Raw genomic sequence first — 91,883 nt, 5'->3', positions numbered from 1 at the left:
AATTTTATCTTTGTGAAACAATCGTTTACTTTCGGTTTTTGAAATTAAAATAAAAAACACTAAAAAAAAGCTAAAGAACCTAAAGACTCTGCCGATACCTATTGTTGAGGGGTAATTTACTTTACTTTTAAGAGAGGGGTTAGTTGGGAGTAGTGACCCAGCTAATTTGAACTGGAAGGATTTGATGATAGCAAATTTGCCATCGAATCCCTAGGAGGTAATCTAATGTCTTTATTTGTAAATACTAATGTTTCGTCGCTCAACGCACAGCGTCAGCTTTTTGACGTAAGCGATCGCCTAAACACGTCGTTTGAAAGACTTTCATCGGGATTCCGTATTAACAGCGCTGCAGATGATGCAGCGGGCTTACAAATCTCAGATCGTCTTACATCTCAGGTTCAAGGTTTGAACCAAGCTGTTCGTAACGCAAACGACGCAATTTCTTTGTCGCAAACAGCCGAAGGTGCGCTTAGCGAAGTTACAACTAGCTTGCAGCGTATACGTACGTTGGCTGTACAGTCACAAAATGGTATCAACAGCTCAGCCGACCGTCAGGCACTTCAAAAAGAAGTCTCTGCACTTCGTACAGAAATCTCACGTATCGCTACAGATACGCAGTTCGGTAATGTGAACATCCTAGACGGTAACTTTTCTGCTAAATTCTTAGTTGGCGCAAACGCGGGCCAAACCATTTCGGTTAATTTGTCTTCAGGCAACCTAGGCTCTATCAGCGGCTTCAGTGCAACAGGCCTCGGAATTACGACTAACGACGTAACGACCGCATCTGGAGCCTCGTCACTACTTAGTGATATTGATGGTGCTATCTCTGGAATCGGGGCCGTGAGAGCTGACTTGGGTGCGCTGCAAAATCGCTTCCAGTCTACTATTCGTAACCTTAGTAATATCAGCGAAAACCTATCTTCTGCTCGCTCGCAAATTCGTGATACAGACTTTGCTGCAGAAACGGCTGAGCTTACTCGAAATCAGATTGTTCAACAGGCATCTGTTTCTGTTCTCAGTCAGGCAAATCAGCGTCCGCAAACTGCGCTGTCTTTGCTTGGATAAGCTATACTTTAATTAGTTACCTTAATTGAGATGTAACGGGTGCTTGCTTAATATATAGGCAAGGGCCCGTTTTGTCGTTTCAGGAAGGAGGTATTACGTGGAAATTCAAAATACCCAAAGTGGCCAAGCTTTTGCATCTCCAGCATCAGTAGTGCCGGTGCAGAGTGACGCGCCCCTGGTTACTGAGCAGAATTTTGAACAATCCGGGCGACAGAAGAGCGATGCAAATCAGCGTGTCAACCAAACTGAACAAATTCAATCGGGCAATGGAACGGTTGATAAAAAAAATATCGCTCAAGCTTCTGGCCTGCGGGTCGATAACAATGATGTAGAGAGGAACGGTGCTCAGCTAGACGAAGCTGTCGCCAAAGTTGAATCATTCCTTAAAGTTCAGAATAGGGATTTAGCTTTTACCATAGACGATGAAACAAAGCGCTCTGTAGTAACGGTGAAAGACTCACAGTCTGGTGATGTTATTAGGCAAATACCTTCAGAAGAAGTGTTGAAACTTGCTGAACGCATTCAAGAGCTGCAACAGGATGTTGGGAACAGTGTAGGGGTGTTTATCAACAATCAGGTTTAACGAGGTAAAGTATGTCAATTCAGTCTCTAGGTGTAGGGTCAGGCCTTGCTCTTGATGATCTTGTACAACAACTTCTTACTGCAGAACGTCAGCCCAAAGAGGAGCGTTTAAACGCAAAAGAAGAACGTATAGAGGCTGAAATTTCTGGCCTCGGACAGATTAAATCTAAGCTGTCTGACTTTAAAGATACCGTTGATGAATTACGAAGCGATAACGGTGTAAACGGTCGTGAGCCTACTATAACTAATCCTTCCGAAGATGATGATGTTCTGTCAGCAGAAGCATCAAATTCAGCGCTTCGCGGCAGCTATGAAATTGTTGTTGAACAACTTGCTGCAGGAAGCAGGATCACGACAGATGCCGGTGCATTTACTTCAAGCAGCGACCCAGTACTAACATCTGGGACGGGATCGCTTACGTTTGATGTTGGTGGAAGCGAGAGTTTCACTGTAGATGTGACCGCAGGCATGTCACTAACAGCGTTACGTGAAAAGATTAACAGCGCAGATGATAACTTTGGCGTAACGGCTAACATTATTGACACCGGAACAGGCGCAGGTCCTCGTCTAGTGTTCTCTTCAGATGAAACAGGTGATGGTAATGACCTTGTCATTACAAATGATACAGGCGCCGCTGAGTTAGATCGATTATCAACAACGGGTGGCACCAACAATATTAGCACTGCCAATATAGAAAGTGCCCGCAATGCTATTGCCTACGTCGACGGTATCGAGGTTCAAAGTAGTTCTAACGAGTTCGAAAATACTATTCAAAACGTTTCATTTGATGTTAATGAGGTTTCTCCGAAAGACGCGGCTGGAGAATTTCAAGCAACTAAACTAGACATCGGCTATGACAAAGAAGGTTTAGATAAAAAAATCCGTGACTTTGTCGATAACTATAACGCGCTGATTGATGAAATAGGTACGTTGACTAAATACGGCGAATCTGAGCTAGAAGATGATGGCGCACTCGCTGGTGATTCTTTACTTCGCGGAATACAAAGTGGGTTGGCATCAATCGTTGGTGATAGCGTCAGCTCCTCAGCTCTTGGTGGGCTTTTCCAAATCGGTATTGAATTCGATGATGAAGGTAAGTTAGAAATTGGCTCAACTGATTTTGGTTTAGGATCAGGTGAAGATCGTCTAGAAGATGCATTAGAAGATAACTTCGACGAGATTGCTAAGTTGTTTACTGATTCAGATGAAGGTATTGCTACTCGCTTATACGAGTTTTCAAAAGAATATACATCTTATAGTGGCTTAATCAGCTTGCGTGAACGCTCTGTAAAAGATGAGCGAGAAGAGTTATATGACGAGCGTGAGACACTCGAATTACGCATGCTGAACTATGAAGAGATTCTTCGGGATAAATATTTAAATCTCGACCAAACCGTTGCGCAGTTAAACCAAACTGGTTCAGCGTTATTAGCGTCGTTGTAAATAAAGTAGAGTTGGAGTTGTTATGTCACTCAAAGGTATAAATGCCTATCGGAAAGGGAACTTAAAACAGGACGTTGCAAATGCAGATCCGCATAAATTAACACTTATGCTTTTGCAGGGAGCGCTTGATAGAGTTGCTTACGCAAAAGGGGCAATGGAGCGCAAAGAACTAGTGGCTAAAGCGGATTTCATTTCTAAAGCAAGCGCAATTATCATGCACTTGCGAGATACGCTTGATGTAGAGGTTGGTGGTGAAGTAGCTGAAAATATGTTTGCATTATACAACTACATGGTAGAACGTTTGAATGATGCACATTTTAACAACGACTTGAATATGTTGGATGAAGTGTCTAGCCTATTAACACCAATACGCGATGCATGGGTACAAATTCCTGAAGAAGCGAAGCAGGAAGCATATGAAGCCCAGCGCCAGAAACGACAAGCTGTTTGAAAAATACAATATTAGACCATTGCGAAACTCCACCTTTCCTTCAAGCAGTTAACACAGAGTTAGCTGCTTGCTTATCGTCGTCCAGTGAAGAGTTCTCCACAGAACGATTTCGATACCTTTCCCAAATACGTCATAAAGTTGTTGTTCGAGCGCTATCTCGCCTTGAGGGCGATGAAAAAAGCTCGTTTGCACAAAAAGAAATTACGATAAATCAAAAGCTTGAAGAGCTGGCGCAAGGTTTGCTTGATAATGCTAAAAAAGAGGCGGTCAAATTTTCCAGAGGCCGTGCAGCCGTTAAGAAATATAAATAGCCATGTTACAGCAGATTCAGTTTCACGTTCATGAAGATGAGCGACAGCAACAAAATATTGAGCGAGCGCTTGCGCAAGAGATTAGGGACAACTATCGACTCAGTATGAGTGCATTTGAGCGGTTTGTTCCTACCTTGGCAGGCCTAATTAAGAAGCATGATTCATCAGTATCTACCTTGCTGTGTAATAAATTTGGCGAGCTGAATATCATTAACTACAACACCGGGCAGGTGTTGTATGGTGAGCATCCAAAGCAAGAAGTTCTCTCTCACTACAACACATATATTGCTCGAACGGATCCTATCTCATTATCTAGTGATAATGAGCAATCCATTCCTGCGATGGTTGTACTGGGGTTGGGGTTAGGTTACCACATTGAACATTTAATTAGCGAAGGCCGCTATCAACATATAGTGGTCTATGAGCCTAATATTGATTATTTTGTGTGTTCGCTCTCTAGCCTCAATTGGAGAGAATTACTCAATATCGCAAAAGAACGAAGCATCGCCTTGTACCTTCAAATTGGTTCTGACGGCGCAAACTTCGCGAAAGATATGTTGGAGCTTAAAAAACATATTGGAGTTGATAGACTAGACTTTTATAAACACTTGCATAACCCGATGTTCAATAGCCTCGAAAGCAAATTAATGACATCAGATTGGCACGAACTGCAGTCGTGGTTACCTGCTCGCAACACTACTTCAATTAGCGAGAGTTACCTTCATCAGTGGGCGCCGCTGAAAGATGACAAGGAATTACGTTCTTCAAATTTAGATGAAGAACGAAAGAACAATAATCTCGTCGCTCTAAAAAAGTACTTCCCGAATTTATACGAAGAGTTTGTAAATTATGAGCCTCAGCAGTGGTCGCCAAGCGCTAATGTGGATGGGGAGGTTTATCTTTATCACAAGTCAACCAATGCATTGTTTTCCAGCGCGCCAATTGTTGACGCGAAAACAAATTTTAAATCTTTTGCATCGAAGCCGAACAAAGACGGTCTACTTCTAAGCTATAAAGGAAAGAAGTTAAAAGGGTATTTGCACTACCAGCTTGTCGAAGAGTGCGAATCTATACTAAAAGATGTGCAGGAGAAGCAAAGTGCGTTACCCACTCAGGTCAAGTCTATCATCCAGTTTGGCATTGGCAGTGGTTATGGGCTTAACTACTTAGTAAAAGAACACGATATTGGTATGCTATTTATTTGCGAGCCAAATCGAGATTTCTTTTATGCCTCATTATTTGCCATTGACTGGGCAAATATCATTTCTTCGTTTGATGAAGGAAAAAAGCGTCTTTACTTAAACATAGGTGACGATGGCTCAAACCTCACCAATGATTTATTGATTCAATTTCAGTCTGTTGGCCCTTATGTGTTGGCAAATACATTCTTCTATCAGAGCTATGTTAACGAGAAACTTACTGATGCAGTTGCCCAACTGCGTGAGCAATTGCTTGTTATTATTGCAATGGGGGATTACTTTGATAATGCAAAGTACGGTATTTCTCATACTGTATGGGCATTAAAAAACAATGTCCCTTTTTTAAATAAAAGAGTAAAGAAACTTTTGTCAACCGAAGTGTTGGATGTTCCGGTATTTATTGTTGGGAACGGGCCCTCGTTAGACGGGCTTATGGATACGCTAAAGGAAGAGTCTGAGCGGGCAATCATAATATCATGTGGAACAGCGCTTCAAGCACTACATAGACAGGGAATTTGCCCAGACTATCATGCTGAAATTGAGACAAACCGTTCTACCTTCGATTGGCTCACTAGAGTTGATGATCAAGACTATCTAAAACGAATTACATTATTAAGCTGTAACGGTGTTCATCCCGATGCAGCTGCTCTATTTGGAAAAACCTTATTGGCCTTTAAGCAGGGCGAGGCATCAACTGTGGCCTTCACAGAGCTTAAGAAGGATCACGGTTTTACAACGTTGAACTTTTCCTATCCCACAGTTACAAACTTTGCTGCAGATATCGCCACAACTATCGGTTTCAATCAAATATACCTTTTTGGTACTGATATGGGCTTTGTTAGTGATTCATACCATCATTCAAAGTCATCTGGATATTACGATGTTGAAGGTAATGAGTTATATGATTATTCAGCTAACCACGCAATGTCATTAGCGATTCCTGGTAACTTTAAACCTTGGGTAAAAACCAAATACGAATTCAAAGTTTCGAAAAGCGTTTTAGAGCAAGTATTTGCTTCTTCCTCTAGCGAAGTCTACAACCTTAACGACGGTGCGAGAATACTTGGCGCCAAGCCGCTGAAACAAGAAAATGTGCTACTTGTCTCTACTCCTGAAATGAAGGCGAATGCGAATTCCGCTTTACACACTCTTGCATTTACTAGTGAACACAATGATTGGTTTATTAATGAATTTGGAATTCGATACAATACACAAAGCTTAATTGAGGAATTAAACGTCTTGACTGGGGTCGTAAAAAGCACTTTTTCGACCATGGAAGACATTGACGAATTTATATTGAAACAAAGGGACTTTATTGTTTCTTCGTTTCAACGAAAAAAATCATTGGCTTTTTATTACCTCAACGGCACGTTCAACTATATTAACAGCATGTTTAGTAAGCTACTTAACCTTGCAGACGAACAAGTTGCAACGCGTGCAGCAAACGAGCTTAGTGCTATCTGGGCGCGGTATGTTGACGATATCCTTGCGATTATTTCTGATGACCAATATGGTCAGGATGCTGTCTCGTCTCTGTCTGGAGTGCGTCGCCAGAAAATCCTAGCAAATGAATTCAGTCGTTCTCCTTTGAATCTACAAATGCAGCCGGCTCATTATTTTATATCTAGTCCTTTGTTTAATTTAGCTAAGAAGGGAGTAGCGACGGATGTTAAACCGGTTGTCATCAACTGGCTTATTAACAACGAGGAAGTTAAAAACGATACCTCAGTGTGTAATATCGAGATGGATGTAGCCCAATGTGTAGGGCAGCCTATAAAAGGAGTAACCGTACTGTCTCCGGGGTCTTTTGAAAATCCACTTGAGCCGTTACAAGCAAATGATTTATCTCGAGTAGACTTGGCTGTGATTGCTATTACGTCTGGCTTAGAGGACGTTATTTTCCTCCAAAAGTACACGCAGCATCCTAGTTTAGATTTAGCGTTTCTATCTCAATTTACTGTGGTTGGAGAGGGAAGGCATTGTTACGGTGGGCCTGATTTCATTATTATTAGTGACGAACCACTTTCAGAGAAAGCGCTGGTTTTAAAAAGTGGTGATCGCCTAGTATTGATGCCACGGTTAAAATCAATAGACATGCGCAGAGAGTTTATTAGTGAAAATGAATATTCAAAACGAAAAGCGGCCAAAGTAAATCAAATTAGACAAGCTAGAGGTCAATAGGTAGTGGCAACCGTGACGGCGCTAATGACAACCTACAATGCTTCAAGGTGGGTTGGCGCCTCTATTGCGTCTGTTCTGTCTCAGACTTATGAAGACTTTGAATTGCTTATCATAGACGATGGCTCTTCCGATAATACAACAGATGTTATTAATAGTTTCGATGACGCTCGCATAAAGCTTGTTGCAAACAGCCAGAACAAAGGCGTGGGCTATTGCCTAAATCAGGCGTTATCCCTTGTAAACACGCCATACATCGCCAAAGTGGACGCTGACGACATTAGCTCGTCTACCCGATTCCAAGAGCAGCTAAAGCATCTTGAGGAAGGTGGCTTTGACCTGGTTAAATGCTTTCTTTCTTATTTTCCTGATAATGAAAAGGTGCGTGACTCAGCGCGCTTTAAGCAGTTTAAAGCAAAGAAGGAAGGATTACTAAATAGCGTATCTGAGCCAAGTGTTATCCAGCAAGCACTCTTAGATTGGCCCTGTTTCCCTCACACTACATATTTTGCAAAAACAACGTCACTGCGAAACGTTGGGTATCCTTGCTTAAGAATGTTTGAAGATTACGTTTTGTTTTTGCGGTTGCTTAATGCTAAGGCTAAGTTTGGGTGCGTTGAAAAAGTACTCGTTAATATGAGGGTAAGCGATTCCTCTACCACGGCTTCTCTATCAGCGCGAGATCTTGAGCATGGCCTGTCTCTAGTCGTTGAAGAAAAGTGGGGTAGGCTTTCACATTGTATTTCAGGCAAGTCGCTCTTTGTATTCGGAACAGGCCAAATGGCAAAAGCGTTTGCTAGAGTAATGGTGCACCGAGGTATTGCGGTTAAAGCGTTTGTAGAAACTTCGCCCACTCAGGATATAGTAACTGACAACGAAACAAAATTTACCGTCATTTCATTAGCTAATTATATGACTGTTGCCGAAGCCGCGCTGGTGATAGCTGCACAACCTGTCAGGGAAGAGCTAACCGAGTTTCTCGAAAGTGAGAACCTGCATAATGGGCAAGATTTTTTGATTCTTGCCTAATAGTGGTATCTGAGGATAAACGTAGAATAAAATGAAAATCTCCATAATCACGGCAACCTACAACTGTGCTCACCTAATAGAAGAGTGTCTTGGCAGCGTTGCTGAGCAAACCGCAATAGATAAAATTGAACATATAATTATTGATGGCGGCTCTACTGACAAAACACTGGCTACTATATCAAAGTACCCACACGTCGCTAAGATCTTTTCGGCGCCAGATAGAGGAATTTATCATGCATTTAACCGTGGCGTTGATCTAGCGTCAGGCGACATAATTTTTTTTCTCGGTGCTGACGATTCGCTTTATGAAACGGGTGTTATTAAAACTATTCTCGATGCTTTTGGAAGTGAAGATATTGATTATGCGGTCACAAAAGTCAGATGTTTCGATGAGGAATCAGGGGAAGTATGGTTTGCTAACACAGAGGTATTGAATCGCGCAAACACCTGTCATCAGGGTTTTTTCTGCAAATCCTCTTTGTTCAACAAGATAGGCCCTTTTAGCGAGTGTTTTAAGTTATATGCTGACAGTTTCTTCATGAAAACTGCGATCGCACGCTATCAAGGAACTTATATCGATGCGATTTCCGCTAATTTTCGCCAGGGAGGCGCAAGTTCTAGCAGCGCCAGTAGGTTACTACTAAAAAGAGAAGCTGATGCTGTTGCTCAATTAATTGGAGAAACGACCTCTAGTAAGGAAATTCAGCTTGATAAGAATGTTATTGATTTAAAATTGCTTCTTGAAAAGGTTCTCAATCAAGAGAAGCTTTTGGCAAGTTATAGTGGAATGAAAGTTGGAGTATTTGGTACACGGCAATTGTCGATATTAATTGCAGATGCGCTCAGACAGAATGGCGCCCTCGTTTCATGTTTCCTGCAATCCACACGAGATAGTATAAATGAGATAATGGACGTGCCAGTAAAGTCCATAGAGGAAGCGCGTGATTTAGCATTATCCATGGTGATAAATGGCGTGGAAGGTGAGCATGAACTTGATATTAGTGAAGTGCTGAGGGATAAGCTCGAAGGAACGAAAGTGATAAGTTGGAGAGATATGTAATGCCTGAAAAAAAGACGGCTTTAATAACAGGTATCACCGGTCAAGATGGTTCCTATTTAGCCGAACTCCTGTTAGAGAAGGGATATGAGGTTCACGGGATTAAGCGAAGAGCGTCATCGTTTAATACGCAGCGTGTAGATCATATCTATCAAGATCCCTTCGAATCGAATAGGAACTTCATATTGCATTATGGCGACTTAACCGATAGCTCCAACATTATTAAATTAGTGCAAATGATCCAACCTGATGAGATTTACAATTTAGGAGCGCAAAGCCATGTCGCGGTGAGTTTTGATTCGCCTGAATATACTGCAGACGTCGACGCTATGGGAACCTTACGGCTTCTAGAGGCTATTAGGTTACTAGGTTTAAAAGACAAAACTAAATTCTATCAGGCCTCTACTTCAGAGCTTTATGGCAAAGTTGCCGAGACGCCGCAAAGAGAAACCACGCCCTTTCATCCGCGCTCACCTTACGCCGTGGCCAAACTGTATGCGTATTGGATAACCGTTAACTATAGAGAAGCATATGGTCTATATGCGTGTAATGGGATTTTATTTAATCATGAATCGCCTCGCCGGGGTGAGACCTTTGTAACGAGAAAGATTACGCGTGGACTAGCCAACATTTCTCAGGGCCTAGAGAGTTGTTTACATTTAGGAAATTTAGATGCGCTCAGAGATTGGGGGCACGCCAAAGATTACGTTTACATGCAGTGGCTAATGTTGCAACAAGATAAACCTGAAGATTTTGTTGTAGCAACTGGGGAGCAATACTCAGTTCGACAATTTGTTCAATGGTCGGCAAAGGCGTTGGGCGTTGAGCTTAAATTTTCTGGTTCAGATGTTCACGAAATTGCTACGGTAGTTTCTGTCGACAAAGCACTGTCACCAGCACTGAATGTAGGAGATGTGATAGTCAGGATAGATAAAAAGTACTTTAGGCCTGCCGAAGTTGATTCCTTGTTAGGTGATCCTACTAAGGCAAAAGAAACCTTGAACTGGGAGCCTACAATATCAGCAAAAGAAATGTGCGAAGAAATGGTATCGTCAGATGCTGAAGAGGCGCGTAGGTTAGCATTTTTAAAAGCGAACGGGTTTGAACTCCCTATCAGTGGGGAAGGTTGATAATGTCGGCTAAACGAATTTATGTAGCGGGCCACAAGGGAATGGTGGGGCGTGCTCTAGTTAGCGAGCTATCTAAAAATAGCAATATTGAAATTGTAACAGCGAGTCGTGGTCAACTTGACCTTACAAATCAGCTTTCGGTAAAGCAGTTTTTCAAAAGTCATCACGTTGATGAGGTGTACTTGGCGGCTGCAAAAGTTGGGGGAATACACGCCAACAATACATTGCCAGCGAGTTTCATCTACGAAAACTTGATGATAAGTGCAAATGTGATTGAAGCGGCACACGAAAGTGATATTAATAAGCTGTTATTTTTAGGGTCAAGCTGTATTTACCCAAAATTTGCGGAGCAACCTATTAAAGAGTCATCGCTTCTTTCAGGCGCTCTTGAGCCAACGAATGAGCCTTATGCTATTGCCAAAATAGCAGGTATTAAGCTTTGCGAAAGCTTTAACAGGCAATATGGTAGAGACTATCGAAGCGTGATGCCTACTAATTTGTATGGTCCTTATGACAATTTCGAGCTTAATGGCAGTCACGTTATTCCAGCGCTTATCAATAAGTTCGCTAAGGCGAAGCAAAATAACGCTTCGTCGGTAAGCATTTGGGGTAGTGGTAGGGCTAGAAGGGAATTTTTACATGTTTCCGATCTGGCTCGAGGCTCTATCGAAATAGCAAACCTTCCAAATGCTGCGTTTAATGCGGTAATTCCACCAATGAGTTCACACATAAATATGGGGACAGGTACAGACTGTTCTATTCGTGAGTTGGCTGAATTACTTTGCGATGTAACCGAATTTAAGGGGAAACTTGATTTCGACACGAGTAAGCCGGAAGGAACGCCGGTTAAACGGCTGGATGTTTCATTGGCTCAATCCCTAATCAATTGGAAACCTAGTATTTCACTTCGCGATGGCTTATCCAGCACTTGGAAATGGTTCCAAGAAAATTGTGAAAATTGTAGGGTGTAAAGCAATGAGCAATACGATGACTACTCCCCCTGAGAACCAGTTGGCGGGTTTATCTAAAGAAGATGTTCTGATTGTCTCGTTTCCTAAAACAGGATCTACGTTTACACGCTTTGTTTTTGCCAATATTGTTCACTTACTTAACAGAAACTCGGAACCTGTTGATTTTTACAATCTTGGGCAAATAATGCCGGAGTGTCTAAAAGATAACCTTGTCGAGTTTTGCTGGAAAGGTGACCCCTTGCCGCGACTAGTAAAAACTCACCAACTTGCTGAAGATAATCCGCTATACGCTCAACCCAAAGCACTTTATATTTTAAGAGATCCCAGAGATACAATGATTTCGTTTTACTACTATGCCAGTAAGCGAAAAAAAGGCAGGTATGAAGGTACGTTCGACGAGTTTGTAGAACATAGTACATTTGGCATTGATGCCTACAACAAACACATAGAGAGCTGGTATAGCAAAGCCTCTTGGGTATTCGATTATGAAACGCTAATGCAAGATCCCTTAGCTAGTTTTCTAAGTGTGTTTGATGACCTAGGAATAAAAATGCAAAGGGAGTTAGTTCAGAAAGCACTTCTATTTTCACAACCTGACAAATTGAAAGCAGCTGAAAAAGAGAATTCCAGACCAAATCACTCAGTAAATTTCGACGAAGATTTCACCTTTGTTCGCAATGCGTCGGTAGCGCAATGGAAAGACAAAATGTCACCAGAACAAGCCACACATATTTGGGATCGTAGCTCAGCAATATTGAAGGCACGCTATGAACGAGATTGATATTCCCCAACTAATTAATCAATTTAAACGTGATGGTTTTGTTGTTTTAAAGCGGCAAATTCCACCAGCTGTCTGTCACGAGATAGGTAACACATTGTCTCGTGCCGTAGAGGTTATTTCAGCGCAGTCTTCAAGAGATATTACTAATCGATGGTACCTCACTCATCGCACCGATAGTGGCGTGCTTTACGACGTTTATCAGCGTTTTCCAAAAGCTAGAAAAGCAGCTGAAATGCCTGGGATCACAGCATTCTTACAAAGCTACTTTAATAAGAGCGTTTACCTATATGTGAACTCCTATCTTTATAAGCCAGCAGACAAAGACAATAAAGTCCCTTGGCACCAAGATTTCCTTAATCGACCTAATGAGAGCGAGAAAGTACTAGCGTGGGTCTCTCTTGATTCAGCCACGCAAGAAAATGGATGTTTACAGGTTATACCTGGTTCTCATAAGCGTGGATTTAGAGAATGGTTTCACGTCGAAGGTGCAACGCATCACGACCGTATTGTGTTAGATAAAAACGAAGAGAGTAACAAAATTTTTGTTGAGACTGAGCCTGGAGACATCGTATTGTTTAGTAATTATTTGATACATAGCTCTGCTCAAAATAGCTCTGATTTACCGCGCCGAGCATTGCGGTTTGTATATAAAGCACTTGACGACGATGCGTTGCCGCGAGGCTCAATGATTATGATATATACTGAATCAGAAGATTTTTACTCTGCTGTGCCCTTACCCAGAAACTAAAGTTTGCGGCAAGGTTTGTTTTTTCTCAAATCATTGAGGTATAGATTAAACTTCTCTGCCTGATGAGATTGAGAGTAAGTGTTTCGCGCGTGTTGTGATATTTGCCCTGATGTTTTTGATACGCCGTTATTCAGCACGTCGTAAAGCGATGCTAGCAACCCTTCTGCACTGATATCGTTTGCAAGCTTTCCGTTTACACCATCCTCAATCATATCTGGCATGCCTCCAATATTAAAACCTACCACAGGTGTGCCGCAACATAATGATTCAATAACTACATTAGGTAAATTATCTTCCAAAGCAGGTAACACAAATACATCAGCTGCGCTGTAGATTAGCGCAAGCTTATCTTCTTCATGAACCTCGGAAAAATCATGAACTTCGGTAAGGCTGCTGCTTAAATTTTTTCCCACACTGCACAACATGATTCGACTGTTATTCGCTTTAATGATTGCTTTTTCGAGCAAGTGAAAACCCTTTCTTTTATTATTAACACTGTCACTTACAAACAGGACAATGTCTTTGCCCTCAGGTAATCCTAAGTGTTTTCTGGATTCTTGCTTGTCCATATAGCGGTACGTTTCTGTATTGACACTATTGGCAATTCGTTTTATCGGGTAGTGTTTGAAAAGTGTGCTAGATGCTGCGCATTGGTGTAACCAATTCGACAATGAAATTACGGCAATAGGGATATCGCTGCACCTTAAAATGGTTTGTTTCGAGAGCAATAGTTTTTTAGCAAAGTCAGGATCACTGGTTTGCCTTAAAAAATGTGGATTACTGTCATCAGTTTTATATCCTTCAAACCCGTCACTATAATGATATCCACCGGTAAACGGTGCCAAGTCATGTAACGACCAAATGACTCGCTTTATGCTTTTAGATGCGAAAAAGGTAGGCCAGTTCAAGAACCGAGAAGTCCAATGAAGATTTACCACGTCATAATCACTAATCTGCGGCGCACTTTCAATTCGGAAATCGCTGTAAATTGAAGAGAATACATCGGTATATTTAGACGCTGTAGTGCAGATATCTTTGATATCTTGAGCCTTATATTCGTGTACGCCATTAACAGTAATATGGGAAACACGATTTAGGATGTTTCCACCTTCTAAACCAGTAAACGATTTGTAATCGAAATGGAAAGGGATATCGTCTCTAGTTTTGTACAGCGTCAGAAGGTGGCTAGTATGCCCAGCATCGATTAATGCTAAATGTAATCTGATGCACGCGTTCGCTGCTCCGCCTCTGTCATACGTATTAACGAGCAAAACCTTCATAAGCGAGCAAGCTCTTGGGGCGAATACATACGCTTAAGTTCGTCGTTGTCAGTAAGGTAATTTGTAATTTTACCGCCCTTAGTGTAATCAATGGCGCAAAAATCGGTTTCTAATGTATGCGCAAACAAGACTGAATGGAATCGCATGCAAATGTTAAATGACGCACTCTGCATCGCGTGGACAACACTTGCTACAGTAGATAAACGTTTATTAAAGGAGATATCGATGTCAGGTTCGTCCGCGAAATAAGTATCAATAAAGTAACGACTGAAGTCTCTATCGTCATAACCTACATCAAAATTATGCATATGATCGAGTAATACCGTTTTTACGCCAAGCTCCTTTACTTTTTCTTTTATTAACCGAGCTATACCGGCCTCAAACGCTTTTTTATGAACTTCAAATTCCTCTAATGTCAATTCGCGAGAGTATTCGTATGTCCACTCGCGTAAGAAGCAGGCAATAAATGGCGTGTTGGGTTTTATTGACTGCTTGATAAAATGACGCTCTATGAAAGGTTTCGCAAAATCGCCCGAAAGTGAGGCTTTTTCAAAGCCCCACGCGTTGGCAGTGGCTACGCTTTTTCTATCTCTCAGCTTAATATCAGATGATAACGTCAGTATTTGCTTTACTGCTTTTTCATACTTTTCTTCATGTAATGGGCCAAGACCACAGCCGTAAACTACGGTTTTCTTTCCATTGTCTTTGGCAACCTTAAACCCCAGCAAAGGAATATAAAGCTCGTGCAGATCCATTAGGGGGCCGCCGCCCATAACGACTTCGTCTGCACTTTTCGAATATCGCAACACATCAAGAGATTTTGTAGATACAACCTTAGCGTTGATTCTGAGTTCTTTGCATGTTCTTATGGTTACAAATGGGTATAAGCTTCCCAAAACAAACTCAATATTGTCGCCGTGCATTTTCGTGTATTCATCAACGATTCCGCCCAATATTGCCTTATCTCCCACGGTTTCGGTGCCATACCAGCCAAATATAAATACTTGGTAAGGTTTGCTTTTGTGTGGGGCTTCTAATGTTTTCGCTAACCACTTAATCAAGTGAATATTGTCAATATTCAGAAGCCTGTGATGGGTTAATTCGGTAAGCTGCGTTTGTTTTTCAGCATAGGTAATGCCTGCGTGATAGTCATGGATACAGTTTTTACAATCACGTTCTGCGATAGCCTCTTTTTGCGCAAAATTGTTTTTATATAAAACTTGCGAAGAGGTTTCTAATGCGTTGCCGATATCTTTACCTTTAGGCGCGCAGTAATTGATCTGTCCTTTCGAGCCTAAAACGACACCATCGTTATGATAGGGGCAACCTATCAAGCGTTCGCCGCCTTGTAGCATGTTCTGAATACTGCGATATGTGCGTTTAATTGTGGAACCAGGCTCGTATTGCCTTTTTAATTTCTCAAAAAATAATAAGAGGTTATAGGTTTCATCTTCATTGAAATTGCGTATTACTTTATCTCTATCACCGTTGTATAGGCGGTTAATAAACTCAGCAACACGAAACCTACCATACATATCGTGTTTTTTAGCATAATAGAGGAAGTCATCCACTTCCCACACATTCTGTTTAGAAATAGTGCACCCGAACGTAGTAGGAATCCCTAATGTGGTTCGGCAAAATTCGAAAATAGCGATGGCGGAGGCGAAGTTATTCTTTATTCCACGAACCCTGTCGTGAGCGCCCTCAACGCCATCAATAGAAACCATGACAGAAAAGCTCATATTTCTGCTTTTACAAATATCATTAATAGCCGTAATTCGATTTTTTACATCTTTCTCTTCAATAGCATTGGTTATCATGCTCACGCCTTTGAGGGAGGGTAATGTATCGATAATGGTTCTATAAATATCGGGCAAGTCTTCGCGCAAAGTTGGCTCACCCCCAGTTACACCGACATGCTGTAGTTCACTGTACAACGGGTCAGATAAAATTAGGCCGAGTTCTTCAGAGGTAATGTCTACGCTTTCTTCATTCTTCCAAATATTACACATTGTGCATTTGGAATTGCAGCTATCAATAATATTTAGATTTAGGGCCTTCGGCTTACTGTCTGGTCGAAGCTCATTCACCCGCTTCATTTTTCTTAATTGCGAGTAGCTATCGTAGATGTGACGAATATCTTTTTTCTTTAACATATACCGGTAGTTCGAAGGTTGGACTTTTAATAAGACATTTTTGATATTATCGGCTCTGAACGAAAAAACTTAACTTTGAAGTTGAACGTAAAACGGATGGAAAAAAGATGTCTGAGCAACCGTTAATTTAAGTTATCTAGGGTGCAAGAGAGCGTATCTACAATAAAGTCAATTTGATCACGAGTTATTTCGGGAAAAAGGGGGAGTGTTATCGCCTGTTCGTAATAACGTTCTGCATTAGGAAAATCACCTACCTTGAAACCCTGGTTCTTGTAATAGGGCTGGCAGTGAATCGGAATATAATGAAGGTGTGCAAAAACGCCCTTATCGCGAAGCTGCTCGACGACCAAGGCATGTTCTTTGCGAGTTAGCCCAGAAACACGTACAACGTAGAGATGATAGCTGCTATATCTATTACTAGATTGTTTAAGCGGTGAAATGTTTTCTTTTAAAGCAAAACGTTCATTATAATGAGCAGCTAGTGTATTCCGCCTTTTTATAAAGCCTGGCAGTTTTTCTAGCTGACTCAATCCAAGCGCTGCTTCAACATCAGTCATACGGTAATTAAAGCCCAACGCTATCTGTTGATAATACCAAGGGCCATGACTATGCTCAGTCATCTTCTCTGGGTCATTGGTTATGCCGTGACTGCGCAGCATCCGCATCTTTTCAGCCCACTCACCGTTGTTTGTAAGCGCCATTCCACCCTCCATAGTGGTAATAATTTTTACCGGGTGGAAACTAAACACACAAATATCTGAGAATTCGCAGCTGCCTACGAATTTCTTCTGATATTTTGCGCCTACGGCATGTGATGCATCTTCAATAACAAAGAAGCCATATTGTTTTGAAAGTGCACGAATTTCTTTCATATCGCAAGGCTGACCTGCAAAATGAACGGGAATAACCACCTTTGGTAAGGCGTTGATGGATTCAGCTAGGGCAAGTTTTTTTTGTAAAGCATCGACGCACATGTTACCGGTGTTAAGGTCAATATCTACAAAATCGACCTTGGCACCACAGTAGAGCGCGCAATTTGACGAAGCAACAAATGAGTTCGGAGATGTCCATAATATATCGCCTTCACTTACACCTAGAGCGAGGCAAGCAATGTGTAGAGCAGACGTTGCGCTATTAACTGCAATCCCGAAGTTAGCGCCACAATAATCAGCAAGAGCGGTTTCAAATTTAGGAATAGCCGGACCTTGCGTTAACCAATCCGACTTTAATGTATCTAAAACCGCGTTGATGTCATCTTCATCAAGGTGCTGTCGCCCATAAGGAATCACTAATAGGCTTCCTCGTTAAACTGTTGTATCTCATCAATACTAAGGAAGTGTTCATTAGTGTCTGAGACGTACTCAAAACCGGATTCCACGAGTTTTCCCTGTTCGTTCAGTGCGTTGCTGGTGAAGTTATTGCTTCGGTGGAAAAACTTAATAGCTGGGGCAATTACAAAGTGATCATCGAACTCAAATGTATGCAGAGACATGTCGCCAGGGCACATCATTTCATGAAGCTTTTCACCTGGTCGAATCCCTACATATTTAATTGGAATATTCGGTGCCATTGAAGTCGCGAGGTCAGTAATTCGAATAGATGGAATTTTAGGTACGAAAATCTCGCCACCCAACATGCGCTCAAAGTTTTTAAGTACAAAGTCCACGCCCTGTTGAAGCGTGATCCAAAAACGGGTCATGTCTTTGTGCGTAACAGGAATATGATCGCTGTTTTCCGCTATTAACTTATTGAAAAAGGGCACAACAGAACCACGAGAACCCACCACATTGCCGTAACGCACTACAGAAAATCGAGATGCACCGGCTCCAACAATATTATTGGCTGCAACGAACAATTTATCTGAAGCTAATTTGGTAGCACCGTATAAATTAACCGGGTTGGCGGCTTTGTCTGTAGACAACGCAATAACTTTTTCAACGTTATTATCAATGGCAGCGTTAATTACATTTTCGGCACCATCAATATTGGTTCGAATACATTCGGTCGGGTTGTACTCAGCGGCAGGGACTTGCTTCATGGCCGCTGCGTGTATAACAAAGTCAACACCTTGCATGGCGCGATTAAGACGTTCTCTATCACGAACATCGCCAATAAAATACCTCATGCACGGCGCGTGAAATTTTTGCTGCATTTCGAACTGTTTGAGTTCGTCGCGTGAGTAGATGATCAAGCGCTTTGGTTTGTATCTCGCTAACAGAGTCTCAGTGTACTTATGGCCAAATGAACCCGTTCCACCCGTTATGAGAATCGATTTTCCATCGAACATAGCTTGCTCGCTGTTTTTATGGTTATAAACACAATATATCATGTGTCGGCATTTTTGCCATAAAGCTTTAGAATCTATGCGCTTAGGTAAGGGTTATTAGTCCTAAAGGTGTAGTTTTCTTCGTGTTTAGGTAGAACTTGTTGTTTATCAGCAGGTAGTTTGAGCATTGATTTTATTTTATTAAATATACTGGGATACCGCTTAACACGGTTCAAAGCTTGAGTGCTGGGAGTTCATTCAGGTTTTGTATAGTAAACTTTGCATCGAAACCTGGCTTGGCAAGTGCTTTTTTGTGGACCCCAGTCAGCACTCGGACGGTCGGCATACCAAGTTTATTTAGATTAACGAAGTCTTTCGCAGGGTTGTCACCTATGTAAACCATTTCATGCCACTGACATTGTTCTGCATGTTTAATTTTTTCAAAGCAGTAAGTAGAAGGTTTAGCATGTTTCACCCCAAAACGGTGAGTGACAAACACGCGCTTAAAGTAGTGGGCTATGTTGAGCGCTTCCACTTTTTTACTTTGTACTACTTTATTTCCGTCAGTTACGAGGTAAAGCGGTTTTTGCAAACTTTCTAGTAAGGTTATGTGATTGTCGGGGAAAGTCAAAGTGGGCTGGTGTAAGCGATATGCTGAAACGCAGGCACGTACATTTCTCTTATTGACCGCTATGCCGTGGTTAGCTAAGTAATCATTGAAAATTCGGCCACGACCATTTCGATCGAGAAGAGTAACTAATTCTCGAAAGCCACGTCGTTTATCAACATTCCAGCTTTTTTCTATAAATGAGGCAACGGCCGCAAGGCCAGACTCTACGTATTGGCGCTCATCATAAAGAGTATCATCCAGGTCGAAGATATAAATCATAAGTAATAGTCGGTAGCAGCTCTAATCTGCGTTATTTTATGGGGTGCGAGATCTACGGGCAACGAATCGATATCTTCGCCTATACTCTCGCATAAGCTCCAATAAAGGCTATCAACACCCGCCTCGATACCTAAAGTTGAAGCGCCACCAAATCGCGAATTACACTCTATGATGTGCAGTGCCCCATCATTTATGATGCCCTGTAATACAACTGGGCCAGACAACGCTAGTTTGGAGAGTGTCTGTGTCACCTGTGCTGTAAAAGGACAATTCGGTAGAGTATAAGTAATTTGGGATTCACCATTAACAACTAGGTCTCGCACACGGCACACCGCCGCTTTAACTAAATGATCCTTTGTTAGCCAAGCGTCTACGCTAATTTCTTGACCTGCTTTGAATAATTGAAATATAGGGTAGGACAGTCTTTTGGCGTGCTGCACTGCGTCGCTTTCGTTTAGATTAAGACCAACCGCTTTACTACCCGCACCAAAACGCTCTTTGACCACATAATGCGATGGCTGTGTGTCCTGAATAACCGTTTTCACCTCTTCGATGCTTTCAAATGAAGGGATGATAAAAGGAATACTGCATTGGCCGAATCTTAATTTATCTAGACAAAGCTCAATTGCACTTTCATCAGAAGTAAGTACGTGAATGTTAGCGCTTTTTAGGTCGTTTTTTAACCTTGCCCAAAAAAGCAGCTCGCCGTCTCTACTTGGGAGAACATGAGTAATTCCTCCATGCTTGAGCTGGGCCATAATTTCATCTGCGTTTTCTTGTGTTGTGGGTGGCATTTGCCAAAAAACATCGCAAAAATGTCGTGTGAGTACTTGGCTACTTAAATCTCCCGCCGTAACTATGCCTTTATTATCGATGCGCTTAACTGCGCATTGAAGCGCTTTTAATAGTGGAACTTTATTGCTGGCACTTGAAAGTAATACGTTCACGTTAATTTGACACCTTCGCTTAAACGATTATTGAGAAAGCGTGCGTTTTTGCACGCTTATACCTGTTCTAGGTGCTGACATCGATGCTCTTCTATTTTCGTATTCCGTAATTTGTGTCGTCTTTTTGGGCGTTTGCCAATGTCCGTACATAAATGTGAGAAAGCCTTCTGCATCGAATGGGGCAAGAAAGGTTTCACCTAAAAACGAGATTGGCTCGTAGCTGTCGAAATGTTTAGCAGGAGCAAAAAACAGCCCGCCCGAGGACAAGAGTTCAGATAAACCATTTATCGACTCTCTACGCTGAATGCTTATTTCAAAAGGGACTAATTGGGTGTTTGATGAATTACTAAACTCTAGGTTGATGCAACAGTCTATGTTGTTGACCGTGATGATGACGATATTCCACTTTACGTCATAATCTGTGTTTAATAATTCATAAAGCTCAGGTAGCAAAGCCTGTAACCGTTCATAATTGTCTTTATCTACAGCTAAATCTATATCGTCATCCCAAGGAATGAGCCCTTTATTTCTCACAGCACCTAACAAAGTTCCAGAATCTAGACATGCTGAAATATTATGGGAAACGAAGTATTGATTTAGCGTACGCATTACGGACTGGGCAAAGGCTAGCGTTTCATGGTCTTCGAAAGGCAGGGCAGCTTTTACCGACTGCTTACTCGGTACAATGATATTCGACTCATCAATACCCATTTCTTCGGTAAGTTGGGAATAGATTTGATCAACCCACTGACTGGTGATAATTATCCTGTCGACATCGTGAGTATTGATATCTGCGGGTGCAATGATGGGATAACCCATAAAACGAGTTCCGTGTTTCGCACTATCGTTATCCGTGAATGCCACGACTTCTATATCTGGGTGATTAGAAACGTAGTTTTCTCCGGCCTTACTTGCACCGAACAGAATGGCTCTCATCTCACAATAGCTCCCAACTCATAGGGGTACCTTTTGGTGCGTCGAACTTGATTTGTTTTCCAAGCAAAAGGGGAAGGTATTTGGGAGGCAGTCCAAGTCCTGGACGAACAGAGCGTAAATTCTCGGCATTTAATGTATCGCCGGCTTTCATATCTTTGGCAATGTATAAAGAGCGTCGGTGTACCAACGAGGCCTTTTCTCGCTCGGTGGCGCCATAACTCACCTTGCCAATTGCTACCGCTGCCCGCGCCGTTTCCTCAACAAGCAGCTTAATTTCATGGGGTTCAAGAGAAAATTCTGCGTCAACCTCTCCACCGCTTCTATCTAAAACAAAATGCTTTTCAATTACTGTTGCGCCAAGTGCCACCGCAGCGACAGCTACCCCCACTCCCGGTGTATGGTCGGAAAGTCCAACGTGACAGTCGAAAAGTTCGCTCAAATGAGGGATTGTCTTTAAGTTGGCGTCTACAGGGTTTGCTGGGTAATTACTGGTGCACTTGAGTAATATGATGTCATCACACCCATTGGAACGGAGTACTTCAACAGACTCGGCTATTTCTGCTTGGCTAGCCATGCCTGTAGAGACAATAACGGGTTTCCCTGTCTTCGCTACAGCCGCTAGGATAGCGTGGTCAGTATTTTCAAAAGACGCTACCTTGTAACAAGGAGGATTCAATGTTTCTAGGAAGTCGACAGCGGTTAAATCGAAGGGCGTGCTAAATGCCAATAGGCCTTTCTCTTTGGCATAGTCGAATAGCTCCTTGTGCCATTCCCAAGGCGTCATCGCCTCTTTGTAGAGGTTATACAAAGAGTTTCCTTTCCAAAGACTATTTGGGTCTTCAATAAAAAATTCGCCTTCGTGACAATCCAAAGTGATCGTGTCTGGCGTGTAGGTTTGCAATTTTATGGCATGTGCGCCAGCTTCTGCAGCTGCATCAATGAGTCGGTAGGCTTTTTCTAGTGATTGTCCATGATTTCCAGACATTTCTGCGATGATAAAGGGAGCGAGACCCGGACCAATTTGAATATCACCGATTGTGATTGGTTTCATGACTACCTCGTAACAATGTTCAATATAGTATCCATTACAAAAGATGGATTTTTGTTTGCGCGCACCAAAGATACCGCGTTGTTTGCTATTTTACGCATTTCTTGCGGCGAATTTATCGCAAATTCAACGGCCTTGCTAATATCTTCGCTAGTGGCCTCTTCACATGCTCCTAGCCACAAACAGCAATGCCGTTCGTGCAGGCACCGCGTCGTTTCAACTTGATTGTCAGCCAATGTAATAATTATGCCCGCTACCCCTGATGCTGCGCGCTCCCAGTGCATCGAGCCTCCGGCGCCAATCATTGTATTGGCGGCTTTCATAAGCTCGGATATGTAACCGCAAGCGACGTGAAGCTTCGCGTTCGGTAGGCAATTGACTTTTGCTGCAAGTGCATTGACGCAAGAATAAGCCGCTCCGACAACAATATCGGCTGAAAAAGCTAAAGACTTTAATTCAATCAAAACATCAACGACGCGCTCAGTTAAATTCAAAGGATCGCTGCCGCCAAAGCAAACTAGAATATGATTGTCATTTCTGGGCACTGATGATGGACGGTAAAACTCATTTCTTAAAATAGCGAACTCGGGCCCTAAGAGTTTTTGGCAATGAGGAGGGACAAGCTGATCGTATCGGAATTCAAAGTCCTCAAAGAGGTTTTGGTCTAAAATCACGTCACAGTCGTGCTGGCGGTCTGCTAAATCGTCAATGACAATAATATGTTTGCAGCGACTGCGCATTACTTTACTAAACGAAGCTGATAGCTGATAGTGGTCGACTATAAGCATGTCGATAGGGAAATCGTTTATATCATCAAGAAGCGCTATACAGTGAGCTGCATGAGAGGCTTGTTCTGCTTCATTTAAGACCACCGAAGCATTACCTTCCTGTTCGCCTTCATAAAATGATGGAGTGGTCAAAGTTACAATTCCAGCACGCTGTATCTGCTGTTTAAGAGTTAAAGGCAGCGCGCAAGACAGAAATGTCACGTTATGTATGGGAAGTAATTGTGTGGCCAAGGTTAAGCAACGCATAACGTGGCCCAGTCCTATTTGTGCCGTGCCATCGACCCTAAAAACAATCCTCACTTTACGTTTTCGCTCTGTAAAAGCTTGTAAAGCAGTTCAGCTCTAACCCAATCTTCAGGTGTATCAATGTCTTGCACTAAGTGGTCTGGCATTACTACCATTTTAGAGTTTGCACCGAAAATACGTTTGCTAGTATCAAGCCAGGTTTTGTGATGGCCCCAATACAACTGTCCTGCATCATGATAGGCTGGTGGTAAATCCTGTGAACGCTGAGTAATGCCGAACTCGTCAAAAGGTTTTACGCCGCCATTTTCGGTTTGTAATATCGCTCGTTGAATTGGAAATGAGAATCTTGCCGCTGTAAATACGTAGTCTGTATTGTCAGCATCCATTAGCATTTCATAGCAAGAATTTATTAATGATGTGGCCAGAAGAGGCGATGTTGCATAAACACAGGCGCAATAATTTATATCCCAGCCTTTTTCTAACAAAGTACTCAGTGCATGGCGAACCACCGGACTAGTGCCTGTGTAATCATCTGCCAATTCTGCAGGTCTCATGAATGGCACTTCAGCACCATAATATCTTGCTACGTTTGCAATAGATTCATCATCTGTTGAAACCACTACCCTGTCTATATAAGGGCTTGCCAACGCATTTTCTATTGCGTGAGCAACCATAGGTTTTCCGCAAAACGGTTTTATATTTTTCTTAGGAATGCGTTTGCTACCGCCTCTAGCGGGTATTATGGCTACGTTCATTTTTTATTCCGCTTAAAATAGCTTGCACAAATCAGGAGCACCAAGGTTAGAGTTTTTGCATCAACGCATTTAAGTGCTCAGTTAAACTCTGCACTTCGCGAATTTTTTCATTTTGAATTTCGCTGATAACGGTTTTAAGTTCAGTAGTAGAGACATCTTGTGTGCGAGGTAAATAGACAACTTTAACGAGATCTTGTAAATCGTCGAACTTGCCAATCCAATCATCACCCATCGCGAATATGTCAGCGCTTTCTCGCTTTAGGTCTTCTCGTTTTTGTTCCCAACAGTTTTCTTGAAAAACGTCATTGACATATCGGCAGGAAAGCAAAATTTCCTTTCTGTCTTCATAAGGAATGACAACGTTTTTACCTTTCACCGTGTTGAATTCATCAGAGGACAAACCAACCACTAGCCTATCGCCTAAGCTGTGCAATCGCTTTAAAAGCCTCACATGGCCTATATGGAAAAGGTCAAAGGTGCCGTACGTCACCACAGTAGTCATAGAATTAATCTCTGAAAATAAATAAATTGTACACCTATAACTTATCGGCAAGTCAAACTATTCCATGAGCGTATAGATTTGTTTGTAAAAGTATCGACTATCATACAAATGGCTGACTACATTTTGCTCAGCTTTCTGCTAAACTTAAGAGGTTACATACTTTAGGAAAGCATCATGCAAGTTAATAGTTCAACGTCCTCACTTCTTAGCCAAGTGCAGGAGAAGCAAGAATCCTTGATGGAGAAGCTTGCCAGTGGCAAGAAAATTAACGATGCAACTGATGGCGCTGCGGCCCAGCAAATCATCGACCGATTAACGTCTGAAGTTGAAGGTAGTCGTCAATCACTCAACAACGTCTACGACGGTATTTCTTTGGCGCAGGTTGCGGAAGGTGGTTTAGGCAGTATTAATGACGATGTAAATCGCATTCGCGAATTGACCTTGCAATCGGGTAGTGGTGTTTTAAGCAGTGGCGATCGCAAAGCTATCCAATCTGAAATAACCCAGTTACAAGAAAATATTTCGCAAACCATCGAGCAAACTAACTTTGCCGGAAAGCCTTTATTATCTGAAAATGGTTCACTCGAATTTCAGTCAGGCTCTAGTGCAGGTCAATCAATTAGCGTTAATACACAAGACATTGGTGCACAGCTGAATGATGTTTTATCTATCGATATTACGTCAGGAACTAGTATTGAAGATGCGCTGGGTGCAACTGATGCGGCAATTGAAACGCTCGGCAGTGCGCGGGGCGATTTAGGCGCCACGCAAAATCGCTTTGAAAGTGCAGCGCGCACACTTACTCAAGCTAATGTAAATACCGCTGAAGCGCGAAGCCGTATTCAAGATTTAGATTTTGCGCAAGCCACTTCGCAACAGGCTTCGAACGATGTATTAGGGCAAGCAGCCCTCACTGTTCAAGCGCAAGCGAACCAGCAGCAAAGCCAAGTTTTGTCATTATTGAGCTAGACTATGTTACATAGGTTTGGCTAAATTTAATCGAAAGAAGCAGGGTAACCTGCTTTTTTTATTGGTATATTTCCCAAAACAGCGGTTGCGCTCCGATCTTTTGTCGTTACAATTTAGAAATGCGCTAAACTGTAAATAATAACAAAGCGTTCTCGGGGAATTGATGAAGAACATTTTGCTGATTAGTGATAATCAGGAACTTATTCAAAACTTGGAAACTATCGTTACCTTCATGGGAGAGTCGTGTCAGTCACGAGGCTTCAGTGATTGCGAGCGATACCTCCATGAAAGTGGTGCAGACGCCGTGCTTATCGAGCACCGCTCGCCTACTGCTGTAAGTAATCTGGTAGAAAAATTTCCGCATATACCGTTTGTCGCGTTAGTTGAAAGTAATACGCAGGCGTCTGCAAGTTGTAACCTTGTTAGTGTTATTGCAACACCATTAACTTATCCTGTCCTAACGCAGGCTATACATCGTTGCCAAGAGTATTCAAGACGCAAACCCGGCTTATCTCGTGCTTCAGGGACAAAAACCCGATTATTCAGAAGTCTCATTGGTAAAAGTGAGCAGATTCAAATTGTGCGGCGCTTAGTTGAGCAAGTCGCGCCTACCGATGCCACCGTGTTAATTTTAGGTGGTCTGGAACGGGTAAAGAAGTGGTAGCGCGTAATGTTCACTTCTTATCTGAGCGCAAAGACGGTCCATTCATTCCGGTAAACTGCGGTGCAATTCCTGGCGAGCTGCTAGAAAGCGAGTTATTCGGTCACGAGAAAGGCGCTTTCACCGGCGCTATTAGTGCTAGAAAAGGACGTTTTGAGTTAGCCGAAGGTGGCACATTATTTCTTGATGAAATCGGTGATATGCCGCTTCAAATGCAGGTGAAGTTATTGCGCGTGTTACAAGAGCGCACCTTCGAACGCGTAGGTGGAAACAAACCCCTCCAATGCAATGTACGCATTATTGCTGCAACACACCGCAACTTGGAAACCATGATCAGCGAAGACAAGTTTCGTGAAGACTTGTACTACCGACTTAACGTATTCCCCATTGACAGCCCTGCGCTTAGACAAAGAAAAGACGATATTCCCTTACTTCTTCAAGAATTGAATAGTCGAATTCAAGGGGATGGTGTAGAAGCTGTGCGCTTTACTGAGCAAGCTATAGCCTCGCTAATGGAACATGAGTGGGCGGGGAACGTCCGCGAGCTTTCAAATTTAGTTGAGCGATTAACTATTCTTTATCCTGGTCAGATTGTTGATATTGCTGATTTGCCAGAAAAGTATCAGTACGGCGATGTACAAGCTTACGAACCAGACTACCCGGAAGAAATTCTTGAGCGCGAAGCATTTAACGAACTATTTGCTGAAGCCGCAGCACTAGAGCCTGATGAGGACACAAGTGCACAAAGTCATGATGGCCTAAACGGTATGGTTTCTTCTTCGTTACCCGCTGAAGGGGTTAACTTAAAAGAATACCTGTCTGAGCTTGAAGTAAATTTAATTCGCCAAGCTCTAGATAACCAAGAGTGGGTGGTAGCCCGTGCCGCAGACAAACTTGGTATGCGCAGAACCACGCTTGTTGAAAAAATGCGGAAATACGATATTCAGCGTACTGAAGAAGCGTAATGTCAGGTAATTGACGTTGCGTTTTCTTTCTTGAATACTTCCTATCTTATTGATAAATAAACCAATGATGAATTGGCACATCTTCTGCTTTATCTAAGTCATAGTTTAATAGCGTCTGCAATTTGACGAGGACAATATGGCTTTTGACAGCATTTCACATTCTACTGAGTACACAGCATCAGATTATGCCGCAGATGGCATTGATAATGCGGTATCTCACAATGAATATCATGCCTCGTGTAGTGACGATATCGCGTCATTGCGGTTGCAGGCGAGTAGACTCGAGCACTTACTTCAAGTAATGCCAGCAGGCGTTATCGTTATTGATGGTAAGGGTATTGTTCGTCAAGCGAACGATCAAGCAAAAGCGCTGTTAGGCGAACCGCTTGAAGAGGAAGTTTGGCGCAGTATTATTACCCGCTCGTTCAAGCCTCGCGCTGATGATGGTCACGAAGTGTCGCTCGTTGACGGTAGACGAGTGAAGCTTTCTATTACTCCATTAGAAAATGAGCCAGGTCAGTTAATTGTTATCACCGACTTAACTGAAACCCGTCAACTACAAGCACGGGTAAGTCACATGCAGCGTTTGTCTTCCCTTGGAAAAATGGTTGCATCACTTGCCCATCAAATAAGAACCCCCCTTTCTGCAGCTATGCTTTATGCGTCGAATTTAACGCGTAAAGGGTTAGGGGAAGAAGCACAAACACAGTTTGCCAATAAACTAACAGACAGGCTTAAAGAGCTAGAAAGCCAGGTTAACGATATGCTGCTTTTTGCTAAGTCTGGCGAAGAGCAGGTGGTCAGCAAAATTAGCCTTGCTGAATTGTTTGCGGCCATTGAGGGCAATGCGCAAAGCATGGCAGCTCAAGCGCAGCAAACACTAACGTTTACCGGGTTTGAGCAAAACGCATCGATTACAGGTAATCTTACTGCTCTTCAAGGAGCGGTGCTAAATCTCATCCACAATGCAAGTCAAGTTACCCCAAAAGGTGAGTGTGTACATGTAAAGGCTTCGATAAGTGAGCACCGTTTACATGTATCGATTATCGATAAAGGCCCCGGTGTTCCAGATGGTTTAAAAAACAAAATCTTTGAACCCTTTTTCACAACTAAAACTCACGGTACCGGCTTAGGTCTTGCTGTAGTGAAGTCGGTGGTCAGTGCGCATAGTGGTGTACTTAATGTGATTGACGTTCCCGAGGGGGGCACTTGCTTTAGCGTGTCATTACCTTGCTCGGCGAATGCTAAATCCCCACAAACATTGACCCACGTCGCGTAAGTTACAGGAGAGAATAATGTCTAAAACTACCATATTAATTGTTGAAGATGACGCGGGTTTACGCGAAGCGCTCCTAGACACCCTTCTATTAGGTAACTATAACGTGATTGCCGCTGATTGTGCAGAAGAAGCATTGATGATGCTGTCGTCACAGAATGTTGACCTAGTGGTTAGCGATATCCAGATGGGCGAAATGAGTGGCCTAGTGCTGCTTAAAAGTATTAAAGCTAAGTATCCCAATATGCCTGTGCTGTTAATGACAGCTTACGCCACAATCGACGATGCTGTTCAGGCAATGCGAGATGGCGCAACGGACTATCTTTCAAAGCCTTTTGCACCTGAAGTGCTGCTTAATTTAGTGGGGCGCTACGCGCCTGCACAAAAAATTGAATCACGTACGCCTATAGTAGCAGACCCTTCAAGTTTGAAGCTGCTCGAGCTTTCACGCAAAGTCGCGAAGTCTGAAGCTACTGTGATGGTCATGGGACCAAGCGGTTCTGGTAAAGAAGTATTGTCTCGCTATATCCATGATCAGTCTCCGCGCAGCGAGGCACCTTTTGTTGCCATCAACTGCGCCGCTATTCCCGAGAATATGTTGGAAGCGACCTTATTTGGTTACGAAAAAGGGGCGTTTACCGGCGCTATTCAGGCGTGCCCAGGTAAGTTCGAACAAGCTCAAGACGGCACACTGTTACTTGATGAAATAACCGAAATGGACTTGGCGCTTCAGGCGAAATTATTGCGCGTGTTGCAAGAGCGTGAAGTAGAGCGTCTTGGCGGAAGAAAAAACGTTAAGCTTAACGTACGTGTTATCGCTACCAGCAACCGAGATTTAAAAAAAGCAGTAGACGCCGGCGAGTTCAGAGAAGATTTGTACTACCGTTTAAATGTGTTTCCTATTGAGTGGCGCCCTTTGGCTCAACGCCCAGGGGACATAGTTCCGCTTGCCGAGCACCTTGTTCAACGTCACGCAAGTTCACAAGGGCTGGGCACAATCAGGTTAAGTGCTGCTGCGCGTAATAAGTTGTCCCAGTATAGCTGGCCAGGAAACGTTCGAGAGCTTGAGAACGTGGTTCAACGAGCGCTCATTCTTTGTGAAAACAATGAAATAGATGCCAGCGATCTAATGATTGACGACGACATGTCTGTGCCAGTAGATATACTTCAAGAGCAGGTTGAAGAAAGTAAGTTGGGGTCTGAGCTTCGCTATCAAGAGCATCAGATAATTCTTGATACACTAGTATCGTGCAATGGTAAGCGTAAAGACGTAGCCGAAAAACTTGGAATAAGCCCAAGAACCCTGCGCTACAAATTGGCGCGTATGCGTGAAGATGGTATCGAAGTTCCTGCGTAACGTTTTATTACAAGATTGACCTTAACATCAAACACGTAAAACCTAATTGATCTTATCCTCCTTATCCGTCGCCTCTGTAGTTAAGAAGGCGGCGGTTTTTTGTTGTCCACACAGAATTTAACGCCATAAATTTGGCAAATCTGCTTAATGTCTCTCTATCTATTTGAAATATATAGATTTATAAAGTTGGCAAGCCCCTTGCTAAATTAAGATTATTAATTAGTTATTCGCCGGTGTTCAGGCGGTTTTCAAAGAAACGCTAGGAGTGGGTATGGACGTTAAAGCCAATAGTTTGTATCAAGAAATGCAGAACATGATTGGGCAAACTCGTCTTCAAGTTAACGAGCCTCAGCAACAGCCGCTTAGTGAAGTTAATAGCTCGGCAAGCGATTTCTCGACCATGCTTAAGAACGCGGTAGATGGTGTAAACGGTATGCAGCTTGAGTCAAAAGATGCTCAACAGCGTTTTGAAATGGGCGACCCAAGTCTAAGTTTAGCCCAAGTCATGTTGACAAAAGAAAAGGCAGGCATTGCGTTTGAAGCTACTGTTCAAGTACGTAACAAAGTACTTGAAGCCTATAAAACAATAATGAACATGCCGGTATAGGTGGAGTAGGTTATGGCTGAAGCTACAGGTACAAACCTTACGGTTCCTGATCAAAATCAAGCAGCGGACAATGAGCCAGAAAACAAATCTGGTTTTATGGATACGTTAGGTAGCGCAGACATGATGCGCCAGATGGCCCTTGTGGTTGTTTTGGTCATTTGTGTGGCCATTGCTATTTTCATCCTTATATGGTCACAAGAGCCTGATTATCGGCCCCTTGCTAAAATGGAAACCCAAGAGCTTATCGAAACCCTCGATTATATGGATGCGAATCAAATCGACTATAAGCTCGAAGGCAATACCGTTTATGTAAGAAGCGACGAGTTTCAAAGTATCCGTCTAGGCATGACTCGCCAAGGGTTAACGAAATCTTCAGATGCCGGTACCGATATCATTATGCAAGATATGGGGTTTGGTGTAAGTCAGCGCGTAGAGATGGAACGTCTTAAACATGCTCGCGAGCAACAAATTGCCTCAACCATCGAAGATATCGCTAGCATTCAAAAAGCCCGAGTATTACTGGCGATGCCAAAAGAAAACGTGTTTGCACGCAGAGAAAAGAAAGCATCGGCAACGGTTGTATTAACCGCTAAACGTGGAGCTGTAATTGCCGGTGAAGAGGTTGATGCTGTTGTTGATATCGTGGCTTCTGCGGTACAAAACATGGAGCCGTCTAAAGTTACGGTAACAGACAGCAACGGGCGTTTACTAAATTCCGGCTCACAAGACTCTATGAGTGCTCGTGCCAGAAAAGAATACGAAATTGAACGTCAGCGCGAGCAAGAGTATCTCGAAAAAATTGACGCTATATTAATTCCAGTATTGGGCATAGGTAACTATACGGCGCAAGCTGACGTCTCCATGGACTTTACTGCTATGGAGCAAACCCAGCGTAGCTACAACCCTGATTTACCTGCTGTTCGCAGTGAAATGATCATGGAAGAAAATAGTGTAGGTGGCGGTGTTGGCGGTATTCCTGGCGCATTATCAAATCAACCTCCGCTCGATTCCAATATCCCAGAAAACGCCGTGGGCGGTAGTCAACAAACTATGCCTGGACGCACGGCAAAAGAATCTACGCGCAACTACGAGCTGGATACCACCATCAGTCATACCAAAAAGCAAACTGGGGTTATCCGAAGATTAAGTGTGTCGGTGGCAGTAGATTATACCCAAGTTGCAGGTGAAGACGGTGCCATAACGCCAACGCCACGCAAACAAGAAGAAATTCTTAATATCCGCAGACTATTGCAGGGCGGTATTGGCTTTGACGTAACCCGCGGCGACTCGCTAGAAGTGGTTAGCGTACCCTTTACTCGTATGGATGCAGGTGAAATTGAAGATGCGCCTTTGTGGGAACAGCCTGGTTTTCTGCCAATTCTTAAGCTAGTTGTTGGTGGCTTGGTTATAATAGTACTTATCATCTTTGTGATTCGACCTATGCTGCGTCGTCTTATCAACCCAGATGAATCTAACGAGGCAGACGAGTTTGACGCCGATGAAGGCTTAGACTTAGGCGATGATACCATTAGCATGTTAACGTCTGACTTTGATGAAGGACAGGTAGGCTTCGCGCCAGATGGCTCACTAATGTTGCCTGACCTACACAAAGACGAAGATGTACTTAAAGCCGTTCGCGCGCTAGTGGCCAATGAACCAGAATTATCAGCTCAGGTAGTGAAGGGCTGGTTAATGCAAGACGAGTAGTGAGATAAGATTATGGCTGAAGAACTTGCCAATGTTGAAGAACCGTCATACGACGTCAGTAAATTAGAAGGCGTAGAAAAAGCTGCCATCTTACTACTTAGCTTATCTGAAGAAGATGCGGCGCAGATACTAAAGCATCTCGAACCGAAACAAGTGCAAAAGCTGGGTTCTGAAATGGCGAAAGTGGACGATATGACGCAAACCAAAATAACGTCAGTTCATAAACATTTCATTGAAGAGATTCAAAACTACAGCACTATTGGCTTCCAGAGCCAGGACTTTGTTAAGCGAGCGCTAACTGCGGCGTTAGGTGAAGATAAGGCGGCAAACCTTATCGATCAGATTCTAATGGGCAGTGGCGCAAAAGGTCTAGATTCACTGAAATGGATGGACTCTAAGCAGGTGGCGAGCATCATTCGCAACGAACACCCGCAGATTCAAACCATTGTACTGTCTTACCTCGAACCTGAGCAAAGCGCTGAAATTTTGGCACAGTTCCCAGAAAAAGTACGCCTTGACCTGTTGATGCGTATTGCGAACCTAGAAGAAGTTCAACCAGCAGCATTGCAAGAACTAAACGAAATTATGGAGAAGCAGTTCGCTGGTCAAGCGGGAACGCAAGCAGCGAAAATGGGCGGCTTGAAGTCTGCAGCGAACATCATGAACTACTTAGATACCGCGATAGAAGGTCAGCTGATGGACGCTATTCGCGAGCAAGACGAAGAGATGAGTCAGCAAATTCAGGATCTTATGTTTGTCTTCGACAACTTAGTCGATGTAGACGACAAAGGCATTCAAGCAATATTGCGAGAAGTTCAGCAAGATGCGCTGCTTAAAGCTATTAAGGGTGCTGACGAAGAACTTAAAGATAAAATTATGCGCAATATGTCTAAGCGTGCTGCTGAAATGCTTGGCGACGACTTGGAAGCTCTTGGCCCTGTTCGCATCAGTGAAGTGGAAACCGCACAAAAAGAAATTCTTTCTGTTGCCCGTCGACTTTCTGACTCAGGTGAAATCATGCTTGGCGGCGGTGGCGGTGAAGAGTTCTTATAAGCGCTTTAATGCCCTTACCTCTGTAACTTAGGTAGAAACATGTCTGGTAATAAAAATTTCAGTGAAAACGAAATAAACGAAGCTAAAACGTGGGATCTACCTTTTGTCGATGATCCAAAGGCATCTAGAAAAAACGAGACAACCAATGCACTGAATAAACGCTCAGACTGGAAGTATGAGCCACCTGAAGTTGAAGAGGAAATCAAACCACCAACAGCTGAAGAGATTGAAGCTATTCGCCAAGCAGCCTATGACGAAGGTCTGCAAGAAGGCAAGGAAAAGGGGTTTGAAGAAGGTAAAGCTGAAGGTCTCGAAACTGGCTTGGCCGAGGGTAAAGAACAAGGTCATAACGAAGGTCTTGAGCAAGGCTTAGAAGAAGGTCGCCAGCAAATGGCAACTCAAGCCGAAGTGTGGCAAATGCTTGCTGAAAAATTCCACGACCCACTTTCGCAAGCTAACGATGAAACGCGTGACCAGTTGGTGAAACTTGCCGTAACACTTGCAAAATCTGTGATCAAAACAGAGGTTAGCACTAACCAACAAGTGATACTTCAAGCGTTAAGCGAAGGCATTAAGGCGCTACCCATTAATCAAGCAGATTATCAAATTCACATGAACCCTGAAGATATTGAATTGGTAAAAGCGCACTTTGGCGATGAAGAAATTGCTAAAAAAGGGTGGAACCTAGTTGAGGCCCCAGCTATGGAGCGTGGTGGTTGCGATATTACCACTGCACAAAATGCCGTAGATGTGTCTATTGAACGCCGATGCCGTGACGTTATTGATAAATTTTTACTAAACCAAGGTTTGTCAGATGACTAGCCCTTGGCACTCGCATTTTGAATCCCTCACAAAGCAGATCTCTTCTCCGCCGGTTGTCGCTGCCGGCAAGTTAGTTCGTGGTATCGGTCTAACTCTTGAAGCGGTGGGATGTCAGCTACCCGTGGGCAGTCAGTGCTTAGTGCAAACCATTGAAGGTGAAATAGAAGCCGAAGTGGTTGGTTTTGGCGACGATATTACTTATTTAATGCCTACCGAAGCAGTACGCGGTATTGTGCCCGGAAGCCGCGTGATGCCGTTAAATCGACAAAGCGGTTTGCCGGTGGGAATGGGGCTTTTAGGGCGCGTGGTAGATGGTAATGGTCAGCCCCTTGACGGTTTAGGTGAAATAAATGCCGAAGCCCGCGCGCCAACGACCCGACCGCCAATGAACCCGCTTATCCGCCGCCCCATAAACACCCCGATGGATGTTGGCGTTCGCGCCATTAACGCACTCAATACAGTGGGTGTAGGTCAACGTATGGGGCTATTCGCCGGAAGTGGAGTGGGCAAAAGTGTGCTACTTGGCATGATGACCCGTGGCTGTGAAGCCGACGTGGTTGTTGTAGGGCTTGTCGGAGAACGTGGCCGAGAAGTAAAAGAATTTATTCATGAAATCCTTACGGAGGAAGAGCGTCAACGTGCGGTTGTAGTAGCTGCGCCTGCCGATACTTCACCTCTTATGCGCTTGAAGGGCTGTGAGACTGCAGTAACCATTGCTGAGTATTTTCGCGATAAAGGCATGAAGGTGCTGTTGCTCATTGACTCGTTAACCCGTTATGCCATGGCGCAGCGTGAAATTGCGCTGGCTGTGGGTGAGCCTCCTGCAACAAAAGGCTATCCGCCATCGGTCTTTGCTCGGCTACCTGCATTAGTTGAACGAGCTGGTAACGGTAGTGAGCGACAGGGCTCTATCACGGCCTTTTATACGGTACTAACAGAAGGGGATGATTTACAAGACCCCATTGCCGACGCCGCTCGCGCAATTCTAGACGGTCACGTAGTCTTATCACGGACCCTTGCCGATAGTGGTCATTACCCCGCAATTGATATTGAAGCGTCAATAAGCCGCGTAATGCCTATGGTGGTAAGTGAAGAGCATCAACTAATGGCCCGTCGCATTCGCCAGGTTTACTCAAACTACAAACAAAACCAAGATCTTATTTCTATTGGCGCTTATGCAAAAGGGTCAGACCCACGTATTGATTTGGCGATTCGTGCAGAGCCTGCAATCAATGCTCTGTTACAGCAAGGAATGAAGCAAGTAATACCTTACGACGAAAGTTTGGAAGGCATGGCTGCCCTGGCCAAAGGGTTGGGGCAAGGATAATGTGTTTTTCAGTAACGGGTGCTTGGGCTTTAACGAACAGTCAGCAAGGCTTTGTGAGTAAGGGAGCCAAAAATGTCTAAGCAATTAGAGCGTTTAGCTGAATTCGAGCGCGAAAAAGAGCAGCGTGAAGCCCGCTATTATCAGCAAGCGCAGCAAAACGTTAACCAACAAAAGCAAAAGCTTACCAGTTTAGAGCAGTACCGCGTTGACTATATCAAAGGTATTCAGCAGACCGGTCAAGCCGGTGTTACGGCTACTTACTACCAGCAACATTTATCCTTCGTTGGTAAATTAGATAAAGCGTGTGAGCAGCAAATGCAAGTAATTGCTCGTGCGCAAATGGCAGCAGATCAGCGAAAACAAATGTGGCTAAAACAACAGCAAAAAGTGAAAGCCATTACTTTGTTGCTAGATAAGAAAAAGTTGGCCGAGCAAAAGAAAGAAGCAAAGGCTGAGCAGGCCATGATGGATGAGTTCGCTACACAGCGTTTTTTCAGAGCTAAGCGCTCACCTTTCTAATAATTAGTCACATATTAAGCCACTTTGGCTTAACCCTTGCAAAACCCATATAAAATGTATCAACGTAATTTTATTGCTTAGCAATCGTTAGTAGGGTTTACGAGCGTTTTATAGATTTTCCATACGCGACACAGCGTAAGAAATTTAACCGAAGCGCGCATGAAACTTAACGCCAAACGTTAGCTTTTTAGCTACTTACTTAAAGCTAAGTGATTGTAATGTAAATAAGCGTTGGTGGGTTTGCGATTTACTTTGCTCGGACAGTTTAAATATTTCGCCAAGTGAATTATTCGCATCACATTACGTCTTCTTGGTGAAAGACGATATAAATGTAGGACGGTAGGACAATATGCAACAAGTTGCCGCACATAAAACAGACATTGCCGCATTACCTTTTTCTGCTTCTAGCACAGCTAAAGCGGTTGAAACAGGTATTGGTACGCAACAGCAAGCGAACAGTGAAAATAACCAAGCATTTAATCGACTTTATCAGGAAGCGAAATCGAGCAAGTCAGATTTTGTTTTAAATGAGAAAGAGAGCTTCCGCTCTCAAAATCGCGAAACAAATCGGTCAAACAACGCTTTCAACAATACTTCGGGGTCTAGTGAAACGTCGACAAGCGGTAAAGATCGCGATGCTGGGCATACTGATCTCCCCGATGAAAAAACGGTCACTGATATACCTGCTGATTCGGCAGCGGTTACGAAAGAAGAAACCGCAGTAGTAGGGTCAAAAGATATAGCAGATGATACTGTACCAACACAGCTGCAGCAGGTTGGTGACGACGATGAAGTTTCTGATTTGTTAGTTGATAGCGCCGTTGGTAATGCTGAACAGAAAAGTGTAACTGAAGCACAACTTGTCGTTGGAGAAGGCGGAAGAAAAGATGCTGAGGCTGGTGTTATCACTACACCGGGCACTCCAGACGGAAAGCCGAGTAAAGATGATGGCGAACCAGATTGGGTGGCCTATATAGAAACGGTAGCCAGCCGATTTGACAAAGGCGAGCAAGCCCCGGGTGCTTCGAATACTGAAATAAGTAATCGTATTTCCGAGGTTGCCGGCGAGACTACAGAGGTTATTTCTGTTAAAGAAAACGGAAAGCTTTGGAAGATACCAGATGGGGTAGATGCCAGCGACGCGCCTTCGGTAATGGCACATTTACTTTCTCAGCTAAATAATGGCAGCAATGAGGGTGAAATCGCTATCGAATCCCTTTCATCAGAAGCACAACAGACGCTGAGTGCTTTAACAGCGCTATTGTTTGGCGCTGAAAGCGAACAAGGTGGTGCCGGTAGCGAGCAAAGTAATGCCGGTAGCGAGCAAAGTAATGCCAATAGCGAAGCTAACGCTGAACTTTCAAAACTCTTTTCCACCGATAAGGCAGACCCGAACGCCAATGAACTTTCTGCGCTAATTGCCCAGCTCATGCAACAAAAAGAAAGCGCTGACAACAGTGAGCAAAGTGTTGACGCAGGTGTTGAAAGCGCAAGTGATCTTGATGGAATCTTGGCGAACAGTGAAAATTCAACCGACGAATCTCTGGTTTTAAGTTTGTTATCTGACGAACTTAAAGATTTGCAAGGGGGAGCGCTAGATGAAGCTAGCGCCAGCGAGGAAGTCTTGCTCACTGAAATAGCTTCAAAAACCGCTGTTACAAGTAGCGAGGAGAGCGCGAAAGCTACAGGTATCGATAAAATGATGCCATCTGACGCGGTTCTTAAAACTAATACGAGTGGTGAACAAACTCAATTGGCAGATAGCGAAATTGCAGTGAAAACGCCCAAAGACCTACTTACCGCAATAAGCGAACTGTCGCCACAAAGCGCACAAAAAGCGACAGAAGCGTTTGCTGAACGCGTAGTTGCAGTAATGCCAAGCGGTTCGCAACAACAAGCTGTGAAGACAAACATTATTGCCGGTATTAATGAATTCCAGCAGCAACTACAGCAGGGTAGAGAGCCTGGCATTGATTTGTCAGCTATCGTGGCAGACGCCGCAAAAGAGGCAGCAATAAGCTCGGAAGTGATTACTTCAATGACAGCTCGTGTTGACACCCAAGCTAGCCAATTCTTAAATTTAATGACTCAAACACAGGCCAGTGCTCAACAAGTTTTTGCCAGTATGATGGGGCAAAGCGATACAGTAATTCAGGAAAACTCTCAGCTGCGCGCTGAAGCGTCAAAATCTCAGCAGCAATTTGAAGGTTTTGATAAAGCAGTAAATATCCATAAGCCCGAAGGGCAGCAACAATTGAATGAAAAAATTCGTTGGATGGTTAACGCGCGCAATACCATGGCTGAAATTCGTCTTGATCCGCCCGAGATGGGCAGTATGCAGGTACGAGTTAACGTAGCCGGAGATGCTGCAAGCGTAAGCTTTGTTGTTCAATCTCAACAGGCGAAGGATGCACTAGCTGACGCTATGCCTAAACTACGGGACATGCTTTCTGAACAAGGCATAGAATTAGGCGATGCTCAGGTAAGAAAAGATAATTCGTCGGGTAACGAAAGTGGCCAGCAACTTGCAGAAGACGGTAGTAGAAACCACGGTGACGGAAATCGTGGAGAAAATGACGGTTTAGACGAGATGGATGGTGCGCGAGTTATAGAGCAATCAGTTACCCGTGCCGCCAAGGGCGGTATAGATTTCTACGCCTAGAATAGAACAAAGCTCTCATCAATAGGTAGCATGGTGAGTTTATTTTAAGGCTGCTATGTTTGGTGTATTCGTCCAAGTCATAAGAAACGAGTCAATGAAAGGGGGACTCGATAGCAGGTGATGAAACACTTTTCGTTATAGCGTCAACCTGACGTGTATACGAATTATGGCATTGCCATTTGCGATGGAACATTGATAATACGTTTTTTCTTAACATTACTGATGAGTTACACATGGCTGATGAAGAATTACAAGTAGAAGAAGGCGGTAAAAAGAAAGGTAAAATGATGTTGATCATTATTATCGCCGTTGTTCTTGTAGGTGGCGGAGCTGCCGCTTATTTCCTGCTTTTCGCTGGTGGCGATGAGCCAGCGGCCGAGCAATTAGCCGAAGCAGACGCTGCCGCAGCGGCCGCAAGTGAACCGGCGGCAAGTTCAGGGAGTGCTGAAATAGGCACTGCACTTTACGTTGCTATGCCAAGGCCTTTCGTTTTTAACGTACCAGGCTCAGGACGAGATAGGCTAGTCCAAATTAAAGTGCAGCTACTGGTGCGCGGTTCTGATAATGAAGAGTTAGCTAAAACGCACATTCCGCTAATTGAAGGGACGTTACTACAAGCGTTTAGCATGTCTAATGCAGACGATCTTGTTACAGAAGCTGGTAAAATTGAGCTTCGTGAGCAAGCGGTAACGGAAGTACGAAAAGCATTGAAAGACATTACGGGCAGCGATGTTGTTGAGCGCGTATTGTTTACTGGTTTTGTCATGCAGTAATGCATTGACCAAGTAAGGTAGAAGACGGTGAGTGATTTATTATCTCAAGATGAAATCGATGCCCTGTTACACGGGGTAGATGATGTAGAAGAAGAAGAGGTCGACGGTGGCGACTCTGATGCTTCTACGCTCGAGTACGACTTCTCCTCGCAAGACAGAATTGTGCGTGGGCGTATGCCTACGCTCGAGATCGTGAATGAACGTTTTGCTCGTCACATGCGTGTAAGTTTGTTCAACATGATGCGACGTTCAGCTGAAGTATCGATTAACGGTATTCAGATGATTAAGTTTGGCGAATATATTCACACATTATTCGTTCCAACGAGTTTGAATATGGTGCGGTTCCGTCCACTTAAAGGCACGGGGCTTATTACCATGGAAGCTCGTTTGGTATTCATTCTGGTGGATAACTTTTTCGGTGGCGATGGTCGATATCATGCGAAAATTGAAGGCCGGGAGTTTACGCCAACGGAGCGTCGTATTATCCAAATGCTGCTTAAAATAATCTTTGAAGATTATAAAGAAGCATGGGCGCCAGTCATGGATGTGTCGTTTGAATATTTGGACTCAGAAGTAAACCCTGCAATGGCGAACATTGTGAGTCCGACCGAGGTTGTGGTTATTAGCTCGTTCCATATTGAGCTAGACGGAGGTGGTGGCGACTTCCATGTGTCCTTGCCATACTCAATGCTTGAGCCAATTCGCGAGCTTCTTGACGCGGGTGTTCAAAGCGATAAAGAAGATACAGACTTACGTTGGAGTAAGGCGCTTCGCGATGAAATCATGGACGTTAAAGTGTCATTAACTACGCATATGCTAGATGTTGATGTACCACTTCGCGATGTGATGGAGTTTAAGCCTGGCGATATCATCCCAGTGGAGATGCCAGAAACCATCACAGTATTAATTGAAGATTTACCGACTTTCAGGGCTAAATTAGGTCGCAGCCGCGATAACTTGGCGCTGAAAATAGTAGAGAAAATTGCAAGACCGACTTCAGTGAAGTCTGAGCTACAGTTATTAACCCGCGGTGGGCGCATTATTGATAATGACGCAGAACTGCAAGTACTCGAAGAAGACCTGTAAGGTAGAGGGGAGTTCCCATGAGTGAAGACGGTATGGATGATTGGGCTGCGGCGATGGCCGAGCAAGCCGAATCTGAAGCGGATCAAGAAGCTGGCGATAATGAAGATGTCCAAGTTGCTGAACTTGACGAGTTAACTGACGACGCGCCAATTACGCAAGAAGAGAAGAAAAAGCTAGATACCATTCTAGATATTCCTGTGACTATCTCGATGGAAGTAGGTCGTAGTCAAATAAGTATCCGAAATCTGCTACAGTTGAACCAGGGTTCTGTGGTGGAGCTGGATCGTGTTGCCGGTGAGCCACTAGATGTATTAGTTAATGGCACGTTGATTGCTCATGGAGAAGTAGTAGTGGTCAACGACAAATTCGGTATTCGATTAACGGATGTTATTAGTCAAATTGAGAGAATCAAGAAGCTCAGATAAAACTTCTTATAAAATAAGGGGTTGCGCAATGCTGCCCCTTTTGTTTAGTCAACTAGCCTTTGCGCAGTCGACCCAGTCAATCACCAATCCCACGTCGATACTGTCAATTTTCCTTTCCCTGCTGGTGGTCGTTGGCGTTATTTTCGCTCTAGCGTATGTAATGCGTCGATTTAACGTCACTGCTATGGGCGGGAATCAAATGAAAGTGGCGGCCAGTATGGTCGTAGGCACAAAAGAAAAAATAATGGTGATTCAGGTAGGTGAAGAGCAACACCTTATCGGTGTTACTAGTCACAATATCTCTCATCTAAGTAAATTAGATAAGAATATCGATATACCTGTGAAAGGTGCTTATAAAGCTGCAGGTGAGCCTCAAAATGGCGCAGAGGCGTTCAAACAAAAGCTGGTTGCGGCAATGGCAGGAAAGCTCAACCCTGGCTTGGAAAAGGATAAAACGAAGGATGAGTCGAGAGATGCGTAAGTTTGCCTGGCTACTTTTAACACTACCGTTATTGCTTCTTGTGGAGCCCGCTTATGCTCAACAGGGAATATCCGCAGTAACAGTGACGACTAACCAAGATGGTTCTCAAGACTACACGATGACGCTTCAAGCGCTGTTTATCATGACAGCGTTAAGTCTTATTCCCGCGTTTATCATGATGATGACCTCGTTTACGCGAATTATTGTGGTGCTGTCTATACTGCGCCAAGCTATTGGCTTACAGCAATCACCATCCAACCAGATATTAATCGGCGTAAGCTTGTTTCTTTCCATGTTTATCATGGCGCCGGTATTTGAAGAGGTGAACGAGCGTGCCCTACAGCCATACCTTAACGAGCAACTCACCAGCATGGATGCCCTAGAGCAAGCCAAAGGTCCAATGCGTGCATTTATGCTTTCTCAAACACGGGTAAAAGATTTAGAAACGTTTGTACGAATAGCGGGAGACGAGGGAAAGTACGCAGATACAGATGAAGTGCCGCTGACCATACTGATTCCAGCCTTTGTGACTAGCGAGCTTAAAACCGCATTTCAAATTGGTTTTATGTTGTTCATTCCCTTTCTCATTATTGACTTGGTAGTAGCGTCTATATTGATGGCTATGGGTATGATGATGCTTTCACCCATGATTGTATCTTTGCCATTTAAGCTCATGCTCTTTGTATTGGTTGATGGCTGGAATCTTATTTTCGGTACGTTGGCGACCAGTTTCGGAATGGGCGTCTAGGAGAGCTTATGTCACCAGAAGTCTTTGTAGAAATACTAAGGGAAGCCATGCTCATGGTTATCGTTTTGGTATCGGCTGTGATCGTTCCAAGTTTGATCGTGGGTTTGGTAGTGGCTGTATTTCAGGCTGCAACCAGCATCAACGAACAAACCATGAGTTTCTTGCCTCGCTTGCTTGTTACGCTTCTAGCGCTGAGCTGGGGCGGAAACTGGCTGGTACAAAAGCTTATGGACTTCACTTTTCGAATGGTTGATATGATCCCGCAGGTTGTAGGATAGAAGGCTAAAGCTGTGGAAGTCGAACTCGCCACCATCAATCAATTTCTTGCAGACATGCTGCTGCCATTTATGCGCATTAGCGGCTTGTTCGTGGCTATGATTGGCTTAAGTGCTAAATCAATACCACCGCAAGTAAGAGCCCTGTTAGGCATAATGCTAACACTTATCATCATGCCAGTGGTTCCACCATCACCCATTGAAAACTTGGTGGATGTGGGCACTTTTTTAATTGTTATTCAGCAGTTGCTGATTGGCATTGCTATTGGATTTATTTCAATGATGGTGCTCAATACATTTGTATTGGCAGGACAAATTATTGCAATGCAAACCGGTTTGGGTTTTGCCTCTATTGTCGACCCCGTCAATGGTATTAATGTCCCTGCAGTAGGTCAGTTCTATCTAATATTGGCCACCTTGTTGTTTTGGACATTGGATGGGCATTTATCCATGATTCAAATGATCGTAATGAGTTTTGAGGCCTTCCCCATAGGTGAAGCCTGGTGGACAGGTGAACAGTTCCGCGATATCGCCCATTGGGGGGGCTGGATGTTTATCTCGGCAATAACGCTTTCTTTAGCGCCCATAGTATCGTTGCTGATTGTGAACTTGGCGTTTGGCGTAATGACAAAAGCTGCGCCACAGCTGAACATTTTCAGCATTGGTTTTTCCATTGCTCAGGTAATGGGGCTGTTAATTATTTGGATAACGCTAGATAACTTTACTGCGCACTTTGAAACCCAATGGTTTAGAGCTGAACAGTTTATGTGTGAATTATTGAACATTTGTCCGTAGGAAAAAATGGCAGATTCAAGCGAAAAAACAGAAGACCCCACGGGGAAAAAACTCGATGATGCCCGAAAAAAAGGGCAGTTAGCCCGTTCCCGAGAACTATCCACGACCCTAGTGCTCATTGTTAGCGCTTTTATGTTTTTGTTCGTTGGCGGGTGGATTGCTGAATCTGTTTTTAAACTTACCCAGCGAATGTTTGTTCTCTCTCGTGACGAAACCTACGATATCACCCATATGTTCGGCGCTTGGGGCGAAGCTTTCTCTGCAGTAGGCCCCGCTGTGCTGCTCTATATGGTTGTCGCTATGATTGCTGGCATTTATGGTTCTATTGCACTTGGTGGCTTTAATTTCACCTGGGAGGGCGCTAAGCCTAAAGGCTCAAAAATGAGCCCTATTCAAGGCTTCAAGCGTATGTTCGGCATGAACGGCTTGGTTGAGTTGCTAAAGTCCATAGCGAAAGTGGTGGTCATAATCGGCATGGCGATAGGGGCGTTACTGTTCTTTGAAGATGAAGCGCTACATTTAGATTTGGAGCTTTATCCGGGAAACATATTCCATGCACTGGACATGCTCAAATGGGCGTTTCTTATTTTAGTGTGCGGCATGATCCCTATTGCACTTATAGATGTGCCTTATCAAATGTATAAGCACAACAAAGAAATGAAGATGACCAAGCAAGAGGTGAAAGACGAACGGAAAAATGCGGAAGGTGACCCTATGGTTAAGGGCCGTATTCGTCGCTTGCAGTATCAAGCTGCGACCAAACGAATGATGCAAGAAGTACCACAAGCCGACGTAGTAGTGACCAACCCGACCCATTTCTCTGTTGCTATTAAATACGACGAAAAGGGCATAAGGGCACCGGTTGTCGTTGCTAAAGGGGCTGACGAATTGGCTATGCATATCAGAAAAATTGCTACTGCTAACGACGTGCCGCTGATCCCTTCGCCTGTATTAGCGCGAGCCATTTTTTATTCAACAGAAGTGGACGATGAAATTCCTAACGCTTTATTTATGGCTGTAGCGCAAGTTTTAGCACACGTCTACCAACTTAAGGCGCATAGGGCTGGCAAAGGAAAACGCCCTAAGCCGCTGAAAAGAGATTTGCCTATTCCACCCGAGTATCGTCGCTAAGTGACACTCCTACTGTTGGTTTGCCTTTATTCGTCATAGTGTTAACGATACCTCAGGACTGAATACGGGAATCTTTATCCTTTTTATATAAAGCTGGCACGTTAGTTGAAACGCTCTTGAAGATTCCTATAAAGCGTCAATTTTCTGATAGAGAGACCCCCAACCATGCAGTTATCCGGTTATCTTCAGCGATTCGATAAAAATCAGCTGCAAAATTTCACCAGTGGTTTAGGCGCGCCTATTGTTCTTCTGGCAATCATGGGCATGGTAATTCTTCCCATGCCGCCGTTTTTACTCGACGTTTTGTTTAGTTTTAACATTGCTTTATCCCTCGTCATTATTTTGGTAGCGGTATTAACTCAAAAGCCTGTCGATTTCGGTATATTTCCTCTGGTGCTATTAATAGCGACGGTTTTACGACTCGCACTCAATGTCGCCTCAACTCGCGTCGTATTGCTATATGGTCATGAAGGCGGCGACGCAGCAGGTAAAGTCATTGAAGCCTTCGGTGCGGTAGTTATTGGCGGTAACTATGCCGTGGGTATTGTTGTCTTCGCAATTCTCCTTATCATCAACTTCAAAGTGGTTACTGCAGGTGCAGGACGAATATCTGAAGTAAGTGCTCGCTTTACATTGGATGCAATGCCTGGCAAGCAAATGGCTATTGATGCAGACCTTAATGCTGGGTATATAGATCAAGACCAAGCGAGACAACGCCGCGAAGAGATTACCGCAGAAGCCGACTTTTATGGGTCGATGGACGGTGCGTCAAAGTTTGTAAAAGGTGATGCGGTCGCCGGTCTTTTCATTATGCTTATCAATATTGTTGGCGGGTTATTTATAGGCATGATCCAGCACGGCCTTTCATTCGGAAACGCCATAGAAATTTATACAATTTTGACTATCGGCGACGGTCTAGTTGCGCAAATACCATCGCTTCTTCTTTCCGTAGCGACAGCCATTATCGTTACACGTGAAAACGAAACCCAGGAAATGGGAAAAGAGATCCGCGGGCAACTTGGCAACAATCAAGCGCTTTATATTGCGTCTGGCGTTCTGTTTGTTATGGGTATTATCCCAGGCATGCCTCATGTCGCGTTCTTAGGCTTTTCATTTTTAATTGCAGGCTTTGCTTATTGGCAGTCGGTTCAGGCGAAGAAAAAAGCCGCAGAGCCTCAAGTACCAGATAATGTAATGAAAGATGAAACCGTGGCCCCTGAAGTTAAAGAGCTCGGTTGGGATGATGTTCAACAGGTAGATACAATTGGGCTGGAAGTGGGCTACCGCTTAATACCTCTTGTTGATAAATCGCAAGGTGGTGAGCTGTTGACGCGCATTAAAGGCGTGCGTAAAAAACTATCGCAAGAGCTTGGTTTCCTTGTTCCGCCGGTACACATTCGTGACAATTTAGATTTAGAGCCCAACACTTATACCATTGCAATGCTAGGCGTAACCATTGGCGATTCTGTTATTAGTCACGACGAAGAGCTTGCCATTAATCCAGGACAGGTGTTTGGTAAACTAGAAGGGCGGGCGACTAAAGACCCTGCGTTTGGCTTGGACGCTGTTTGGATTAAACCTAACAAGCGTGAGCATGCACAAACTCTCGGTTATACAGTAGTAGATGCGGCTACGGTTGTGGCAACTCATTTAAGCCAGCTGCTCGCTAACAACGCTTATCAATTGTTAGGGCACGAAGAAGCGCAACAGCTTCTGGACATGCTGGCGAAACAGCACCCCAAATTGGTTGAAGGCTTAGTGCCGGATATCCTTCCTCTAAGTACGATAGTGAAAGTGTTGCAAACCTTACTGTTTGAAGGCGTGCCTATTCGCGACATGCGTACTATTGTTCAAACCCTTAGTGAATACGGCACTCGAAGCCAAGACCCAGATGTTCTGGTATCTGCAGTTCGTATTGCCCTAAAGCGTCTTATCGTTCAAGAGATTACTCAAGGAACAAAAGAGATACCTGTCATAACCTTGGCGCCAGAGTTGGAACAGATGTTGCACCAGTCACTTCAAGCAGGTGGCGAAGATGGCGCTGGTATCGAACCAGGCTTGGCAGACAAGCTGCAAAAATCATTGCAGCAAGCCAGTCAGCAGCAAGAGTTAGAAGGAGAACCTGCAGTACTCCTTACCTCAGGCATGCTACGACCCGTTCTGTCTCGCTTCTTAAAGTATTCTGTTGTTGGGCTGCATGTTCTTTCATACCAAGAAGTGCCTGACGACAAACAAATAAAAATAGTCAGTTCGGTCGGTCAATAATCTGACACTGGGTGATTGGAGAGGTTGCAATGAAAATTAGACGTTTCTTCGGCAAAGATATGCGTGAGGCGCTAAGCCAAGTTAAAGCTGAGTTGGGCAGTGATGCTGTGATCATGTCAAATCGCAAAGTTGCTGACGGCATCGAGCTTGTAGCGGCCTACGACAAAGAGCCGGAAGCTAAGCTTTTCACGCCTAAGCCTTCTCCACAAGCCGCTGCTAAAACACCTGGCCAAAAGGCTGTACCTAGCTTAAGCGAGATTATTGGCGACGATGGCCCTGACAGTTTAAAGGCATTGCTAGAAAAACAGCACGGTGGAAATAGGCAAGCAGCAGATTCTGCACAACCTATTTCAGCAAATGCCAAACATGCTAACGAAATTGCATCACATCTAGATTTTTCAGAGTCGTTTATCGACGATATAGAAACTCAATCGTCTGTACAAGATAACCTTCAACAACCGACTTTTCCAGAACATCAAGCGTCGAGCATGGGCGATACGCCTGAATCGCAATCGGCAGAGCTTGCTCAAATAAAAGAAGAGTTAGCTTCGCTTCGCGATGTACTACAGTATCAAGTGGCTGACTTGATGGAAGCAAAGACTAAGCGTCAAAAACCTGTTCATCAATATCTAGTTACGCGATTAACCGGTATGGGGCTAAGTAGTACATTAGCAAACCAGCTTATTAGTTACACACCCACTCAATACAACGAACGCGACGCATGGGTATATCTTCTTAACCTATTGGCTAATCGCATAAATGTAACAGGAAACGATATACTTACTGCACAAGGCGCTGTTGCATTAGTAGGGCCTACCGGTACGGGTAAAACGACCACGGTTGCCAAGTTAGCTGCCCGCTACGCGCAGAAATACGGCGCTGAATCGGTGGCTATGATAACCATTGATACGTATAGAATTGCAGCCTATGAGCAGCTAGCAACATACGGAAAAATTATTGGCTGTACAGTTCGAAAAGCGCAAACTAGTGAAGAACTTGCAGATTTATTATTTCAACTTCGTCATAAGCGACTAGTATTGATAGATACAGCAGGCTTTAGTCAGCGCGATAGTCGATTAATTAAGCAAATTAAGCAATTCGACAATGGCCAAATGCCAAAAGTTAAAAAATATTTGGTAGCTCAAGCCAATACGCAATATCCTGCATTGCAGAGAATCATTCAAGCGTATGATGATATTGAACTAAGTGGCTGTATTTTCACAAAGTTAGATGAGTGCTACTCTCTAGGAGAGGTACTTAGTGCAGCGGTTGAATACCAACTGCCGGTTAGTTATGTCACCGATGGTCAAAAAGTACCTGAAGACATTAAGATTGCAGAGGCGAAATCTTTAGTTTCCGCTGCTGCAAAGCTTTATAAAAAGTACGGTTTGAATCATACTAGTAGTAACAACGCAATTAAAACAGCATAAGCAGTATGATTGACGATCAAGCGAGTAGCTTAAGAAAAATGAAGCAATCACGGTTAATCAAAGTAATCGCCGTCACCGGTGGTAAAGGTGGCGTAGGTAAAACAAATATTACACTTAACACTGCTATCGCTATGGCGAAGCAAGGTAAGCGTGTAATGGTTCTTGATGCGGATCTTGGCCTAGCTAACGTAGACGTGATGTTAGGTCTGCGGGTTGAGAAGAACTTATCTCATGTGCTTTCTGGTGAATGCACGTTAGATGAGGTTTTAGTGACCGGCCCCCACGGCATCAAGATTGCGCCTGCCACATCAGGTACGCAGTCGATGGCAGAACTTTCGCCAACGCAACACGCTGGCCTGATTAGAGCGTTCAGTGAGTTGCGTTCTCAAATAGACGTGTTAATTGTCGACACCGCTGCTGGCATTTCAGATATGGTGTTGAGCTTTTCTAAAGCATCTCAAGATATCATGGTTGTTGTTTGTGATGAGCCAACGTCGCTAACAGATGCTTACGCTCTTATAAAAATTCTCAACCGCGAACACGGTGTTTTTCGCTTTAAAGTTGTGGCCAATATGGTTCGCGATGTGCGAGAAGGGCAGGAATTATTTAGCAAATTGAGCAAAGTGACAGGGCGTTTTCTCGATGTTGCACTAGAATTAGTCGCAACCGTACCATTTGATGAAAATATTCGTAAAGCGGTTCGCAAGCAAACAGCCATTGTTGATGCCTTTCCGGGCTCACCAGCAGCTGTAGCGATAACAAAGCTAGCAAGCAGAGCGCTTACTTGGCCTATTCCAGCTCAGCCTGGTGGTCATTTAGAGTTTTTCATTGAACAATTAGTTGCAGAAAAAGCCGTAGGAAGTCAGCGTTGAACAGCAAGGCAGCCGCTTATCAACAACAAACAGATAAATCGCAGTTAGTCGAGAGACATGCGCCTCTGGTTAAGCGTATTGCGCATCATTTGATTGCACGACTGCCTGCAAGTGTACTTGTCGATGATCTTATTCAATCAGGCATGATTGGTTTACTTGAAGCCGCACGGAACTTTGACGGCTCTAAAGGCGCGAGTTTTGAAACTTTTGCAGGCATCCGTATTCGCGGTGCTATGCTTGATGAAATACGTAAAGGCGATTGGACGCCACGTTCCGTTCATCGGAACGGTCGCGCTATAACAGAAGCGATTTCTCAAGTAGAGGGCGAGACAGGGCGAGATGCACGAGATTCTGATATTGCTGACAAGCTGAACGTAAGCTTGCAGGACTATCACCAAATGCTTAATGAGGTTAATGCTGGAAAGCTGGTAGGTATTGAAGATTTAGGTGTGTCGGAAGATGTTATCACTACCGAACAAAGTAGAGGCAGTGACGCACCGTTAGAAGATTTGATGCAGGGCGCTTTTCAAAAAGCGCTAGCCCATGCAATTACGACATTACCAGAGCGAGAAGCGATTGTACTTTCACTTTATTACGATGAAGAACTAAACTTAAGAGAAATTGGTGAAGTTCTTGACGTAAGTGAGTCGAGAGTCAGTCAAATTCATAGTCAAGCCATGTTAAAACTCAAATCACGAATGAAGTCGTGGCAAGCTGACGAAGAATAGAAATTAATAACAATTAACCCCTCAGTGGAGGCTATTTTGGACAAAAGCATGAAAATTCTCGTGGTCGATGACTTTTCAACCATGAGACGAATCATCAAAAACCTGCTTAAAGATTTGGGTTTTGCCAATATCCAGGAAGCGGATGACGGAAGCACTGCATTACCTATGTTACAACAAGGCGATTTCGACTTTGTTGTTACCGACTGGAATATGCCTGGGATGCAGGGTATCGATTTGCTTCGCGCAATTAGGGCAGACGATAAGCTTAAGCATTTACCTGTTCTTATGGTTACTGCAGAAGCGAAGAAGGAACAAATTGTTGCGGCCGCACAAGCAGGCGTAAACGGCTATGTTGTTAAACCGTTTACGGCAGCGACGCTAAAAGAAAAACTAGATAAAATATTCGAACGTTTAGGTTGATCCAGACGCTCACCAGATAAATGAGGTTTACTGGATGTCAACGAATGTAAACGTTCCAATATCGTTAGAAGAAGCAAAACAGCTTGTCGCTTTTCTTGAAGAAGGCGACAAGACTTCAGCTAACGCACTACTTGAAGCCGTCTCAATGAAAGAAAACGTTGAGTTGTTTGCTGAAGTAGGAAAGTTGACGCGTCAACTCCACGACGCGTTGAATAATTTCCAAATAGACGACCGCATCAAAAATCTAGCTACAGATGATATTCCGGATGCTCAGACCCGCCTTACCTACGTAATTGAAGAAACTGAAAAAGCTGCTAATACTACTATGGATGCCGTCGAGGCAAGCATGCCGATAGCCGAAATGCTATCGGAGCGGATCGAAAAGGTAATGCCGGAGTGGAAAAAACTGATGAACCGCCAAATTGAACTGGGTGAATTCAAGGTTTTATGTGCAGACTTAGACGAATTGTTGGAAGACGGTTCGCTTCAATCAGCTAAACTTACACAATTGCTCACCGAAGTTTTGATGGCTCAAGGTTATCAAGACTTGACGGGGCAGGTTATTCGTCGCGTTATCGACCTCGTTAAAGAGGTAGAAGAGAACCTTGTAAACATGCTTACCATGTTTGGTGAACGTGACGGTGTAGAACAAACTAAACCATCTAGCGATAAGGCCGATAAGGTTGATGGTGTAGAGGCGGAAGGTCCAATCATTGACGCTGATAAACGTGATGATGTCGTTTCAGGTCAAGATGATGTAGATGACCTTTTGTCTAGCTTAGGTTTTTAGGGGAGCGGGCGCATGTCGTTTGATGTTGACGAGGATATATTACAGGACTTTCTAGTTGAGGCTGGAGAGATACTTGAACAATTACAAGAACAGCTCGTTGATCTTGAGAACAATCCTGAAGACGCGGACTTGCTAAACGCAATATTCCGTGGCTATCACACAGTAAAAGGGGGAGCTGGCTTCCTTTCTCTTACTGAGTTAGTTGAAATTTGTCACGGTGCAGAAAACGTTTTTGACGTCATGCGCAACGGTCAACGGACGCTAACACCTGAACTAATGGATATCATTTTGCAGGCCACTGATGTAGTGGTTGAAATGTTTGAACGAGTGAAAGCTAGTCAACCATTAGAGCCTGCAGATGCGAATTTAGTCGAAGTGTTACACAAACTCAGTCGCCCAGAGTCTCCAGATGAAAATATTTTTGGTGAACAGAGCGCGCCAGCGCCAGACCCCGTAGTTGAAGAACCAGAATTAGTCGTGGACGAACCTGCTGCACAAGCACCAAGTACAAGTGACAGTAGCGGTGGTATAGATGAAATTTCTGAAGATGAATTTGAAGCACTTCTTGATGAGCTTCATGGTTCTAGTGCCCCAGGGCAGACAGCTTCACCTAAAAGTGAACCAACTAAAACTGCTGCGCAAGCATCCTCTTCAGATAGCGATGATATTACTGATGACGAATTCGAAGCACTGCTGGACGACTTGCATGGAAAAGGTAAGTTCGGGGGTGAAGAGAAAAGCGTCGTGGCACCTGCGCCGACATCTGAACCTGCGAGTGGTTCAGGTGATGAAGAAATAAGCGATGATGAATTTGAAGCTTTGCTCGATCAACTGCATGGTTCTGGTCAAGGGCCCACTAAACAAGGTGCTGTTGCAAAAGCTCCTGAACCTCCTGTAGATAAAGCAGCGACCGAAGCGGTTCAAAAAGCAAAGCAAGCTGCGTCAGGTGACACTAAAGCCACGCCTACTCCTAGTGCTGCAAGCCCTGCTAAAGCAAGCGCACCAGCTGCGCCAAAAGCTACGCCTAAGAAAGATGATAAGAAAGCGACGCCAGCGGCTCCTCCTGCTGAGACAACAGTACGTGTAGACACCAAACGCCTAGATCAAATCATGAACATGGTGGGCGAGTTAGTTTTAGTTAGAAATAGGCTTATTAGCTTAGGTATTAATAGCAACGACGAAAGCATGTCAAAAGCTATTGCTAATTTGGACGTAGTGACCGGGGACTTGCAAGGTGCGGTAATGAAAACCCGTATGCAGCCCATCAAAAAGGTTTTCGGCCGATTCCCTCGCGTTGTTCGTGACTTAGCTAGAAGCTTAAAGAAAGAAATTACTCTAGAGCTTGTTGGTGAAGAAACCGATTTAGATAAAAACCTCGTTGAAGCACTAGCTGACCCGCTTGTGCATTTGGTGAGAAACTCCGTTGACCACGGGATAGAAATGCCTGATGACCGTGCAGCGGTAGGCAAGCCTCGCATGGGTACGGTCCAGCTTTCAGCGTCTCAAGAAGGTGATCATATCCTGCTTACTATCGAAGATGATGGTAAGGGAATGGATGCGGAAAAGCTAAAAGAAATTGCTATTAGCCGTGGTGTTCTGGATGCAGATGCAGCTGCGCGTATGTCTGACGTAGAAGCGTTCAACCTTATATTTGCACCAGGCTTTTCTACTAAGACCGAAATTAGCGATATTTCTGGTCGTGGTGTGGGTATGGATGTGGTTAAAACCAAAATTAACCAACTCAACGGCACGATTAATATCGATTCGCATTTAGGGAAAGGCACGCGACTAGATATTAAAGTACCATTGACGCTAGCGATTCTACCAACATTAATGATTGTTGTAGGAAAACAGACCTTTGCGTTACCATTGGGTGCGGTGAACGAAATAATAAACATGGACATCAAAAAGACCAATACGGTCGATGGCCAACTAACAATGATAGTTCGTTCAAAAGCAATTCCATTGTTCTTCCTTGGCGAATGGCTAATTCGTGGCCCTAAAAACATCAATAGAGAAAAGGGGCACGTGGTTGTTGTACAAATTGGTACACAACAGGTTGGTTTCGTAGTAGACGCGCTGATAGGTCAAGAAGAAGTGGTAATTAAACCGCTAGATGCATTGTTGCAGGGTACGGCCGGTATGGCGGGGGCAACGATTACGTCAGATGGTGGAATTGCACTAATTTTAGATATTCCGAGCCTGCTAAAACGGTACGCGCGTAAATCCATTAAGTAAGGCGATGAATTCATAGGAATGATAATCCATGGTCTTTAAAGTCCTAGTTGTGGACGACTCGACCTTTTATCGACGCCGAGTAAGAGAAATACTCGACGGTGATAGAGAACTTGAAGTTGTTGGTGAAGCGAGAAATGGGCGTGATGCATTAGAGAAAGCTGAAGTACTCAAACCAGATGTGATAACCATGGACGTTGAAATGCCCGTTATGGATGGTATTTCAGCCGTTAAGGCCATCATGGACAAACGTCCCACACCTATTTTGATGTTTTCTTCGTTAACGCATCACGGCGCGCAGGCCACGTTGGATGCGCTAGAAGCTGGCGCGCTCGACTTTTTGCCAAAGAAATTCGAAGATATAGCCCAAGACAGAAAAGACGCTTCGCGGTTACTTTGTACTAAAGTGAGATTAATAGCGCGAAGAGGGTTGGGCTTGAAGCGCCCTTCTTTTCGCACAGTAGAGGCTAGAAAACTTCCCGAAAACGCGCCTAAACAAGCTTTTTTCAAAACATCTAGTTTACTTTCTGGGCATAAAGACGCTGCAAAACAACCTACCGTTTCGTCCGTAAGAGCAACGGGTAAACAGTATAAGTGTTTAGCTATTGGAGCATCTACGGGGGGGCCCGTTGCACTTCAAAAAGTGCTCTGCGCGCTACCTGCAGAATTTTCTTATCCGATTTTACTTGTACAGCACATGCCTGGAACCTTTACTACCGCATTTGCACAGCGTTTAGACAGCAATTGCAAAATCAAAGTGAAGGAAGCAGAGCATGGCGATATTGTAAAGCGTGGACACGCCTACCTCGCGCCCGGTGGTAAGCAAATGCTGCTTGAATCTATCGGTAGTGACAAGCGAATTTCCATTGTAGACGCAAGTCAAGCTGATAAAGTGAGTTATAAACCAAGTGTAGATTTAACGTTTAAGTCGCTCGCTGCAGTTTACGGGGGAGATGTGCTTGGTATCATCTTAACGGGCATGGGGGCTGACGGTAGAGAGGGTTGTCGTCTACTCAAAGATAAAGGCGCGACTATTTGGGCGCAAGATCAAGATTCCTGTGTAGTTTACGGTATGCCCCAAGCTGTTGCCGCAGCCAATATATCTAGCAAAAGTATCAATATTGATGATATGAGCAGTTGCGTTCAAACCGAAATGCGGTAGTAGTTTGAACAGTAATGGAACAGCAATTATGAAAGTATGGACTGTAGCAAATCAAAAAGGCGGAGTAGGTAAAACTACTACAACTGTAAGCCTCGGCGGCTTGCTGGCTCAAAAGGGCAAGCGAGTGCTCATGATTGATACTGATCCTCACGCATCGCTTAGTTACTATTTCGGCATTGATGCAGAAGCGACAAGTCATTCTGTTTACGACATTTTTATTAAGTCTAATGAGATGACTGCCGATAACGTAATGGACTGTTTAAGTCCTACAAAGCTCGACAGTTTATACGTGCTACCAGCAACTATGGCCTTGGCTACTTTAGACAGAACCATGGGAAGCGAACAAGGTATGGGTTTAGTGCTAAAAAAGGCACTAGCCAAAATATCCGGTGAATTCGATTTTGCTATTATCGACTGCCCCCCTGTTTTGGGGGTATTAATGGTTAATGCGCTAGCGGCATGTGACAAGGTTATTGTTCCGACTCAGACAGAATATTTGGCGCTTAAAGGCTTAGATAGAATGATTCGAACTATGGAAATAATGGGGCGCTCGCTAAATAAGTCCTTTGACACCCTGATTATTCCAACTATGTTTGATAAGCGCACAAACGCCGCGTTGGCGTCAAGAAAACGATTAATGAATGACTATGGTGAACGCGTATGGGAAGGTGTAATTCCCGTTGATACTCACTTTAGAGATGCAAGTTTGGTTCAACTGCCCATCTCTGCTGCGTATCCAAAAACGAGAGGTGTTAAAGCCTATGAAAAACTGTTAGCCGTACTGGAGAAATAATAAGACCATGAGCAAGCAATCGCCATTTGCCCGTGAAGAAGTGATGGAGGCATATTTAGATAGCCTTCTCAAAGAGCCAGAAGCACCGGAAGATGTAACTGCGCGCACGGCAAAATTGCTCGAACAGGCTTCGCAGAAGATGGCTGAAACAACGCTCGCTTCAACCGCAAGTGAAAATGAGCCACTATTGAATGAGCAAGAGGCGATAGCGGAAAAGATTACATCGTTAATTGAAACGCAAAAAGTAGAGACGGTTGAGGATGAACAGCAAAAGTCTGACGCCGAACCTTTAGTAGAAAATGAACAAAAAAATGCGTTAAGTCGCGAAGAAAAAACAAAAGTTCCACTAAAGGATACTCTCGGTTTTCGTTTTCAGGCGCTATTCTTTGAGGTTGCAGGGCTTACACTTGCGGTGCCGTTGACATCGCTAGGTGGAATTCACCAAATTGAAAAAATAGGCCCTTTATTTGGAAAACCTGACTGGTTTATGGGTGTAATGTTGCATAGAGAGTCTAAACTGAATGTTGTTGACTCTGCAAAATGGGTAATGCCAGAAAAATATGACGAAAACCTCGCACAATCACTTAACTACCGATATCTTATAATGTTAGGGGAAAGTGCGTGGGGGTTAGCAAGCGAAAAGCTTGTAAATACGGTCAATTTGACTACCGATGATGTCAAATGGCGCGAGTCCACAGGTAAGCGTCCCTGGTTAGCGGGGATGGTTAAAGAAAAAATGTGTGCGTTAGTTGACGTTGAAGAATTAATATCTATGCTTAACAAAGGCTTAGGCAGTAACGACCAGACGCCATAGTATTGGGAGCCAGGTTCATGAGCGACGAAAGAACAAACAGTAATACCACCGACAGCAACGATGAAGTCCTGCAATGGGTTACATACCGCTTAGGTGAAGAAACATATGGTATCAACGTAATGCAGGTTCAAGAAGTATTGCGTTATACCGAAATAGCGCCCGTACCTGGAGCCCCGGACTACGTTTTAGGCATTATTAATTTGCGTGGCAATGTGGTAACCGTTATTGATACCCGCGCCCGCTTTGGGCTGCCGCCGACAGAAATTACCGATAATACACGTATCGTTATCATTGAGTCTGACGAGCAGGTTGTTGGTATTTTGGTCGATAGTGTAGCCGAAGTGGTTTATCTGAAGTCCTCAGAGATCGACAGTGCCCCTAATGTAGGTACTGAAGAGAGTGCTAAGTTTATCCAAGGCGTTAGCAATCGCGATGGCGAACTGCTTATTCTTGTCGATCTGAATAAATTGCTAAGCGATGAAGAGTGGGATGAGCTTAGCAGTATCTAAATAAATGAATAGGCGGTATGAGTTTTAATACTGCCTTCATTTCCCCAAGGGTTATGTCCATGGATTGGCAGCTTGCTGCACCTACCTTATTAGAACTCATATTGTGTGTTGTAGTCTTTATACTTGTCGCTGCGATAGGTTTACTGTATTCGCATGTCAAACAGCTGCGTATTACTCTAAGCGAAAGTGAACACAGTAATGCAGAGGCTATTTCGCGAATTGAATCGCTTGCTAAAAACGCAAACAATCAACAAACCGAAGCTCAAGCACGCACCTTAGTCATCACTCGCCACCTTAAAGAGCTAGACGAAAAACAAACTGATATTGAAAATCAGCTTCGCGAACTGAAGCTACAAGACCCTTCTTTACGTCTTTACCAACGTGCGGCAGACCTTGTTAAGCAAGGCGCCAGTATTGAAGAGATTATCGAAGCGTGTGACATCCCTCGTGCCGAAGCTGAAATGATTGTTATGGTGCACAAGCAACACAGTTAGTGTTATTAGCTCAAGTACATGTTTTGATAATAAGAGCTTTAAACAACTCCTCCACTTAAGACTTCGTTTAGACGTCTAGACGTAAAGATGTTGACATATTCACAGTAATAGACACAATACAGGTATTGTAACTTATCACTGGAGCCCTCTATGCCAATTCGTATTCCTGAGCAGTTGCCCGCGCAGAATGTACTTCAAGGTGAAAATATCTTTACTATGGATATGGATAGGGCGGCTAACCAGGATATCCGCCCGCTTGAAGTAGGCATTCTCAATCTCATGCCGAATAAGATAGAGACAGAAGCTCAGCTATTGCGCTTGCTCTCGAATACACCGCTGCAAATCAATGTAGACTTAATTCGCATAGACAACCAGGCGCCAAAAAATACACCTCAGTCGCACATGGATGCGTTTTATCATGACTTTTCAGCGGTGGCGAACAAGAAATATGACGGTCTCATTGTCACGGGTGCACCTTTAGCGCTTATTGATTATGAAGAAGTGAAATATTGGGAAACTATGACCACTATATTGGAGTGGGCTCAGCGTCATGTAAACTCGACCCTTTATTTATGTTGGGCTGCCCATGCCGCCATGTATCACTTTTACGGCATTACCCGAGAACTTAGGAATGAAAAGTTTTCGGGTGTGTTTAAACACAAAGTAAACGATCCTAATAACGAGCTGTTAAGAGGTTTTGACCCAGCGTTTTATGCGCCGCATTCTCGTTATGGCCATATTGATACGTCGCTTTATAACAGTGTCGATGGGTTGAATGTAGTCGCTGAATCAAGTGACGTAGGCGCGTATATTGTCGCCTCGGAAGATAAGCGGATGGTATTTGTAACAGGGCATCCAGAATACGATCCCGACACGTTAAAGGACGAATATTTACGAGACATTGCTGCCGGTCAAACACCAGCAATGCCGAAAAACTATTTTGAAGGGGATGATCCAGCCAAATCTCCTATTGTACAGTGGCGCTCGCACGGCAGCCTATTGTTTACAAATTGGCTGAATTATTATGTCTATCAGACTACGCCTTACGATTTAAGTCAGCTTGCTGAAAAGTCACAGCCAAAGAGGTAGCACGTGAGCCAAAGACCAAATTCTAGCGCGCAGGCAACGCTTACAGAAGCCGCTAAAAAACGTATTCTCATATTAGACGGTGCAATGGGAACGATGATCCAGCGTCACAAGTTGGAAGAGGAAGATTACCGCGGAACGCAGTTTGCCAACTGGCATAGCGACGTTAAGGGTAACAACGATTTGTTGGTCCTTACTCAGCCCGATATTATTTATAATATTCATTGTGATTACTTTGAAGCTGGTGCCGATATTATTGAAACAAACACTTTCAATGCCACCACTATTGCCATGGCCGATTATGATATGCAGGCCTACTCTCGGGATATCAACTTAGCAGCGGCTAAGCTAGCCAGAAAAGCAGCGGATGAATTTACAGCGAAAACACCAAATAAACCCCGTTTTGTCGCCGGTGTGTTAGGCCCAACAAACCGAACCGCTTCAATTTCACCTGACGTGAATGATCCAGGTAAACGAAACGTTACGTTTGATGAATTAGTGGAAGCATATAGTGAGTCTACTGAAGCGCTCATCGAGGGCGGTGCAGATTTAATTATGCTTGAAACTATATTTGACACGTTAAATGCTAAAGCGGCAGCTTATGCGGTAGAGTCCATATTTGAAAAGCTGGGCACATGGCTGCCCGTTATGGTGTCAGGCACTATTACAGATGCTTCAGGTAGAACCTTATCAGGGCAAACTGCTGAAGCATTTTATTACTCAATGCGACATATTAGCCCGTTTTCGTTCGGCTTAAACTGCGCGCTGGGTCCAGATTTATTGCGTCAATACGTTGATGAAGTGGCTAATGTTAGTGAGTGCTTCATATCCGCACATCCTAATGCAGGATTACCTAACGAATTTGGTGAATACGATATGGAAGGCCCAGAGATGGCCGAGCACATCAAAGAGTGGGCGCAGTCAGGGCTAGTGAATATCGTAGGTGGCTGTTGCGGCAGTACCCCGGAGCACATTCGCGATATTGCCAATGCGGTTGAAGGTATCGAGCCACGTAAAGTACCCGTATTTGAACCTAAAATGCGTTTGTCAGGCCTAGAGCCGTTTGTACACTAGGAGGGCATTATGAGCGCAGAATTTTCTACATTTATCAATATCGGTGAGCGCACCACGTTACAGGCTCCGCTCGCTTTAAAAGGCTTATTCTTGAAGGTGATTATGAAACCGCACTTGATGTCGCAAGACAGCAGGTAGAAAACGGTGCCCAAATCATCGATATCAATATGGATGAGGCCATGCTTGATTCAAAGCAGGCCATGATCACCTTTTTAAATCTGATTGCCTCTGAGCCAGATATTAGCCGCGTTCCCATTATGATCGACTCGTCTAAATGGGAAATTATCGAAGCCGGGCTTAAGTGTGTTCAAGGTAAAGCGATAGTTAACTCGATTAGCTTGAAAGAAGGGGAAGAACTCTTCTTAAATCAAGCTAAGCTAATTAAGCGCTATGGTGCTGCAACTGTAGTTATGGCGTTTGACGAAACTGGCCAGGCCGATACACAAGCCCGTAAAGTTGAAATTTGTCAGCGTAGTTACAAGCTTTTGACTGAAGAAGTCGGTTTTCCGCCTGAAGATATTATCTTCGACCCTAATATTTTTGCCGTAGCAACGGGTATAGAGGAACACGATAATTACGCGGTAGATTTCATTGAAGCTACCCGTGAAATACGAAAAACTTGCCCGTACTCGCATATTTCCGGTGGCCTTTCTAATATATCTTTTTCGTTTAGAGGCAATAATCCAGTGCGTGAAGCCATGCACTCGGTATTTTTGTATTACGCTATTCGTGCTGGCATGGATATGGCCATTGTTAATGCCGGTCAACTAGAAGTCTATGATGAAATACCTAGTGAGCTTCGCGATGCGGTTGAAGATGTCATATTGAATCGCAGAAATGATGCCACTGAACGCTTGTTAGATATAGCTCCTAATTATCAAGGAGACGGTAAAGCTGCAGCTAAAGAAGATTTAAGCTGGCGCGAGCAAGAGGTTAACAAGCGCCTAGAGCATGCCCTGGTTAAAGGGATCACCGATTATATCATTGACGATACTGAAGAAGCGCGTCAGAAAGCTGAGCGTCCGCTACACGTTATCGAAGGGCCATTAATGGATGGCATGAACGTGGTGGGAGATTTATTTGGCGAAGGTAAGATGTTTCTTCCTCAGGTAGTAAAATCGGCTCGCGTAATGAAAAAGGCGGTAGCGCACCTACAGCCATTCATTGAAGAAGAAAAATCAGACGATGCTAAAAGCAATGGTAAAATTCTACTAGCCACGGTAAAGGGCGACGTTCACGATATCGGTAAAAATATCGTAGGCGTGGTACTTCAGTGTAATAACTTTGAAGTTATCGACCTTGGTGTGATGGTGCCTGCGGCAACAATTTTACAAACAGCCAAAGATGAAAACGTAGACATGATTGGTCTGTCTGGGCTGATTACGCCTTCGCTTGACGAGATGGTTCATGTTGCCAAAGAAATGGAGCGTCAGGGTTTTGATAAGCCGCTACTTATCGGTGGAGCCACTACATCAAAAGCGCATACCGCAGTAAAAATAGAGCAAAATTACCATGCGCCTGTAGCCTATGTGCCAAATGCAAGTAGGGCCGTAGGCGTATGTCAGCGCCTTCTGAACAAAGCATCCCGCGATGTTTATGCACAAGAACTCGCAAAAGAATACGATACAGTACGTGAACAACACGCCCGTAAAAAGCCGCGCAGCAAGCCGGTGACGTTAGCAAAAGCTAGAGAAAACGCCTTTAAACCAGATTTTACAATACCGCCTGTTAAGCCTGCGAACTTAGGTGTAACACCGGTAACTGCCGATTTAGCCACCCTACGTAACTACATTGATTGGACACCATTCTTCTTAACTTGGTCGTTAGCGGGCAAGTACCCTCGTATACTTGAAGATGAAGTGGTGGGTGAACAAGCACAGTCGCTCTTTGACGATGCCAACGCCATGTTGGATAAAATTATCGAAGACAATACCCTTAAGGCAAAAGGTGTTATCGGTTTGTTTCCGGCTAACCGCGTTAAAGACGATATTGAAATTTACCGCGATGAGTCGAGAGGCCAAGTTCACGGTATCGCTCACCATCTGCGTCAGCAAACTTTAAAAGACAAATTTGCCAACTATTGTTTGGCAGACTTCGTGGCTGAAAAGGCCAGTGGTATTAATGATTACGTGGGTGCTTTTGCGGTCACTGGTGGCATCGGCGAAGACGAACTGGCCGATAGCTATATCCAAGCGGGTGATGACTACAACGGCATTATGGTGAAGGCTGTGGCAGATAGACTTGCCGAAGCGTTTGCAGAATATCTACACGAACAAGTACGCAAGCACTACTGGGGCTACGCCGCTGATGAGACGCTCAGCAATGAAGAGCTGATACGCGAAAAGTATCAGGGCATTCGACCAGCTCCAGGCTATGCTGCGTGTCCTGAGCATACTGAAAAACAGCTTATTTGGGAGTTGTTATCAGTAGAGCAGCACACAGGTATGAAACTCACCGAAAGTTATGCAATGTGGCCAGGGGCGTCGGTATCAGGTTGGTACTTTGCCCATCCTGATGCTAAATATTTTGCGGTCGCAAAAATTCAAGCCGACCAAGTCGAAGATTACGCTAGCCGTAAAGGATGGACGCTAGAAGAAGCCGAAAAATGGCTTGGTCCTAACTTAAGTGATTAATGCTGACAAGGCAGGTAAATAAAATGCCAATTGAAAAGCCTTTTAGTCAGGCCTGTGAGAACAACAAGCGCGCCATTTTGAGCGTGCTTGAACGTACATTTTCCAATTGCCAACAGGTACTAGAAATAGGGAGCGGAACAGGACAGCACGCCGTGTTTTTGGCTGAGCATTTACCGCATCTTATTTGGCACACCAGCGACCAACCACATTATCACGAAGGAATTGCCGCGTGGATGCGTGATTCAAGCGTAGATAATGTGAAACCACCCGTTGCATTCACCGTTGGGCAAGATGTTTTTCCTAACCTCGACGTAGATGGTGTTTTTACGGCGAACACCGCACACATCATGCAAAAAAGCGAGGCGAAGCTACTGATGGAGACAGTGGCGTTGCACTTACCAAAGGGTGGGGTGTTTTGTCAGTATGGCCCTTTCACGCACAATGGGAAGTTTACATCTGACAGTAACCAAGCGTTTCATAATTCTCTATTGGAGCGCGGCTTTGGTGGTTACTGCGATATAAACGATCTTACCGTTTGGGCAGGCGAATTAAGCTTGCAAGATATTATCGATATGCCCGCCAATAACCATATGCTTATTTGGAAAAAGCGATAAATAAGTACCAGAGCTGTAGCGATTTGCATTACGAAAAGTTAAAGCAAAGAGCAATAGCACTCAAATCAAAGGAGTAACTATGAGCTTTAAAGTAAACCATTATTTCGACAACAAAGTGAGCTCGATTGGGTTTGAATCCGCAAACGGCCCATGCACCTCTGGCGTAATGTCACCGGGTGAATATACATTTTCTACTTCTCAAAAAGAGCTGATGAAAGTGGTAGAAGGAGAGCTAGTTGTTAAGCTACCTGGAAGTGATGAGTGGCAGTCTTTCGCTACTGGCACCAGCTTTAACGTACCTGCCGATACTTCTTTTGACGTAAAAGTGTCTACGCCTACTGCTTATCTTTGCTTCTATAGCTAAGGCAGTAAAAGCCAGTTCGCCTTAAACTATAATATTTTCGCTTGCCAATTTTAATGGCAAGCGGTCCGCTTGTTTCACTGGCACGTCAAAGGTTTAAAAAGCATTTTAAAAAAGTTCGTAAAAACTAGGGTGTGTGGGTTTGAGCAAGGGCAATAAAGTCGTCTACAAACCCTAAGGCATCTAGTGCTTTCCTATGCCCTAAGTACAAGGTTTTTGATACGCCCTGTTCCCCTAAAGAACGATATTCCAATAACTCTCGCTCTTTCGATTCATCAATCAACCACTTTGGTAAAGCCGTAATGCCGCGCCCTGCGGCGACCATTTGTAAAATGATCTCTGTGGTTTCAATCGTCTTATGCTGCTTCACCGTGCAGTTAGCAGGCGTCAAAAAATGTGTAAACACGTCTAAACGACTAAGTTCTACAGGATAGGTAATAAGGGTTTCATTGCTTAAATCCTTCGGCGTCACAATTGATTTTTCTACCAAGGGATGATTCTTACCCATTACTAATACTTGTTCGTATTCGAATACGGGCGTGTACGTAATGGTATCAAGAGATAGCGGGTCGGGCGTAAGCAAAATATCAATATCATAGCCATGAAGGGCTTGAAGACCACCAAATGAGAAAGCACGACGCACATCAACATCTACATCTGGGAACGCCTTTAAAAAGGGAGCAACGACTTTAAGTAACCATTCAAAACAAGGGTAGCATTCCATTCCAATGCGTAAAATACCCTGTTTACCGTCAGCGAATCTTCGCAACTGAGCTTCGGTATGCTCAAACTGAGGTAAAACACGATGGGCTAAGCCAAGTACACTTTCGCCAGCTTGTGTGAGCGTTAAGCGTCGGCCCTCTTTTTTCCATAGCGGTACTTCGAAGTGCGCTTCTAGTTTTTTCATTGCATGACTTAACGCCGACTGAGTGAGGAACAGCGACTTGGCCGCTTCAGTCATAGTGCCTTCAGCATCAATGGCTCTGACTATGCGTAAATGTTGCCTATCAATCATAACGGTTCACCAAGATATTAACGAGTTTGGGAAAGGGTAGGTGCGTCATTCACAATAGTGACGGCGTCGCAAAGACGGGTTTCAATAATTTCTTTAATAATAACTGAAATTTCCCTGAATGTTTTTCTACCTGGCGCCGTGTTCCTCCAGGCTAATGAATGCTGGCGTTCAATGGGCATTTCTGCAATTTCGCATACATGTAGAGCTTCTGGCTTATGCAGTTCAGAGTGAATATATAAACCAGGAAGAAAAGCAACGCCCATTCCCATAACCACCATCTGGCGCAGTGTATCAAGACTAGTGCCTTCATAGTCCCGTTGTAAATCTGCGCCTATTTCATCGCAAATTCGCTGTACCTGATGATGGAAGTGGTGCCTATCTTCTAGCGTAAGTACTTTCTCGCCCGTAATTTCTTCGGGTCGTACATAGGCTTGCCCAGCTAGCTTATGGTCTGATGGAGTCACAAATTTTAAGGGCTCGTTAAAAAGTGGCTGTGTAATTAATTGTGAGTTTTCTCCTGACAAGGGAGACAAAATAAGATCGTACTCACCTCTTAGTAAGCCATGTTGAAGAGCGTTAGGCGCTCCCTCTCGAACATAAAAACGTAAACCGGGTTTACGCTTGTGCAGATCGGGTAATACAAATGGTAGCAAATAGGGACCAAGCGTGGGGGGAATGCCAAGTCTATAGGTTACAACTTCACCTTCTGATAAATCCCGGGCAATTTCAGAAAATCGCTGAGATGATTGCAACACTTCTTCCGCAGCACCTAATAGTGCTTTGCCCTGAGGAGATAACAGTGTACCGGTGCGTGAGCGCTCAAAAAGTGTTATTCCCAATAAGTTTTCAAGAGTACTTATTTGGCTGGTCAGCGTTGGTTGGCTAATCCCCAAGATTCCTGCAGCCTGTCTGAAACTTAAGTATTTTGCTACGGCCACAAAGTAGCGAATTTGGTTAATTGACGGCGTTTTTCCGTTAAATTGCATGGTGTATTTTGCCTTTTCTTACTAACCTTATTATTAGAGACTTTTCTATTGTGATAGCATTTAGCTATCGCGAGTTAGTATATTAAACTATTAATCTATCAGGTGAAACTGGCGTAATTACAAAATCATTACAATTATTAAAAAAAGTGGGAGTTTATAATGGATCACGTTATCTCAGGCGTTGCTAAATTCCAGAAAGAAGTTTATCCGAATAAAAAAGCTACGTTTCAGAAACTAGCTACCGGGCAAAATCCTGAAGTGCTTTTCATCACGTGTTCAGACTCACGTATCGACCCTAACTTAGTTACTCAAACAGACCCAGGCGAACTCTTTATCTGCCGTAATGCGGGTAACATAGTACCTCCTCACAGCAACCAAACAGGTGGCATGACAGCGTCTATTGAATTTGCAGTTGCTGCATTGGGCGTTACTCACATTGTTATTTGTGGTCACACAGACTGTGGTGCAATGAAAGGCGCCATTAACCCAGAAGGCCTTAGCGCGCTGCCGCACGTTAAAGAGTGGTTGGGTCATTGCCGAGTGGCAACAGATGTAGTTAAAGAGCGTTGTGGTCATTCAGACCTATCTTTAGAAGATTTGGAAGCGGTAACAAAAGAAAACGTAGTGCAACAAATTCAGCATCTTCGCACTCACCCTTCTGTTGCAGCAAAAATTGCCACAGGGCAGGTCAAACTTCACGGCTGGGTTTATAATATTGGTTCTGGTGAAGTATTGTACTATAACACTGAATCTGGTGAGTTTGATGTTATGGATGAGTCTACTGCTGAAGCTCAATTAGCACGCGGCGCATAAGGTCTAAGACTATGGTAAAAATTAATCTTTCAAATCTACGAGGCGATTTCACCGGCGGTTTAACAGCCGGTATTGTTGCTTTACCACTGGCGCTCGCACTTGGTGTGGCGTCAGGACTAGGCCCAATGGCTGGCTTATACGGTGCTATCGCTGTTGGCTTTTTCGCTGCACTGTTTGGCGGAACACCTGCGCAAATTTCAGGTCCTACAGGACCTATGGTGGTTGTTCTTGCTGGCTTATTCGCAAGTCTTTCTGGCGATGCCAGCCTTATATTCACAGCGGTGATATTGGCGGGTATATTCCAAATTGTTTTTGGTGTGCTTGGCGTAGGTCAATATATCCGCTTGGTTCCCTATCCGGTAATCTCAGGCTTTATGTCGGGCATTGGTGCTATAATCATCATCCTCCAATTAGGCAGACTGTTAGGTCATGAGCCTCCAGGTGGCACGATTGGCGCGTTGACGTACCTGCCAACGGCACTTGCCGATATTAACTTCGCCACACTTGCGCTTGGTTTAGGTACGCTTGTTATTGCGTACAAATGGCCACCGCAACTCGGTAAATTCGTGCCAGGTGCGCTGGCTGCGCTTATCATAGGTACGCTCGTAAGCTTGGCATTGTCTGTGCCAATTCTTGGCGACATTCCTACTGGTTTACCAAGTCTGCATCTACCAGTGTTTGACCAAAGCAAAGCCCTTTTAATTCTTGAAGCGGCGTTTATTCTTGCGGTCTTAGGCGCTATAGATAGTCTACTAACGTCGCTTGTTGCCGATAATATGACTCGTACTCGTCACGACAGTAACAAAGAGCTTATCGGCCAAGGTATCGGTAACACCTTTGCCGGTCTTATTGGCGGTATCGCGGGTGCTGGTGCAACTATGCGTACGGTTGTTAACATTCGCAGCGGTGGTAAATACAACATTTCAGGTATGGTTCACGCGCTGGTTCTACTAGCAATCGTATTAGGTCTAAGCCCATTGGCGGCACAAATTCCTCATGCAGTACTTGCGGGAATTTTGGTTAAAGTTGGCTTGGATATTATCGACTGGAGCTACCTGAAGCGCGCACACAAAGGCCCGCGCTGGGACTTCGGCCTTATGATTATGGTGCTTGCACTTACCGTATTCGTAGACCTAATCACGGCAGTTGGTGTTGGTGTTGTATTCGCAGCATTAGCCTACGTTAAACAAATTGCGCAGCTGCAAATTGAAGAGCTTAAGAAAATTCCAGAGTCGTTAAACGATCCTAAAGAAAACGAATTACTTGAGTCGCTTAAAGATAAAGTATCAATCTTTAGCTTTGGTGGGCCCCTAAGCTTTGGCGCCGCAGCCGATTTGGGACATCATGTCCGAGAGCGTGTGAAACCGGGTTCTAAAGTAACTATTTTAGACTTCTCTCGTGTTCCTTTAATGGATGTGTCGGCGGCTATGGCAGTTGATACGGTTACTTCAGATGCGCTAGCGGCTGGTCGTCAGTTAGTTATTTGTGGTGCCAACGCTGAGATTAATAAAGTGCTTGAGGGCGTAAACGAAGCGCACCCAGGTATACCTAACTTTGAAACGTTACACGACGCCTTACTTTATGCAGAAAAGCAAGTAGCCGGGACTGATAGCAAAAACACCAGCTTTCAAGCCGCAATGCAGTCTTAAAGTAACTCCTAGGTAAATAGAAACCTTTCCCTTTTTAGCCCTCCTAAGTGAGGGCTTTTTTGTGCATGCAGCATAATAACGGTCATTGCACATTTGCTATTTTAAAGACAACGAGTCTCGAATTTGCGCTATAAAATACAAAAATCAAACAGTTATTAAATTAATTGATTGTTCAATTAAACTTAACGTAAGTGTAACAATCCCTCCCTAAAGTAGTGCGAAAACAATTTATAACTACATTGGGAAACACATGAAATCACGTAACAAACTATCTATAGCAGTACTCGCTGCTCTTTCATCTATGTCTGCGATGACAGCTTCCTCATATGCACTAGCAGAGGAAGCAGAACGTGTAGAAGAAGAGCGTATAGAAGAAATCACCGTTGTGGGGCGTAGCGTTTCTTACGCAAATAACGCAACGAGCGACGATATGTTTAAACAGCAGGCAAACCTTAGCAGTGTTCTAGCCGCGGTGGATAATTTACCAGGTGTACTCATCAACGAAGGCGATACCTTTGGCGCTGATGACTGGTCAACATCTATTGTTATTCGTGGATTCCAAGTGAACCTTAACGAACAGCAGATAGGCATGACGGTAGACGGAATTGCTAACGGTAATTCAAACTATGGCGGTGGTGCAAAAGCGAACCGCTATATTGATACCGAAAATGTAAAAGGCGTAGAAGTCTCTCAAGGTACAGCAGATATTGCTTCACGCTCACACGAAGCACTAGGCGGAACCTTAAACTTCACTACTATTGACCCGTCAATGGATCAAGGTCTGGTGACCAGTGTAACTGCTGGCTCATTCGATGCTTCGAAATACTATGTGCGTTATGAAACAGGAGAAATTTTCAAAGATACCTACGCATGGATAAGCCTTTCAAGCCAAGAAAGCTCTGACTTTATGCAGCAGGCAGCAGAGAATACCCGTGACCACCTAGCGATGAAGTTTATTTCTACCGTTAATGACGTATCTCTTACGGGTTACCTATCGTATGACGATACTCACGAAGATAACTACCAGCGCATTTACGGGTTGGCGCAATATGAACAGAACCCAGACTGGGATCAGTTAACAGACGAGTGGACAGGTGTCCCTTATCAAGATCAGGCGTATCGTCGTGGCTGGTCTACATTACGCGAGAACTTATTCGCCTATTTACAGGCTGAATTCACCATTGGCCAAGTTGATTTTATGACCAACGTTTATTATCACGACAATGAAGGCCGCGGCGAGTGGGTTCCACCTTATCTTGTTGATATCACTGATGACGGTGCAGAAGGTCATTCTGAGTTAGTTGTTGGTAACACCGTTTACGGCGGGCAAGAACTAGGACAAATTTACTTCGTTGATAGACAAGGCAATCAGTTAAGTCCAATTGAAGGTTGCCAAAGCTCCCTTACATTCCCTTATGGCGGTGCAGGCGCACAGTATGATCCGGGTTGCCATGAACAAGGTGCTATTCCAGTGGGCTCTTACCGTCACACTCACTATGATAAAGAGCGCTTTGGTATAAATGCTGATGCAGTGTGGTACACCAAAATTGGTGATTTTGATAATACTGTACGATTTGGTATTTGGTGGGAAGACTACGAACGAGGTGAGTCTCGCGACTGGCACAAGATCACAAATTCGTCTATCAGCGTAGATTATGACAATGTGCCTTACTGGGTGCAGTACGACAGAACATTCCCCGTTGATACGCTAATGTATTATGTGGAAGACGAGCTTGATTTAGGCTTTGCTCGCATTCGCGCGGGTGCAAAAAAGTTTAACGTGGATATTGAGAAAACCGACAACTTTGATTCAACCAATAATTTAGCGGTGAATACTGATTCAGATACGCTCTTCTCAGCCGGTATAGTAGCGCCATTGCCATTTGAAGGATTAGAAGTCTTTGCAGGTTACGGTGAGAACTTTGCAGCAATAAAAGATGCGCAACTGGAACGCAACGATACTGACTTACGCTTTATAAAGCCTGAAACGGCAGACAATATTGACGTAGGTTTCCGCTACGCATCACCGGGCTTTAATGCCAGCGTGACTTATTACAATATTGAGTTTAACGACCGTATTCAATTTACTAGTAACGAAACATCTGAGGGAATAGACTTTCTTGAGGCTGCCGCTGGTGGTTATAAAAACGTTGGCGGTATTGAATCTAGCGGTTTTGAAATTTCAGCCGACGTTATGCTAACCGAAGAATTTTCGTTGTTTACCTCTATTACTTTGAGCGAATCGGAGTACGTTGCAACGGTAGGTAATTCAGGTACTCAGTACGCTACCCTTGCCGACGCCCAAGCTGCTATCGCCGACGCGGAAAACCCTGAAGTATCGCTGGTAGCTATTGAAGGTAATACCGTTATCGGTACGCCTGACACAATGGCGGTTGTGAGCCTCGACTGGGCGCGCGATAACTACTTTGCTGGCCTGTCGACCAAATACGTTGATAGCCGCTACCTAGACATTGAAAATGCCGCACAAGTCGATGACTACATTGTTAGTGATTTTTATATTGGTGGTTTCATTGAAAACATTGGCCCAGGTATTGAAGAACTGGAGGTTCGTTTAACAGTAAACAATCTGTTTGATGAAGACTATGCGTCCACCATAGCACCTGGCGCATTTTGGATTGGTGCTCCTCGCGCCGTTGCAGTCAACGCACGCCTAACCTTTTAATCGTGATATCATGCCTGTGACAGCTTAGCGCTGTCGCAGGTTATTTTTTTTAGATTTAAGGTTTGGAGTTGTAGCATGCCCAAGGTGGGAATGGAGCCAGTTCGTAAGAAACAATTAATTGAAGCAACGCTGGAAGTGATGGCTGAAGTGGGCTATCACGGCACAACAATTAGCTTAATTAGTAAAAGAGCAGGGCTTTCTTCAGGGATAATCAGTCACTATTTCGGTGACAAGCAAGGGTTAATTGAAGCAACTATGCGCCACCTACTCGATGCGCTAAAAATTACACAGCGTATTGACAATCCGTTAGAGCGGATTGATTTCATTATCGAAAATAATTTTTCGCAAACCCAAGGGGCTAGTTCAGCAACCAATACGTGGTTTAATTTCTGGGCGCTGTCACTTCATAACAAGGGCCTGCATCGCTTGCAATGCATTAACCATAAACGCTTAGAGCGCAATTTGGCGTTTAGTTACCGCAAGCTACTTCATCCCGAGCAGGTTAAACATGCCGCGGCGTCAACCGCAGCACTAATTGATGGCTATTGGCTGCGCTATTCTATGGGAAGTGTCGGTAATGGTGATTTTTCAGAAGCGGTAGTGCGCTGTAAGCAATACGTTAGGGATTTAATTGCTCAATACGGAAAATAAGCACAGTATAGGCAGCCGGTAAATTCAACAAACTTTACTGGGAAGCGAATTAAAGATTTAAAAAAGGCGGTACGAAAAAAATCGTACCGCCTTTTTATATATCGGCTATTTATTAATGAGCTGCATAATTGGAACAGTTAGCGCTACATCTGATTCACTATCCGGCGCTGCTAGCACATGAGGCTTACCAAATAGCTCACCAGTTAAACTACCAAATTCTCACGCGCTCTTCTGGCGCAAGATAAAGTGCATCACCTGGCTTTACGTCAAACGCTTCATACCATGCGTCGTGGTTTCTTGGCGCTTGAGCGCGGTAACGGCCCGGTGCATGTGTACCTGCGCGCAGCTGGTTAAGCATGCTTTCTTCAGTGCGTTTTTCCTTCCACACCTGTGCCCACGCTAGGAAGAAGCGTTGATCGCCTGTTAGGCCGTCAATAACCGGCGCTTCTTTGCCGTTAAGGCTGAGTTTATAAGCGTGGTAAGCCATAGATAGCCCGCCTACATCACCAATGTTCTCACCAAGGCTGTTACGACCGTTAACAAAGTTACCTTCAATAGGCTCGTATTGGTTGTACTGTTCGGCAAGCATATCTGCTTTTTCTTCGAACGCTGCACGGTCAGCATCTGTCCACCAGTTTCGCTGAATGCCGTTAGCGTCAGACTTTGAGCCTTGGTCGTCAAAGCCATGACCCATTTCGTGGCCGATTACTGCACCAATTGCTCCGTAGTTAACCGCAGCGTCAGCATTGGGGTCAAAAAATGGCGGTTGTAAAATAGCGGCTGGAAATACAATTTCATTGAACGAGCTATTGTAATAAGCATTTACGCGTTGAGGTGTCATTCCCCAGCGATTGCGATCTGTCTTTTCCAGCTCGCGCTCTACCGATTGGTCTTGAAAGAATGTACGTAAGTTACGAATATTACCCACTAGGTCTTTGTCACTAATGGTTACACCGTCGAACGACTGCCATTCGTCTGGGTAGCCAATTTTAGGGTTAAACGCCATTAGCTTTTCTTTAGCATTTACTTTGGTTTCTTCACTCATCCAGTCTAGGTTTTCAATACGCTCACCTAGTGCTGTACGCAAGTTCTCAACCAGTTCTGCCATTTGCTCTTTTGAGCTTTCTGGGAAGTATTCGTTAACGTAAATCTTACCGATAGCAAAACCTAGTGACTCAGTGCCAGACATTTGGCTTACTGCGCGTTTCCAACGAGGGCGAGGCTCTTGCTGGCCGCTAAGTGTACGACCAAAGAAGTCAAAATTAGCTAGGTAGATATCTTCAGAAAGAAAGCCCGCATTGTTTGAAATAGTGTGATATTTCAAATACGACTTCCAATCGGCTATATCAGTCTCGTTAATAATTTTGATAACGTCTTTGACTGGCTCTGGTTGAGTAATATTCAGCTCAGGCACTTTATAGCCGGTTTGTGCAAAATATGTGTCCCAATCAAAACCCGGATACGCGTCAGTCAGTTTGCTGCGCTCAACTTGATTTAGGGTTAGGTCGCGGTCACGGCGCTTTTCGCGGGGCCATTGAATGTCTGCAATTTGTGTTTCAAGGGCAAGAATATTTGCTGCTTTTTCTGCTGCGTTTTCTTCGCCTGCAAAATTAAGCATTTGCTCGATGTGTGCTACATATGCTTCACGAATTTTAACAAAACGTTCGCTATCGCTTAGATAGTAATCGCGATCAGGAAGACCTAAACCACCTACACCAACACTCAGCTGATATTCATTCGGGTCAAGGCGGTTGTACCACATACCTCCACCAATTGGCGTGGTTGAACCCACCAACCAGCTGTTACCAAATGCTTTAGTTAAGTCAGTTCTATTTTCGATACTATCAATAGACGCAAGTGCATCTTCAATTGGCTCAATACCCTTTTCATTGATGGTATCGGTGTCCATGTAGGCAACGAAAAAGTCGTGAACAAGTTGTTCTTCTTCATTTAGAGAGGTTTTCTCCATAAGCCCATCAATAATGTTTTTAACCTGCTCTTCACTTCGCTCAGCAAGGCCTGTAAACGCGCCATAGCGAGTTTTGTCAGCGGGTAGCTCATAGTTGTCGTACCATGTTCCGCTGGCGTACATAAAGAAGTCATCACCAGGTTTAACTGCCTCGTTGCGTGCGCTCAAGTCTACGCCGAAAGAACCTAGCTCCGCTTCACCCTTCGCCTCAACAGTGCTTTCCTGAGTTTGTTCTTTTGCTTGCTCAGGCTGACCGCAGCCTGCAAGGCCTAAAGATGCCGCAATCGCTACGGCTAAAAGTTTATGTTTCATCATTTTTCTCGTTGTGATTATAAGTGTCGTCGTTAGGTGCAGTGACACTCGTTGTTTTAAGAGTAGGCACAAATCCCTTGTTAAACGGTAAAGCATTCCGTGCTTGATTAAAATAGCTTGCGATATGCGGCGTTTCACGCTGTAAAAAGTCTGCTACAGCACTGTGAAACGATGCATGTCTTAATTTGTGGTGTGAACGGCAATAAATGGGCTCGAAACCTCGAAGTATTTTATGTTCACCTTGGGTACCGGGGTTGAATAGCTGTAGCTTTTTCGAGATGGCAAACTCAATGCCTTCAAAATAACAGCAGGCAAAGTGTAACCCGTCTATTTCTTTAAGTGCTCCCCAGTATCTGCCATACAGCCCCGTTTCATCATAGAAAAATAGGGCACTGGCTACCGCAATCTCATTTTCTACTGCAGTAACGATAAGCATGTTGTCGCTCATGGTCTCGACAAGTTGCTCAAAGAACGCATCATTTAAATATCCCACGTGACCGCTGCGTTTTAAATAGGTCGCTTTGTAACACTTCGTGAAAAACTGCAGGGTTTCAGGGCTAATTTCACTTCCCGTATGGTGGGTAAAACGAACGCCCTGCTCACTGAGTTTGCGGCGGCTTTTCTTGATGTCTTTTCTTTTACGGGATGTTAGCGCGTTCAGAAAATCTTCAAAGTCATCATAACCATAGTTATGCCACTGAAACTGAACGGCGTATCGGGTCAAATAGTGTGACTGAGTTTTGCTGCTATTGGTGAGTTGATTTGATGTGTTTTCGTCGGGAAATAGCCAATGAAAAGAAGATAGCGCTTCGCTAAATTCAGACTCTACATACTCCGATAGGGTATGCTCGATTTCGCTTACGAGTGACGGAGTAAGGACAGTGCGACCATCAGATAGTAGCCTCGGCCCTGAAACTGGGGTAAAGGGAATGGCCGAAATCCACTTGGGGTAGTAATCTAGGCCATGCTGAGCATATGCGTTCGCCCATGCGTGATCAAAAACGTATTCCCCATAGCTATGAGTTTTCAGAAAGCCAGGAATAAAGATGCTGACTGTTTCTTGCGGAACACAGGTTATAGCAATATGACATGGTTGCCATCCCGATTCATTTTCACACGAACCGCTGCTTTCAAGTGCATGCAAAAACTCATAGGAAATAAATGGGCCTGCATTTTTTGCAAGTTGTTGCCAACGCTCTTTCGAAAGCTGTTCGATAGAATCTATTATTGTTATGCGATAGTCAGATGCTGTCATGCAATATACATCGTGTAGAGATTAACTGCGTAAAATGTTTAGATAGTCGCAATATACGAGTATCTAACGCTAAAATAGCGTGGTTTCTACGTTTAATACAGAAGAGTAAGTTTACAAAAATGTCAGAGTTCGACCGAAAAATCATTACCGACGCGATTACTCGCATGCTGGCACGACGAGAGCATAGCTTTAATGAAATTATGCGAAAGTTACAGCAAAAGGGTATAGCAAGTGATGCTTTTATGCCTATTCTCGAGGAGTTCAAAGACGCCGATATTCAAAGCGATGCGCGATTTGGCGAAAGCCGAGCACGAGCACTGTATTTAAAAGGGAAGGGACCCAGAGCGATAAAATTAGACTTACAGCAATATGGTGTGGACGAAAGTGTCGCAGAACAGGCGCTGAAAGAGATTGACGCCGATTGGTTTGAAAGTGCAAAAAAGGTTAAAGAAAAAAAATTTGGTGAATTTTATGAAACTGAATTTGCGTTAAGACAAAAGCAGAAGCAATTTCTTCAATACCGCGGCTTTTATCAAGAACACATAGATTATGCTGTAAGTGCTAGTAGCAACTAACCTTTATTTTTATAGTTAGTCACATTAGGTATGACCCGTTCATGTAATCACCTAAATCAATATCCATCATTTTTAATAAATTAACGCAAAATTTGGCTCTATCTCTTACCCTTGCCACTTAACAAAATTGCGCTTTCCATGGTATTGTTGCGCAAATTTATGTGCATTTTTATTATCCAGAGAATTGTAATTGGGTATGGCACATTGAGTAATGGCTAAATGCCCCGATTATAAGTCTTATTAGAACAGGCAAATCGCACGTTTCAAAAATAGAATAAAGGAAGTTAGGTTTTCAATGACATTATCAACTGCTGACTTACGCAACAAGTTTCTCGATTATTATAAAAGCCATGGCCACCAAGCGGTGGCGAGCTCGTCACTGGTTCCAGCAGATGATCCCACACTTCTTTTTACTAATGCGGGCATGAACCAGTTTAAAGATTGCTTCTTAGGTGCGGAAAAGCGTAGCTACACGCGCGCGGTATCGTCTCAACGCTGTGTTCGCGCAGGCGGTAAACATAATGACCTTGAAAACGTAGGTTACACCGCTCGTCACCACACCTTTTTTGAAATGTTAGGTAACTTCAGTTTTGGTGACTATTTCAAAAAAGAAGCGATAGAGTTTGCGTGGAGTTTTCTTACCAAAGAAATTGGTTTGCCAAAAGACAAACTGTTAGTCACCGTTTATTCTGAAGATGACGAAGCTTTTGATATTTGGGAAAACCACATTGGTGTGCCAAAAGAAAAAATTATCCGCATAAGCACATCGGATAACTTCTGGTCTATGGGCGATACCGGTCCATGTGGTCCTTGCTCTGAAATTTTCTACGATCACGGAGGGCACATTTGGGGTGGCCCTCCAGGAACACCTGAAGAAGACGGTGACCGCTTTATCGAAATTTGGAACTTGGTATTCATGCAGTTTAACAAACAAGCTGACGGTACCATGGAGCCCCTACCTAAACCTTCAATCGATACGGGAATGGGCCTTGAGCGTATTTCCGCCATTTTGCAGAACGTACACAGCAACTATGAAATTGACCTGTTCCAAAACTTGATCAAGTCAGCTGCATCAATTGTTGGTACCGACGACCTTGAAAACAAATCCTTGCGCGTTATAGCCGATCACATTCGTTCGTGCAGCTTCTTAATTTGCGATGGCGTTATGCCTTCAAATGAAGGGCGCGGGTATGTTTTACGCCGTATTATTCGTCGCGCGGTTCGCCACGGCTATCAGCTTGGCGCAAACGATATCTTCTTCTACAAACTGGTTGCATCTCTTGCCAAAGAAATGGGTGAGGCGTATCCCGAGCTTGTAGACCAACTTCCAGTTATTGAAAAAGTGCTGCGTGTTGAAGAAGAGCAGTTCAGCAAAACATTGGCTCGCGGTATGGCTATTTTGAACGATACGCTAGAAACCTTAGAAGGCGATACAGTGCCGGGTGACGTGGTATTTAAGCTTTACGACACATACGGTTTCCCAACCGACTTAACAAACGATGTGGCTCGTGAGCATGACCTTAAGATTGACGAAGAAGGTTTTGAAGCTGCTATGCAAGCACAGCGCGCCCGTGCTCAGCAGGCAAGTAACTTTGGCGCAGACTACAACAGCAAGCTCGCCATTGACCACACAACCTCATTTACTGGTTACACTGATGTAGAAGGTCAGGCTAACGTAGTAGAGCTTATTGCTGAAAATGCATTTGTTGAAAAGCTTGAAGACGGTCAAGAAGGCGTTGTGGTATTAGACAGCACGCCGTTCTACGCTGAAAGCGGTGGCCAAGCTGGTGACAAAGGCGTGCTGCGCGTAGCCAGTGGTGAATTCATTGTGACAGACACCCAAAAAATGGGTAATGCGTTTGCGCACAAAGGTATTGCTAAAGGTTCGGTATCTAAAGGTGATACGGCAACTGCTGCTATCGACTTAGCGAACCGCGAGGCCATTAAAAAGAATCATAGCGCGACGCACTTACTTCACGCAGCACTGCGCGAAATTCTAGGTGAGCATGTAACTCAGAAAGGTTCATTGGTTGAAGCGCCTCGCATGCGTTTTGACTTCTCGCATTTCGAAGCGGTAACTGCTGAGCAGATTACTGAAATTGAAAGACGAGTTAACCAAGAAATACGCGCAAACCATACGTTAGCAACTGAACTTATGGACTTAGATGAAGCCAAAGCGTCAGGGGCAATGGCTCTGTTTGGTGAAAAGTATGACGAAAAAGTTCGCGTGGTAACCATGGGCCCATTCTCTGTTGAACTATGTGGTGGTACTCACGTCACGCGCACCGGTGACATTGGCTTGTTTAAAATTACCAGTGAAGCGGGCATTGCTTCTGGTGTTCGACGCATTGAAGCTGTTACTGGAGAGCAGGCCCTTGAAGTTGTGCAAGCACAACAAGCTACCTTGTCATCATTGTCTGCTTTGCTGAAAACTGACAGCCAAAATGTGCTTGATCGTGTAGTTTCTCTACAAAACCAGACTAAAGAACTAGAAAAATCGCTCAATTCTGCGAAACAAAAACTGGCGAGTCAGCAAGGTGCTGATATGCTTAGTAATGCAGTAGAGATAAATGGCGTTAAAGTTCTCATTGCGAATTTGGAAGGTGTTGAAGCGAAGTCATTGCGTTCAATGATGGACGACATTAAGAACCGAATTGGTGAAGGGATCGTAGTATTAGGTGTGGCTAATAACGCGAAAGTGAATCTTATTGCTGGCGTTACTAAAAACCTCACGAGTAAAGTTAAAGCAGGCGAACTTGTTAACTTTGTCGCATCACAAGTTGGTGGCAAAGGCGGCGGTCGTCCTGACATGGCACAGGCAGGCGGTGATCAGCCTGAAAACTTAGGCCAAGCACTAGATTCTGTTAACGCTTGGTTACAAGATAAGCTATAATTATTTGTGTTTATAACAGTGAGTTTTTGAAGTGACGCAGAAACATGGAATCACTGTCGCTTCCATCGGGTCGTGCCGATGGGTTGGCAAATCTTAATGGATGATGTTCAGTATTAAGGAACAGGAGCAAGCGAATGCTTATTTTGACTCGTCGAGTTGGTGAAACGCTTATGGTTGGTGACGATGTAACCGTTACCGTACTAGGTGTAAAAGGGAATCAGGTACGTATCGGTGTGAATGCACCAAAAGAAGTTTCTGTGCACCGTGAAGAAATATATATGCGTATTCAAGCAGAAAAAGGCGGTCAGCCGGGCTCTGCAGAATAATAGCATGTACGCTTCATAGGAAAGGGTCAGCGTTAGCTGGCCTTTTTTGTTTTTAAGTCCAGTGTTTTAATGCTCTTAATTCCTCGCTCCCCTTGATATGTTTTAGCTACCTTAGATAAAAAAATGGTTCTTTTTAGGATTCTTTATAGCAGAGCTTGCATCTATATAAGGTAGCAACAGATTTTTAAGTAATGGGGAAGCCAGTTTTATCCAAACAGTTAAAACGTGAGTAAGTTTATTCCGTTGGCTTTGCATTAGCCGTTTTTTGCTCTATACCTTCTATATAAGATGTTGAAGTTCGAGCGCCGTTTACTTTTTTATCGTTTATGCATTGTTAATTTATGCAAGCAAACTAAAACGAAGCAGCAGAACAGGCGTTAGACAAACAAATTTAAAGCTTTTATGACATTTTTTTTTGAAAAGTTAACCGAATTACTAAAGTGAATTGGTTAAAAATGCTAAGTGACCGCGTAAATTCAAACGTGAATTAACTAATGGCGGTAAACGGAATTCGTTTTAATTGTTTGTATTGCGAACAAATTACTGGTTTTTTGCTCGAATCGTTTAAAATGGCAGCGAGTGAACAATTTCTTTATAAAAAAGGTTTGACTCAGGCCAATGAATCCGTAAAATGCACCCCGCAGTCAAGGAGAGGTGGGTGAGTGGCTGAAACCAGTTCCCTGCTAAGGAACCATACGCATTACGCGTATCGAGGGTTCGAATCCCTCCCTCTCCGCCATTATCATTCGTTGGTAGTGACGGTCGACAACAAGTTTTTGCGCGTGTGTAGCTCAGCTGGATAGAGTACCTGGCTACGAACCAGGCGGTCGGAGGTTCGAATCCTTCCACACGCGCCACTTATTTTAAAGCGTCACCTTTCGAAGTGAAATTCGAAAGTATACAAGTTAACGCGTGTGTAGCTCAGCTGGATAGAGTACCTGGCTACGAACCAGGCGGTCGGAGGTTCGAATCCTTCCACACGCGCCATATTGAAGAGCCCACCTTTTTAGGTGGGCTTTTTCATTTCTGCTGTTTTTATTTCTTTTTATTTACTTTCATATTCGTATAAGCTTGTTCAACGAGCACTTTTCATACAGTGAACTTAATGCCGTGACAGTAATATACTTTTGTTGCAAATTTATTAAAAAATAATGCATTAAGTTTCATATAAATGGGTTTTATTCAATTTTAAGCGGTTTTTTATGCTGTTTTGTTGTTTTTTGAAAAACCACGTGATACTTATTCAGATATAAAATAACAACAGGATTGAATATGAATTCGGAATCCGTCGCTAGTTTGCTCGTAGAAGCAGGCTCTCTCATGCTCATAGGAATGGTATTTGTTTTCTCGTTCTTAGGGCTTCTTATTGTGGGTATTCATTTAATAGCTCGCTTTTGTGAAGCTTTTCCAGGTGAATCACCAGAGCCGTCAGCTAATGTAAACCGACATTCAGCTAATGTGAACCGAAATAATCAAGCGGTACAACCGGGAATAGACGGAAACGTTATCGCTGCTATTTCTGCCGCAATTCATACCCATCGCCAAAATTCTAAAAAATAAGTCTTATCAGGAGTTACCATGTCTAAGCCTCTGGCCCTTACCGAGCTGGTTCTGCGTGATGCCCACCAATCGCTTCTTGCTACGCGCATGCGTATTGAGGATATGCTTCCCATTGCAGAAAAATTAGATAAAGCAGGCTTCTGGTCTGTTGAATCTTGGGGTGGTGCTACCTTTGACGCCTGTATTCGTTATTTGGGTGAAGATCCTTGGGAGCGCATTCGAAAGTTAAAGGCAGCCATGCCTAATACGAAACAGCAAATGTTGTTGCGTGGTCAAAATCTATTGGGTTACCGCCACTATGCTGATGATGTCGTTACTCGCTTTGTAGAGCGAGCTCACGAAAGCGGCGTAGATGTATTTAGAATTTTTGATGCCATGAATGACATCAGAAATTTGAAAACCGCAGTTAAAGCAACCATAGACAGCGGCGCTCACGCTCAAGGGACAATTTCTTATACAGTAAGCCCTGTGCACAATCTTGAGCTGTGGCTTGATATGGCCAAGCAGCTAGAAGACTTGGGGGTTCACTCTATTTGCGTAAAAGACATGGCAGGGCTGTTAAAACCTTATGAATGCGAAGCATTAATTAAGGGATTAAAAGAAACGGTTGATGTGCCTATTGCTATGCAGTGCCACGCAACAACGGGGTTAAGTACGGCGACGTATCAAAAAGCCATTGATGCTGGTATTGATATGCTGGACACGGCTATTTCCTCAATGAGCATGACTTACGGTCATAGCGCAACTGAGACCATGGTCTCTATCGTAGAAGGGACCGAACGCGATACGGGCATTGCATTACCTGAACTAGAAGAAATTGCTAATTATTTCAGAGAAGTAAGAAAGAAATACAGCAAGTTTGAAGGTAGCCTTAAAGGTGTCGACGCGCGTATTTTATTAGCTCAAGTGCCAGGTGGAATGCTAACCAACATGGAAAGTCAGCTAAAAGAGCAGGGCGCTGAAGATAAATTTGAAGAAGTATTAAAAGAAATTCCACGAGTACGTGAAGACCTTGGGTTTATTCCTCTTGTTACACCCACCTCTCAAATTGTCGGTACGCAGTCGGTACTTAACGTGCTAACGGGCGAGCGTTATAAAAGCATTACTAAAGAAACCGCAGGCGTTCTTAAAGGCGAATATGGCGCTACCGCAGCACCAGTAAACAAGAAATTGCAAGAGCGAGTGCTAGATGGCGCAGAGCCTGTAACATGTCGACCTGCTGATAATATTGCGCCAGAGCTCGATGCGCTGAGCAAAGAGCTAGACGAACTGGCTGAGAGAAAGCAATTGTCACTGTCAGTTGACAGAATTGATGACGTGCTAACTTATGCCTTATTTCCTCAGATTGGCCTTAAGTTTATCGAAAACCGCGGCAACCCTGATGCGTTCGAACCTGCACCAAGTGATCAAGACAGCAAAGATGCAAGTGCGCCACAGCCAATTAGCGCTGCGCCGAGCTCACAAGGCACAGCCAAGGCTAAAACTTACGACGTAAACGTAGATGGGAAAGTGTATCACGTAGAGGTGGCCCCTTCAGGTTCTCTTACAAACGTAACTCCTGCTAATACGTCTCAACCCCAGCCGCAGACTGCTAGCACTGCGTCACCTGCTGCGGCGTCGTCTCAGTCTATTGATGCGCCACTTGCGGGTAACGTGTTTAAAGTATTAGTACGAACTGGCGATAGTGTGTCTGAAGGCGATGTGGTTGTAATCCTTGAAGCTATGAAAATGGAGACGGAGATCCGCTCGGCATTTAGCGGCACGATCACCGACATTGCTGTAGGTGAAGGCGATGCCGTAACAAGTGGCCAACCGTTAATCTTACTGGGGTAATTCATGGATAAGTTAATGGTACTTTGGGATAGTACCGCGCTTGCGCATTTTGAGGCCGGCCAGCTGATAATGATGGCAGTAGGCTTCGGCTTACTGTATTTAGCCATTGTTAAGAAATTTGAGCCGTTACTGTTATTGCCCATTGGTTTTGGTGCACTGCTTACTAATATCCCTATTGCTGGTTTTTCAGAGGCGGGTGGTTTACTCCATTACATTTACAAAATCGGCATTGATACGGGCGTGTTCCCTTTGCTCATTTTTATGGGCGTGGGGGCGATGACAGACTTCAGCGCACTTATTGCTAACCCAAGAATGTTATTACTCGGTGCGGCTGCACAATTTGGTATTTTTGCGACCCTATTTGGCGCCATTGCGTTAAACCTTATCCCTGGCTTTGAATTCACTTTAAAGGATGCAAGCGCAATTGCCATTATAGGTGGCGCGGATGGGCCTACTGCTATCTTCTTGGCATCTCGGCTTGCGCCTGATTTGCTTGGTGCCATAGCAGTAGCCGCTTATTCCTATATGGCTTTAGTACCTATAATCCAGCCGCCAATTATGAAAGCGCTGACCACAAAAGAAGAGCGTGAGATAAAAATGGGTCAACTACGGCCTGTATCAAAGCGAGAAAAAATTATTTTTCCACTCGCTGTACTATTTATGACTATCTTGTTTTTACCTGCCGCAACGCCACTTGTTGGCATGTTCTGCTTTGGTAACTTAATGAAAGAATGTGGTGTCGTAGACAGGCTGAGCAAGACTGCACAAAACGAACTTATCAATACGGTTACTATTTTCCTTGGTCTAGCAGTAGGCTCTAAACTGTCAGCAGAGGCATTCCTTACGGTTGAAACCTTGGGTATTTTGGGCCTAGGCGCAATTGCCTTTGGTATAGGTACCGCTGCAGGCGTGTTAATGGCTAAGTTAATGAGTAAGCTATCGGGTGGTAGCATAAATCCGTTGATTGGTGCTGCGGGCGTGTCTGCTGTGCCTATGGCGGCTAGAGTAGTGAACAAGGTTGGTCTGGAAGCAAACCCCCATAACTTCTTACTGATGCATGCTATGGGGCCTAATGTGGCAGGTGTACTAGGTAGTGCTGTTGCCGCAGGTATTCTTTTAGCACTCGTTGGTTAAAACCCCCAACCATTTTATTGATCTTCAAGGGGCATCTTAGGTGCCCCTTTTTCATTGTGTCTTTTATAGGGTATTTACTGATTAAGTTATTTGCCGTTTAACAAGGGAAATGTTTCTGAGGCGAAGTATAAGAGGTATAAGCAACATTTTATGGTAAAGAGGTTTGCGCAGTTACTAATGGGTTAGTAAATTAGCGACTAGCGCTCTAACGAATGGTATTTTGCGGTACGAGCGACTGGTATGCTGTAATCAGCTTCTTAGTACGGTTGTGCTGTGGCCACCTGAAGATAGTCTCGGTTTTACCTTCTTCTACAATTTCCCCTCCCTCCATCACAATAACTCTGTCTGCAATATGGCGCACAATACCTAAATTGTGGCTTATAAAGATAAACGCTAAGCCCAATTCTTGTTGAAGTTTTAGAATGAGATTTACCGTTTGCGATCGAATTGTGGGATCCAGCGCTGCAAATGGCTCGTCTGCCACCAATACTTTTGGGTTTAATATTAAGGCTCGGGCTAACGCCACGCGCTGTTGCTGACCATCAGAAAGCATGTGTCGGTAAAAATGATAGTGTTCGCGAAGTAATCCTACTTTAACGAGCATATCTGCAATAATAGGCTTACGCTCAGCGTCACTAAGGCCGGTGTTTAAACTCAAGGGTTCATCTAAAATTTTGCCTACCGGAACTGACGGATTCATCGACTCTGCGCTGTGCTGCAAAATCATTCGAATATCATGAGTACGTTTGCGCTGGCTGTCTTTGGACTGATATTTTGCTAGGTATTTATGGGTATTTATTTCTATTTCACCGGCATCGGCAGGTAATGCGCCTACCAATAGTTTAGCAAGCAGTGATTTACCTGAACGGTTTTCCCCAATTATGGCGATGGTTTCTCCCCGTTTAACGTTTAAGTTAACCGGTCCGAGTTGAAACACTTCGGGTCGCATCAACCATCGCTTTTTTTCGTTATGAATAAACGTGAGATCTTTTACCTGTAATATATCCATTACAGTTTCTCCATATGTAGCGGGTAATGGCAACTGTAATTATGGTCGTGGATTTTACGTACAGCGGGCGTCTGCACACAGGCACGCTGAGCCCGCGGGCAGCGCGGACCTAATCGGCAACCAATAGGTAAATGTTGAAGCGTTGGTATAGAGCCACTTAACGTAGGCAATGCAGACTTAGGTGGTAAATCTTTTCTGAAACTTGGCGCACTATCTAATAACGCTTTGGTGTAAGGGTGAAGAGGGCGCTTTTTAATATGCTTCATCTTTCCCGATTCCACAGTTTGCCCAGCGTAAAGCACTGTCATTGAGTGAGACATACTCGCGATTGCAAGCAAATCATGGCTGACAAATAAAATTGATAGCGAGCGAGTTTGATTAAGACGCGTAAAAAGCTTTAGTATTTGTGTCTTGGTGGTTGGTTCCATCCCTCGGGTTGGGTCATCAGCAATAAGTAGTGTAGGCTGAGATACTAAAGCCATTGCTATCATGAACTTTTGCCCGATGTCTGCGGGGATTTGGTGCGGAAACGCACTTAAATAATGTTTGTGATGCTTTATTCCCACTTTATGTACTGTACTTATCGCTATTTTTTTTCTGTGTTGAGCTCGTTGCCAGAACCAGCTACCTTCAACGAATTCGTCAGGGATACTTTCTTCAAGCTGCTCACCAAGTGTGGCAGATGGGTCCAGTGCTGCTTGAGGATTTTGAAAAACCACCGCAATTTCACGACGCATCACCTCGCGGCGCTGCTGCACAGACATTCCCAATAGGTTTTCACCCTTCCAACTCATCCTGTCAGCGGTTAGGTTCCACTGATTAGGTAGCGCCCCACAAATTGCAGCAACAATAAGACTTTTACCTGAGCCCGACTCACCTACAAGCGCCCGAATTTCTCCAGCACTCACCGATAAATTTACTTTGTCTAAGGCCTTTATCGTGTTGTCACCGTTCTGCATTTCTATGGTGAGATTTTTTATGTCAAGCATCGGCATATTAGTAACTCACCCTTTTTCTAAGTGAAGAGCGCAAGCCGTCACCCACAATGTTGATAGACAGCACAATAAAAAATATCGCCATGCCGGGAACTGCTACATTCCAAGGTGCTAGGTAAGTCACGTCTAATCCGTCGGCGAGAATAACGCCCAATTCAGGCAACGGCGATTGCGCGCCTAAATTTAAGAAGCCAAGGGCTGAGATATCGATAACCGCGATTGAAAGGGCCAGTGTCCCTTGAACAACTAGCATTTCCGTCATATTAGGTAAAATTGAGTGAATAAAAAGCTGCCATTTACTTGCGCCATCTAATTTAGAGGCAACGATATAGTCTTTTTTCATTTCTGCGCGCACGAAGCTTCGCGTGTGATGCACAAACTGAGGAATAAGCGCAAGGGTGATGGCCCACATGCTGTTAACTAAGCCAGTGCCAAGTATTGCAACAATAATAATGGCAATTAAAAGGGTAGGTATAGCCATGAGTGCATCGAGTAAGTGGTTTACAATACTTGAGCGAACGCCTTTCAGCATTCCGGCTAGCGTACCTAAACTCACGCCAACCAACATAGCGAGCACAACGGTTATAAACGCTGAACCTAGCGTAGTTCGGCAGCCATAGACAATACGGGTAAATAAATCTCGACCTAGAGCATCTGTGCCGAACAGGTGAGAAATTGAGCCATTAGCTAACCAGCTAGGCGGAATCAACAAACCGTCAATGTTTTGTTCTACTGCGTCGTAAGGTGTGATAATTGGAGCAAATAGGGCGCACACCACAAATAACGCTAGCATGATCAAGCCCAACATAGAAATGTGGCTGTCCTTGAACGAAGCCCAGGTCCGTTGCCACGGTGATGGATGAAACTCTTCTTCGTACAAACTAAACTGTGGCACGCTCGTATTTCTCTCTACTCGGGTCTATCAAACGGTTAAATAAATCAACCAAAATCGTAAGGGTAATTACAACCGTGGATACTGCCATCATACCAATACGTAGAGCTGGATAATCTCGTTGGTAAATAGCCTGAATAAGCCAGTTTCCGATACCTGGCCAGGAAAACAAGGTTTCAACTATCATAGCATTCGTTATAAGCGTAGTAATTTGAATTGCCATTAGCGGTAAAATTGGAAGCAGTGCATTACGCAAAATATGGCGGAAGAATATTTGCCAGCTGGAGAGTCCACGAGACACAGCAGCGGCAATATAAGGGCGATGTTTTACATCAATAACCGAACGTCTCGTTATACGTATCATTGCGGCCGTGGTAATTGCACCAATAGCAACGGTGGGTAGGGCTAAGTGCGACAACGCGTCTTTAAATGCCAAGGATTTGTTTTCAATATCTGAAAGTAAAACGTCAAATAGAATAAACCCAGTTACCGGTTCAATGTCATAAATTAAGCTAATTCGGCCTGACAGGGGGGCTAAATCCAACTCCAAGCTAAATATCAGAATAAGTAAAAGAGCGAACCAGAAAACGGGAAATGAATAGGTAGTAATACTGGCACTGTTTATTAAGTGGTCTGACGTTGAATAGGAACGAATGCCCGCGTAATAGCCCAATGGAATTCCAATAAATAAAGCCATCAGCATTGCATATGTTGCTAGCTCTATTGTGGCTGGCATGGCAATTCCTACTTCTTCCCGTAGCGGAAGGCCAGAGGTGAAACTGTATCCCCAATCACCGGTTAACAAGTTACCCAGGTAGTAGATATACTGAAAAATATAAGACTGCTCCAACTTGAACTGTCTCTCCAGTGCTGCACGCTGAATCTCATTTTGTGGCACGAGCCCGGTCAAATTTTCCAGCGTATCGCCTGGGAAAAGGTATGCGAGTGAAAATGAAATAATCGTCAACACTAATAGCGTTAAAACAAATAAGGTGCAGTATCTAACGAGAATTTGAATCACAGTGTTTTCTCTACCCCGCCAAAACGCACACCGCCAAAGGGATTAATAGTCATGCCTTCTAATTCGTTCCTATATGCTTGGTAGCGGTAAGCATGTGCGATGGGTACTAAAGGAAGACGTTCGTATAGCAAGCGATTCACTTGCTTATAAATAGCTCTACGTTCTTCAATATCATCGGTTTGAATGGCTTTGTTAAGTAGATTGTCGTAATCATCATTGCACCACATCGCTCGATTTGTCCCTGAAGGAATAGCGCCACAACTCAATAACGGACGATAGAAGTTATCAGGGTCACCATTATCGGCAGACCATCCTATTAATACGGAGTCATGCAGGCCTTCCTGTAGATGACGCCTAAATGTAGCCCAATCGTAACTGACAATGGTGGCTTCTACACCTACATCGCGAAGGTAGCGCTGTATAAGCTCTGCCATCTTAGTCGCGTTAGGATTGTAAGCGCGTTCAACTGGCATTGCCCATATTGTCATTGAAAACCCAGGTGCAACACCCGCATTAGCTAACAACTTACGGGCTAATACAGGGTTGTAGGCGGTGTCATCTGCATCATTTTGAAATGCCCAACTTGCTGCAGGCAATAAAGTTTTAGCCCGCGTGGCACTGTCAAAATACACGGCCTCTAACAAGGTGTTTTTATCAATAGCGGCGGCAAGCGCACGTCTTACATCGGGGTTGTCAAACGGCGGGCGCTGCGTATTAAAGGCCCAGAAACCAATGTTTAGACCGGGTTTCTCGGCTAGTATCAAGTCATCTTTAGTGCGAATAACTTCAAGTTCAGTTTGTGCTGGAAACGCCGTTGCGTCGCATTCACCTGTCATTAACTTGGCTAGCCGTAGTGAACTTCGTGGTGTTATATCGAAAATAAGCTGCTCAACCAAGAGGGGGGCGTGTTCTTGACGCTGCTTTGTTGACACTTGTGCTGCACTGCTATCAACTTCGTCATCTTTAAGTATTTGTGTGCGCCAATAGTGGTTGTGGCGCAAATACTTAATGAAATGATCTTTACGATAGCTATCGAATTTGAATGGTCCTGTGCCTATAGGAAACTCATCGATTTTACTAGGCGTACCGGCCTGGACAAGCTGATTTGCATATTCTTCTGATAAAACAACAGCAAAGTCTGTTGCTAAATTTGCCAAAAATGAACTGTCTCGACGTTTGAGCGTAATCTCAACGCGATACCCATTTATCCGCTCCACTGACGCTATATTTTGGGCAAGGCCGATACTTTCAAAATATGGGTATCGTCCGCCCGAGACATAGTGATAAGGGTGTGAACGTAAGCGCCACCTATCGATGCTAAAAATTACGTCGTCTGCATTAAAATTCCTTGAAGGTTCAAAGTAGCGTGTCGTGTGAAACCATACGTCTTTTCTTAGTTGAAAAGTGTAGGTAAGTCCGTCATCGCTAACTAGCCAGCTACTTGCCAAGCTAGGCACAATACGACCTGAGCCTGGGTCAAAATCAAGTAATCTATCGTACAGTTGGTGAGACGACGCATCTGAAGTAGTACTTGACGTATCAAGTTGCGGATTAAACGTCACCGGATTGCTTTCAGAGCAGTAAATAATACCGGTATTGTAAAACGCTTGTTTATTCTGCTTGGCACAGGATGAAACAAGAAGCGCTGTACATAAACATAATGACAAACGCTTTACCAAACCATGGGACATGCTTTACGCCTCGACGCTTTCAGCGGAAGAATCTAGTAAATTGTATTTTTTGAGATAGCCTCGTAGCTGATGGTAAGTCAGGCTCAATTTCTCAGCAGTTTTCTTCTGATTAAACTGACTGTCAGCAAGTGCCTGTTTTATCATATCTATCTCATGTTGTTGAGAGCGTTCTTTCAAATCTATGGGATATTCTACAATTTCTTGCTTTTGGGCGGGGGCTAGTGGCGTAACATCTGCACTTTCAATGCGCTCGTTTATTTCAGGAGCATCTGATTGCACATTAATGCTGGGCGAATCTGATGCACTCACTCTGTCATTTGTTTTTACTCTGCCTTTAGGGCGAAAAGCGGACTCAAAGGGATCTAAAACTATCTCGTGTACTGGAAGGTGAGGGTTATTCGTTCTGTATACCGCACGTTCGACCACATTCTTAAGTTCACGGATATTACCAGGCCAATCATAATCAAGCAGAGTACGCTTTGCTTTCTCAGTGAAGCCGCTAAACAGTTCCATTTCCATTTCACGGGCCATATTAATGGCGAAGTTTTCAGCTAACATCATGATATCTTCTCGACGCTCGCGAAGTGGAGGGATGGTAATAACGTCAAAAGCAAGACGGTCGAGAAGGTCTGCGCGAAATTCACCGGCATCGGCAAGGGCTGGCAAATCTTCGTTTGTAGCTGCGATAAGGCGTACATCAGTTTTTACCGACTTGCTGCCACCTACACGTTCAAATTCTCCATATTCTACAACGCGTAGCAGCTTTTCTTGAATTAGACCTGATGTATTTGCAAGTTCATCTAGAAACAGAGTGCCGTTATTTGCCACCTCAAAGCGACCCTCGCGACGTTTTGAGGCGCCGGTAAAGGCACCCGCTTCGTAGCCGAAAAGCTCACTTTCTAATAAACTCTCATTTAAAGCTGCACAGTTTAGCTTTATGTAGTTTTGATCCCAGCGCTTCGACAAGAAATGGAGGCGAGCAGCAATCAGCTCTTTACCAGTGCCTCGTTCGCCAATGACGAGAACGGGTTTGTCTAGTGGTGCAATTTGTGAAATTTGCTCTAAAACTTCTAGAAAACTATTTGCTTGGCCAAGTAAATTGTCTTGCTGTCGATACCTACTCATTAAATCCCTCAAAAATTAGTCATTTCGACCAATTAATAGTGTAGAACAAAAAATATTGATAAACGAGCATTATTTGAACGTGTGAAAAATGTATAGAAAATAATAGGTTAGCATCTGCACAAAGTTGGCAAGTATATTGAATACTACTTATACCAAGAGTAACCTATTTATCAAGTGTGGTGTTTTTTTAACACTTACCATTTTTAGCAAGAGGTAATTATTATGGGTATCTTCTCGCGTTTTACAGATATTGTGAATTCGAATATTAATGCGATTTTAGACAAGGCCGAAGATCCTGAAAAAATGGTTAGATTAATCATTCAGGAAATGGAAGACACATTGGTTGAGGTTCGCTCAGCATCAGCGAAGACTTTGGCCAACAAAAAGGAAATTGTTAATCAAATTGCAAAGTATGAAAGCGATGCAAGTGATTGGGAAGCAAAAGCAGAACTTGCTTTGAGCAAAGATAGAGAAGACTTAGCCCGTGCTGCGCTACAGGAAAAGAAAAAGTCTGCAGAAGCTGCAGAAGCGTTAAGTAAAGAATTGGCTATCGTCGATGAACAAATCAGTAAACTTCAAAACGAAATAGGTCAACTTCAGGAAAAGCTTGCTGATGCTAAGAGTCGTCAAAAAGCGATAATTATGCGCCAGAAGACAGCTAGCTCTCGTCTTGAAGTGAAAAAGACGCTAGATAGCACTAAAGTAGATAATGCGATGGGACGTTTTGAGCAGTACGAGCGTAAAATCGATGACCTTGAATCTCAAGTCGAAGCTTATGATTTAGGTAAAAAGACGCTGCAAGATGAGTTTGCCGAATTAGAAGCTAGTGACAAAGTGGAAGATGAACTGGCAGCGCTTAAAGCGAAAGTAAAAGGTGCAAATAACAGCACCGAAAAATCAGAATAATAAGAATTGAGTTTACCCTCCTGATGCAAAGTCAGAAGGAGGGTTGTTACATCAGAGTTTGTAGGAGAGATTGAGATGGATGAAGGTACAATTGCAGTGTTGGTTATGCCCCTTGTGGTGTTTTCAATATTCGTTGCTCCCATTTGGCTAATTTTACACTATCGAAGCAAAAAGCAGGTTAACCAGGGATTGAGTGTTGAAGAGCACGCGTCTTTGCAAGATCTTGCCGAGAAAGCTGAAAAAATGAGCGAGCGTATTGAGACGTTAGAAGCCATTTTAGATAGTGAGGCACCTGAGTGGAGGAATAGAGCATGAGAAATGGTAAGCAGCTCTATCGCGACCCTGAAAATGCTCGAATTGCGGGTGTCTGCTCAGGTATAGCCGAGTACTTCGGTTTGGAAACTTGGTTAGTTAGGATTCTAGTTGTGACGGGGTTCTTTTTACTTGCAGGTCCTTTCATCTTAGTCGCTTACATTGCAGCCTGGTTTATTCTTGATAAGAAACCTACAGGGTTAAAAAATACGCCAACGCCGCCAACTTACTCGAAAGGAAAAGGTTGGACTAATTCAAATAGTGGACAGGTTAAAAGCGCTAAAGTGGAAGTGAAAACTAAAGTTTGGCAGGCTGGAGAGCCACCTAAGCAGGCGTTTCACGACATACGCAATCGATTCGAAAAAGCGGAAACGCGCTTACGTAAAATGGAAACCTACGTAACGTCTCGAGAATATCAACTCAATAAAGAAATTAGTCGCCTATAGTTGGCCTATAACTTTGCAAGTGTAACAAACCAAAACCGCTCGTATCGAGCGGTTTTTTATTATGTAAATCAGCGCGTTCAAGTTGCCCTGTAAAATTCTTGTTACAGCCAAATTGAATGCCTCGTAGGGGGCACCACTTTTCGGCGTCGTGAATTTCATTAGACTGATAGGCAAGTTATCTAATACCTATCGGTTAAAGAAGTTATGCCAAAATCAACGCAATACCAGTCGAGACAATCTGACGAAAATGGCGTCATCCATTGGTCGGATGAAGAGAACCAAATTTGGTCAGAACTCTATGCTCGACAAATACCGCTGGTAACGGAACGAGCATGCCAAGAATACTTGGATGGGCTCGACTTGTTGAAATTGAATGAAAAAGAAATTCCTCAGTTACCAGACATTAACAAGGTACTGTTGGAAAAAACGGGGTGGCAAACAGCAGAAGTACCGGCATTGATAAACTTCGGCGAATTTTTTAGGTTGTTGGCTAATAAGCAATTCCCTGTGGCTACTTTCATTCGCACGAGAAAAGAATTTGATTATCTGCAAGAGCCCGATATTTTCCACGAAGTGTTTGGTCACTGCCCGCTGCTAACAAACCCCGCATTTGCCCACTTTACCCACACTTACGGAAAATTAGGTTTAGCGGCAAATAAAGAAGACAGAGTTTACTTAGCACGTCTTTACTGGTTCACGGTTGAGTTTGGATTGGTAAGAGCTAAAGACGAACTAAAAATATATGGCGGCGGCATTTTATCTTCGCCAGGCGAAACAGTATATGCGCTTGATAGTGACAAGCCTCTGCGCAACCCACTTACAGCTGTTGATGCGCTACGTACACCCTACCGCATCGATATCATGCAGCCTCTTTATTATATTCTTCCGAAATTCGACCATTTATTCGAGTTAGCCGAAATGGACATCATGGCACTGGTAGAAGAAGCCAAGTCTTTGGGGCTGTTTTCTCCGCTTTTCCCTCCTAGAGAAAAAAAAGCCAGCTAAAGGCATTGTTAACTAAATGTGTTTTATATAGGATGCCGTTCATTAGAGCGGCGTTCTTGTTATTTCGCGTTGAAACCTAGTTTATAAAACTTTTCTTACCGCTAATGTGCAATTCACCAAAAATTTAAACTCCTGTAACATTTATATTGT

Annotated in this window: 81 protein-coding genes, 3 tRNA genes and 2 pseudogenes; 65 read left to right on the top strand and 21 right to left on the bottom strand. The window is 43.9% G+C overall.

Annotation, left to right across the window (positions count from 1 at the left end; all coding sequences use genetic code 11):
* Positions 1 to 225 precede the first annotated feature (225 nt).
* The 12 genes from KL866_RS05545 (at position 226) to KL866_RS05490 (ending at position 12,945) form a co-directional block, all read left to right on the top strand.
* A complete protein-coding gene (locus KL866_RS05545) occupies positions 226 to 1,065 on the top strand; it encodes a flagellin (protein ID WP_025254339.1) in 840 nt (279 codons plus the stop codon).
* A gap of 97 nt (positions 1,066 to 1,162) precedes the next feature.
* On the top strand, positions 1,163 to 1,648 hold the full coding sequence (locus KL866_RS20180) for a flagellar protein FlaG (protein WP_214993861.1): 486 nt from the start codon (positions 1,163 to 1,165) through the stop codon (positions 1,646 to 1,648).
* A gap of 11 nt (positions 1,649 to 1,659) precedes the next feature.
* Positions 1,660 to 3,090 carry a flagellar filament capping protein FliD gene (fliD, locus tag KL866_RS05535; protein ID WP_025254341.1) on the top strand — a complete coding sequence of 477 codons (1,431 nt, stop codon included), beginning with the start codon at positions 1,660 to 1,662 and terminating at the stop codon, positions 3,088 to 3,090.
* Between the two features lie 22 nt (positions 3,091 to 3,112).
* Positions 3,113 to 3,541, top strand: a complete 429-nt coding sequence (gene fliS / locus KL866_RS05530; RefSeq protein ID WP_025254342.1) for a flagellar export chaperone FliS — start codon at positions 3,113 to 3,115, stop codon at positions 3,539 to 3,541.
* A complete protein-coding gene (locus KL866_RS05525; RefSeq protein ID WP_025254343.1) occupies positions 3,538 to 3,852 on the top strand; it encodes a hypothetical protein in 315 nt (104 codons plus the stop codon). The genes fliS and KL866_RS05525 overlap by 4 nt, the downstream gene beginning before the upstream one ends.
* A gap of 2 nt (positions 3,853 to 3,854) precedes the next feature.
* Positions 3,855 to 7,232, top strand: a complete 3,378-nt coding sequence (locus KL866_RS05520; protein ID WP_214993859.1) for a 6-hydroxymethylpterin diphosphokinase MptE-like protein — start codon at positions 3,855 to 3,857, stop codon at positions 7,230 to 7,232.
* Positions 7,233 to 7,235: 3 nt separating this feature from the next.
* Complete coding sequence (locus tag KL866_RS05515; protein WP_025254345.1) at positions 7,236 to 8,258, top strand: glycosyltransferase; 1,023 nt, start codon at positions 7,236 to 7,238, stop codon at positions 8,256 to 8,258.
* 31 nt (positions 8,259 to 8,289) lie between these two features.
* Positions 8,290 to 9,318, top strand: a complete 1,029-nt coding sequence (locus KL866_RS05510; RefSeq protein ID WP_214993857.1) for a glycosyltransferase family 2 protein — start codon at positions 8,290 to 8,292, stop codon at positions 9,316 to 9,318.
* Positions 9,318 to 10,445, top strand: coding sequence for a GDP-mannose 4,6-dehydratase (gene gmd, locus KL866_RS05505; RefSeq protein ID WP_025254347.1), 1,128 nt, complete (start codon positions 9,318 to 9,320; stop codon positions 10,443 to 10,445). The genes KL866_RS05510 and gmd overlap by 1 nt, the downstream gene beginning before the upstream one ends.
* Positions 10,446 to 10,447: 2 nt before the next feature.
* Positions 10,448 to 11,416, top strand: coding sequence for a GDP-L-fucose synthase (locus KL866_RS05500; RefSeq protein WP_025254348.1), 969 nt, complete (start codon positions 10,448 to 10,450; stop codon positions 11,414 to 11,416).
* 4 nt (positions 11,417 to 11,420) lie between these two features.
* Complete coding sequence (locus tag KL866_RS05495; protein ID WP_214993855.1) at positions 11,421 to 12,197, top strand: sulfotransferase domain-containing protein; 777 nt, start codon at positions 11,421 to 11,423, stop codon at positions 12,195 to 12,197.
* Positions 12,184 to 12,945, top strand: a complete 762-nt coding sequence (locus tag KL866_RS05490; RefSeq protein WP_214993854.1) for a phytanoyl-CoA dioxygenase family protein — start codon at positions 12,184 to 12,186, stop codon at positions 12,943 to 12,945. The genes KL866_RS05495 and KL866_RS05490 overlap by 14 nt, the downstream gene beginning before the upstream one ends.
* On the opposite strand, the gene KL866_RS05485 is transcribed toward KL866_RS05490, so the two are convergent.
* The 11 genes from KL866_RS05485 to KL866_RS05435 all read right to left on the bottom strand — a co-directional run bounded on the left by KL866_RS05485 (position 12,942) and on the right by KL866_RS05435 (position 24,758).
* On the bottom strand, positions 12,942 to 14,225 hold the full coding sequence (locus KL866_RS05485) for a glycosyltransferase (protein ID WP_214993852.1): 1,284 nt from the start codon (positions 14,223 to 14,225) through the stop codon (positions 12,942 to 12,944). The two genes, KL866_RS05490 and KL866_RS05485, sit on opposite strands and share 4 nt — an antisense overlap.
* Entirely contained in the window at positions 14,222 to 16,381 is a 2,160-nt protein-coding gene (locus KL866_RS05480; protein WP_025254352.1) for a radical SAM protein, read from the bottom strand. Before KL866_RS05480 ends, KL866_RS05485 begins: the two co-directional genes overlap by 4 nt.
* Positions 16,382 to 16,503: 122 nt before the next feature.
* Positions 16,504 to 17,670: a UDP-4-amino-4,6-dideoxy-N-acetyl-beta-L-altrosamine transaminase gene (gene pseC / locus KL866_RS05475; protein ID WP_025254353.1), complete on the bottom strand. Its 1,167-nt coding sequence runs from the start codon at positions 17,668 to 17,670 to the stop codon at positions 16,504 to 16,506.
* Positions 17,670 to 18,668, bottom strand: a complete 999-nt coding sequence (gene pseB, locus KL866_RS05470; RefSeq protein ID WP_025254354.1) for a UDP-N-acetylglucosamine 4,6-dehydratase (inverting) — start codon at positions 18,666 to 18,668, stop codon at positions 17,670 to 17,672. The genes pseC and pseB overlap by 1 nt, the downstream gene beginning before the upstream one ends.
* Positions 18,669 to 18,879: 211 nt before the next feature.
* On the bottom strand, positions 18,880 to 19,536 hold the full coding sequence (locus KL866_RS05465; protein WP_025254355.1) for an HAD family hydrolase: 657 nt from the start codon (positions 19,534 to 19,536) through the stop codon (positions 18,880 to 18,882).
* Entirely contained in the window at positions 19,533 to 20,483 is a 951-nt protein-coding gene (locus KL866_RS05460; RefSeq protein WP_025254356.1) for an ATP-grasp domain-containing protein, read from the bottom strand. The genes KL866_RS05465 and KL866_RS05460 overlap by 4 nt, the downstream gene beginning before the upstream one ends.
* A 27-nt stretch (positions 20,484 to 20,510) precedes the next feature.
* Positions 20,511 to 21,419: a LicD family protein gene (locus tag KL866_RS05455; protein ID WP_025254357.1), complete on the bottom strand. Its 909-nt coding sequence runs from the start codon at positions 21,417 to 21,419 to the stop codon at positions 20,511 to 20,513.
* 1 nt (position 21,420) lies between these two features.
* The gene (gene pseI, locus KL866_RS05450; RefSeq protein ID WP_025254358.1) at positions 21,421 to 22,470 is read right to left on the bottom strand and encodes a pseudaminic acid synthase; all 1,050 of its coding nucleotides are present in this window, start codon (positions 22,468 to 22,470) and stop codon (positions 21,421 to 21,423) included.
* Between the two features lie 2 nt (positions 22,471 to 22,472).
* A complete protein-coding gene (pseG, locus tag KL866_RS05445; RefSeq protein WP_311236124.1) occupies positions 22,473 to 23,555 on the bottom strand; it encodes a UDP-2,4-diacetamido-2,4,6-trideoxy-beta-L-altropyranose hydrolase in 1,083 nt (360 codons plus the stop codon).
* Positions 23,552 to 24,256, bottom strand: coding sequence for a pseudaminic acid cytidylyltransferase (pseF, locus tag KL866_RS05440; protein ID WP_214993850.1), 705 nt, complete (start codon positions 24,254 to 24,256; stop codon positions 23,552 to 23,554). The genes pseG and pseF overlap by 4 nt, the downstream gene beginning before the upstream one ends.
* Before the next feature lie 46 nt (positions 24,257 to 24,302).
* Positions 24,303 to 24,758, bottom strand: coding sequence for an adenylyltransferase/cytidyltransferase family protein (locus KL866_RS05435; protein WP_025254361.1), 456 nt, complete (start codon positions 24,756 to 24,758; stop codon positions 24,303 to 24,305).
* A gap of 174 nt (positions 24,759 to 24,932) precedes the next feature.
* On the opposite strand from KL866_RS05435, the gene KL866_RS05430 reads away from it, so the two are divergent.
* From KL866_RS05430 to KL866_RS05255, 36 genes and pseudogenes are all read left to right on the top strand, one after another.
* The gene (locus tag KL866_RS05430) at positions 24,933 to 25,727 is read left to right on the top strand and encodes a flagellin (RefSeq protein ID WP_029661344.1); all 795 of its coding nucleotides are present in this window, start codon (positions 24,933 to 24,935) and stop codon (positions 25,725 to 25,727) included.
* Between the two features lie 163 nt (positions 25,728 to 25,890).
* A pseudogene (locus tag KL866_RS05425) lies at positions 25,891 to 27,353 on the top strand (sigma-54 dependent transcriptional regulator).
* 136 nt (positions 27,354 to 27,489) lie between these two features.
* Positions 27,490 to 28,632, top strand: coding sequence for a PAS domain-containing sensor histidine kinase (locus KL866_RS05420; RefSeq protein ID WP_025254364.1), 1,143 nt, complete (start codon positions 27,490 to 27,492; stop codon positions 28,630 to 28,632).
* A gap of 16 nt (positions 28,633 to 28,648) precedes the next feature.
* The gene (locus tag KL866_RS05415) at positions 28,649 to 29,986 is read left to right on the top strand and encodes a sigma-54 dependent transcriptional regulator (protein WP_025254365.1); all 1,338 of its coding nucleotides are present in this window, start codon (positions 28,649 to 28,651) and stop codon (positions 29,984 to 29,986) included.
* Between the two features lie 271 nt (positions 29,987 to 30,257).
* Positions 30,258 to 30,593: a flagellar hook-basal body complex protein FliE gene (gene fliE / locus KL866_RS05410; protein ID WP_014997639.1), complete on the top strand. Its 336-nt coding sequence runs from the start codon at positions 30,258 to 30,260 to the stop codon at positions 30,591 to 30,593.
* A 12-nt stretch (positions 30,594 to 30,605) separates the two neighbouring features.
* Positions 30,606 to 32,300 carry a flagellar basal-body MS-ring/collar protein FliF gene (gene fliF, locus KL866_RS05405; RefSeq protein ID WP_025254366.1) on the top strand — a complete coding sequence of 565 codons (1,695 nt, stop codon included), beginning with the start codon at positions 30,606 to 30,608 and terminating at the stop codon, positions 32,298 to 32,300.
* A 12-nt stretch (positions 32,301 to 32,312) separates the two neighbouring features.
* Positions 32,313 to 33,353 (top strand): flagellar motor switch protein FliG, encoded by a 1,041-nt coding sequence (gene fliG / locus KL866_RS05400; protein WP_025254367.1) that lies wholly within the window; start codon positions 32,313 to 32,315, stop codon positions 33,351 to 33,353.
* Positions 33,354 to 33,392: 39 nt separating this feature from the next.
* On the top strand, positions 33,393 to 34,175 hold the full coding sequence (fliH, locus tag KL866_RS05395) for a flagellar assembly protein FliH (protein WP_214993848.1): 783 nt from the start codon (positions 33,393 to 33,395) through the stop codon (positions 34,173 to 34,175).
* Positions 34,168 to 35,502: a flagellar protein export ATPase FliI gene (gene fliI / locus KL866_RS05390; RefSeq protein WP_025254369.1), complete on the top strand. Its 1,335-nt coding sequence runs from the start codon at positions 34,168 to 34,170 to the stop codon at positions 35,500 to 35,502. The genes fliH and fliI overlap by 8 nt, the downstream gene beginning before the upstream one ends.
* A 72-nt stretch (positions 35,503 to 35,574) precedes the next feature.
* A complete protein-coding gene (gene fliJ / locus KL866_RS05385) occupies positions 35,575 to 36,021 on the top strand; it encodes a flagellar export protein FliJ (protein WP_025254370.1) in 447 nt (148 codons plus the stop codon).
* A 349-nt stretch (positions 36,022 to 36,370) separates the two neighbouring features.
* Positions 36,371 to 38,683, top strand: coding sequence for a flagellar hook-length control protein FliK (locus tag KL866_RS05380; RefSeq protein ID WP_214993847.1), 2,313 nt, complete (start codon positions 36,371 to 36,373; stop codon positions 38,681 to 38,683).
* A gap of 233 nt (positions 38,684 to 38,916) precedes the next feature.
* The gene (gene fliL, locus KL866_RS05375; protein WP_025254372.1) at positions 38,917 to 39,456 is read left to right on the top strand and encodes a flagellar basal body-associated protein FliL; all 540 of its coding nucleotides are present in this window, start codon (positions 38,917 to 38,919) and stop codon (positions 39,454 to 39,456) included.
* Between the two features lie 27 nt (positions 39,457 to 39,483).
* Positions 39,484 to 40,542, top strand: coding sequence for a flagellar motor switch protein FliM (gene fliM / locus KL866_RS05370; RefSeq protein ID WP_025254373.1), 1,059 nt, complete (start codon positions 39,484 to 39,486; stop codon positions 40,540 to 40,542).
* 17 nt (positions 40,543 to 40,559) lie between these two features.
* The gene (fliN, locus tag KL866_RS05365; RefSeq protein ID WP_012517672.1) at positions 40,560 to 40,967 is read left to right on the top strand and encodes a flagellar motor switch protein FliN; all 408 of its coding nucleotides are present in this window, start codon (positions 40,560 to 40,562) and stop codon (positions 40,965 to 40,967) included.
* Between the two features lie 28 nt (positions 40,968 to 40,995).
* Complete coding sequence (gene fliO / locus KL866_RS05360) at positions 40,996 to 41,448, top strand: flagellar biosynthetic protein FliO (protein WP_025254374.1); 453 nt, start codon at positions 40,996 to 40,998, stop codon at positions 41,446 to 41,448.
* Positions 41,441 to 42,196, top strand: coding sequence for a flagellar type III secretion system pore protein FliP (fliP, locus tag KL866_RS05355; RefSeq protein WP_025254375.1), 756 nt, complete (start codon positions 41,441 to 41,443; stop codon positions 42,194 to 42,196). The genes fliO and fliP overlap by 8 nt, the downstream gene beginning before the upstream one ends.
* Positions 42,197 to 42,204: 8 nt before the next feature.
* Positions 42,205 to 42,474 (top strand): flagellar biosynthesis protein FliQ, encoded by a 270-nt coding sequence (fliQ, locus tag KL866_RS05350; protein WP_025254376.1) that lies wholly within the window; start codon positions 42,205 to 42,207, stop codon positions 42,472 to 42,474.
* 12 nt (positions 42,475 to 42,486) lie between these two features.
* Positions 42,487 to 43,266 (top strand): flagellar biosynthetic protein FliR, encoded by a 780-nt coding sequence (gene fliR / locus KL866_RS05345; RefSeq protein WP_025254377.1) that lies wholly within the window; start codon positions 42,487 to 42,489, stop codon positions 43,264 to 43,266.
* 6 nt (positions 43,267 to 43,272) lie between these two features.
* Positions 43,273 to 44,397, top strand: a complete 1,125-nt coding sequence (gene flhB, locus KL866_RS05340) for a flagellar biosynthesis protein FlhB (protein WP_025254378.1) — start codon at positions 43,273 to 43,275, stop codon at positions 44,395 to 44,397.
* A gap of 165 nt (positions 44,398 to 44,562) precedes the next feature.
* Entirely contained in the window at positions 44,563 to 46,662 is a 2,100-nt protein-coding gene (flhA, locus tag KL866_RS05335) for a flagellar biosynthesis protein FlhA (protein WP_025254379.1), read from the top strand.
* A gap of 29 nt (positions 46,663 to 46,691) precedes the next feature.
* Entirely contained in the window at positions 46,692 to 48,092 is a 1,401-nt protein-coding gene (gene flhF / locus KL866_RS05330) for a flagellar biosynthesis protein FlhF (protein ID WP_025254380.1), read from the top strand.
* 5 nt (positions 48,093 to 48,097) lie between these two features.
* Positions 48,098 to 48,964 (top strand): MinD/ParA family protein, encoded by an 867-nt coding sequence (locus KL866_RS05325; protein ID WP_025254381.1) that lies wholly within the window; start codon positions 48,098 to 48,100, stop codon positions 48,962 to 48,964.
* Entirely contained in the window at positions 48,961 to 49,692 is a 732-nt protein-coding gene (locus KL866_RS05320; RefSeq protein ID WP_025254382.1) for an RNA polymerase sigma factor FliA, read from the top strand. The genes KL866_RS05325 and KL866_RS05320 overlap by 4 nt, the downstream gene beginning before the upstream one ends.
* A gap of 36 nt (positions 49,693 to 49,728) precedes the next feature.
* Complete coding sequence (cheY, locus tag KL866_RS05315) at positions 49,729 to 50,112, top strand: chemotaxis response regulator CheY (RefSeq protein ID WP_025254383.1); 384 nt, start codon at positions 49,729 to 49,731, stop codon at positions 50,110 to 50,112.
* Between the two features lie 34 nt (positions 50,113 to 50,146).
* Positions 50,147 to 50,902, top strand: a complete 756-nt coding sequence (locus KL866_RS05310) for a protein phosphatase CheZ (RefSeq protein ID WP_025254384.1) — start codon at positions 50,147 to 50,149, stop codon at positions 50,900 to 50,902.
* Between the two features lie 12 nt (positions 50,903 to 50,914).
* Complete coding sequence (locus KL866_RS05305) at positions 50,915 to 53,140, top strand: chemotaxis protein CheA (protein WP_214993845.1); 2,226 nt, start codon at positions 50,915 to 50,917, stop codon at positions 53,138 to 53,140.
* 28 nt (positions 53,141 to 53,168) lie between these two features.
* A complete protein-coding gene (locus tag KL866_RS05300) occupies positions 53,169 to 54,299 on the top strand; it encodes a chemotaxis response regulator protein-glutamate methylesterase (RefSeq protein WP_025254386.1) in 1,131 nt (376 codons plus the stop codon).
* A gap of 28 nt (positions 54,300 to 54,327) precedes the next feature.
* Positions 54,328 to 55,092 carry a ParA family protein gene (locus KL866_RS05295; protein WP_025254387.1) on the top strand — a complete coding sequence of 255 codons (765 nt, stop codon included), beginning with the start codon at positions 54,328 to 54,330 and terminating at the stop codon, positions 55,090 to 55,092.
* Between the two features lie 7 nt (positions 55,093 to 55,099).
* Positions 55,100 to 55,906 carry a chemotaxis protein CheW gene (locus tag KL866_RS05290; RefSeq protein WP_025254388.1) on the top strand — a complete coding sequence of 269 codons (807 nt, stop codon included), beginning with the start codon at positions 55,100 to 55,102 and terminating at the stop codon, positions 55,904 to 55,906.
* Positions 55,907 to 55,923: 17 nt separating this feature from the next.
* The gene (locus KL866_RS05285; protein WP_025254389.1) at positions 55,924 to 56,415 is read left to right on the top strand and encodes a chemotaxis protein CheW; all 492 of its coding nucleotides are present in this window, start codon (positions 55,924 to 55,926) and stop codon (positions 56,413 to 56,415) included.
* Between the two features lie 17 nt (positions 56,416 to 56,432).
* On the top strand, positions 56,433 to 56,909 hold the full coding sequence (locus KL866_RS05280; RefSeq protein ID WP_251139857.1) for a DUF2802 domain-containing protein: 477 nt from the start codon (positions 56,433 to 56,435) through the stop codon (positions 56,907 to 56,909).
* 150 nt (positions 56,910 to 57,059) lie between these two features.
* Positions 57,060 to 57,998, top strand: coding sequence for a homoserine O-succinyltransferase (gene metA / locus KL866_RS05275; protein WP_214993844.1), 939 nt, complete (start codon positions 57,060 to 57,062; stop codon positions 57,996 to 57,998).
* Positions 57,999 to 58,001: 3 nt separating this feature from the next.
* Complete coding sequence (locus KL866_RS05270) at positions 58,002 to 59,069, top strand: homocysteine S-methyltransferase family protein (protein WP_025254392.1); 1,068 nt, start codon at positions 58,002 to 58,004, stop codon at positions 59,067 to 59,069.
* A 9-nt stretch (positions 59,070 to 59,078) separates the two neighbouring features.
* Positions 59,079 to 61,702, top strand: a pseudogene (gene metH, locus KL866_RS05265) (methionine synthase).
* A gap of 23 nt (positions 61,703 to 61,725) precedes the next feature.
* Positions 61,726 to 62,316, top strand: coding sequence for a DUF938 domain-containing protein (locus tag KL866_RS05260; RefSeq protein WP_025254394.1), 591 nt, complete (start codon positions 61,726 to 61,728; stop codon positions 62,314 to 62,316).
* A gap of 79 nt (positions 62,317 to 62,395) precedes the next feature.
* Positions 62,396 to 62,680 (top strand): pyrimidine/purine nucleoside phosphorylase, encoded by a 285-nt coding sequence (locus KL866_RS05255; RefSeq protein ID WP_025254395.1) that lies wholly within the window; start codon positions 62,396 to 62,398, stop codon positions 62,678 to 62,680.
* A 124-nt stretch (positions 62,681 to 62,804) separates the two neighbouring features.
* On the opposite strand, the gene KL866_RS05250 is transcribed toward KL866_RS05255, so the two are convergent.
* Together KL866_RS05250 and KL866_RS05245 are read right to left on the bottom strand one after the other, a co-directional pair.
* Entirely contained in the window at positions 62,805 to 63,692 is an 888-nt protein-coding gene (locus KL866_RS05250) for a LysR family transcriptional regulator (RefSeq protein WP_029661345.1), read from the bottom strand.
* 17 nt (positions 63,693 to 63,709) lie between these two features.
* Positions 63,710 to 64,678 carry a hydrogen peroxide-inducible genes activator gene (locus tag KL866_RS05245; RefSeq protein ID WP_025254397.1) on the bottom strand — a complete coding sequence of 323 codons (969 nt, stop codon included), beginning with the start codon at positions 64,676 to 64,678 and terminating at the stop codon, positions 63,710 to 63,712.
* Positions 64,679 to 64,837: 159 nt separating this feature from the next.
* On the opposite strand from KL866_RS05245, the gene KL866_RS05240 reads away from it, so the two are divergent.
* From KL866_RS05240 to betI, 4 genes are all read left to right on the top strand, one after another.
* Positions 64,838 to 65,491: a carbonic anhydrase gene (locus KL866_RS05240; RefSeq protein ID WP_025254398.1), complete on the top strand. Its 654-nt coding sequence runs from the start codon at positions 64,838 to 64,840 to the stop codon at positions 65,489 to 65,491.
* 11 nt (positions 65,492 to 65,502) lie between these two features.
* Complete coding sequence (locus KL866_RS05235) at positions 65,503 to 67,140, top strand: SulP family inorganic anion transporter (RefSeq protein WP_214993842.1); 1,638 nt, start codon at positions 65,503 to 65,505, stop codon at positions 67,138 to 67,140.
* A 250-nt stretch (positions 67,141 to 67,390) separates the two neighbouring features.
* Positions 67,391 to 69,823, top strand: a complete 2,433-nt coding sequence (locus KL866_RS05230; RefSeq protein ID WP_214993840.1) for a TonB-dependent receptor domain-containing protein — start codon at positions 67,391 to 67,393, stop codon at positions 69,821 to 69,823.
* 75 nt (positions 69,824 to 69,898) lie between these two features.
* Positions 69,899 to 70,474 carry a transcriptional regulator BetI gene (gene betI / locus KL866_RS05225; protein WP_285801303.1) on the top strand — a complete coding sequence of 192 codons (576 nt, stop codon included), beginning with the start codon at positions 69,899 to 69,901 and terminating at the stop codon, positions 70,472 to 70,474.
* A gap of 208 nt (positions 70,475 to 70,682) precedes the next feature.
* Here the strand turns inward: betI and KL866_RS05220 are convergent, their stop codons facing one another.
* Together KL866_RS05220 and KL866_RS05215 are read right to left on the bottom strand one after the other, a co-directional pair.
* A complete protein-coding gene (locus KL866_RS05220; RefSeq protein WP_214993863.1) occupies positions 70,683 to 72,755 on the bottom strand; it encodes a M13 family metallopeptidase in 2,073 nt (690 codons plus the stop codon).
* Positions 72,745 to 74,010 carry a GNAT family N-acetyltransferase gene (locus KL866_RS05215; RefSeq protein WP_214993832.1) on the bottom strand — a complete coding sequence of 422 codons (1,266 nt, stop codon included), beginning with the start codon at positions 74,008 to 74,010 and terminating at the stop codon, positions 72,745 to 72,747. Before KL866_RS05215 ends, KL866_RS05220 begins: the two co-directional genes overlap by 11 nt.
* Before the next feature lie 119 nt (positions 74,011 to 74,129).
* On the opposite strand from KL866_RS05215, the gene KL866_RS05210 reads away from it, so the two are divergent.
* The 9 genes from KL866_RS05210 (at position 74,130) to KL866_RS05170 (ending at position 82,331) form a co-directional block, all read left to right on the top strand.
* On the top strand, positions 74,130 to 74,585 hold the full coding sequence (locus KL866_RS05210) for a regulatory protein RecX (RefSeq protein ID WP_025254404.1): 456 nt from the start codon (positions 74,130 to 74,132) through the stop codon (positions 74,583 to 74,585).
* Between the two features lie 295 nt (positions 74,586 to 74,880).
* Complete coding sequence (gene alaS / locus KL866_RS05205; RefSeq protein ID WP_214993830.1) at positions 74,881 to 77,478, top strand: alanine--tRNA ligase; 2,598 nt, start codon at positions 74,881 to 74,883, stop codon at positions 77,476 to 77,478.
* Positions 77,479 to 77,612: 134 nt separating this feature from the next.
* Complete coding sequence (csrA, locus tag KL866_RS05200; RefSeq protein ID WP_012517705.1) at positions 77,613 to 77,804, top strand: carbon storage regulator CsrA; 192 nt, start codon at positions 77,613 to 77,615, stop codon at positions 77,802 to 77,804.
* 648 nt (positions 77,805 to 78,452) lie between these two features.
* Positions 78,453 to 78,543 (top strand) — tRNA-Ser (locus KL866_RS05195).
* Positions 78,544 to 78,584: 41 nt separating this feature from the next.
* A tRNA-Arg gene (locus KL866_RS05190) sits at positions 78,585 to 78,661 on the top strand.
* Between the two features lie 53 nt (positions 78,662 to 78,714).
* Positions 78,715 to 78,791 (top strand) — tRNA-Arg (locus KL866_RS05185).
* A gap of 285 nt (positions 78,792 to 79,076) precedes the next feature.
* Positions 79,077 to 79,364 (top strand): OadG family protein, encoded by a 288-nt coding sequence (locus tag KL866_RS05180; RefSeq protein ID WP_214993828.1) that lies wholly within the window; start codon positions 79,077 to 79,079, stop codon positions 79,362 to 79,364.
* 18 nt (positions 79,365 to 79,382) lie between these two features.
* Positions 79,383 to 81,197 carry a sodium-extruding oxaloacetate decarboxylase subunit alpha gene (gene oadA / locus KL866_RS05175; RefSeq protein ID WP_214993826.1) on the top strand — a complete coding sequence of 605 codons (1,815 nt, stop codon included), beginning with the start codon at positions 79,383 to 79,385 and terminating at the stop codon, positions 81,195 to 81,197.
* 3 nt (positions 81,198 to 81,200) lie between these two features.
* Positions 81,201 to 82,331: a sodium ion-translocating decarboxylase subunit beta gene (locus tag KL866_RS05170; protein WP_214993825.1), complete on the top strand. Its 1,131-nt coding sequence runs from the start codon at positions 81,201 to 81,203 to the stop codon at positions 82,329 to 82,331.
* 205 nt (positions 82,332 to 82,536) lie between these two features.
* Here KL866_RS05170 and KL866_RS05165 read toward each other — a convergent pair whose 3' ends face one another.
* Genes KL866_RS05165 through pspF form a run of 6 tightly spaced genes read right to left on the bottom strand, consistent with a single transcriptional unit; the run spans position 82,537 to position 89,064 of the window.
* The gene (locus tag KL866_RS05165; RefSeq protein ID WP_025254409.1) at positions 82,537 to 83,340 is read right to left on the bottom strand and encodes an ATP-binding cassette domain-containing protein; all 804 of its coding nucleotides are present in this window, start codon (positions 83,338 to 83,340) and stop codon (positions 82,537 to 82,539) included.
* Complete coding sequence (locus KL866_RS05160; RefSeq protein ID WP_025254410.1) at positions 83,340 to 84,335, bottom strand: oligopeptide/dipeptide ABC transporter ATP-binding protein; 996 nt, start codon at positions 84,333 to 84,335, stop codon at positions 83,340 to 83,342. Before KL866_RS05160 ends, KL866_RS05165 begins: the two co-directional genes overlap by 1 nt.
* Before the next feature lies 1 nt (position 84,336).
* Positions 84,337 to 85,230, bottom strand: coding sequence for an ABC transporter permease subunit (locus KL866_RS05155; protein ID WP_025254411.1), 894 nt, complete (start codon positions 85,228 to 85,230; stop codon positions 84,337 to 84,339).
* Positions 85,217 to 86,248, bottom strand: coding sequence for an ABC transporter permease (locus KL866_RS05150; RefSeq protein WP_025254412.1), 1,032 nt, complete (start codon positions 86,246 to 86,248; stop codon positions 85,217 to 85,219). The genes KL866_RS05155 and KL866_RS05150 overlap by 14 nt, the downstream gene beginning before the upstream one ends.
* A complete protein-coding gene (locus KL866_RS05145; RefSeq protein WP_025254413.1) occupies positions 86,245 to 87,939 on the bottom strand; it encodes an ABC transporter substrate-binding protein in 1,695 nt (564 codons plus the stop codon). Before KL866_RS05145 ends, KL866_RS05150 begins: the two co-directional genes overlap by 4 nt.
* A gap of 3 nt (positions 87,940 to 87,942) precedes the next feature.
* The gene (gene pspF, locus KL866_RS05140) at positions 87,943 to 89,064 is read right to left on the bottom strand and encodes a phage shock protein operon transcriptional activator (RefSeq protein ID WP_025254414.1); all 1,122 of its coding nucleotides are present in this window, start codon (positions 89,062 to 89,064) and stop codon (positions 87,943 to 87,945) included.
* Positions 89,065 to 89,286: 222 nt separating this feature from the next.
* Between pspF and pspA the strand changes: the two genes are divergently transcribed.
* The 4 genes from pspA to phhA all read left to right on the top strand — a co-directional run bounded on the left by pspA (position 89,287) and on the right by phhA (position 91,733).
* Positions 89,287 to 89,970 (top strand): phage shock protein PspA, encoded by a 684-nt coding sequence (gene pspA / locus KL866_RS05135; RefSeq protein ID WP_025254415.1) that lies wholly within the window; start codon positions 89,287 to 89,289, stop codon positions 89,968 to 89,970.
* A 75-nt stretch (positions 89,971 to 90,045) separates the two neighbouring features.
* A complete protein-coding gene (gene pspB / locus KL866_RS05130) occupies positions 90,046 to 90,285 on the top strand; it encodes an envelope stress response membrane protein PspB (protein ID WP_025254416.1) in 240 nt (79 codons plus the stop codon).
* A complete protein-coding gene (gene pspC / locus KL866_RS05125) occupies positions 90,282 to 90,728 on the top strand; it encodes an envelope stress response membrane protein PspC (protein WP_025254417.1) in 447 nt (148 codons plus the stop codon). The genes pspB and pspC overlap by 4 nt, the downstream gene beginning before the upstream one ends.
* A gap of 204 nt (positions 90,729 to 90,932) precedes the next feature.
* Entirely contained in the window at positions 90,933 to 91,733 is an 801-nt protein-coding gene (phhA, locus tag KL866_RS05120; RefSeq protein ID WP_214993823.1) for a phenylalanine 4-monooxygenase, read from the top strand.
* The last annotated feature ends 150 nt before the right edge of the window (positions 91,734 to 91,883 follow it).

The organism is Alteromonas sp. ALT199 (assembly GCF_018619335.1).
Taxonomy (GTDB): domain Bacteria; phylum Pseudomonadota; class Gammaproteobacteria; order Enterobacterales; family Alteromonadaceae; genus Alteromonas.
Note: the sequence above shows the minus strand (reverse complement) of the source record. Positions and strands in the feature narration are given on the sequence as shown.

Bases quoted from the DNA above. Each gene is read 5' to 3' on its own strand.
- KL866_RS05545 (WP_025254339.1), top strand. From the start codon at position 226: ATGTCTTTATTTGTAAATACTAATGTTTCGTCGCTCAACGCACAGCGT.
- fliD (WP_025254341.1), top strand. From the start codon at position 1,660: ATGTCAATTCAGTCTCTAGGTGTAGGGTCAGGCCTTGCTCTTGATGAT.
- fliS (WP_025254342.1), top strand. From the start codon at position 3,113: ATGTCACTCAAAGGTATAAATGCCTATCGGAAAGGGAACTTAAAACAG.
- KL866_RS05520 (WP_214993859.1), top strand. From the start codon at position 3,855: ATGTTACAGCAGATTCAGTTTCACGTTCATGAAGATGAGCGACAGCAA.
- KL866_RS05510 (WP_214993857.1), top strand. From the start codon at position 8,290: ATGAAAATCTCCATAATCACGGCAACCTACAACTGTGCTCACCTAATA.
- gmd (WP_025254347.1), top strand. From the start codon at position 9,318: ATGCCTGAAAAAAAGACGGCTTTAATAACAGGTATCACCGGTCAAGAT.
- KL866_RS05500 (WP_025254348.1), top strand. From the start codon at position 10,448: ATGTCGGCTAAACGAATTTATGTAGCGGGCCACAAGGGAATGGTGGGG.
- KL866_RS05495 (WP_214993855.1), top strand. From the start codon at position 11,421: ATGAGCAATACGATGACTACTCCCCCTGAGAACCAGTTGGCGGGTTTA.
- KL866_RS05490 (WP_214993854.1), top strand. From the start codon at position 12,184: ATGAACGAGATTGATATTCCCCAACTAATTAATCAATTTAAACGTGAT.
- KL866_RS05485 (WP_214993852.1), bottom strand. From the start codon at position 14,225: ATGAAGGTTTTGCTCGTTAATACGTATGACAGAGGCGGAGCAGCGAAC.
- KL866_RS05480 (WP_025254352.1), bottom strand. From the start codon at position 16,381: ATGTTAAAGAAAAAAGATATTCGTCACATCTACGATAGCTACTCGCAA.
- pseB (WP_025254354.1), bottom strand. From the start codon at position 18,668: ATGTTCGATGGAAAATCGATTCTCATAACGGGTGGAACGGGTTCATTT.
- KL866_RS05465 (WP_025254355.1), bottom strand. From the start codon at position 19,536: ATGATTTATATCTTCGACCTGGATGATACTCTTTATGATGAGCGCCAA.
- KL866_RS05455 (WP_025254357.1), bottom strand. From the start codon at position 21,419: ATGAGAGCCATTCTGTTCGGTGCAAGTAAGGCCGGAGAAAACTACGTT.
- pseI (WP_025254358.1), bottom strand. From the start codon at position 22,470: ATGAAACCAATCACAATCGGTGATATTCAAATTGGTCCGGGTCTCGCT.
- pseF (WP_214993850.1), bottom strand. From the start codon at position 24,256: ATGAACGTAGCCATAATACCCGCTAGAGGCGGTAGCAAACGCATTCCT.
- KL866_RS05435 (WP_025254361.1), bottom strand. From the start codon at position 24,758: ATGACTACTGTGGTGACGTACGGCACCTTTGACCTTTTCCATATAGGC.
- KL866_RS05430 (WP_029661344.1), top strand. From the start codon at position 24,933: ATGCAAGTTAATAGTTCAACGTCCTCACTTCTTAGCCAAGTGCAGGAG.
- KL866_RS05420 (WP_025254364.1), top strand. From the start codon at position 27,490: ATGGCTTTTGACAGCATTTCACATTCTACTGAGTACACAGCATCAGAT.
- KL866_RS05415 (WP_025254365.1), top strand. From the start codon at position 28,649: ATGTCTAAAACTACCATATTAATTGTTGAAGATGACGCGGGTTTACGC.
- fliE (WP_014997639.1), top strand. From the start codon at position 30,258: ATGGACGTTAAAGCCAATAGTTTGTATCAAGAAATGCAGAACATGATT.
- fliF (WP_025254366.1), top strand. From the start codon at position 30,606: ATGGCTGAAGCTACAGGTACAAACCTTACGGTTCCTGATCAAAATCAA.
- fliG (WP_025254367.1), top strand. From the start codon at position 32,313: ATGGCTGAAGAACTTGCCAATGTTGAAGAACCGTCATACGACGTCAGT.
- fliH (WP_214993848.1), top strand. From the start codon at position 33,393: ATGTCTGGTAATAAAAATTTCAGTGAAAACGAAATAAACGAAGCTAAA.
- fliI (WP_025254369.1), top strand. From the start codon at position 34,168: ATGACTAGCCCTTGGCACTCGCATTTTGAATCCCTCACAAAGCAGATC.
- fliJ (WP_025254370.1), top strand. From the start codon at position 35,575: ATGTCTAAGCAATTAGAGCGTTTAGCTGAATTCGAGCGCGAAAAAGAG.
- KL866_RS05380 (WP_214993847.1), top strand. From the start codon at position 36,371: ATGCAACAAGTTGCCGCACATAAAACAGACATTGCCGCATTACCTTTT.
- fliL (WP_025254372.1), top strand. From the start codon at position 38,917: ATGGCTGATGAAGAATTACAAGTAGAAGAAGGCGGTAAAAAGAAAGGT.
- fliN (WP_012517672.1), top strand. From the start codon at position 40,560: ATGAGTGAAGACGGTATGGATGATTGGGCTGCGGCGATGGCCGAGCAA.
- fliO (WP_025254374.1), top strand. From the start codon at position 40,996: ATGCTGCCCCTTTTGTTTAGTCAACTAGCCTTTGCGCAGTCGACCCAG.
- fliP (WP_025254375.1), top strand. From the start codon at position 41,441: ATGCGTAAGTTTGCCTGGCTACTTTTAACACTACCGTTATTGCTTCTT.
- fliQ (WP_025254376.1), top strand. From the start codon at position 42,205: ATGTCACCAGAAGTCTTTGTAGAAATACTAAGGGAAGCCATGCTCATG.
- flhB (WP_025254378.1), top strand. From the start codon at position 43,273: ATGGCAGATTCAAGCGAAAAAACAGAAGACCCCACGGGGAAAAAACTC.
- flhA (WP_025254379.1), top strand. From the start codon at position 44,563: ATGCAGTTATCCGGTTATCTTCAGCGATTCGATAAAAATCAGCTGCAA.
- flhF (WP_025254380.1), top strand. From the start codon at position 46,692: ATGAAAATTAGACGTTTCTTCGGCAAAGATATGCGTGAGGCGCTAAGC.
- KL866_RS05325 (WP_025254381.1), top strand. From the start codon at position 48,098: ATGATTGACGATCAAGCGAGTAGCTTAAGAAAAATGAAGCAATCACGG.
- KL866_RS05310 (WP_025254384.1), top strand. From the start codon at position 50,147: ATGTCAACGAATGTAAACGTTCCAATATCGTTAGAAGAAGCAAAACAG.
- KL866_RS05305 (WP_214993845.1), top strand. From the start codon at position 50,915: ATGTCGTTTGATGTTGACGAGGATATATTACAGGACTTTCTAGTTGAG.
- KL866_RS05300 (WP_025254386.1), top strand. From the start codon at position 53,169: ATGGTCTTTAAAGTCCTAGTTGTGGACGACTCGACCTTTTATCGACGC.
- KL866_RS05295 (WP_025254387.1), top strand. From the start codon at position 54,328: ATGAAAGTATGGACTGTAGCAAATCAAAAAGGCGGAGTAGGTAAAACT.
- KL866_RS05290 (WP_025254388.1), top strand. From the start codon at position 55,100: ATGAGCAAGCAATCGCCATTTGCCCGTGAAGAAGTGATGGAGGCATAT.
- KL866_RS05285 (WP_025254389.1), top strand. From the start codon at position 55,924: ATGAGCGACGAAAGAACAAACAGTAATACCACCGACAGCAACGATGAA.
- KL866_RS05280 (WP_251139857.1), top strand. From the start codon at position 56,433: ATGAGTTTTAATACTGCCTTCATTTCCCCAAGGGTTATGTCCATGGAT.
- metA (WP_214993844.1), top strand. From the start codon at position 57,060: ATGCCAATTCGTATTCCTGAGCAGTTGCCCGCGCAGAATGTACTTCAA.
- KL866_RS05260 (WP_025254394.1), top strand. From the start codon at position 61,726: ATGCCAATTGAAAAGCCTTTTAGTCAGGCCTGTGAGAACAACAAGCGC.
- KL866_RS05255 (WP_025254395.1), top strand. From the start codon at position 62,396: ATGAGCTTTAAAGTAAACCATTATTTCGACAACAAAGTGAGCTCGATT.
- KL866_RS05250 (WP_029661345.1), bottom strand. From the start codon at position 63,692: ATGATTGATAGGCAACATTTACGCATAGTCAGAGCCATTGATGCTGAA.
- KL866_RS05245 (WP_025254397.1), bottom strand. From the start codon at position 64,678: ATGCAATTTAACGGAAAAACGCCGTCAATTAACCAAATTCGCTACTTT.
- KL866_RS05240 (WP_025254398.1), top strand. From the start codon at position 64,838: ATGGATCACGTTATCTCAGGCGTTGCTAAATTCCAGAAAGAAGTTTAT.
- KL866_RS05235 (WP_214993842.1), top strand. From the start codon at position 65,503: ATGGTAAAAATTAATCTTTCAAATCTACGAGGCGATTTCACCGGCGGT.
- KL866_RS05230 (WP_214993840.1), top strand. From the start codon at position 67,391: ATGAAATCACGTAACAAACTATCTATAGCAGTACTCGCTGCTCTTTCA.
- betI (WP_285801303.1), top strand. From the start codon at position 69,899: ATGCCCAAGGTGGGAATGGAGCCAGTTCGTAAGAAACAATTAATTGAA.
- KL866_RS05220 (WP_214993863.1), bottom strand. From the start codon at position 72,755: ATGAAACATAAACTTTTAGCCGTAGCGATTGCGGCATCTTTAGGCCTT.
- KL866_RS05215 (WP_214993832.1), bottom strand. From the start codon at position 74,010: ATGACAGCATCTGACTATCGCATAACAATAATAGATTCTATCGAACAG.
- KL866_RS05210 (WP_025254404.1), top strand. From the start codon at position 74,130: ATGTCAGAGTTCGACCGAAAAATCATTACCGACGCGATTACTCGCATG.
- alaS (WP_214993830.1), top strand. From the start codon at position 74,881: ATGACATTATCAACTGCTGACTTACGCAACAAGTTTCTCGATTATTAT.
- csrA (WP_012517705.1), top strand. From the start codon at position 77,613: ATGCTTATTTTGACTCGTCGAGTTGGTGAAACGCTTATGGTTGGTGAC.
- KL866_RS05180 (WP_214993828.1), top strand. From the start codon at position 79,077: ATGAATTCGGAATCCGTCGCTAGTTTGCTCGTAGAAGCAGGCTCTCTC.
- oadA (WP_214993826.1), top strand. From the start codon at position 79,383: ATGTCTAAGCCTCTGGCCCTTACCGAGCTGGTTCTGCGTGATGCCCAC.
- KL866_RS05170 (WP_214993825.1), top strand. From the start codon at position 81,201: ATGGATAAGTTAATGGTACTTTGGGATAGTACCGCGCTTGCGCATTTT.
- KL866_RS05165 (WP_025254409.1), bottom strand. From the start codon at position 83,340: ATGGATATATTACAGGTAAAAGATCTCACGTTTATTCATAACGAAAAA.
- KL866_RS05160 (WP_025254410.1), bottom strand. From the start codon at position 84,335: ATGCCGATGCTTGACATAAAAAATCTCACCATAGAAATGCAGAACGGT.
- KL866_RS05145 (WP_025254413.1), bottom strand. From the start codon at position 87,939: ATGTCCCATGGTTTGGTAAAGCGTTTGTCATTATGTTTATGTACAGCG.
- pspF (WP_025254414.1), bottom strand. From the start codon at position 89,064: ATGAGTAGGTATCGACAGCAAGACAATTTACTTGGCCAAGCAAATAGT.
- pspA (WP_025254415.1), top strand. From the start codon at position 89,287: ATGGGTATCTTCTCGCGTTTTACAGATATTGTGAATTCGAATATTAAT.
- pspB (WP_025254416.1), top strand. From the start codon at position 90,046: ATGGATGAAGGTACAATTGCAGTGTTGGTTATGCCCCTTGTGGTGTTT.
- pspC (WP_025254417.1), top strand. From the start codon at position 90,282: ATGAGAAATGGTAAGCAGCTCTATCGCGACCCTGAAAATGCTCGAATT.
- phhA (WP_214993823.1), top strand. From the start codon at position 90,933: ATGCCAAAATCAACGCAATACCAGTCGAGACAATCTGACGAAAATGGC.